Annotated in this window: 78 protein-coding genes and 1 pseudogene (2 of these 79 only partly in view); 50 read left to right on the forward strand and 29 right to left on the reverse strand. The window is 73.9% G+C overall.

What is annotated here, in order from left to right; translation table 11 throughout:
• The 13 genes from ACYQ8Q_RS42520 to ACYQ8Q_RS42580 all read left to right on the forward strand — a co-directional run.
• Positions 1-2,801, forward strand: partial view of an amino acid adenylation domain-containing protein gene (locus ACYQ8Q_RS42520; RefSeq protein WP_460072491.1) — the 3' portion only. Its footprint begins 1,636 nt before the window's first position; 2,801 of the gene's 4,437 nt are visible here — the last part of the coding sequence; the start codon falls outside the window, past its left edge; its stop codon occupies positions 2,799-2,801.
• A gap of 6 nt (positions 2,802-2,807) precedes the next feature.
• Positions 2,808-4,337 carry a CurL C-terminal domain-containing protein gene (locus ACYQ8Q_RS42525; protein WP_460072493.1) on the forward strand — a complete coding sequence of 510 codons (1,530 nt, stop codon included), beginning with the start codon at positions 2,808-2,810 and terminating at the stop codon, positions 4,335-4,337.
• Positions 4,334-5,398, forward strand: coding sequence for a methyltransferase (locus tag ACYQ8Q_RS42530; RefSeq protein WP_460072495.1), 1,065 nt, complete (start codon positions 4,334-4,336; stop codon positions 5,396-5,398). Before ACYQ8Q_RS42525 ends, ACYQ8Q_RS42530 begins: the two co-directional genes overlap by 4 nt.
• Entirely contained in the window at positions 5,395-6,696 is a 1,302-nt protein-coding gene (locus ACYQ8Q_RS42535) for an MFS transporter (protein WP_460072496.1), read from the forward strand. Before ACYQ8Q_RS42530 ends, ACYQ8Q_RS42535 begins: the two co-directional genes overlap by 4 nt.
• Positions 6,697-6,710: 14 nt before the next feature.
• A complete protein-coding gene (locus ACYQ8Q_RS42540; protein ID WP_460072499.1) occupies positions 6,711-7,436 on the forward strand; it encodes a GNAT family N-acetyltransferase in 726 nt (241 codons plus the stop codon).
• 11 nt (positions 7,437-7,447) lie between these two features.
• Positions 7,448-8,740, forward strand: a complete 1,293-nt coding sequence (locus ACYQ8Q_RS42545; protein ID WP_460072501.1) for an ATP-grasp domain-containing protein — start codon at positions 7,448-7,450, stop codon at positions 8,738-8,740.
• Positions 8,741-8,774: 34 nt separating this feature from the next.
• Positions 8,775-9,179 (forward strand): cupin domain-containing protein, encoded by a 405-nt coding sequence (locus ACYQ8Q_RS42550; protein WP_460072503.1) that lies wholly within the window; start codon positions 8,775-8,777, stop codon positions 9,177-9,179.
• A complete protein-coding gene (locus tag ACYQ8Q_RS42555; protein WP_460072504.1) occupies positions 9,176-10,249 on the forward strand; it encodes a pyridoxal phosphate-dependent aminotransferase in 1,074 nt (357 codons plus the stop codon). The genes ACYQ8Q_RS42550 and ACYQ8Q_RS42555 overlap by 4 nt, the downstream gene beginning before the upstream one ends.
• Positions 10,250-10,356: 107 nt before the next feature.
• Positions 10,357-11,760 (forward strand): KamA family radical SAM protein, encoded by a 1,404-nt coding sequence (locus ACYQ8Q_RS42560; RefSeq protein ID WP_460072506.1) that lies wholly within the window; start codon positions 10,357-10,359, stop codon positions 11,758-11,760.
• Positions 11,757-14,432 carry a lysine 5,6-aminomutase subunit alpha gene (gene kamD / locus ACYQ8Q_RS42565; protein ID WP_460072507.1) on the forward strand — a complete coding sequence of 892 codons (2,676 nt, stop codon included), beginning with the start codon at positions 11,757-11,759 and terminating at the stop codon, positions 14,430-14,432. Before ACYQ8Q_RS42560 ends, kamD begins: the two co-directional genes overlap by 4 nt.
• A complete protein-coding gene (kamE, locus tag ACYQ8Q_RS42570; protein WP_460072509.1) occupies positions 14,429-15,217 on the forward strand; it encodes a lysine 5,6-aminomutase subunit beta in 789 nt (262 codons plus the stop codon). The genes kamD and kamE overlap by 4 nt, the downstream gene beginning before the upstream one ends.
• A complete protein-coding gene (locus tag ACYQ8Q_RS42575; protein ID WP_460072511.1) occupies positions 15,214-16,734 on the forward strand; it encodes an amino acid adenylation domain-containing protein in 1,521 nt (506 codons plus the stop codon). The genes kamE and ACYQ8Q_RS42575 overlap by 4 nt, the downstream gene beginning before the upstream one ends.
• The gene (locus tag ACYQ8Q_RS42580; protein WP_460073734.1) at positions 16,724-17,842 is read left to right on the forward strand and encodes an LLM class flavin-dependent oxidoreductase; all 1,119 of its coding nucleotides are present in this window, start codon (positions 16,724-16,726) and stop codon (positions 17,840-17,842) included. The genes ACYQ8Q_RS42575 and ACYQ8Q_RS42580 overlap by 11 nt, the downstream gene beginning before the upstream one ends.
• 90 nt (positions 17,843-17,932) lie before the next feature.
• Here ACYQ8Q_RS42580 and ACYQ8Q_RS42585 read toward each other — a convergent pair whose 3' ends face one another.
• Positions 17,933-18,151 (reverse strand): response regulator transcription factor, encoded by a 219-nt coding sequence (locus tag ACYQ8Q_RS42585; protein ID WP_359002510.1) that lies wholly within the window; start codon positions 18,149-18,151, stop codon positions 17,933-17,935.
• A 253-nt stretch (positions 18,152-18,404) separates the two neighbouring features.
• Positions 18,405-18,653 (reverse strand): hypothetical protein, encoded by a 249-nt coding sequence (locus tag ACYQ8Q_RS42590; RefSeq protein ID WP_460072513.1) that lies wholly within the window; start codon positions 18,651-18,653, stop codon positions 18,405-18,407.
• A 211-nt stretch (positions 18,654-18,864) separates the two neighbouring features.
• Between ACYQ8Q_RS42590 and ACYQ8Q_RS42595 the strand changes: the two genes are divergently transcribed.
• The gene (locus tag ACYQ8Q_RS42595) at positions 18,865-19,845 is read left to right on the forward strand and encodes a helix-turn-helix transcriptional regulator (RefSeq protein WP_460072514.1); all 981 of its coding nucleotides are present in this window, start codon (positions 18,865-18,867) and stop codon (positions 19,843-19,845) included.
• A gap of 213 nt (positions 19,846-20,058) precedes the next feature.
• A complete protein-coding gene (locus ACYQ8Q_RS42600) occupies positions 20,059-20,613 on the forward strand; it encodes a hypothetical protein (RefSeq protein WP_460072516.1) in 555 nt (184 codons plus the stop codon).
• Positions 20,614-20,620: 7 nt separating this feature from the next.
• Here ACYQ8Q_RS42600 and ACYQ8Q_RS42605 read toward each other — a convergent pair whose 3' ends face one another.
• The 7 genes from ACYQ8Q_RS42605 to ACYQ8Q_RS42635 all read right to left on the reverse strand — a co-directional run bounded on the left by ACYQ8Q_RS42605 (position 20,621) and on the right by ACYQ8Q_RS42635 (position 37,648).
• Complete coding sequence (locus ACYQ8Q_RS42605; RefSeq protein ID WP_460072517.1) at positions 20,621-21,142, reverse strand: flavin reductase family protein; 522 nt, start codon at positions 21,140-21,142, stop codon at positions 20,621-20,623.
• Positions 21,143-21,267: 125 nt separating this feature from the next.
• On the reverse strand, positions 21,268-22,020 hold the full coding sequence (locus ACYQ8Q_RS42610) for an SDR family NAD(P)-dependent oxidoreductase (RefSeq protein WP_460072519.1): 753 nt from the start codon (positions 22,018-22,020) through the stop codon (positions 21,268-21,270).
• Positions 22,021-22,062: 42 nt separating this feature from the next.
• Positions 22,063-23,082, reverse strand: coding sequence for a guanitoxin biosynthesis L-enduracididine beta-hydroxylase GntD (gene gntD / locus ACYQ8Q_RS42615; protein ID WP_460072521.1), 1,020 nt, complete (start codon positions 23,080-23,082; stop codon positions 22,063-22,065).
• A complete protein-coding gene (locus ACYQ8Q_RS42620; protein WP_460072523.1) occupies positions 23,039-24,625 on the reverse strand; it encodes an MFS transporter in 1,587 nt (528 codons plus the stop codon). The genes gntD and ACYQ8Q_RS42620 overlap by 44 nt, the downstream gene beginning before the upstream one ends.
• Complete coding sequence (locus tag ACYQ8Q_RS42625) at positions 24,622-24,849, reverse strand: MbtH family protein (protein WP_055635563.1); 228 nt, start codon at positions 24,847-24,849, stop codon at positions 24,622-24,624. Before ACYQ8Q_RS42625 ends, ACYQ8Q_RS42620 begins: the two co-directional genes overlap by 4 nt.
• A 77-nt stretch (positions 24,850-24,926) precedes the next feature.
• A complete protein-coding gene (locus ACYQ8Q_RS42630) occupies positions 24,927-31,049 on the reverse strand; it encodes an amino acid adenylation domain-containing protein (RefSeq protein ID WP_460072525.1) in 6,123 nt (2,040 codons plus the stop codon).
• Positions 31,046-37,648, reverse strand: coding sequence for an amino acid adenylation domain-containing protein (locus tag ACYQ8Q_RS42635; RefSeq protein WP_460072527.1), 6,603 nt, complete (start codon positions 37,646-37,648; stop codon positions 31,046-31,048). Before ACYQ8Q_RS42635 ends, ACYQ8Q_RS42630 begins: the two co-directional genes overlap by 4 nt.
• 359 nt (positions 37,649-38,007) lie before the next feature.
• Between ACYQ8Q_RS42635 and ACYQ8Q_RS42640 the strand changes: the two genes are divergently transcribed.
• Positions 38,008-38,478 carry a nuclear transport factor 2 family protein gene (locus tag ACYQ8Q_RS42640; RefSeq protein ID WP_460073736.1) on the forward strand — a complete coding sequence of 157 codons (471 nt, stop codon included), beginning with the start codon at positions 38,008-38,010 and terminating at the stop codon, positions 38,476-38,478.
• A gap of 52 nt (positions 38,479-38,530) precedes the next feature.
• On the opposite strand, the gene ACYQ8Q_RS42645 is transcribed toward ACYQ8Q_RS42640, so the two are convergent.
• The gene (locus ACYQ8Q_RS42645; protein WP_460072528.1) at positions 38,531-39,418 is read right to left on the reverse strand and encodes an NAD-dependent protein deacetylase; all 888 of its coding nucleotides are present in this window, start codon (positions 39,416-39,418) and stop codon (positions 38,531-38,533) included.
• Between the two features lie 66 nt (positions 39,419-39,484).
• Between ACYQ8Q_RS42645 and ACYQ8Q_RS42650 the strand changes: the two genes are divergently transcribed.
• From ACYQ8Q_RS42650 to ACYQ8Q_RS42660, 3 genes are all read left to right on the forward strand, one after another.
• Positions 39,485-40,135: a hypothetical protein gene (locus ACYQ8Q_RS42650; protein ID WP_460072530.1), complete on the forward strand. Its 651-nt coding sequence runs from the start codon at positions 39,485-39,487 to the stop codon at positions 40,133-40,135.
• 215 nt (positions 40,136-40,350) lie between these two features.
• Positions 40,351-41,565, forward strand: a complete 1,215-nt coding sequence (locus ACYQ8Q_RS42655) for an MFS transporter (protein ID WP_460072531.1) — start codon at positions 40,351-40,353, stop codon at positions 41,563-41,565.
• A gap of 62 nt (positions 41,566-41,627) precedes the next feature.
• A complete protein-coding gene (locus tag ACYQ8Q_RS42660; protein WP_460072534.1) occupies positions 41,628-42,245 on the forward strand; it encodes a dihydrofolate reductase family protein in 618 nt (205 codons plus the stop codon).
• A 156-nt stretch (positions 42,246-42,401) separates the two neighbouring features.
• Here the strand turns inward: ACYQ8Q_RS42660 and ACYQ8Q_RS42665 are convergent, their stop codons facing one another.
• Entirely contained in the window at positions 42,402-43,622 is a 1,221-nt protein-coding gene (locus ACYQ8Q_RS42665; RefSeq protein ID WP_460072536.1) for an MFS transporter, read from the reverse strand.
• A gap of 84 nt (positions 43,623-43,706) precedes the next feature.
• On the opposite strand from ACYQ8Q_RS42665, the gene ACYQ8Q_RS42670 reads away from it, so the two are divergent.
• Positions 43,707-44,696 (forward strand): ArsR/SmtB family transcription factor, encoded by a 990-nt coding sequence (locus tag ACYQ8Q_RS42670; RefSeq protein ID WP_460072538.1) that lies wholly within the window; start codon positions 43,707-43,709, stop codon positions 44,694-44,696.
• 624 nt (positions 44,697-45,320) lie between these two features.
• Here ACYQ8Q_RS42670 and ACYQ8Q_RS42675 read toward each other — a convergent pair.
• A complete protein-coding gene (locus ACYQ8Q_RS42675; protein ID WP_460072540.1) occupies positions 45,321-45,743 on the reverse strand; it encodes an excalibur calcium-binding protein in 423 nt (140 codons plus the stop codon).
• Positions 45,744-46,036: 293 nt separating this feature from the next.
• Between ACYQ8Q_RS42675 and ACYQ8Q_RS42680 the strand changes: the two genes are divergently transcribed.
• The 7 genes from ACYQ8Q_RS42680 to ACYQ8Q_RS42710 all read left to right on the forward strand — a co-directional run bounded on the left by ACYQ8Q_RS42680 (position 46,037) and on the right by ACYQ8Q_RS42710 (position 52,261).
• Positions 46,037-47,698, forward strand: coding sequence for a sensor histidine kinase (locus ACYQ8Q_RS42680; RefSeq protein ID WP_460072541.1), 1,662 nt, complete (start codon positions 46,037-46,039; stop codon positions 47,696-47,698).
• Positions 47,695-48,102, forward strand: a complete 408-nt coding sequence (locus tag ACYQ8Q_RS42685) for a roadblock/LC7 domain-containing protein (protein WP_460072543.1) — start codon at positions 47,695-47,697, stop codon at positions 48,100-48,102. Before ACYQ8Q_RS42680 ends, ACYQ8Q_RS42685 begins: the two co-directional genes overlap by 4 nt.
• Complete coding sequence (locus ACYQ8Q_RS42690; protein ID WP_460072545.1) at positions 48,099-48,446, forward strand: DUF742 domain-containing protein; 348 nt, start codon at positions 48,099-48,101, stop codon at positions 48,444-48,446. The genes ACYQ8Q_RS42685 and ACYQ8Q_RS42690 overlap by 4 nt, the downstream gene beginning before the upstream one ends.
• Positions 48,427-49,053: a GTP-binding protein gene (locus ACYQ8Q_RS42695; RefSeq protein WP_460072547.1), complete on the forward strand. Its 627-nt coding sequence runs from the start codon at positions 48,427-48,429 to the stop codon at positions 49,051-49,053. The genes ACYQ8Q_RS42690 and ACYQ8Q_RS42695 overlap by 20 nt, the downstream gene beginning before the upstream one ends.
• Positions 49,050-50,267, forward strand: coding sequence for a cytochrome P450 (locus tag ACYQ8Q_RS42700; protein WP_460072548.1), 1,218 nt, complete (start codon positions 49,050-49,052; stop codon positions 50,265-50,267). Before ACYQ8Q_RS42695 ends, ACYQ8Q_RS42700 begins: the two co-directional genes overlap by 4 nt.
• Before the next feature lie 2 nt (positions 50,268-50,269).
• Positions 50,270-51,505 (forward strand): cytochrome P450 family protein, encoded by a 1,236-nt coding sequence (locus ACYQ8Q_RS42705; protein WP_460072550.1) that lies wholly within the window; start codon positions 50,270-50,272, stop codon positions 51,503-51,505.
• A 213-nt stretch (positions 51,506-51,718) separates the two neighbouring features.
• Positions 51,719-52,261 carry a GNAT family N-acetyltransferase gene (locus tag ACYQ8Q_RS42710; protein WP_460072552.1) on the forward strand — a complete coding sequence of 181 codons (543 nt, stop codon included), beginning with the start codon at positions 51,719-51,721 and terminating at the stop codon, positions 52,259-52,261.
• 586 nt (positions 52,262-52,847) lie between these two features.
• On the opposite strand, the gene ACYQ8Q_RS42715 is transcribed toward ACYQ8Q_RS42710, so the two are convergent.
• Positions 52,848-53,792, reverse strand: a complete 945-nt coding sequence (locus ACYQ8Q_RS42715) for a DMT family transporter (RefSeq protein ID WP_460072554.1) — start codon at positions 53,790-53,792, stop codon at positions 52,848-52,850.
• A gap of 227 nt (positions 53,793-54,019) precedes the next feature.
• Between ACYQ8Q_RS42715 and ACYQ8Q_RS42720 the strand changes: the two genes are divergently transcribed.
• Entirely contained in the window at positions 54,020-54,853 is an 834-nt protein-coding gene (locus tag ACYQ8Q_RS42720) for a class I SAM-dependent methyltransferase (protein WP_460072556.1), read from the forward strand.
• Between the two features lie 216 nt (positions 54,854-55,069).
• Here ACYQ8Q_RS42720 and ACYQ8Q_RS42725 read toward each other — a convergent pair whose 3' ends face one another.
• The 3 genes from ACYQ8Q_RS42725 to ACYQ8Q_RS42735 form a co-directional block, all read right to left on the reverse strand.
• The gene (locus tag ACYQ8Q_RS42725) at positions 55,070-55,654 is read right to left on the reverse strand and encodes a DUF6434 domain-containing protein (RefSeq protein WP_460072558.1); all 585 of its coding nucleotides are present in this window, start codon (positions 55,652-55,654) and stop codon (positions 55,070-55,072) included.
• A 58-nt stretch (positions 55,655-55,712) separates the two neighbouring features.
• On the reverse strand, positions 55,713-58,607 hold the full coding sequence (locus ACYQ8Q_RS42730) for a type 2 lanthipeptide synthetase LanM family protein (RefSeq protein WP_460072560.1): 2,895 nt from the start codon (positions 58,605-58,607) through the stop codon (positions 55,713-55,715).
• Positions 58,608-58,713: 106 nt separating this feature from the next.
• Positions 58,714-58,911: a DUF6229 family protein gene (locus ACYQ8Q_RS42735; RefSeq protein ID WP_359289929.1), complete on the reverse strand. Its 198-nt coding sequence runs from the start codon at positions 58,909-58,911 to the stop codon at positions 58,714-58,716.
• A 621-nt stretch (positions 58,912-59,532) separates the two neighbouring features.
• Here ACYQ8Q_RS42735 and ACYQ8Q_RS42740 point away from each other — a divergent pair.
• A complete protein-coding gene (locus ACYQ8Q_RS42740) occupies positions 59,533-60,024 on the forward strand; it encodes an aromatic-ring hydroxylase C-terminal domain-containing protein (protein WP_460072563.1) in 492 nt (163 codons plus the stop codon).
• 96 nt (positions 60,025-60,120) lie between these two features.
• Complete coding sequence (locus ACYQ8Q_RS42745) at positions 60,121-60,915, forward strand: thioesterase family protein (RefSeq protein ID WP_460072564.1); 795 nt, start codon at positions 60,121-60,123, stop codon at positions 60,913-60,915.
• Positions 60,916-60,956: 41 nt separating this feature from the next.
• Here the strand turns inward: ACYQ8Q_RS42745 and ACYQ8Q_RS42750 are convergent, their stop codons facing one another.
• Both ACYQ8Q_RS42750 and ACYQ8Q_RS42755 read right to left on the reverse strand, forming a co-directional pair.
• Positions 60,957-62,894 carry a ThiF family adenylyltransferase gene (locus tag ACYQ8Q_RS42750; RefSeq protein ID WP_460072565.1) on the reverse strand — a complete coding sequence of 646 codons (1,938 nt, stop codon included), beginning with the start codon at positions 62,892-62,894 and terminating at the stop codon, positions 60,957-60,959.
• A gap of 21 nt (positions 62,895-62,915) precedes the next feature.
• Positions 62,916-63,644 (reverse strand): LuxR C-terminal-related transcriptional regulator, encoded by a 729-nt coding sequence (locus tag ACYQ8Q_RS42755; protein WP_460072567.1) that lies wholly within the window; start codon positions 63,642-63,644, stop codon positions 62,916-62,918.
• A 500-nt stretch (positions 63,645-64,144) separates the two neighbouring features.
• Here ACYQ8Q_RS42755 and ACYQ8Q_RS42760 point away from each other — a divergent pair, with 500 nt between their 5' ends.
• The 13 genes and pseudogenes from ACYQ8Q_RS42760 (at position 64,145) to ACYQ8Q_RS42820 (ending at position 90,493) form a co-directional block, all read left to right on the forward strand.
• The gene (locus ACYQ8Q_RS42760) at positions 64,145-64,423 is read left to right on the forward strand and encodes an acyl carrier protein (RefSeq protein WP_460072569.1); all 279 of its coding nucleotides are present in this window, start codon (positions 64,145-64,147) and stop codon (positions 64,421-64,423) included.
• Positions 64,420-64,914: a 3-hydroxyacyl-ACP dehydratase FabZ family protein gene (locus ACYQ8Q_RS42765; RefSeq protein ID WP_460072570.1), complete on the forward strand. Its 495-nt coding sequence runs from the start codon at positions 64,420-64,422 to the stop codon at positions 64,912-64,914. The genes ACYQ8Q_RS42760 and ACYQ8Q_RS42765 overlap by 4 nt, the downstream gene beginning before the upstream one ends.
• Entirely contained in the window at positions 64,911-66,053 is a 1,143-nt protein-coding gene (locus ACYQ8Q_RS42770) for a beta-ketoacyl synthase N-terminal-like domain-containing protein (protein ID WP_460072572.1), read from the forward strand. The genes ACYQ8Q_RS42765 and ACYQ8Q_RS42770 overlap by 4 nt, the downstream gene beginning before the upstream one ends.
• On the forward strand, positions 66,050-66,571 hold the full coding sequence (locus ACYQ8Q_RS42775; protein ID WP_460072574.1) for a coronafacic acid synthetase: 522 nt from the start codon (positions 66,050-66,052) through the stop codon (positions 66,569-66,571). Before ACYQ8Q_RS42770 ends, ACYQ8Q_RS42775 begins: the two co-directional genes overlap by 4 nt.
• A 1-nt stretch (position 66,572) precedes the next feature.
• The gene (locus ACYQ8Q_RS42780) at positions 66,573-67,982 is read left to right on the forward strand and encodes a class I adenylate-forming enzyme family protein (protein ID WP_460072575.1); all 1,410 of its coding nucleotides are present in this window, start codon (positions 66,573-66,575) and stop codon (positions 67,980-67,982) included.
• A gap of 11 nt (positions 67,983-67,993) precedes the next feature.
• Positions 67,994-75,925 (forward strand): SDR family NAD(P)-dependent oxidoreductase, encoded by a 7,932-nt coding sequence (locus ACYQ8Q_RS42785; protein WP_460072576.1) that lies wholly within the window; start codon positions 67,994-67,996, stop codon positions 75,923-75,925.
• A 44-nt stretch (positions 75,926-75,969) separates the two neighbouring features.
• A pseudogene (locus tag ACYQ8Q_RS42790) lies at positions 75,970-83,181 on the forward strand (alpha/beta fold hydrolase); the annotation flags it as partial.
• Between the two features lie 65 nt (positions 83,182-83,246).
• Positions 83,247-84,773, forward strand: a complete 1,527-nt coding sequence (locus tag ACYQ8Q_RS42795) for a class I adenylate-forming enzyme family protein (RefSeq protein ID WP_460072577.1) — start codon at positions 83,247-83,249, stop codon at positions 84,771-84,773.
• Positions 84,770-85,600: an LLM class F420-dependent oxidoreductase gene (locus ACYQ8Q_RS42800; protein WP_460072578.1), complete on the forward strand. Its 831-nt coding sequence runs from the start codon at positions 84,770-84,772 to the stop codon at positions 85,598-85,600. Before ACYQ8Q_RS42795 ends, ACYQ8Q_RS42800 begins: the two co-directional genes overlap by 4 nt.
• A gap of 39 nt (positions 85,601-85,639) precedes the next feature.
• Positions 85,640-86,857, forward strand: coding sequence for a cytochrome P450 family protein (locus tag ACYQ8Q_RS42805; RefSeq protein ID WP_460072580.1), 1,218 nt, complete (start codon positions 85,640-85,642; stop codon positions 86,855-86,857).
• Positions 86,858-86,948: 91 nt separating this feature from the next.
• Complete coding sequence (locus tag ACYQ8Q_RS42810; RefSeq protein WP_460072582.1) at positions 86,949-87,995, forward strand: 2-oxoglutarate and iron-dependent oxygenase domain-containing protein; 1,047 nt, start codon at positions 86,949-86,951, stop codon at positions 87,993-87,995.
• A gap of 148 nt (positions 87,996-88,143) precedes the next feature.
• Entirely contained in the window at positions 88,144-88,935 is a 792-nt protein-coding gene (locus ACYQ8Q_RS42815) for an SGNH/GDSL hydrolase family protein (protein ID WP_460072584.1), read from the forward strand.
• A 145-nt stretch (positions 88,936-89,080) separates the two neighbouring features.
• Entirely contained in the window at positions 89,081-90,493 is a 1,413-nt protein-coding gene (locus ACYQ8Q_RS42820) for a lamin tail domain-containing protein (RefSeq protein ID WP_460072586.1), read from the forward strand.
• A 31-nt stretch (positions 90,494-90,524) separates the two neighbouring features.
• Here the strand turns inward: ACYQ8Q_RS42820 and ACYQ8Q_RS42825 are convergent, their stop codons facing one another.
• Together ACYQ8Q_RS42825 and ACYQ8Q_RS42830 are read right to left on the reverse strand one after the other, a co-directional pair.
• Positions 90,525-91,184 (reverse strand): hypothetical protein, encoded by a 660-nt coding sequence (locus tag ACYQ8Q_RS42825; RefSeq protein ID WP_460073738.1) that lies wholly within the window; start codon positions 91,182-91,184, stop codon positions 90,525-90,527.
• A 5-nt stretch (positions 91,185-91,189) separates the two neighbouring features.
• Positions 91,190-91,765: an RNA polymerase sigma factor gene (locus ACYQ8Q_RS42830; protein ID WP_460072588.1), complete on the reverse strand. Its 576-nt coding sequence runs from the start codon at positions 91,763-91,765 to the stop codon at positions 91,190-91,192.
• Between the two features lie 157 nt (positions 91,766-91,922).
• Between ACYQ8Q_RS42830 and ACYQ8Q_RS42835 the strand changes: the two genes are divergently transcribed.
• The 3 genes from ACYQ8Q_RS42835 (at position 91,923) to ACYQ8Q_RS42845 (ending at position 93,928) form a co-directional block, all read left to right on the forward strand.
• Positions 91,923-92,402 carry a cupredoxin domain-containing protein gene (locus ACYQ8Q_RS42835; protein ID WP_460072589.1) on the forward strand — a complete coding sequence of 160 codons (480 nt, stop codon included), beginning with the start codon at positions 91,923-91,925 and terminating at the stop codon, positions 92,400-92,402.
• Positions 92,392-92,871 carry a hypothetical protein gene (locus ACYQ8Q_RS42840; protein WP_460072590.1) on the forward strand — a complete coding sequence of 160 codons (480 nt, stop codon included), beginning with the start codon at positions 92,392-92,394 and terminating at the stop codon, positions 92,869-92,871. The genes ACYQ8Q_RS42835 and ACYQ8Q_RS42840 overlap by 11 nt, the downstream gene beginning before the upstream one ends.
• Before the next feature lie 178 nt (positions 92,872-93,049).
• Positions 93,050-93,928 carry an alpha/beta fold hydrolase gene (locus ACYQ8Q_RS42845; RefSeq protein WP_460072592.1) on the forward strand — a complete coding sequence of 293 codons (879 nt, stop codon included), beginning with the start codon at positions 93,050-93,052 and terminating at the stop codon, positions 93,926-93,928.
• 28 nt (positions 93,929-93,956) lie between these two features.
• Here ACYQ8Q_RS42845 and fxsT read toward each other — a convergent pair whose 3' ends face one another.
• From fxsT to ACYQ8Q_RS42870, 5 genes are all read right to left on the reverse strand, one after another.
• Positions 93,957-97,898 carry an FxSxx-COOH system tetratricopeptide repeat protein gene (gene fxsT / locus ACYQ8Q_RS42850; protein WP_460072594.1) on the reverse strand — a complete coding sequence of 1,314 codons (3,942 nt, stop codon included), beginning with the start codon at positions 97,896-97,898 and terminating at the stop codon, positions 93,957-93,959.
• Complete coding sequence (locus ACYQ8Q_RS42855) at positions 97,895-99,211, reverse strand: TIR-like protein FxsC (protein WP_460072596.1); 1,317 nt, start codon at positions 99,209-99,211, stop codon at positions 97,895-97,897. The genes fxsT and ACYQ8Q_RS42855 overlap by 4 nt, the downstream gene beginning before the upstream one ends.
• A gap of 103 nt (positions 99,212-99,314) precedes the next feature.
• A complete protein-coding gene (locus ACYQ8Q_RS42860) occupies positions 99,315-100,022 on the reverse strand; it encodes an AAC(3) family N-acetyltransferase (RefSeq protein ID WP_460072598.1) in 708 nt (235 codons plus the stop codon).
• Positions 100,023-100,113: 91 nt separating this feature from the next.
• Positions 100,114-102,258 (reverse strand): radical SAM/SPASM protein FxsBH, inactivated beta-hydroxylase extension form, encoded by a 2,145-nt coding sequence (gene fxsBH, locus ACYQ8Q_RS42865; RefSeq protein WP_460072600.1) that lies wholly within the window; start codon positions 102,256-102,258, stop codon positions 100,114-100,116.
• Between the two features lie 160 nt (positions 102,259-102,418).
• Positions 102,419-102,586 carry a hypothetical protein gene (locus tag ACYQ8Q_RS42870; protein ID WP_460072601.1) on the reverse strand — a complete coding sequence of 56 codons (168 nt, stop codon included), beginning with the start codon at positions 102,584-102,586 and terminating at the stop codon, positions 102,419-102,421.
• Between the two features lie 200 nt (positions 102,587-102,786).
• On the opposite strand from ACYQ8Q_RS42870, the gene ACYQ8Q_RS42875 reads away from it, so the two are divergent.
• The gene (locus ACYQ8Q_RS42875) at positions 102,787-103,704 is read left to right on the forward strand and encodes a DUF4231 domain-containing protein (protein WP_460072602.1); all 918 of its coding nucleotides are present in this window, start codon (positions 102,787-102,789) and stop codon (positions 103,702-103,704) included.
• 18 nt (positions 103,705-103,722) lie between these two features.
• On the opposite strand, the gene ACYQ8Q_RS42880 is transcribed toward ACYQ8Q_RS42875, so the two are convergent.
• The gene (locus ACYQ8Q_RS42880; RefSeq protein WP_460073740.1) at positions 103,723-104,253 is read right to left on the reverse strand and encodes a hypothetical protein; all 531 of its coding nucleotides are present in this window, start codon (positions 104,251-104,253) and stop codon (positions 103,723-103,725) included.
• Between the two features lie 212 nt (positions 104,254-104,465).
• Between ACYQ8Q_RS42880 and ACYQ8Q_RS42885 the strand changes: the two genes are divergently transcribed.
• Positions 104,466-107,462, forward strand: coding sequence for a carbohydrate binding domain-containing protein (locus ACYQ8Q_RS42885; protein WP_460072604.1), 2,997 nt, complete (start codon positions 104,466-104,468; stop codon positions 107,460-107,462).
• Between the two features lie 123 nt (positions 107,463-107,585).
• Complete coding sequence (locus ACYQ8Q_RS42890; RefSeq protein WP_460072605.1) at positions 107,586-109,145, forward strand: alpha/beta hydrolase; 1,560 nt, start codon at positions 107,586-107,588, stop codon at positions 109,143-109,145.
• Here the strand turns inward: ACYQ8Q_RS42890 and ACYQ8Q_RS42895 are convergent.
• Positions 109,129-109,941, reverse strand: coding sequence for a hypothetical protein (locus ACYQ8Q_RS42895; RefSeq protein ID WP_460072607.1), 813 nt, complete (start codon positions 109,939-109,941; stop codon positions 109,129-109,131). The two genes, ACYQ8Q_RS42890 and ACYQ8Q_RS42895, sit on opposite strands and share 17 nt — an antisense overlap.
• 438 nt (positions 109,942-110,379) lie before the next feature.
• Here ACYQ8Q_RS42895 and ACYQ8Q_RS42900 point away from each other — a divergent pair, with 438 nt between their 5' ends.
• Positions 110,380-111,564, forward strand: coding sequence for a beta-ketoacyl-[acyl-carrier-protein] synthase family protein (locus ACYQ8Q_RS42900; protein WP_460072609.1), 1,185 nt, complete (start codon positions 110,380-110,382; stop codon positions 111,562-111,564).
• 224 nt (positions 111,565-111,788) lie between these two features.
• Here the strand turns inward: ACYQ8Q_RS42900 and ACYQ8Q_RS42905 are convergent, their stop codons facing one another.
• Both ACYQ8Q_RS42905 and ACYQ8Q_RS42910 read right to left on the reverse strand, forming a co-directional pair.
• Positions 111,789-113,966, reverse strand: coding sequence for a SpoIIE family protein phosphatase (locus ACYQ8Q_RS42905; RefSeq protein WP_460072611.1), 2,178 nt, complete (start codon positions 113,964-113,966; stop codon positions 111,789-111,791).
• 171 nt (positions 113,967-114,137) lie between these two features.
• Positions 114,138-115,343: the 3' portion of an MFS transporter gene (locus tag ACYQ8Q_RS42910; protein ID WP_460072613.1), read on the reverse strand. 99 nt of this gene lie beyond the right edge of the window; only the last 1,206 of its 1,305 coding nucleotides appear in the window; its start codon lies beyond the right edge, outside the window; the stop codon is at positions 114,138-114,140.

The raw sequence follows: 115,343 nt of genomic DNA on the forward strand, positions 1-115,343 counted from the left end.
GGCTGCTCATCGCCGAGACCGCGGACACGGCAGCGGCGCCGGACGGTCCGCCCGTCCGCACCCCGCAGGACATCGCCCGCGCGGCCGCCGCCCTGCCCGCCACGCCGCCCGCCGTCGACATCCGGCCGGAGAGCGTGTTCAACGTCCTCTACACCTCGGGTTCCACCGGCCGTCCCAAGGGTGTCCTGCTGCACCACGGCGGCGTGGCGCGGCTGATGCACCGGCCCGACTTCCTGCCGCTCGGACCCGACGACACCGTCTCCCACCTCTCCCCGCTGAACTTCGACGGCGCGACCTACGAGATCTGGGGCGCCCTCACGCACGGCGCCCGGCTGGCCGTCCTCGACAAGGAACTCGTCCTCGACCCGCCCGCCCTGCGCACCGCCCTGCGCGACCTGGGCGTGACGACCCTGCTGGTCACCACCCCGCTGCTCAACCGCCTGATCGAGGACGCGCCCGACCTCCTCCAGACCCTGCGCCGGGTGTACTTCGGCGGCGAACTGGTCTCCGTGCCGCATCTGCGCAAGGCGCTGCGCTGGGCCCGCCCCGGCACCCTGCTGCACAGCTACGGCCCCACCGAGAACTCCTTCACCTCCACCTGGCACCCCGTCGAGGAGGTGCCCGAGGCCGCCCGCACCCTGTCCATCGGCTCCCCGGTCCCCGGCACCCGCGCCCACGTCGTCTTCGAGGACACCCTCGTCCCCGCACCGCCGTACATGCCCGGCGAACTCGTCCTCGGCGGCAGCGGCGTCGCCCTCGGCTACCTCGGCGACCCCGCCCGCACCGCCGAGCGGTTCTGGGCCGACCCGTTCGGCGAAGAGCCGGGCGCCCGGCTCTACCGCACCGGCGACCGGGTGCGGTGGACCGCCGACGGCAGGCTGGAGTTCATCGGGCGGGCCGACAACCAGATCAAGATCCGCAGCCAGCGGGTCGAGCTGGGCGAGGTCGAGTCCGCGCTGCGCGCCCACCCCGACGTCACCGCGGCCTTCGTCACCAGCCGCCGCAACGCGCGGGACGAGAAGGAGATCGTCGGCTACGCGGTGCTCGCCCGCCCGGGCGCCCGGCCGGAGGTCCTGAGTCACCTGCGGGCGAGCCTGCCCGGGTACGCCGTCCCCTCCCACCTGATCGTCCTCGACGCGCTCCCGCTCACCCCCAACGGCAAGATCGACCGCCGCCGGCTGCCCGGCCCCGAGGACACCCCGGCGCCGGCCCGGCCCGAGCCCCGCGCCGGCGGCGCCCCCGCGCCGGGCCCCGGCGACACCGTCCACGCCGCATGGCGGGAGGTGCTGGGCGAGCGGGAGTTCGGCCCCGACGACAACTTCTTCGACGTCGGCGGGCACTCGCTCCTCCTGGTCCGGCTCCAGGCGGCACTGCGCCGCACCACCGGGACCCGGCCCTCCATCGCCGATCTGCTGCGCCACACCACCGTCCGGTCGCAGACCCGGCTGCTCGGCGGCGAGGGAAGCGACAGCGCACGCCCGGCCGCCCCCCGCCGCACCGGCTTCGCCGTGCCGAGCGGGGCGGACGAGGACGCCATCGCCGTCATCGGCATGGGCGCGCGGTTCGCCGGCGCCGCCGACCTGGCCGCCTTCTGGGACAACCTGCGGACCGGACGGGACTGCTTCACCGAGGGGCCCGGACCGCTCCTCACCGAACTGCCCGACGGGCAGCGGCGGGTGGCGCGCTGGGGCATGGCCGCCGAGGGCGCACGCTACGACGCCGACCTCCTCGGCTTCGGCGAGGACGACCTGCGCCACGGCGACCCCCAGCAGGGGCTGCTGCACGAGGTCCTGTGGTCGGCCGTGGAGGACGCCTCCCTGCGGCTGTCCGACATCGCCTCCCGCACCAGCCTCTACGCCGGCTGCCCCAAGGTCCTCGACACCGACCCCGAGGCCCGGGTGGACGACGTCGTCAACGCCGACCCCACCTTCGTCGCCTCCCGCTTCGCCTATCTGCACGACCTGTGGGGCGAGGCCCTGCTGCTCGACACCGCCTGCTCCACCGGTCTGTACGCGGTCCACCTCGCCTGCCGCAGCCTGCTCACCGGCAGCAGCGACTACGCCCTCGCCGGCGCGGTCTCCCTCGACCCGGCCTCCGACGGCAGCTACCGCTACCGTCCGGGGTTCCTCTACGCCGACGACGGCATGTGCCGACCCTTCGACCGGCGCGCCTCCGGGACCGTGGGCGGCTTCGGCGCCGGAGCGGTGCTGCTGCGCCGCCTCGCCGACGCCGAGCGCGACGGGGATCCGGTGTACGCGGTGATCCGGGGGAGCGCGGTCAACAACGACGGCAGGGCACGCATCGGCTACTCGGCCCCCGGGGTCGAGGGCCAGTCGCGGGTCATCCGGGACGCCCTGACGGCCGCCGGGGTCAGCGGCGCCGACATCGGGTTCGTCGAGGCCCACGGCACCGGGACCCGGCTCGGCGACGCCATCGAGATCACGGCCCTGGCCGACGCCCTGGGCCAGCCGGGCCCGCCGGTCGCCGTCGGCTCGGTGAAGGCCTCGATCGGGCACTGCAACACCGCCGCCGGTATCGCCGGATTCATCAAGGCGGTGCTCGCCGTCCACCACGGCCACCTGCCCGCCACCCCCAACGTCACCGAGCCCATCGACGAACTCGCCCCGGACGGACGGCTGTCCCTGCTGAGCGAGGGCCGCGCCTGGACCGGACCGGCCGACCGGCCGCGCACCGCCGGTGTCAGCGCCTTCGGGGTGGGCGGCACCAACGCCCACGTGGTGGTGCAGCAGCACCGGGCCGCGTCGGCGGCGGCCTTCCTCCCGCAACCGGAAAGGGTGTGACCCACGGTGAACCTTCCCCCGACCCCGACAGAACCCCTCCGTGTGCTGGCCCTGTCCGCCCGGGACCCCGAGTCCCTGGCCGAGGCGCGCCGCCGGCTGGCCGCATGGCTGGAGAGCACACCGGACGCCGACCTCGACGACGTGGCCCTGACCCTGTGGACCGGCCGGGAACGCTTCCCGTGCCGGGACGCCGTCACCGCGGCCTCCGTGGCCGAGGCCGTCGCCGCCCTCCCCACGAACGCCACCACGTCCCCCTCGCCCGTGCGGGCCCCGGGTGACGGACCCGTCCTGCTGCTCGACGGCACCGCGCCGGCCCCGATACCCGTCCTGCCCGAGGTGGCCGACGCCCTGCGGCTCGCCCGGGAACACGCCGACTGCGCGGACGCCCGTACGGTCGCCGCCCTCCACGGCCTGGTGAGCTGGCTGCGCGCCCGCGGCGTCACCCCGCGCGCGGTGCTCGGAACGGGCCCAGGCGCCCTCGCCGCCGCCGCGGCACGCGGCGACCTCCCCCTGGCCGACGCACTCCTCGCCGCGGCGACGGACACCCCGACCACCGACGACCACCTCCCGAAGGAGAACCACACCGGCACCCCGGCCGTCGGGACCGGCACCCCGGCCGTCGGGACCGGCACCTCGGCCGCCCAGATCGGCACCCCGGTCGTCGGGACCGGCACCTCGGCCGTCCAGATCGGCACGCCGGTCGTCCGCATCGGCCCACCCAGCCCGGACTCGGCCTACATGCTCGCTTCCGACCCGCTGGATGCGCTGGCCTTGGACCGGGCGGATGCGCTCGCTCTCGCCCCTGCCGACGGCGTGTCTGCCGCATCCGACCCGGGCGTCACCGGCGCGCTCGCCCTTGACCCGGTCGACAGTGCTTCGCCCGCGCGGCTGATCGCCGCGCTCTGGCGGCAGGGCTACGACGTCGACACCTCGCTCGGTCGCCCCGGGCGCAGGGTCCGGCTGCCCGGGTATCCGTTCCGGCGCCGTGAACCCGGCGGACCGGCCCCGGCCGACGCGTCGGTGACGCGCGCGCTCACGCCGTACGAGCAGCGCTGGCTCTTCTACGACCTGGTCCGGCACGGCTCCTCCGGGGACCACAACGCGGCCGTCGCGGCCGTCGTCCCCGGACCGCCCCCGGCACCGGACGCCCTGAGCGCCGCCTTCCGCGAACTCCAGCGCCGGCACCCGGCCCTGCGCACCGTCTTCGGGGAGCCGGGCGGACGCTGGCGGGCCCGCACCCTGCCCACCCCGCAGGCCCGGCCGGCCCACCTCGCCCCCGACCCGGACGGCGGGCCGGAAGCCCTGCGGGTGGCGGTCCTCGACGAGGCACGACAGCCGCTGCGGCTGCGCGACTCGCCCCTGGTGCGCTGCTGTCTGCGCGCCGGGCCAGCCCACTGGGCGCTGGCGCTCGCCGTCTACGAACCCCTCACCGCCGCCCTCGACCTCCGGCGGCTCCTCGGCGAACTCCTCGGCCTGGCCCAGGCCGACGCCGCGCCGCGACCCTCCTTCGCCCGACACGGAACGGAATCACGATGACGCTCCTCCACACCCCGCCGCACACGCTGCCCGCCGACTGGTACGGCGCCGCTCCCGCCCCCATCGGCGTCGACCAGGCCTTCAACGGCTATGTCGCCGCCACCGTCGTGCACACCCTCGACCGGCTCGGCGTCTGGGACCGGCTGGCCGCCGAACCCCGTCTGGACATCGCCGACTTCGTGCGATCCGGCGGGCCCGCCGTCCGTGACCGTGTCGTCCGCGAGGTGCTGCGCGCCGCCGCCGTCTGCGGCTGGCTGCGGCTGGAGGACGGCGGCGACACGGCCGTCCTCACCGACGCCGGACGCGAGACGCTCAGGATGCGCGGCTACTTCACCTGGGCCGTCGGCGGCTACAGCGACCTCTTCTCCGGCGCCGCCCGACTGGCCACCGGCGAGGCCACCTTCGGCGAGACCCTGCTGCGTGACGAGGCGATGGTCGCCCTCGGGTCCGGCCAGAACGACCGCTCCTTCATGTCCACCACCCTCGACGAGGTCCTGGACGGCATCGACTTCCGCACCCTCGCCGACCTCGGCAGCGGTATCTCCGCCCGGGTCAGCCGGGTCGTCGGCGCCCGCCCCGGCACCCGCGGCCTCGGCCTGGACATCAGCGGCCCCGCCACCGAACTCGGCCACCGCACCATCGCCGAGGCCGGTCTGGAGGGCCGGGTCCGGGCCATCCGCGCCGACGTGCTCGACGTGTGCCACCGCGAGGCCCACCGCGACGCCATCGCCGAGGTGGACACCGTGATGAGCTTCTTCCTGCTGCACGACCTGCTCGCCGACCCGGAGACCCGCCCCCACCTGTTCACCCGGCTGCGCGAGGCGTTCCCGGCCGCCCGGACCTTCGTCCTCGCCGACACCATGCTCCGCCCCGACGCCGAGGGCTCCGCCACCCTGCCGGTGTTCTCCCTCGGCTACGAACTCGCCCACGCGCTCATGGGCGTACCGCTGCACACCAAGGAGACGTACGAGGACCTGTTCACGGCCGCCGGTCTGCACCCGGTCCGCACGGTCCCGTTCGGCACCCCGCACTCGTGGCTGTACGTCCTGGAGGCGCGGTGAGCGCCCACCCCCTCGCGGTCCTGCGGGAGTTCACCCCGCGCACCCGGGCCGTGCTGGCCGTCAACGCGGTCAACTCCTTCGGCGGCGGCCTGGTCCTGCCGTTCCTGTGGATCTACCTGGACCAGGTCCGGGGCCTCGCGTCCTGGATCCCCGCCGCCACCCTCGCCGTGCAGGCCGCCACCTCCGTCGTCGGCGGCCTCGCCTGGGGCGCGGTCCTGGACCGCCTCGCGCCCCGTACCGTCGTCGGCCTGGTGATGTGCGTCGCGGGCCTGGGCACCGGCCTGTACGCCTTCGTCACCTCGGCGCCCACCGCGCTCACCGCCGCCGTGGTGTACGGGCTCGGCATCAGCGGGGTGGGCACCGTCCTGCGCTATCTGTACGCCGGTGCCGCCACGGCCCGGGAGCGCGGGCTCGCCTTCTCCGCCGACTACGCCGTGTTCAACGCGATGACCGGGCTCGGCGTGCTGGTGGGCGGTCTGGTCGCCGCCTCCGGACCGGGGTCCCGCGCGGACCGTTTCGCGGCGCTCTACGTCGCCGACGGCCTCACCTTCCTGGCCGCCGGCGCCGCCCTCCTCCTGCTGCTCCCGCGCATCGGGCGCGACGCCGACGGCGAGCCGTCGGAGCGGGCGCCGGTCGGCTACCGCGAGGTGCTGGGACACCGGGCCCTCGCGGTCCTCCTCGGCACGGTCGCCCTGTGCTCGCTGGTGTCGTACGGGCAGCTCAGGTCGGGACTGCCCGGCTATCTCACGGCCGGCGGCGCGGTCGGCCCGGAGGGACTGTCCGGCACCTTCGCCGTGAACATCGTCGTCGCCGTCCTCACCCAGGTCGTCCTCGGCGAGCGGGTGCAGCGGGTGCGCCGCAGCACCGTGCTGTCCCTCACCGGCGTCCTGTGGGCGGCCGCCTGGTCCCTCGTCCTGGTCGCGGGACGCCAGCACGGCACCCCCGCCACCGTCACCGCCATGGCCGGAGTGCTGCTGCTGTCCGTGGGGGAGGCCCTGGTGTTCCCCGTGGTCACCGGGCTGCTCAACGACCTCGCCGACGAACATGCCCGGGGCCGGGTCAACGCCATGCTGTCCGTCGCCGTCTCCACCGGCTCGGTGGCCGGTCCGCTCCTTGCCGGAGCCACCCTGCCGCTCGCCGACGGCCTCCCGCTCGTCCTCGCCCTCGTCGCCGCCTGCGCCGCCGTGGCCCTCGTGGGACCGGCCCTGCGCCGCGCCCTGCCGGCCGCCGCCGACCTGCCCGACCCGGCACCGGAGACCGACGAGCCCGCCCCCGTCACCGCCGCCAGCGGCTCCTAGGAGAGGAACCCGTCATGCAGCACTGGCCGCTGAGCGGCATCACCGTGCGCACCCCGCTCGTCGAGCTGCGCTGCCCCACCCCGCAGGACCTCGACGCGCTCGCCGCGCTGGGCGCCGAGGGCGTGCACGCCCCCGGGTTCATGCCCTTCTTCTCCCAGTGGACCGACGGCGACCCGGCCACCGTCGCCCGCCGGGTCCTCCAGCGGCACTGGAAGGCCATGGCCGACTGGACTCCCGAGGACTGGACGCTCTACCTGGTCGTCGTGCACGACGGCGAGGTGGTCGGCTCCCAGTCCCTGGGCGCACGGGACTTCGCCGTGACCCGCGAGGTGCTCCTGACCTCCTGGCTGGGCCTGCGCCACCAGGGCCTCGGCCTCGGCGGCCACGCGCGCGCCGCCGTGCTCGAACTGGCCTTCGCCGGACTGGGAGCCCAGGACGCCTTCTCCGTCGTACGGCGCGAGAACACGGCCTCGCAGGCCGTGTGCCGCAAGTTCGGCTTCACCCACGACGGCACCCAGATCAACGCCGTCCGCGGACAGCGCGCCGTCAGCGACCGCTACCGGCTGCGCCGCGCGGACTGGGAGGCGGCCCGCGCCGTCCCCGCCGGGATCGGCGGACTGGAACCGGCGCTCGGCATGTTCGGAGCCCAACCGGCGACGGGCTCACCCGCGCCGACCGCGCTCGCCGCCACCCTTTCCGGCGTGCGGTACGCGCCGGACCCCGACCACGCCGACGCCTGAGGAAAACGGTCATGCCACGCCCCGTCATCGCCGTCGTCTACGACTTCGGCTCCGTCGCCCCCGCGGACGTCGTGGACCGTCTCGCACCGCTCGGCGACGTCGTCCTCGCCGTGTGCCGCTCGGCCCACACCGGGCAACTCGCCCCGCTGCTGGCCGACCTGGCGCCGGTGGTGCCGGTCGACGACGACCTCGAAGAGGCCGCCGCGCGCCTTGGGGAACACCGCCCCGACGCCCTGCTCACCTTCAGCGAGCGCCGGCTCGGGACGACCGCCGACCTGGCCGCGCGGCTCGGACTGCCGTACCACGACACCGCCACCGTACGACTCCTGACGGACAAGTACGCACAGCGGCTCAGGCTCCGCGAGCGGGGCGTGGACCCGGTGCGGACCCGGCTGCTGCGCACCCCGGACGACTGGGCGCCCGCGCTCGCCGCGGTGGGCCTGCCCGCCGTCCTGAAGCCGGCCCGCGGCGAGGGCAGCCGCAGCACCCACCTGGTGCGGGACGCCGACACCGGCGCCGCGCTCGCCGCCGACCTGCTGACCGGCCCGGACCGGGAGACGGCCCTCGTCCTGGAGGAGTATCTGGCAGGCGTCGACCGCACCCCGTTCGGTGACCACGTCTCCGTGGAGAGCGCGGTGGCGGACGGCCGGGTCACACACTGGGCGGTCACCGGCAAGTTCCCGCTCGCCCCGCCGTTCCGCGAGGTCGGCCACTACTGGCCGGCGCCGCTCGCCGACGCCGAACGGACGGCGGTGCTCGACCTGGCGGGCCGCGCGGTCGAGGCGCTCGGCCTGCGCACCGGCATCACCCACACCGAGATCAAACTGACCGCCCAGGGGCCCCGGTTGATCGAGGTCAACGGCAGGCTGGGCGGCTTCCAGAGCGGTCTGGGCCGCCTGGCGGGCGGGCTGGACCCGGTGGCACTGGCGGGGCAACTCGCCCTGGGCGGAGCCGCCCCCGCGACCTGGGCGCCCCAGGAACGGGTGGTGTACGCCCGTGCGGTGCCCACCCCCGCCGAGGGCGGAACGCTCACCGGCGTGCACGGGGTCGCCGACGCGCTCGCCCTGCCCGGCCTCGACGGCTACGAGACCCGGGTGCGGCCCGGCACCCGCGTACAACCCGGCGTCGGAACAGGTGAGTTGGCCGTGCTCTGGGGCACGGCCGACGACCACGCCGCGATGGTCGCCGTACTCGACCGGGCCCTCGACGCCCTCACCTACACCTTCGCCGACGGCCGCACCCTGCGCGCCCGCGACCTGGCCGCTCCGGCCCCGTCCGCCCCGGCCGTCCCGCTCGCCCGATGAACGCTCCCTCCCCCGACCGACGAAAGGCCTCCGCATGACCACCGAGACGCCGACTCCCGCCTCCCGTCGGGCGGTTGCCGAGATCCGCACGGACATCCCGCAGTTCCTGCCGGTGGCCGGACACCACGAACCGGCGCCCTTCTACCTCACCGCCGACATGTTCGGCGGCGTCCCCGTCGAACTGGCCGGCGGCCCCATCGACCACCTGGTCGGCAGACCGGTCGCCGATCCGCACCGGCACGAGGTCGACGAGATCTACTTCCTGGTCTCGCCCCACCCCGGCGGCGCCCGTATCGAGGTCCTCGTCGACGGCGACCGGCACGAGCTGACCTCGCCCGCCCTGCTGCGCGTCCCCGCCGGGGCCGAGCACCGCTTCCTCACCCTGGAGGCGGAGCCCGGCAGTTACTGCTTCGGCCTGCTCCTCGGCGGTGCGCGGTGACCGCCCCCGCCGTCCCGCGCACCCGGGCCGGGGCGCCCGTCCGCCTCCACCTCAGCGAGAGCCCGTACGGCCCGAGCCCGCACGCCCTGCGCGCCGCCCACGCGGCCGTCGACGACACCGGGACCTACCCCGACCCCGCCCGCACCGCCCCCGCACAGGCCATCGCCGAGCTCCTGGGCGTCCGGCCGGACCGGATCGCCGTCGCCAACGGCAGTGACGAACTGGTCCTGCTCACCGCGCTGTGCCTGGGCGATCCGCAACGCCCCGGCGTCACCACCGCGGGCACCTTCCCCGGCTACCGGATCTGCCTGGAGAACGTCCGCCGCGGCTGCCGCGAGGTCCCCATGAACGACCTCGACGCCCTCGCCGACGCCTTCGACGAGGCGGGTGTGGTGTACGTGTGCAACCCGCACAACCCGACCGGGGGCGCCCTCGACCGCGCCGCGTTCGACCTGCTGGCCGAGCGGGCGGCCGCCACCGGCACGCCCCTGGTGGTGGACGAGGCCTATCTGGACTTCGCCCCGCCCGGCACCCCCCAGGTCCTCGACCACCTCGGCACCGGCGCCCCGGTGCTGGCCCTGCGCACCTTCTCCAAGGCGCACGGACTGGCCGGGCTGCGCATCGGCTACGCCGTGGGCAGCGCCGACCTCGTGGCCCGGCTGCGGGAGACGCAGGGCAGCATGCCGTTCAGCGTCAACCGGGCCGCCCAGGCCGCCGCCGTGGCCGCGCTCGCCGACCGCGGCCACCTGGAGCGGGTACGGCAGGACAACGCCGCGGCCCGTGAACGGTTCCGGGCCGAGCTGGCCGCCCGGGGACGCCGGGCACTGCCGTCGGTGACCAACTTCCTCGCCGTACCGGTGCCCGACTCCGCACGGGCCGAACGGCTGCTGGAACGCGACCACGGCATCCTCGTCCGCGACGCCGGCCGCTTCGGCCTCGACGGGCATCTGCGCGTCTCCGTCGGCGCGCCCGCCGACCTCGCCCGCCTCCTCGACGCCCTCGACGTCGTCGCCCCGGTCGCCCCCGGCGCTCTCGTCGACGGGCCGCCCGTCCACCCCGGCACCGGCTGACCGGGCCTCCACCCGGACCCGATCCACCGGCGGCGCACGGCCCCGGCCGTCCGCCCCGCTCCACGACCCCACCCGCCGCCCACGGCCGGGAGAAACCGAGGCACCCCGTGAGAACCGCACCCCCGCCGGCCGCGCCCCCCACCCGGGAGACGGCCGGCGCGCTCGCCCAGCCGTACGGCTACCGACGACACGAGGCCGTCGAGCCCGACTGGCGGCGCTTCCCGGCCTGGCGGCACGTCACCCCCGCCGAGTGGCGCGATCCGCAATGGCAGCGCGCCCACTGCGTCAAGGGCGTACGGCAGTTGCGCGAGGTGGCCGGGACCGGTCTCGACGACGCGTTCTACGAGGACCTCGAGGCCGACCAGAAGCAGTTCGCGACCATGCCGATCCTGCTCACTCCGCACGTCCTCAACACCATCGGCCCCCTGTCCGTCCCGGACACCACCGCCTGGTACGCCGACCCCGTCCGCCGCTACATGCTGCCCGTCGCCAGCGACCGCCACCCCCGCTGGCCCAGTCACCCGCTCGCCTCCCGGGACTCCCTGCACGAGGCCGAGATGTGGGTCGTCGAGGGCCTCACCCACCGCTATCCGACCAAGGTGCTCGCCGAACTCGTCACCACCTGCCCGCAGTACTGCGGCCACTGCACCCGCATGGACCTGGTCGGCACCTCCACCCCGCAGATCGACAAATACCGGTTCGTGCTGCGCCCGGCGGACCGCCTCGACCGGATGATCGCCTATCTGCGCGCCACCCCGACCGTGCGGGACGTCGTCGTCTCCGGCGGCGATGTCGCCAACGTGCCCTGGCCCAGGCTGCGTTCCTTCGTCGACCGGCTCCTGGACTTGGACAGCGTCCGGGACATCCGGCTCGCCAGCAAGGGCCTCGTCGGGCTGCCCCAGCACTGGCTCGCCCCGGACGTCCTCGACGGGATGGCCCAGCTCGCCGCCAAGGCGTCCGCGCGCGGCGTCGGCCTCGCGCTGCACACCCACGCCAACACCGCCCAGCAGGTCACCCCGCTGGTCGCCGAGGCCTCCCGCGCGCTGCTCGCCGCCGGCCTGCGCGACGTACGCAACCAGGGCGTCCTGCTGCACGGCGTCAACCACACACCCGAGGCCCTGCTCGACCTGTGCTTCGCCCTGCTCGACAGCGCCCAGATCATGCCGTACTACTTCTACCTCTGCGACATCGTGCCCGGCGCCGAGCACTGGCGGCTGCCGCTGGCCGAGGCCCAGCGCCTCCAGCACGCCGTCATGGGCTATCTGCCCGGCTTCGCCACCCCCCGGCTGGTCTGCGACGTGCCCTACGTCGGCAAGCGCTGGGTGCACCAGGCCGACGCCTACGACCGTGAACTGGGCGTCTCCGACTGGTCGAAGAACTATCTGACCTCCGTCGAGCACGACGACCCCGAGGCGCTGCGCCGCACCCACCACTACTACGACCCCCTGCACACCCTGCCCCCCGCCGGACAGGCGCACTGGGCCCGGTGGCGGTCGGAGGAGGCCCGGTGAACGCCGGTGCAGGGAAGCAGAGTTCGCCGCTGGGACTGCACCGGGTGCTCGCCCCCGCCGGGGTGCTGCCGCAGGCCGCCGACCGGCTCGACCCCGACTCCCCGCTGCGCGAGGACGAGCTGCGCATCGACGTGGAGTACCTCAACCTCGACGCCGCGTCCTACCGGCAGCTCCACGAGGAGCACGGCGGGGACGGGGACGCGATACGGGACGCGGTGTGCCGGATCGTGCGCGAGCGCGGCAAGATGCACAACCCGGTCACCGGCTCCGGCGGCATGCTGATCGGCACGGTCGCCGAGGCCGGGCCACGCACCCCGCTCGGGCTCAAGGCCGGCGACCGGGTGGCGAGCCTGGTCTCCCTCACCCTGACCCCGCTGACCCTGACCGACGGGCTGCGGGACTGGGACGGGCTGGGGGAGCGCGTCCCGGCCCGCGGGCACGCCGTCCTCTTCGGTCGGTCGGTCGCCGCGGCCCTGCCCGCCGACCTGCCCGACGAGCTGTCCCTCGCGGTCCTCGACGTGTGCGGCGCGCCCGCGCTGACGGCCCGTACCGTCGCCGAGTACACCGCCCGCTTTGGCACCGCGCCCTCGGTGGCCGTGCTCGGCGCGGCCGGCAAGTCGGGCAGCCTGGCGCTGGCGGCCGCCCGCCGCGCGGGTGCCGGACGGCTGGTGGGCGTCGTGCCCGACCACGCCGAGGAGGCCGCGCTCACCGCGTCCGGGCTGGCCGGCACGGTCCTGCGGGCCGACGCCCGCGACGCGGTCGCGCTGAGCGAGCGGCTCGACGGCTGCGGCGGACCCGTCGACATCACCGTGGTCTGCACCGACGTACCCGGCTGCGAGCACGCGGCGGTCCTGGCGACCCGCGACGGCGGCACCGTCGTCTTCTTCTCCATGGCCACCTCCTTCCCCGCGGCCGCGCTCGGCGCCGAGGGGCTGCGCGCCGACGTCACCCTCCTCATCGGCAACGGCTACCAGCCCGGTCACGCCGAACAGGCCCTGGACCTGGTGCGCACCGAGCCGGGGGTGCGGGAGCTGTTCGAGCGCCGCCGCGCACCGGCCCGCGCCGCCGCCCGGCCGCGTGCCACCAGCACCGGCAAGCTCGGCCTCGACCCCCACCTGGTGCGCCGCGCCCGGGAGTTGGCCGTACGCGCGGGGCGGCCGGTGGTGGACCTGGCGCGCTCCCACACCACCGTGGCCGTCGAGCGGGCCGCGCTGCGGCTGGCCGGGCTCTCCGGCGCCGACGCCGAGGGCATCCCCTGGGCCAACCGGCTGGTGGACGCCGTACGCGACCAGGTCGGCCTGGAACACGGGGTGGCGCTGCCGGTCTGGCACGCGCTGCGCACCGGACCGAGCCGCGACCTCACCGACCTCGCCGCCCGCGCCACCGCCCGGGACGTCTCCTTCCGGCTCCCCGAGGGCGCCGCCGCCGAGCACGCCGTGCGCGACGCCCGCCGCGCGATGGCCGGGGGCCTCGCGGTCATCGACGGCCGACGGCGCGAACGCGAGCGTCTGATCGGGGAGTGGGGCGAGCCGCGCGGACCGCTCGTCTACCTGATCGTGGCCACCGGCGACATCCACGAGGACGTCCGCCAGGCCGTCGCCGCGGCCCGCGGCGGGGCCGACGTCATCGCCGTCATCCGCTCCACCGGCCAGTCGCTGCTCGACTACGTCCCCCACGGCGCCACCCGCGAGGGCTACGCCGGCACCTACGCCACCCAGGAGAACTTCCGCCTGATGCGCGCCGCCCTCGACGAGGTGTCGGCGGGGCTCGGCCGCTACGTCCGCCTGACCAACTACGCCTCCGGGCTGTGCATGCCGGAGATCGCCGTCCTGGCCGGACTGGAACGGCTCGACATGATGCTCAACGACTCGATGTACGGCATCCTCTTCCGCGACATCAACCCGCTGCGCACCTTCGTCGACCAGCGGTTCTCGCGCCAGCTGCACGCCCGCGCCGGCATCGTCATCAACACGGGCGAGGACAACTACCTCACCACCGCCGACGCGATGCAGGCCGCCCACACGGTCACCGCCAGCCAGCTGCTGAACGAGTACTTCGGCAAGGAGGCCGGACTCACCGACGCCCAGCTCGGCCTCGGACACGCCTTCGAGATCGATCCCGACCTGCCCGACTCCTTCCGGATGGAGCTGGCCCACGCCCTGCTCGCCCGCGAACTGTTCCCCGACGCCCCGCTCAAGTGGATGCCGCCGACCCGCCACATGACCGGCGACGTCTTCCGCGGCTATCTGCTCAACGGCTTCTTCAACCTGGCCGGGGCGCTGACCCGGCAGAACATCCTGCTCGTCGGCATGATGACCGAGGCCGTCGTCACCCCCTTCCTCTCCGACCGCGACCTCGCGCTCCAGAACGTCCGCTACGTCATGGACGCCGCAGGCGCCCTGGAGGAGGACTTCCGGCCCGCCCCCGGCGGAGTCATCGCCCGCCGCGCCGACACGGTGCTGCGCGAGGCCGTCGGCCTGCTCGAGGAGCTGGACGGGCGCGGCCTGCTGGACGCCATCGCCGCGGGCACCTTCGGCGGGATGCGCCGGCCCGCCGACGGCGGCCGGGGCCGGGACGGGGTGGCCGAACGCGCCCCCGGCTACCGCAACCCCGCCATCGAACTGCTGGAGGGGTCCCCGGACCCCGGCCCGGAAGGAGAAGACCGGCCATGAACACCCCCGCAGGGCCGCCGCCCGCGGTCCGTCCCTACGGCGACACCACCGACGACGGCATGGTGCAGCTGTCGTTCACCCTCCCCCTGCCGCACGGCCCCCTCGCCGAGGCGGCCGCCCTCCGACTGGCCCGCCTCATGGGCATGGAACGCCCGCTGCTCGTCCACGCCCGGCCGGTGGGGGAGGAGTTCGCCTTCTTCGTCGTCTACGGCGCGGTCGTGCACCGGGTGGACCTGGACACCGTGGACGTCGTGGAACGGGAGTACCCGCTGCTGTCCGCCCAGGAGGTCGACGAGCACCTCCACGAGGGCCTGGGCCGCGCACTCGTCGTGGTCGGCGCGTGCATCGGCACGGACGCCCACACCGTCGGCATCGACGCCATCCTCAACATCAAGGGCTTCGCCGGGCAGAAGGGCCTCGAGTACTACCACTCCATGCGGGTGGTCAACCTCGGCGCCCAGGTCGCGGTGACCGACCTGGTGCGGCGGGCGGTGAGCGAGCGCGCCGACGCCGTCCTGGTCTCCCAGGCCGTCACCCAGCGCGACGCGCATCTGACCAATGTGCGCGAACTCAGCGCGGAACTCGACGCGGCGTTCACCGGGCGCCGCCGGCCCCTGCTCGTGGTGGGCGGACCGCGCTTCGACCCGGCCATGGCCGCCGAACTGGGCGCCGACCGGGTCTTCGGACGCGGGACCACCCCCGACGACGTGGCCAGCTACCTCGCCCACGCCCTGGCCGGCCGGCGGACCGCCGCTGCCGCCGCTGACGACAGGAGCGCCGTATGAGCTCCCCGCAGCCGCCCGCCGCGGACCGCCTCGACGCCCGGTTCCGCGCGGTCGCCGCCCGCGAGCCGGACCGTACGGCCGTCACCGACGCCTCGGGCCCGGTCACCTACCGCGAGCTCGCCGAACTGGCCGACGCCGTCACCCGCGCCCTGCACGGCCGGGTCGCCCCCGGTCAACCGGTCGCCCTGCGCGCCGGGCGGACCCGGTACGCGCTCGCCGGACTCCTGGGCATCCTGGGCGCCGGAGCCTCGTATCTGCCGGTCGACCCCGGGTATCCGCAGGAGCGGCAACGTTATCTGCTCGACGACTCGGGAACCCGCCTGGTCCTCACCGACGGGCCCCCGGCGCCGGGGGAGGGCGTGCTCGCCGAACCGGGACCGCTGGTCCTCGCCTCGCGCCCCGCCGGACCCGCCGCCCCCGTCCTCCCGCCGGACACCGCCTACACGATCTACACCTCCGGCTCGACGGGCGCGCCCAAGGGCTGTGTCGTCGGGCACGCCCAGGTGCTTGCGCTGCTGGACGCCGCGATCCCGCTGTTCGGCGTCGGCGCCGACGACGTGTGGACGCTGTTCCACTCCTGGAGCTTCGACTTCAGCGTCTGGGAGATCTGGGGCGCCCTGCTGTACGGCGGCCGGGCGGTGGTCGTCGACAGGGAGACCGCCGCCGACCCCGACGCCTTCGCCGCCCTGCTGGCGTCCGAAGAGGTCACCGTCCTCAACCAGGTGCCCTCCGCCTTCGGCAACCTCGTCACCGAGGCGGCCGCCGGCGGGGTGCGACTGCCGGCCCTGCGCCATGTCGTCCTGGGCGGGGAGGCCCTCGTGCCCGACGACATCCGCCGCTGGTGGGACGCGGGCACGGCACCCGGCGCGACCGTCACCAACATGTACGGCATCACGGAGACCACCGTGCACGTCACCCACTGCACGCTCACCCCGGAGGTGCTGCGCGAGGCCGGTCCCGGACGGACCCCGATCGGCCGCCCGTTGAGCCACCTGACCGTGGAACTACGCGACGAAAAAGGCGAGTTGGTGGCACCCGGGCAGCCCGGTGAGCTGTGGGTCGGCGGGGCGGGCGTCAGCCACGGCTACCTCGGCCGCCCCGCCCTCACCGCCGAACGGTTCCCCGGGGGCCGCTACCGCAGCGGTGACTGGGCCGTCGCCGACGCCGACGGCCGGCTGTCCTACGCGGGCCGGATGGACTGCCAGGTCAAGCTGCGCGGGTTCCGCATCGAACTCGGCGAGATAGACGCGGAGTTGCGCGCCCTGCCCGGTGTCGACGGCGCCGCCTGCCTCGTCGACGACAGCGGTCGTACGCCGGTGCTCGCGGCCTACCTGGTCGCCGACCGTGACGTACTGCCACCACACCTGGTGCGCGAGCGGCTCGCCGGGCGCCTTCCCGCGCACCTGCTCCCGCAGCGGCTGCACTATCTCGACCGGCTGCCGCTCACCCCGCACGGCAAGCTGGACCGCGCGGCCCTGACCCACGCACAGCGAGGCGGTGACCACCGTGCCGGTTGAGTTCATCGGGATGATCGGGACCAAGGACTCCGAGGGCGGCCCGGGCGGGCCCGCCGTCGACCCGGAGTTCACCCGGCGGTTCGCCCGGGTGCACGAGGAGGCCGGGTTCGACCGGGTCCTGATCGGCCACAGCTCCAGCTCTCCCGACGGCGCCCAGGTCGCCGCCTACGTGGCCGCGCACACCGAGCGCCTCGGGCTGCTGCTGGCCCACCGGCCGGGCATTCTCGCCCCCACCGCCGCCGCGCGGTCCTTCGCCACCCTCGACCACCTCAGTGGCGGGCGGCTCGCCGTCCATGTCATCTCCGGCGGGAACGACGCCGAACAGCGCCGCGACGGCGACCATCTGGCCAAGGACGACCGCTACGCCCGGACCGACGAGTTCCTCGACGTGGTCAAGCGGGCCTGGAGCGAACCGGAGGGGTTCGGGCACGAGGGCCGCTTCTACCGGTTCGACGACTTCCGCTCCGAGGTACGCCCGCTGCAACACCCCCGGATCCCGCTGTACTTCGGGGGGTCCTCGGCCGCCGCCCACCGGGTCGGCGGCAAGCACGCCGACGTGTTCGCGCTCTGGGGCGAGCCGCTGGCCCAGGCCGCCGAGCAGATCGCGGCCGTACGGGCCGCCGCGCACGCGGCCGGACGCACCGCGCCGCCCCGGATCAGCGTGTCGTTCCGGCCGATCCTGGGCCGGACCGAGGAGGAGGCGTGGGAGCGGGCGCACGGGATCCTCGACGCCATCCGGCGGCGCGGCACGGCGGGTTCCTTCTTCGACCGGACCCGCCCGCCGCTGCCCCTCGGACCCTCGGCGCGCCCCGAGAACACCGGCTCGCGGCGGCTGCTGGAGGCCGCGGCGCGCGGCGAACGCCACGACCGGGCCCTGTGGACCGCGCCCGCGGCGGCCACCGGGGCGGCCGGCAACTCCACCGCGCTGGTGGGGACCCCGGAGACGGTGGCCCTGGCCCTGCTGGACTACCTGGACGTCGGCGTGACGACGTTCCTGCTGCGCGGCTACCAACCCCTGCGGGACGCCGCGGAGTTCGGCCGGACGCTGCTGCCGCTGGTACGGCAGGAGGCCGAGCGGCGCGAGCGGGCCGGGGCGGCCGTCGGCTGAGCGGCTCACGCCCCGAGGGGCACGGCACGACGGCGGAGGGCGCCGGCGGGATCGTCCGCCGGCGCCCTCCGCCGTCCTGGGGAAGCAGCGCTACGCCTGGGCCAGGCCGAGGTCGAGGCGCCGGGAGACCTGGAGTGCCAGCACCATCAGATGCGCCCGGTTGCTGACTCCCGCCTTTCCCCGGATTCTGCGCAGATAGGTGTCCACGGTGTGCGGACTGAGATTCATTCTGCGCGCGATGGAGGAATACGTGTGGCCCTCGGCGAGATAGCCGAGTACTTCGAGCTCACGGTCGCTGAGTTGCTTCACGATTTCGACGGTGAACGGACTCACGGATGTGCCTTTCTTGGTGAAGACGAGGGCCTCGCGGCCGGGCCTTCGCCGGCTCGACGGTCAGGACTGCCGGGCGTGTCGCGCGCGCCGCCGCGCCGGACTCCGGCGGGGCGGGTTATGGTGCGCCGTGATCGGGGGACGACACGGTGGGGGTGCGAGCCGAGTGGTGACCTTCTGCCCGATCCCGTCACGCCGTTCCCGGGGCTCGTCGAGCCGTGTGCGGACCGGCTCAGCTGCCCGAGCTGCCCCAGCCGCTGTCCCCGTCGGTGACGATGCCGGCCGCTTCGGTGATCACGTCGCCCGCGTACCGACCGCCCCAGCCGCTGTCGTCGTCGGTCTCCGCCGTGCCGGCGAGCACGGAATGCGTGACCGTTCCGGGCACGGGCGCCGACAGGGTGTGGGTCGCTCCCATAAGCGTGCCGAATGCGAGGCACGCGAGGACGGACGCTGCGGCGGCGGTGGCACGGAAGGATTTCATCTGGGGCACTCCTGGTTCTGAATTCTTGAACGGAACCGGTAGTTCCGTGTATTCGATCTCCGGTGCCTCAAGACTTCCGTCCCGACGGGGTCATGGCCAGCGATCGAGGTGCTCACCAAGCTGCCCCGCAGCAAAACGAACAGGGGATGTAATGGTTATACCTGAACAGAACCGGGCAATCGACCCGCCTGTACGGCTCAGTGACAGGGAGGTGGCCCTCTACCGATGGGTGGCGGCGAACGGACGCATGGACCCGGAGCGCGCCGGCCGTGAACTCGGCCTCGGCTGCGAGGAGGCGGAGGCCGCCGTCGTCTCGCTGACCGGACTCGGCCTGCTCAAAGCCGACTTAGACGACCCGGCGCGGCTGCGCCCGGTCGACCCGGACCTCGTGGCCGCCGTGGTGACCATCTCCATGGAGTCCGCGATCCGCACCCAGCAGACCGAACTGCACCGCATCCGCGACCAGTTCGCCGATCTGCGCGGCCACTACCGGGACAGCCTCAGCCGCGGGTCCGTCGATCTGGAGGTGATCCCGGGGGTGGAGGAGGTACGCGCCGCCCTGAACCGGGCCGCCGAGGAGTGCGCCGAGGAGATGCTCACCAGCCAGCCCGGCGGGAACCGGGTGCCGGCCGTCCTCCAGGAGGCACTGGCCCGCGACACCGCGATGCTCTCCCGCGGGGTGCGGATGCGCACGCTCTACCATCACACCGCACGCTTCAACGGACCCAGCCAGGCCTATGTCGCCACCGTGTCCGCCCTCGGCGCCGAATACCGCACCGCGCACGAGCTGTTCGGCCGGCTGATCGTCTTCGACCGCAAGGTCGCCTTCATCCCCGAACGCGGCGGCACCTGGGGCGCGGTGGTGATCCGGGAACCCTCGGTCGTCCACTACCTGTGCGAGGTGTTCGAGCAGGCGTGGACACAGGCCGCGCCGTTCTCCGACGCCGCCGCCGACGGCCTGGAACTCGTCGCCAAGGACATCCACCGGACGATCGTGCGGCTGCTCGCGGCCGGCCTCAAGGACGAGAGCATCGCCCGCCGGATCGGCATGTCCCTGCGCACCGCGAGAAAGCACATCGCGGACATCATGGAGACCCTCGGCGCCGAGAGCCGCTTCCAGGCGGGGGTCCTCGCGGCACAGCAGGGCCTCCTCGACGACACCCCGGAGGCCGCCGACGGTTCGGTACCGTGATCCCGGGACTCCCGCAACTCCCTCCATGTGCAGCAGAGTTCCTGCAAACCGCAGGTGCGGGCCGGGGCCCCGGCACCGCTCGCCCTGCGGTCATGTGGCGGAACAACAGGAGACCTGCCCTTCCCGGGACGTCCCGTGCACCACGTACGGGCCGTCCGCGCGTGAACCACGGCACGCGGGACGTTGCGGGTGCGATGCGGAGCGGAGCGGGACGTGGACTACGAAGGAGACGAGGGAGACCGGGGCCAGGGCACATCCGGTCTGGAGCTCTTCGTCAGGGATCTGGCCCTGTGCCTGTCGGTGCACCGCGACCGGGGGCCGGCCCTGGTGTGGCCGGACGGCGTCGACGCCGTGCTGGTCGACGCCGTGCCGATGGGGGACAGCGGCCCGCGGCGCGACCGCGCGGACCCGGAACGGGAGCCGGACCCGGGCGGCGGGACCGCCGGGACGGCCGCCCTCACCTCCGGCCTCGGTGAACTGCTGGCCTGCCGGGTCGGGAGCTCGTATCTGACCCTCGACCCCGGCGCCCACAGCGGTGGCAACACCGCCGCCACCGACCTCGTGCTGCTGCCCGTGCGCGGCAGCTGCGGCGGCCGCGTCGAACCCGCGCCGCCCGGACGCGCCCGCGCCGTGCTGGACCGTCCCCTGGAACTGCGCCTGCGGGTCGGCGAAGCCCTCTACGTACCGAGCGGTTTCGGCTACGAACTGAACGAGGCGCACTCGCCGTGCACGCTGCTCGTCCTCGCGCTGCACCCGCCGGTCTGGTGAGCCCGCGTCACCGCTCGGGCCGGGTCTGCCGCCGCGCGAAGTGGATCAGGGGCTCCGCGCCCTCGTCCGTCGCCGTGTGCACCACCTGGCCGACGACCAGCGTGTGGTCCCCCAGGGACACGTACCGCGTGGCACGGCACACCATCCCGGCCACCGCCCCGTCGAGCAGGGGAGCGCCGTACGCGCCGCCATGGCCGACCCCGTCGAAGCGCCGGTCCGCCGGCAGCTCCGCGAACCGGGCGGCCAGCGCGCGCAGCCGGTACGGCAGCACGCTCACCCCGAAGCGGCCCGCGGCCCGGACGTGCCGGAGCGTTCCGCTGTCCGAGGCCAGCGACACGAGGAGCGTCGGCGGCCGGTCGGTCAGGGAGAGGACCGCGGTGGCCGTGCAGCCGACCGGGTCCGCCCCGTCGTAGGCGGTCACCACGGTGACACTGCGGGCGAAGCGGGTCATCGCCGCGCGGAACGCGTCCGGCGGGACCGTGCCGGAGCCGCCCGGGGGAGCGACGGCGTCCTGGGAGGTCGCTGTCATGTGTCGGGTCCTGCCTTTCCGGGCGTGGGGTCGGTCGCGGGTACGGCACCACCACCGGCCCGCCCGGCCGGGCGGGCCGCGGTCGGACGGGAGGCGGCGGAGGGGAGCGGCGGGCAGAGCCGTGACTAGGCCGGGACGGAGGCGCGGGCGGCCGTACCGAACTCGGCGGTCGTCGCCCCCGCCGTCTCACCGCCGTCGACGACCAGCTCCTGGCCGGTCAGGAAGGCGGCCTCGGGCGAGGCCAGATAGTGGAAGGCGGCCGCGATCTCCTCGGGCGAGGCGTGCCGGCCGGCCGGGATCCGGGCGTTGACGCCGGCCAGCATCTCGTCGGTGTACTCGGCGAGCTGCATGGGGGTCAGCACCGCCCCGGGGCTCACACACGCCACGCGGATACGGGGGCTCAGCTCCAGGGCGAAGGTCTGGGTGAGGGCGATGATGCCGGCCTTGGTGGCGTTGTAGTCGGCGTAGTACGGGTAACCGCGGCGGCCGTTGACGGACGCCGTGGCCAGCAGCACCCCGCCGTCCCCGTCGGCCATCAGACGGGCGGCGGCGCGCCACATGCCCAGCGTGCCGAGGAGGTTCACGTCGACCACGCGGCGCGCGACCTCCTCGGTGAGGTCGAGGACACCGTGGCGGACACTGATGCCGGCGTTGGCGATGACGACGTCCAGGGAGTGGTCCCGGTGCACCCGGGCCAGGGCGTCCTCGACGGCCTGCCAGTCCGCGACGTCGCAGCGGACCCACGAGACCGGGCCGCGCGGCTCCTGCAACGGCTCGGCGACGTCCAGGCTGACCACGCGGTCGCCCGCGCGCGCGAAGCGCTCGACGGTGGCCAGGCCGATACCGCTGGAGCCACCGGACACGACGATGGTGCGCATGATGTGCGGTCCCTTTCCTTGTGGGGAGTGTGCGGAGGGCGGTCAGAAGAGGACCCGTGCGGCGCCGGGCGACGCGTGCGGGGTCGTCTTGCGCAGATCACGGCTGACGATCATGCGCTTGAGCCAGCGGTCCCTGCCGTCGTGCGCGGCCCGGAACGGCCTGCGGCCGTGTACGGCGACGTAGTTGTCCACCACCGCCAGGCTGCCCTGCTCCACGACCACGTCGAGCTGGACCCGCTCCAGCTCCTCCATGAGCTCGTCCAGGGCCCGCTGGGCGGCCCCGTCCCGGCCGGCGCACGTCATGAACGGATAGTCGACGCGCAGATAGGGGCGCTCCCGGTCGCCGGACAGGACCGGCACGGGCTCGGGGGCGGACTGCATCCGCAGCATGCCGGCCAGCGCCGGGTGATCGGGGTGGCGCTCCTGGAGCTGACGTACGTGCTCGTCGTCGGGGCGGATCAGGAAGCGCGGCGTGCGGAGCAGATCCGCGGTCTCGTCACTGATCTTGACGTCGCGCACGGACGCCACGATGGTCGGCACCTGCTCGTCGTTGCGCATCCCGAACAGCAGCAGATAGTCGCAGCGGCCCGGGTGGAAGCCGTCCTCGGTGTGGAACTCCAGCAGGCACTCGCTGCCGTGGCCGCTCTGCCGCAGCTCGTCGCCGCGGATGGGCAGCAGGTTCTGCACGACCCGGCCCAGCTGGAGGGTGGAGAAGGTGAAGGGGTCGCCGAGGGCCGTACCCACCATCGCCAGGAACAGCTCCTGGTCCCCGGGCGGGCCGTCGGCGGGTACGTCCGCCCAGTGCGCCGGGGTGGCCCCCACGGCCGCGTCGTCGACCGGGAAGCCGTGGATCACCAGGGCGGCGGCGGGCTCGGTGCGACGGAAGTGCTCCAGGAAGCCGCGCAGTCGTGGCGGGAGGTGGACCGCGGCGTCCCAGTGACGGTCGTAGAACGCGGGCTGTGCCGGGGTGGGGGAGGAGCCGCGGAGGCCGGCGAGCGCCTCCTGGATCTGCTCGGTCTCAGCGGCGGACAGGACGTATTCGAGGGGAAGAGCGTGGTACATGGGGTGACCTGCCGGTTTCTGAAGAGAAGGAGATCGGGGGTGAGGAGGGTGAGACGGGTGGGCGCAGGAGGACGGGGACCAGGGAGGCGGCGGCGCAGAGCAGGCACAGGACGCCGCTGAACCGGAAGGCCTCGCCCGCGCCGCCCTGGGCGAGCAGCGCCCCGCCCAGCGCCGTGCCCAGTCCGCTGCCGAGGGCGTCCGCCGTGCCGAGGAGGCCGAAGGCCCTCGCCGTACGGCCGGGTCCGGCGTCCCGGGCGATCTGCGCGGAGATCAGCGGCAGGGCGACGGCCAGGAGGATCCCCTCGGTCAGGGACAGTGCGATCGCCGCGGCCACCGAGCCGACCAGGGGGTACAGACAGGCGCAGCAGCCGATGACCAGTGCCGCGCAGCGGATCAGGACGGGCCGGGACACCCGGGGCAGGACGGCACCGGCCCGGGGCGACAGGACGAGCGCGGGCAGCGCCAGACAGGCCGCCGACCAGGCGACCACCGCGTCCCGGGCCCCCAGCCCGCGGAGGTACACCGCCCAGACCACGGAGTAGCCGCCGTAGAGCGCGGTGACACCGAACAACAGCACGAGCAGCGGCCACAGCGTGACCGGGAGCGGCGGCCGGGGCCCGGACATCGACTCCGCGGGCACCCCGACGTGGACCGACCCCACCGTCCCGCCCGCGGGGCCTGTCGACTCCGGCTGCGGCTTGGCGTGGGCGGGTCGCACTGCGTCGTGCACGAGCCTCGACGGCTTCGATCGCACCCCCTCGCGCGCGAGGCTCGCCGACTCCGGCTGTGACCTGGTGTGGGCCAGTCGCACCCGCTCGTGCGCGGGGCTCGGCGGCTGCGGTCGCTGCCTGGTGTGGGCTGGTGGAACGCCCTCGTGCGCGGGGCTCTGCACCTGCGGTCGCGGTCTGGTGTGGGCTGGTGGCACCTGCTCGTGCGCGGGGCTCGGCGGCTGCGGCTGTGACCTGGTCATGGCCGGTCGCACGGCTTCGCCGGTGCGGTCCGCCGTGCCTGCTGCCGCGGTTGCGGTGAGGGCGACCGCGGTGGCCGCCCACGCCGCCCATGTGCTCCCGTGCAGGAGTACGGCCCCCGCGCCCAGCGGACCGACCAGCGCGCCCAGCATCTGCGCGGCCGTCAGCCGGCCGTAGGCCCGCTCCAGTTGGTCCGCACACGGTGCCCGGCCGGCGGGGTCGTGCGCGGCCAGGGTGGCGCGCAGTCCCGTGGTGGTCAGCGCCGCCCCCGCCATCAGCAGGAAGTCGGCGGCGGCCAGGCTCCACCACGGGGTGAGAGTGGCGAACGCCAGACAGCCGGCGCTCTGCACCCCCGTGCCGAGCAGGGTCATCCGGGTGGTGCGGCAGCGGTGCCCCCAGCGGCCCGCGGCGAGCTGGGCCAGCGCCCCGCCGGCCGCGGCGGCGGCCATCACCAGCCCGATCGCGCCCTCGGCGACGCCCCGGTCGAGGAGGATGAGCGCCTCCGCCGAGAACAGACCGAGCTGGCTCGCACGGGCGAGGAAGGCGACGGCCGCCACCGCGAGGGGCGTGCTCACCGCGCCCGTACGGCGTCGGCGTCCATCGCCCGGACCAGGCTCGCGGGACGGATGTCCGTCCAGTGCTCGCCGATGTAGTCCAGGCAGTCCTGACGCGAGCCCTCCGGCCGGGCCACCGCCCAGCCCGCCGGCACCTCGGCGAACGAGGGCCACAGGGAGTGCTGGTTCTCGTCGTTGACGAGGACCAGGAAAGTGCCGTCGGGGTTGTCGAACGGGCTGCTCATGTCGGGTTCCTCCAGGGTGTCGGGGCATGGGTGTGGTGGGAGGTGAGGGGGACGGGGGCCTGGCTGCGGTGGGGCCGTCAGCCGAGGCGTCCCGCCAGCCCTCGCGGCGTCGGCCGGTCGAAGACCGCGCGGACCGGGAGCCGTGGGTCGAGGCCGAGGGCGCGGATCCGGCCCGCGAGCCGCAGCGCGCGCGGCGAGTCGCCGCCGAGGGCGAAGAAGTCGTCGTCGGGGCCGACGTGTTCGAGCCCCAGGACCTCCGCGAACACCGCGCGTACGGTGTCCACGGGACCCTCCGCCGGGGACGGCATCGCGGGGAACCCGGTGAGTACCTCGCGGAGCCTCGCGGCGGTGCGCTCGGCGGTGTCGTGGTCGAACAGGTCGGGCCGGTAGCGCAGTTGGAGGTGCAGCCGGTCGCCGGGGACGCCCATGAGGGTCATCGGGTAGTGGTAGGCGTCCCGGCCCTCGAGACCGGACAGCCGTACGCCTCCGGCGCGCACCTCGGCGGTGTCCGCCGGGTAGTTCTCGAAGACGGTCGAGGTGTCGAAGAGCGGGGTGCCGCCGGCCAGCGCGTGGACGCGGGGCAGTCCGAGGTGGTGGTGCGGGGTGAGGGCGGACTGCTCGTCCTGGACGCGCGCGAGGAGGCCGTCCAGCGGTTCGCCGTCCACCAGCCGCACCCGCACCGGCACGGTGTTGATGAACAGCCCGACCCCGTGTTCCACCCCCGCCAGCTCCGGCGGCCGCAGGGACACGGTCGCGCCGAAGACCACGTCGCGCCGCCCCGTCGCCTCGGCCAGGACGAGCGCCCAGGCCGTCTGCATCAGGGTGTTGGGCGTGACCCCGTGGGTCCGGGCCAGCGCGTCGAGCGCGGTGGTCTGCGCCTCGGTCAGCTCCGTCACCACCCGCTCCGGCAGCAACGGCGTGCCGCCGCGCGCGGCCCCCGGGGCCAGCAGGGTCGGCCCGTCGAGCCCGTCCAGAGCGTCCCGCCAGGCCTTCTCCGCGGCGTCCCGGTCCTGCCCGGCCTGCCAGGCCAGATGCTCGCGCACGCCGGCCGCGGGCAACGGCCCGGGCAGCTGCCCGGCGCCGTGCTCCCGGGCCTCGTACAGGGCGAACAGATCGCGCAGCAGCACCGGCAGGGACCAGCCGTCCAGCAGGAGATGATGGACCGTCAGGATCAGGGTGTGGCGCTCCTCCGTCTCCCGCAGGAGGGTGAAGCGGGCGAGCGACGGCCCGGAGAGGGAGAAGCGGTGGGCCAGGTCCGAGGCGAGGATCTCCGCCCGCTCCGTCTCCCCCTCGGACGGGGCCAGTTCGTGCTCCGTCCAGAGCGGTTCCACGTCGCGCAGCACGAGTTGCAGCGGAGTGCCCGAGGCGAGCGTGCCGAAGGCGGTGCGCAGCGGGGCGTGCCGGCGGACCAGGTCGCGGCAGGCGGCGCGCAGGGCGGCGCGGTCGAGGGGGCCGTCCAGGGAGAGTGCCAGCTGCACGTGGTAGACGTCCGCCCTCTCCTCGTCGTACAGCGCATGGAACAACAGCCCTTCCTGCAACGGGGAGAGGGGCAGGACGTCGGTCAACGTGTGCCCGGCCCACCGCGCTTCGAGCGTCTCCAGCTCGTCCTGCCCGATCCGCTCACCGGCGACGGCCACCACCGCGAGGTCGGACGGGGTCAGACCGCCCCCGCCGCCCAAGGCGTGGGCGACGAGCGCGCGCAGCACCCGGAACCAGGTCTCGGCGAGCTGACGTACGCGCGCCTCGTCGAGCAGCGTGCCGGGCCAGGACCAGTTGGCCACCAGACGGGGGCCGTCGGGGCCGTCCTCGGTGACGGCGTTCAGATCGACGGCGTGCGGCAGCGGCATCCCGGCGTCGGCCGGGGAGACGAGGGCGTCCCCCTCGTCGGCCGCCTCCCAGTCGGCGGCGCGGCCCGCGGCGAAGCGGCCCAGGTAGTTGAAGCCGATCTGCGGGGTGCGGCCGGAGGCGAGCAGCGGGCCGGTGTCGCGGTTGAGATGGCGCAGGAGTCCGTAGCCGATGCCCCGGTCCGGTACCGCCCGCAACTGTTCCTTGACGGTCTTCACGGCCCGCCCGAGCGCGGCCCCGCCGGACCGGACGTCGTCCCAGTCCGTGACCGCCGCGTCCAGGCGCACGGGGTACAGGGCGGTGAACCAGCCCACCGTGCGGGAGAGGTCGAGCCCGGGGGCGAGCTCCTCCTGCCGGCCGTGGCCCTCCAGGTCGACGAGGACGCCACCCCCTCGCTCCGCTCCGCGCCAGTGCGCGACGGCCAGGGCGAGGGCCGTCAGCAGGATGTCGTCGACCCCGGCGTGGAACGCCTCGGGCACCGTTGTCAGCAGCGCGGCCGTCTCCGGGACGGGCAGGGTGAGGGTGAGGTCCTCGCGGGTGGCGTAGACATCGAGGGCCGGATCGAGCGGCCGGTCGGTCAGCAAGGGGTCGTCGGCGGCCGACACCGCCTGCCACAGGGGCAGTTCCGCCGTGCGCGCCGGGGAGTGGGCGGCCTCGGTGAGCCGGTGCGACCAGGTGCGCAGGGAGGTCGGCACCGGATCCAGCGCGGCGTGGACGTCCTGTCCGGCAGCCGCCGCCCGCCAGGCCGCCGCGAGATCGGGCAGCAGGATCCGCCAGGACACGCCGTCCACCGCGAGGTGATGCACCATCAGCAGCAGCCGCCCCGGCTCCGTCTCGCCCCGGTCGAGCCAGACGGCCCGCAGGAGCCGGCCGGCCCGGGGGTCGAGGTCGCGCCGCGCCGCCGCGGCGAGGTCCGCCAGTGCCGCGCGCGGACCGTGGTGCCGGATGAGGCAGTCGGCGGCGCCTACCGAGCCCCGCGCCGTCACCTCCAGAGCCCACCCGGCGCCACCGTCGTCACCGAGACGCAGCCGCAGTGCGTCGTGCCGGTCCAGGACGGCCTGGAGCGCCGCGACCAGATCCTCCTCGCGCAGCCCGGCCGGGACCCGCACCAGCTGGGACTGGTGGAACCCGGCCACCGGGCCGCCCTGTGCGCGCAGCCAGTGGGCGATGGGGGTGAGCGGCACGGGCCCGGTGCCCGCGTCCTCGGGCTCGGCGACGGGCACGGCGTCCACCGGTGCGGCCACCGCGGCGAGCGCGGCCACCGTGCGGTGCCGGAACACGTCGCGCGGGGTGAGGGCGAGTCCGGCCCGGCGGGCCGCGGTGACGAGCTGGATGGACAGGATGGAGTCGCCGCCGAGTGCGAAGAATCCGTCGTCAGGACCGACGCCCGGCACCCCGAGCACCTCCACGAAGAGCGCGCAGAGGGTCTCCTCCACCGGGCCCCGCGCGGCCCGTCCGCCGGCGGCGGTGAACGCCGGCGCGGGCAGCGCCCTGCGGTCGAGCTTCCCGCTGAGCGACAGGGGAAGCTCCGCCAGCGGTACGAACGCCTGCGGGACCATGTACTCCGGCAGACCGTCGGCGCAGTGGGCGCGCAGCTCCTCGGCGTCGCACTCCGCCGCACGGTCCGGGTCCGCCGGGACGACGTACGCGATCAGGCGCTTGACGCCGGGCCCGTCCTCGCGGACGACGACCGCCGCGGTGCCGACGGAGGGGTGAGCGGCCAGAACGGACTCGATCTCCCCGAGTTCGATGCGGAAGCCGCGCAGCTTGACCTGGTCGTCCGCCCGCCCCAGGTAGAGCAGTTCGCCCTCCTCGGTCCAGCGCACGATGTCACCGGTGCGGTACATACGCGATCCGGGCGGGCCGAACGGGTCGGCGACGAACCGCTCGGCGGTCAGCGCCTGCCGCCCGTGGTACCCGTGGGCCAGCTGGACCCCCGAGAGGTACAGCTCGCCGGGGGCCCCCGGGCGGACGGGCTGCAGTCCCGCGTCGAGGACGTGGACGCCGGTGTTGTCGACCGGGCGGCCGATCGGCACCGAGGCGGTCGACAGGCCGCGCGTGCTGCGCCGGTGGGTGACGTCGACGGAGGCCTCGGTGGGGCCGTACAGGTTGTGGAGCGCGGTGCCGGCGGCGTCGAACAGGTCGTGGAAGCGGTCGGCGAGCGCGGTGGGGAGCGCCTCACCGCTGCAGATGACCCGGCGCAGGCCGGTGCACCGGGCGGCCCCCGGAGTGCGCAGGAAGGACTCCAGCATGGACGGCACGAAGTGCAGCGTCGTCACGCCCTCGCGCCGGATCAGCTCCGCCAGGTACGCGGGATCCTTGTGCCCCTCCGGCCGGGCCACGACCAGTGCGGCGCCGGTGATCAGCGGCCAGAAGAACTCCCACACCGACACGTCGAAGCTCGACGGGGTCTTCTGCAGCACCCGGTCCGCCGGGGTGAGTTCGTACGCGGACTGCATCCACAGCAGGCGGTTGACGATGCCCCGGTGGGGGACGAGCACCCCCTTGGGGCGGCCGGTCGAACCGGAGGTGTAGATCATGTAGGCGGGCGCGAGCGGATCCACGCCCGGCAGCTCCCCGCCGCCCGCCACCGGCTCCTCGGCCAGCCGTCCGTACAGCTCCGGGGTCACCACGAGCGCGGGGGACGCGTCGTCGAGCATGTACCGCACCCGGTCCGGCGGATAGTCGGGGTCCACCGGCAGATACGCGGCCCCCGCCTTGTGCACGGCGTACAGCGTCACCAGCAGGTCCGCCGAACGCGGCAGGGCGACGGCGACGACCCGGCCCGGCCCGGCGCCCCGCGCCACCAGGGCGGGCGCCAACCGCGTGGCCCGGGCGTCGAGTTCGGCGTACGTCAGGGTCGTGCCCTCGAAGACGACGGCCGGGGCGCAGGGCGTGCGTGCGGCCTGTGCGGCGAACAGCTCGGGCAGCGTGGTCGCCGGATGCGCGACGGCCGGCCCGGTCCCGGCGGCCAGGAGCGCCGCCCGGTCCTCCGTGTCCAGCGCGCCGACGCCGCCGCAGGGCAGCGCCGGGGTGGCGGCCAGGGCGCCCAGGATCCGTGTCAGAGTGCGGGCCAGCCCGTGCGCCGCCGCCGGGTCCACTACCCCGGGCTGATGGCTGAGGTCGAGGCGCAGCCGCCGGCCGGGGACGGCCACCAGGCTGAGCGGGTAGTGCATGGTGCCCGTCGTGGCCGTGTCCTCCAGGAGCGCGACGCGCACCCCGCCGAACGTCCGGTCCAGCGACTCCTCGTCGAAGGGGGCGTTCTCGAAGACGACCGCCGTGTCGAACAGGTCGCCCAGTCCGGCCGTGCGCTGGATGTCGGCGAGACCGAGATGATGGTGCGGGAGCAGCCCGGCCTGCTCCTCCTGGAGGCGCTCCACCAGGGCGCCGAGCGATTCGGCCGGGTCCAGCCGCACCCTGACCGGCACGGTGTTGATGAACAGGCCCACCGTCTCCTCCACACCCGGCAGTTCCGCCGGCCGGCCCGAGACGGTCGCCCCGAACACCACGTCCTGCCGGCCGGTCGCACGGGCCAGCAGCAGCGCCCAGGCCGCCTGCACCAGCGTGTTGACCGTGACACCGCGGGAGCGGGCGCAGCGGGTCAGTTCGGCGGTCAGCGACTCCGTGAGCCGGGTGACCACCCGCCGCGGGAACCCGGACGCCGCGCCGCCCGTACCGGCGGGCCCCAGCAGCGTGGGTTCCTCCAGGCCGTCGAGAGCCGCGCGCCACGCCGTCCGCGCGCCCTCCCGGTCCTGTGCGGCGAGCCAGGCGAGATGCCGGCGGAAGGACGGCGCCGGTGCCATTCCGTCGGCGCCGCCGCCACGGTCGTACAGCTCGAACAGATCCCGCAGGACCAGCGGCAGCGACCAGCCGTCCAGCAGGATGTGGTGGTTGGTCAGGAGCAGGACGTGCCGCTCGGTGTCCATGCGCAGCAGCCGGAACCGCAGGAGCGGCGGGGCGGAGAGGGTGAAGCGGCGCTCCCGGTCCTCGGCGGTGATCCGGTCGAGCGCGGCGGACCGCTCCGCCTCCGGCAGCGGGCTCAGGTCGTCCTCCGCCCACGGCGCCTCCACCGTGCGCGGCACGATCTGCACCGCCCGCCCCGTCCCGCGCTGGAGGAACCCGGCCCGCAGGGCCAGATGGCGTGCGGGCAGGGCCGCGCAGGCCTTCCGCAGCGCGTCCCGGTCGAGGGGGCCGGTCAGCTCCAGCGAGGTCTGGACGGTGTACACATCGCTGCCCTCACCGTCGTACAGGGCGTGGAAGAGCATGCCCTCCTGGAGGGGGGTCGGCGGCAGGATGTCGAGGTCCGGGCGGTTCCCGGGGGCGGACCGGGGCGCGGCGTGCGGCGTCGCGTTCACTGGGCGGACTCCCATGCGGCCATCAGTTCGGCCAGTTCGTCGTCGGGCAGGGCGATCGGGGGCGGTTCGGCTTCCTCGGCCCAGGCGGGTGGCTCGGCCGCCAGGTCCTGGGCGATCACCGCGAGCGCGGCGGGCGTGCGGTGGGTGAAGACGTCCCGGGCGGTGAGGACCAGCCCCGCCCCGCGGGCCCGTGCGACCAGCCGGACCGAGAGGATGGAGTCGCCGCCGAGGGCGAAGAACGCGTCGTCGGGACCGACCGAGGCCAGGCCGAGGACCTCGCCGAAGAGGGCGCAGAGCAGTTCCTCACGGGGCGTGGCCGGGGCGCGTCCGGCGGCGTCGGCCGGGACGGCGGGGGCGGGCAGCGCACGCCGGTCGATCTTGCCGTTGCGGGTCAGGGGCAGGGACGGCAGTGGCACGAACGCGGCCGGCACCTGGTAGTCGGCGAGCAACGGGGCCAGATGGGCGCGCAGTTCGGCCTCAGCCGGCGCCTCGCCGCCCGGCGGTGGCACCACGTAGGCGGTGAGCCGCTTGACGCCGGGACTGTCCTCGCGCGCCACGACACAGCACTGGGCGACCCCGGGGTGCCGGGCCAGGGCGGCCTCGATCCCGCCCGGCTCGACCCGGAAACCGCGGATCTTGAGCTGGTCGTCCGCGCGGCCGAGGAAGACCAGTTCGCCCCGGTCGTTCCAGCGCACCAGGTCACCGGTGCGGTACATGCGCCCGCCCGGCGCCCCGAACGGGTCGGCGACGAAACGCTCGGCGGTCGCCTCCGGTCGGTCCAGATAGCCGCGGGCCAGCCCGGCGCCGGCCAGGTGCAGCTCACCCGCCACGCCCGGCGGTACGGGCCGCAGCGCACCGTCGAGGACATAGGCGCGGATGCCGTCCATCGGCCGCCCGATGGGCACCGTGGCCGGTATCGCGTCCCCGGCCCGCATCCGGTGGCGCGCGGCGAACACGGTGGTCTCCGTGGGCCCGTAGCCGTCGACGACGACCAGCCCCGGGTGCGCGGCCAGCACCGCGCGCACGGCGTGTCCGGGCACCACGTCACCGCCCGCCCACACTTCCCGCAGCCCCGCGAAACCACCCGGGGACTCCTCGGCCAGCAGCCGGAACAGCCCGGCCGTCAGCCACAGCGCGGTCACACCGTGTTCGGCGACCAGCCGCTCCAGGGCCGCCCCGTCCAGCTGTCCGGGCGGCGCGAGCACGATCCGGCCGCCGGAGAGCAGCGGCACCCACATCTCGTACGTCGCCGCGTCGAAGGCCTGGGTGGAGTGCTGGAGCACCGACCGGTGGGCCTCGCCGCCGAACGCGCCGTCCCCGGTCAGGTCCAGCACCGCCCGGTGGGTGACACCGACCGCCTTGGGCTCACCGGTCGAGCCCGAGGTGAACAGGACGTACGCGAGCCGGTCCGCACGGACCCCGGGGAGCGGGCCGGTGGTGGCGGGCACCTCGGGTGCCGGCCCGTCCACGACGAGGAGCTGCCCGGGGGCGAGTTCCCGCGCCAGGTCCCGCGAGGCGAGGTCGGTGAGCAGGACGCGGGCCCCCGTGCCGCTCGTCATCGCGCGCAGCCGGTCGGCGGGGGAGCGGGCGTCGAGCGGCATGTACGCGCCGCCCGCCTTCAGGACCGCCAGCAGTGAGACGACCAGCTCCGGGGAGCGCTCCTGGAGGACCGCCACACGCTCCTCGGGCCGCACCCCGAGGGCGAGCAGCCGGTGGGCCAACGCCTCGGAGCGGGCGTCGAGTTCGGCGTAGGTGAGGGTGCCCGTGTCACCGGTGACCGCGACGGCGCCGGGCGTGCGCGCCGCCTGCTCGGCGAACCGCCGGTGGATCGCGGAGTCCGACGGCGGCGCGACGGAGGCGTTCCACGCGTGCAGCACGTGCTCGCGCTCCTCGGCCGAGAGCAGGTCCACGGCGGCGAGCGGCGCGTGCGGCGCGGTGGTGAACGCCACCAGGAACCGGGCCGTGCGCGCGAGGACCGCCTGTGCGGTCGTCCGGTCGACCAGGTCGGGCCGGTACGCGAGCCGCAGGCCGAGCCGCTCGCCCGGCTCGGCGATCAGTGTGAGGGGATAGTGGGTGGCCCCGTAACTGTCGGTGGCGCGCACGGTCAGCCCGGCCGACTCCCGGACGGCCCCGGTGGCCCCGGAGTCCCCGGAGTGGTTCTCGAAGACCGTGGAGGTGTCGAAGAGCCGGTCCGCCCCGGTGGTCCGGCCGATGTCGGCGAGGCCGAGGTGGTGGTGCGGGGAGAGGGCGGCCTGCTCGTCCTGGACCCGGGCGAGGAGCCGCTCCAGCGGTTCGCCCGCGTCGAGCCGCACCCGCACCGGCACCGTGTTGATCAGCAGCCCGGCCAGCCGCTCGACACCGGGCAGTTCGGCCGGGCGCAGGGAGACCGTGGTACCGAAGACGACGTCGTCACGGCCGGTGAGCTGGGCGAGCGTCACCGCCCACGCGGCCTGGACGACGGTGTTGGCCGTGAGGGAGCGGGCGCGCGCCGTCGCGGTCAGCGCCGCCGTGCGCGCGGGATCGAGGGCGACCCGGACCTGCTCCGCCAGGACGGGCGCCCGGCGGTCCTGATCGGCGTCGGGCACCGCGAGCGTCGGCTCCTCGACGCCCTCCAGAGTCGCGGCCCACGCCTTCTCGGCCGCCCGCCCGTCCTGTACGGCGAGCCACTCGGCGTAGTCGCGCAGACCGAGCGGTGCCGCTGCGCCCCCCTCACCGCCGCCGTACGTGTCGAGGAGGTCGTCCAGGACCAGGCCGAGCGAGGCGCCGTCGAGGACGATGTGATGGCCGGTGAGCACGAACAGATGCCGTTCGTCCGCCAGCCGCATGAGCAGGAAGCGCACGAGGGGCGCGCGGGCCATGTCGAACGGCCGGGCGCGGTCGGCGGCCAGCTCCCGGGCGATCCGCTCCCTCTGACCGTCCTGACCGTCCTGACCGTCCTGACCGTCCTGGCCGTCCTGGCCGTGACCGTCCGTCGGCAGTCCCGTCAGGTCCAGCTCCGTCCACGGCACCTCGCGCGCCCCGGTGATCACCTGGAAGGCCCGGCCGGACGAGGAGTGCGTGAAGGCCGCGCGAAGCGACTCGTGCCGGGCGAGGAGCGCGTCGCAGGCGGCCCGCAGCCGGTCCGGGCGCAGCGGGCCGGTCAGTTCGTACGCGGTCTGCGCGATGTACGGGTCGATGCCCGCCGCGCCCGCCCTGCCCGCAGCCCCCGCCGTGCCCGCCGTGCCCGCCGTGCCCTCGTAGTGTGCGTGGAACAGCATCCCCTCCTGGAGCGGGGTGAGCGGGAGGACGGCGGTGTGCCCGGGGTGGGAGACGGCGAGGGCGGCGCGCTCGGCGTCGTCCGGTCCGGGCAGCGGGCGGACGGGCCGCTCCCCGCCCTCCTCGGGCTGCCGGCGTGCCACCTCGGCGAGCCCGGCGACGGTCTTGTGCAGGAACACGTCCCGGGGCGCGACGACGATCGACGCCTCCCGGGCCCGCGCGGCCAGCCGCACGGCCAGCGGGGAGTCGCCGCCGAGGGCGAAGAAGCTGTCGTCGATACCGACCCGGTCCACGCCGAGGAGTTCGGCGTACAGGGCGCACAGCGTCCGCTCGACGGGGGTGCGGGGCGCACGGCTGTCGGCGGCGGCGGTGATCTCCGGGGCGGGCAGGGCGTCCCGGTCGAGCTTCCCGTTGTGGGTCAGGGGCAGGGCGTCCAGGGCGGCGAAACCGGCCGGGACCATGTACTCGGGGAGGGAGGCGGCCAGGTACTCCCGCAGCGCTCCGGCGTCCGGCAGGGCGGCACCGGGGACCGTCACGACGTAGGCGACGAGCCGTCGTACCCCCGACCGGTCCTCGCGCACCACGACGGCGCACTGGGCGACCGCCGGATGGCCGGCCAGGACGGACTCGATCTCCCCGGGCTCGATGCGGAATCCGCGCAGCTTCACCTGGGTGTCGGCCCGGCCGACGTAGACGAGGAGACCGTCCGCGCCCCGCCGGACGAGGTCTCCGGTGCGGTACATGCGCGCGCCGGGAGCGCCGAACGGATCGGCGACGAACCGTTCCGCGGTGAGCGCGCCCCGGCCGAGATAGCCGCGGGCCAGTCCGGCGCCGGACAGGAAGAGCTCACCGACGGCCCCGTCCGCCACGGGCCGCAGGGCGCCGTCCAGCACCCGGGCCGCCAGGTTGTCGACGGGGCGGCCGATCGCGGGGGCGGCCGCGGCGCGCAGATCGCAGTACATCGAGTCGACCGTGCACTCCGTCGGTCCGTACACGTTGCGGGCGGTCAGGCCCGGGGTGGCGCGGAGTTCGGCCCACAGGTCGTCCGGGACGGCCTCGCCGCCGAGCACGAGCACCCGGGGCCGGCGCCCGCCCTCCAGCAGCCCGGCGTTCAGCAGCTGGCGGGCGTGGGTGGGTGTGGTGTCCAGCACGTCGACGGCGTGCCGGTCGGCGTACGCGGCGAGCGCACCCGCGTCCCGGCGGGTCGCGTCGTCCACGACGTGCAGTTCGTGCCCGGCGACCAGCCACAGCAGCGCCGTCCAGGACGCGTCGAACACGAACGCGTTGGTCAGCGCCACCCGGAGGCGCTCCACCCCGGCCTCCGCCACCGCGGGCTCGATGAGGACGCGCCGGTGGTGCTCGTACAGGTTGCCCAGACTGCGGTGCTCGACGGCGACGCCCTTGGGCCGGCCGGTGGAGCCGGAGGTGTGGATGACGTACGCGAGGTGCCCGGGGCGCAGCGGCCGGGTGCGGTCGGCGTCCGTGGGGTCGGACACCGGAAGTCCGGGCAGCCCGAGACCGGCGTCCTCCAGCAGCAGCACCGGAGTGTCCTCGTCCCGGGGCAGCGTCCCGGCCGACGCGGCGGTGGTCAGGATCAGCGCCGGGGCGGTCTCGGCGAGGATCTGCCGGGTCCGCTCGGCCGGGTGCTCCGGGTCCAGCGGTACATAGGCGGCGCCCGCCTTGAGGACGCCGAGCAGGGCGACGACCGTGTCCGCGCCGCGCGGGAGGGCCAGGGCCACGCACCGCTCGGGTCCGGCGCCGAGGCCGGCCAGCAGATGGGCCAGCTGGTTGGCGGACGCGTTGAGCTCGCGGAAGGTGAGAGCGCGGCCGGGCGAGACGAGGGCGCGGGCCTCGGGGGTCCGGGCTGCCTGGGCGGCGAACAGATCGGCGACCGTGGCGGAGGCGACCGGGCGGGGCGGCTCTCCGCCGCCGGAGCGGGCCGCCTCGGTCTCCGGGCCGGTCAGCGTGTCCAGCCGGCCGAGCGGGAGAGAGGGGTCAGCCGAGGCCAGCTCGGTGAGGAAGGAGAGGAAACGCTCCTGGATCCGGGCCAGTTCGTCCGCCTCGTAGAGGGCGGGGTTGGCGTCGAACGAGAACTGGAGCCCGTTGCCGTCGGAGCGCTCGTACACGGCGATCGAGAGGTCGCCGACCGGCCCGTTCGACATGTTGTGCACGGTGATCGGATGCCCGGCGAACGTGACGTCGAAATCGAAGGACATGATGTTCACCATGGGGCCGAAAAGATGCCGCCCCTCGTCCAGCAGCCGCAGATCGCGACGGAGATCCCCGTACGGATAGCGCTGGTGCCGGAGCAGATTCCTGAGTTCCCCCGCGGCTTTCCGTAACACGTCCCCGACCGTCATCTCCGGGGAAAGGCCGACACGCAGGGGGAGTTCGTTGGAGACCATTCCCGGAACGTTCCGCGCCAGGGCCCCCTGGCGCGCGGAGACGGGAATGCCGACGGTGATGTCCCGCAGTCCCGTGACCCGGTGCAGATACGCGGCGACCGCCGCGACGACGACGGCCGACCAGGAGGTCCGGGCGGCGCGGGCGGTCGTCCGCAGACGGTCCAGCACCTCGGGGGACAGCCGCGTGACGTGCCGCAGGAAGGTGTCCGAGGGCGGGGCGGCGCGCCCGGAGGCGGCGAACGTGGCGATCTCGTCGGGACGGTCGGCGAACCGCTCGGTCCAGTGCGCCCGGTCCTTGCCGTACTGCTCGGAACCCCGGTAGGCGCTCTCGCCCTCCAGCAGCGCGGCGTACGGCGCGAAGGCGCCCTCGTCGGCTGGCTCACCGGCGGCCAGCGCGGTGTAGACGCGGGCCACGCGCCCGGTGACGGCCGCCGCTCCGAACGCGTCCACGAGGACGTGGTGGTAGCGCTGGTGCCAGAAGTACCGGTCCTCGGCCAGCTTGATCAGCGCGTACGCGTACAGCTCCCCCTCGCCCAGGTCCACGGGCCGGGCCAGGTCCGCGGCGATGTACGCGCGCGCCGCGCCCTCCGGATCCTCCTCCCCGGACAGATCGAGCCGGACCAGCGGGGGGCCGGGCGGACCGCCGCGCACGTGCCGCGGGCCGTCGAGCACCTGCTGGCGTCCGTCGAGCACCTGAGGGCGTCCGTCGAGCACCTGCCGGGGGCCGTCGCGCTCCTCCACCGGCCGGATGCGCAACGCCCCGGCCTCCTCGACCACTTGCTCCAGGGCGGCCTCGAACAGGTCCCCGTCGACCGGTCCGTGGATTTCCACGAATTCGCCGACGTTGTACACGGGAGAATTCCGATTCAGCTGGTGCGCGAACCAGACCCCGCTCTGGGCTGCCGTCAACGGCAGCGAAGTGTGCTGGGCAGCAGACATGACTCCACCTCGGTCGGAGCTACGGCGGTCGGGACACCGCGAAATACCGTGAACATGCCGCGTCGCCTATGTCGTTGCGCAGGGAGCGGACGCGTTACCGATGATTTCTCCGACGCGTTTTCCGCTCAAGTCACGGGATGGCGTTACCGAGGTGGGGTGAGCTGATTGGATCAGGTCGGTGTGCGGATGCGCGGGAAGGGGCCGGGCAGACGCAGAGCTGCACGGTGTCGGCGCTGCCCACTTCCAGTGTCGTCGGCTGCGCGGGGTTCCCACCGACGGTCCCCTGCCGCCGGACGCGGACCACGCGGCAACTGTCCGCACGCCGGCCTGTGTCGGGCGATAATGATCCTTGGTTGGCCGTGCTACTGGGGGGTCTTGTGAGTCCGAGCCCGCGCGAGGTGTTTCTCCGGCTTGTTCACGGAGTCGCCGACGGGAACTTGAACGAGTTGCCTGACCTGTATGGCGAGGTCACCGATGTCCGGCACCCGATGGCGACGCCGGAGTCCGAGCCGTTGACGAGTCGGAGTGCCCTCCGGGAGCACTTCACCGTGCCGCCGGAAGTACGGGAGTCCCTGCCGAGAAGGAGGGTCGTCGATGTCGTCGTTCACGAGACCGCCGATCCTGAAGTGATCGTCGCCGAGTTCGGTTACGAGTTCACGCTTCCGGACGATTCCACGGCCAAGGTGCCCTGCGTCTTCGTCATGCGGGTGCGGGACGGCCGGATCGTCGAGTCACGCGACTACATCGACCCGATCCGTACGTACACGGCACGCGGGGACCTCGAACGCCTCATCGCGTCGTTGCGCAAGGACGATTCCGCAAGCCCCTGAGGCAACAAGGCGGCCTGGGGCCACAGGACCGGGTGACCCTCGACCGTGCCGCCTAGACGGTGCCGGGGAGGCCCAGGCGGTCGGTGATCGTGGTGAGGGCCGCGCCCAGCGGGAGCGCGACACGGGTGAGGGCGTGGCGGTCGCCCCGGGTCGCGTCGCGGTTGACGATCAGCACCGGTTTCCCCGCCCGCGCGGCCTCACGGACGAACCGGAGCCCGGACATCACCGTCAACGAGGACCCGAGGACCAGCAGCGAGGTCGCCTCCCGGACCAGCCCGCGGCAGTGCTCGACCCGTGCCGGCGGCACGGTTTCGCCGAAGAACACCACGTCGGGCTTGAGGACACCGCCGCACGCCGCGCACGGCACCACACGGAAGTCCCCGACCTGCTCGTCGGTGAGGTCGGCGTCACCGTCCGGATTGAGGCCCGCCGCCACCGGCGCGAAGTCCGCGTTGGCCTCCGCCAGCCGCCGGGCGAGTTCCCGGCGCGCGCTGAAGGCGCCGCAGGACAGACAGACGACCCGGGCCAGGCTGCCGTGGAGTTCGACGACGTCCTCGCTGCCGGCGCCCTGGTGCAGCCCGTCGACGTTCTGGGTGATCACACCCGCGAGCAGCCCGGCCCGCCCGAACGCGGCCACGGCCCGGTGCCCGGCGTTGGGCCGCGCCCGGCCGAAGGCGCGCCAGCCGAGGTGGCTGCGCGCCCAGTACCGGCGCCGCGCCTGCGCCTCGGCGGTGAAGTCCTGGTAGGTCATCGGCGTGTGCCGGCTGAGACTGCCGCCCTCGCCCCGGTAGTCGGGGATGCCCGACTCCGTGGAGATGCCCGCCCCGCTGAGCACCAGCACCCCGCCGCCGCTCAGGGCGTCGACGACCGGCTCCAGATCCGTGGTGCCCGGCGGCAGGCCCTCGGTGGGCGTCCAGCTCAGGGTGGGGCGTATCCGCATGCCGCAAGGGTACGAAAGGCGCCCCACCGCTTGAGAAGACCGGCGGGCGGGCCGACAGTGAGAGACATGAGCCGCCACCGACGCCCCTCGCGCAGAGCGCCGTGGATCGTGGGTGCGGCAGCCGTCCTCACCGCCGGTGGCCTGGGCGTCTGGGCGCTGACGGCCTCGGACGACGGCACTTCCCGGCCGTCGCCCAGCGCCTCGTCGGGCCTGTCCCTGCCCACGCTCACCCCACCCTCGCTCACCGCGTCGCCCTCACGGACGGCCTCCCCGCGGACCTCGAGCACGTCACGTCCGGTCCCCACGCATCCGTCGAGCTCCCGACCACCGGTGGCCACGACGCACCCCGGCGGCCACGCGGTGTCGTCGCCGACGCCCCGGCGGACGGCACCGGAACCGACGCCGTCACGCACGCCCGTACGGTCGCCGGTGCAGACCGCGACCGTGGTGCCCCGCCTGACGCCGACCGTCTCCGCACCGTCCTCCACCCCCGCTCCGACACCGCCCTCCACGGTCCCGAGCAGCTCGGCGCCGACGACCGTCTGGTTCACGTCGCCGCTGGCCGAGGCCGCCGCACAGCGCATGGCGGCCTCGGGGACGGTCGGCGACCCGGCGTGCTCGCTGTCGGCGCGGGGCGACCCCGACCCCCGGCTCGTGCCGCAGGCCGGCCGCATCGGCGTCGGCACCTCCGACGGCTACTGGTGCCTGATCTGGTAGATCCCCACCGGTATGTGGCGAAGGCCACATTGGGCAGGGCTCGATCTTGGAATGCGCAGGCCCGCGCCGCTGCTGCACCTTGGTGGGCCTCCCCTGCCCCGGGGGGCGCACCGGGCAATGGCGGCCGGCGCGACTGGCCACCGGAGCAGGGCGACGTCGGTCCCCGCCCGCTCCGCCGCATCCGGATCGTCGCCCCCGAAAGGTACTTCCGCTCCATGCCCCTGGCACTGCTGTCCCTCGCCGTCGTCGCGTTCGGCATCGGTACGACCGAATTCGCCACGATGGGACTGCTTCCCCAGATCGCCGACGGCATCGGCGTCTCCGTCCCACAAGCCGGCAACGTCGTCTCCGCCTACGCGCTCGGCGTCGTCGTCGGCGCACCCGTCCTCACCGGCATCGGCGCGCGCATCCCCCACAAGCGGCTGCTGCTCCTGCTCTCCGGGCTGTTCGTGATCGGCAACGTCGCGTCCGCCCTCGCCCCCACCTTCGGCTGGCTGTTCGCCGCCCGCTTCCTGGCGGGCCTGCCGCACGGCGCCCTGTTCGGCGTGGGTGCCGTCGTGGCCTCCCGGCTGGTCGCCCCCGAGCGGGCCGGACGCGCCGTCTCGCGGATGTTCCTGGGCCTCACCGTCGCCAACATCGTCGGTGTCCCGGCCGGTACCGCGCTGGGCCAGCAGTTCGGCTGGCGCTACGCCTACTGCGCGGTCGCCGTCATCGGCCTGATCGCCCTCGCCGCGCTCGCCGCCTTCGTCCCCCACCAGCCGCGCGGCTCCCAGGCGGGCATCCGGCACGAACTGCGGGCGATGGGGAACAAGCAGGTCGCCATCGGACTCGCCACCGCCGTCGTCGGATTCGGCGGCTTCTTCGCCGTCTACAGCTACCTGGTGCCGATCCTTACGCACCTGACGGGCTTCTCCGACTCCTCGACCACCCTGGTCCTCGCGCTCTACGGCGCCGGCATGACACTGGGCACCCTGATCGCCGGACCGCTGACCGACCGCGCCCTGCGCCCGACGCTGTACGGCGGACTCGCCCTGCTCGGCGCGACGCTCGTGGCGTTCTACTTCACGGTCCACAGCACCGTCCCCGCCCTGCTGACGCTCGTCGTCATGGGCGCGATGGGCGCCCTCGTCACCACGCCCGTGCAGATGCTGCTCATGGCCAAGGCGAAGGACGCCCCGACCATGGCGGCGGCCTCCAACCACTCCGCCTTCAACCTGGCCAACGCGGGCGGCGCCTGGCTCGGTGGCCTCGCCATCTCGGCCGGCTGGGGCTGGGCCTCGCCCGCCCTGGTCGGCGCGGGCCTCGCCGCCGCGGGCCTCGGCCTCGCCTTCACCGGCGGCCTCCTGGACCGCGGCAGCGGGAACTCCGAGGTGGTCACGTCGTCGGGCACGAAGGCCCCGGCGGAGACCGGCCGGGTCACGGCGCGCTAGCAGTCCGAGGCGTGGTGCCCAGGGGCCGATGAGTTCGGGCGGCGCACGGGGTCTGCCCTGGTATGACGCGCATCATCGCCGACATCTCGGTCTCCCTCGACGGCTTCGTCACCGGACCCGACCCCGGCCCCGACAACGGCCTGGGCACCGGTGGCGAGGCCCTCCACACCTGGGCGTTCTCCGACGACCCCGACGACCGTCGGATCCTGCGCGAGGGCACCGCCCGCTCCGGCGCGGTCGTCCTCGGCCGCCGGCTCTTCGACCAGGTCGACGGCCCGGGCGGCTGGGACGACACGACCGGCTACGGCGCCGGTGAGGTCGGCAGGCCCGCCTTCGTCGTCGTGACCGGCTCACCCCCGGAGTCGGTCCGGCTCACCGACCTCGACTGGACGTTCGTCACCACCGGACTGCGCGACGCCGTCACGGCCGCCCGCGAGCACGCCGAGACGGCGGCGTCGCGCAGCGGCAAGGACCTCGACGTCGTCCTGATGGGAGGCGGCGCCACGATCGGCTCGGCGTTCGAAGCCGGGCTGGTCGACACCCTGAGCCTCCACCTCGCACCCGTCGTGCTGGGCGGGGGCATCCCCCTGTTCACCGGCGGCACCCCCCGCACGCTGGTGCGGCGGAGCGTGACCCCGACATCGACGGCGACGCACCTGACGTACGACTGCCGCACCTGACGTACGACTGCCGCGCATGACCGGCGGGCCCGGCGGGCGGACCGGCCGGTCCGGCGGCGCACGGGGACTTCTTCCACCAGTGCGACCACCATGGGGCGGCCCCGTGGGCGACGCTCCGCCGAACCGACGCGACACGTCCTGCCGCGGCCGGCGCGGTCACCGCGCGGGTGCCGTGCGGCCCACCGTGCTGGTCCTCCCGGTCCGCAGGACGTGCAGGGCCAGCGCGGCGCAGCACCCGGTGCCCACTACCCCCGCCGCGCAGACGACCGTGCTGACCGGCCACAGCTCGGCCGCCGCACCCGCCAGGGCCATGCCCACGCCCTGGATCGTCATCAGTCCCGCCGTCTGCGCGGTCATGGCCCGTCCGCGCAGTTCCGCCGGGACGGCCTGGACGAACCACTGATCCAGACCCAGCGTGTACGCCCCCGCGGCCCCCGCCAGCGCCAGGGCGGGCAGGACCCAGCCGAGCCCCGGCAGCAGCGGTACGGCCAGGAACGGCAGCAGTCCGCCGGCCGCCAGGGGCAGGGTGATCCGGGAACGGGCCGCGGGCGACAGCAGCGAGCCGGCGGCCAACTCGCCCACGATGGTCCCGACCGGCAGCGCGCACATGAGCAGACCGACACCGACCGTACCGACGCCGATCTCGTCCGCGTACGCGGCGGCCAGCGCCTCCGGAGCCACGACGAACAGGGGCGGCCCCCACATCAGCAGTATGACGGCCCGGGTCCGCCGGTCCTTGAGGACCTGACGAGTACCGGACAGAGAGCTGCGGACGAGCGCCCCGCCCCGGGCGCGCGCGGGCCGGCGGCGCGTCCCGAGGCGCAGCAGCAGCGCCGAGCTCGCGAACGTGCACACGGTCACCACCAGGGCGCCCCGGGGGGACACGACGGTGAGCAGCACACCACCCAGGCCGAACCCGATGAGCAGCGCGCTCTGCGACACGATCCGCAGCAGCGACCGGCCGAGCACGAACAGGTCCCCGTCGCCGAGGATGTCGGCGAGGGTCGCGGTGCGGGTGCCGGTGAAGACCGGCGCCGTGACGGCGATGGCGCAGCGCAGGACCAGCAGGACGGCGACCGGGGTGCCGGGCAGCGCCATGGCGCCCGCGCACGCCGCGCACAGCAGGTCGCAGAGGACCAGGACCCGGCGCGGGGGGTATTGGTCGGCCACCGCGGACAGCAGCGTGCCGCCCACGAGGTACGGCAGGAATCCGAGGGCGAAGACCAGCGAGCTGAGCAACGGCGAGCCGGTCAGCCCGTACACCAGTACGGTCAGCGCGACCTCGCTGACGACGACGCCGAGCAGCGAGAGGGAGTGCGCGGCGAAGACGGCACGGAATTCCGCCACCGCGAAGACGCGTCGATAACCGGGATGCATGGGAGGCAGCCTGCTGGAGTCGTGGCCGGCGCCGTAGAGTTTCGGTGTCAGGCGAATCTTCCTCGACCCGCTGGAGGGCTCCCTTTGCCGCTGCACCTGCGTCTCGGCGAGGACGACCTCCTGCGGTGCCGCTTCGCCGTGTCACCGCTGTGGGAGACCCAGGAAGCCGTCCGCACCCTGAACCGGCCCGACCGGCACGGTTTCCACGGGCCGTGGCTGCGGCGCATCCAGGAGGACGCGCGCGGACTGGACCTGGCCCCGCTGTGGCTGTTGATGCCCAGGTACGGGCACTCCCCGGACTGGCTCAGCCCGCAGCCGCCCGGCCCGGCGGCGGCGTTCCACGAGGAGATCGCGCTCGTCCGGGAGGCGGACCGGCGGGTCGCCCACCATGACACCGCACGCTCCCTGGCGGACACCCCGGGCGCCGCCGGCTCCCGGCTCGGCAGGGCCCTGCTTCGCGACATGAAACACACGATCACCTGGCTGGCCGACCTGCTGGAGGAGGCCTGGCACGTCCTGGTCGAACCGTACTGGCCACGGCTGCGGGCCCTGCTGGAGGCGGACGTCGCCTTCCACTCACGGCGCCTGGCCGAGACGGGCCTGGGCGGGCTGTTGCCCCAGCTCGACCCGCGGATCGGTTGGCGGGCGGGAACGCTGACGGTGAACGCGCGGGGCGAGCACGAGCGCGACCTCGACGGCCGGGGCCTGGTCCTGATGCCCAGTGTGTTCTCGTGGCCGGACGTGGTGGGCGGCTTCGAACCGCCCTGGCAGCCGATGCTGGTCTATCCGGCCCGGGGCATCGGAGGCCTGTGGGCCGAGCCCTGCGCCGACGCCCCCGACACCCTGGTACGGCTCCTCGGGCGCGGCCGTGCCGCCGTGCTCGGCGCCCTGGGTGAGCCCGCGGGCACGACCACCCTGTCGCGCCGGCTGGGCCTCGCGCCGTCCTCGGTCTCCGCCCACCTCGCGGTCCTGCGCGACGCGGGCCTGCTCACCTCCCGCCGCTACGGCCACGAGGTCCTGTACGAACAGACCCCCCTGGGCATCGCCCTCGCCGCGGGCGGCGCTCCGGCGTGACGGCGATGCTCCGTCCGGGCTGCACGGCGGGGCCGCCCGGGATCGGAGCCTGCACGCGCGAGACGATCCGGCTGCCGGTCCCGGGCGACGGCCGGGCGCGAAGAACCTCCGTACATCCACCGAGAACCGACCCGACCGGAGCCCGCGCGGACGGGTGGCAGCTGCCCGCACGACAGGGACGACGAGCGCCTGGTGGCCGCGGGGCCGGGCGGGCGAGGACCGGTCGGCCGGGGTGTGGATCGGCCGGGGTGAGGATCGGCTGGGCGTGGGTTCGCCGAGGGCCGAGCCGGCCGGAAACCGTGCGGGCGGGTGGCAGCTGCCCGCACGACAGGGACGACGAGCGCCTGGTGGCCGCGGGGCCGGACAGGGCGAGGCCCGGTCGGCCGGGGTGTGGATCGGCCGGGGTGTGGATCGGCTGGGCGTGGGTTCGCCGAGGGCCGGTCGGCCGGGGTGTGGATCGGTTGGGTGCGGGTTCACCGAGGCCCGGTCGGCCGGGGTGCGGATCGGTTGGGGTGTGGATCCGGCTGGGTGTGGGTTCGCCGTGGGCCGAGGCGGCCGGAAATGGTGTGGGTGGGTGGCAGGTGCCCGTATGACGGGGACGCCGAGGGCCGAGCCGGTGTCGGTTCAGGCACGGTGACGTCGGCGCGCGCACCCGGCGGCCGCCAGCAGGCCCGCCAGGGTGAGGCCGGTGCCGATGCCGACGTCCCGGCCGGAGGGGCCGGCGGTGGCCGTGCCGCCGACGCCGCCCTGGACACCGCGGCTCGGGAGCGGAGAGGAGCTGTCCGGCGCCGTTGTGGGACGGCTCGTGGCGGGTGCGAGGGTGGCCGGTGACCTGCGGGGAAGCGCCTCGCAGGCGATGCCGTCGTCCGGGCCCTGGTCCTCGTCCAGCCGGTTGGGGTCGCTCCGGTCCTGGTCGAAGACGGCCTGGGCGTCCTCCTGGAAGGTGAAGTCACGGCAGTCGAGGTCCTGCGCGTGCGCGACTCCGGCAAGCGGCGCGACGGTCATGATCGCGGCGACTGCGCCCGCGGCGATGGCGCGGCGTGGCATGGGCGTCTCCTCCCGGCCGGGGGCGGCCGTCGCTTCGACGCTACGCAGCGACCGGCACCGCCGCCCGCGGTGAGCGGCCGTCCGGGTGCCCCTCCCGGCATCGTCCGGCACCGCGGTCCGCGCCGTCCTCGCCGAAGAGGTTCCTGTGGAGGTGGGCCGAAGCTATTGAGAGTGATCGAAACTCTCGTATAGTGACGCCCGGTTGATCAGTGACTACAACTTTCTGTGCATAATTTGCCCCCGAGGATGACACTAAGGCCGCTTTCCGTGCGGCCGCCCAAGGACCCTGAGCGATGACCGCGCCCGCACCCTCCGACGCCCGATCCAGCCTTCGTTCGCTGCTTCCCCTGCCCTTGCTGACCGCGGCCCTGGCCGCACTCGCCGTCGCCTGGGCGGTCACGTCCGTCCCCATGTCGGCGCGGGTGACCGTGGGTTGGGGCGGCGCGATCGGCGGGGTCCTGCTCTGCGCCGCCGTCACCGTCGCCGTGACGGCGCGGCGGTCCGCACGAGCCGCTCGTGCCGTGCTGCGCACGACAACGGCCGACATCGAGCGGGTCACCCGCGAGCGCGACCTCCAGGCCGAGCAGTGGCGCCGTGAGCACCAACGGCACACCGACGCCGCCGCCCACGAACGAGCCCGGCTCGCCGAGGAGTTCACCCGCGAGCGCGCCGTACGCGCCAAGGAGACGGAGGTCGAACGGGCCCGGCTCGCCGCGGAGGTGCGCAGCCTCACCCAGCAACTCGCCCGCTCCGCGGCCGAACGCGACACCGCCGTCGCCGCCACCGCCAACGCAGCCGCCCGGATGCAGGCCCTGGCCACCGGCACCCTGGCCGACCTGCGCGCCATGGAGGAACGGCACAGCGACGAGGACGTCCTCGCCGACCTGCTGCACCTGGACCACCGCACCGCGCAGGCCGGCCGCCTCGCCGACTCCGTCGCCGTGCTCACCGGGGCACGTTCGGGGCGCCGTTGGGCCCGCCCCATCTCCATGGAGTCCATCCTGCGCGGCGCGATGGGCCGGATCAGCGGCTACCAGCGCATCCGCCTGCACTCCGTCAGCGACGTCGCGGTGGCCGGCCACGCGGCCGAGGGCGTGATGCACGCGCTCGCCGAACTGCTCGACAACGCCGCCAACTTCTCGCCCCCCAACGCCGAAGTCCACGTCTACGTCGAGGAGGTGCCCGCCGGCGCCATCGTCTCGGTGGAGGACAGCGGGCTCGTCATGAGCGACGTCCAGCTCCGCCGCGCCGAACAGGCCGTCACCGGCGACATCACCGGACTCGGCGGACTCACCGGCACCCGGCTCGGCCTGGCCGTCGTAGGACGCCTCTCGCGCAAGCACGGCATGAAGGTCTCCTTCCGGCCCTCCGCCCGGGGCGGCACCGGGGTGCTCATGCTCGTCCCCCAGGACATCCTCACCACCGCGCCGTCTCCGGTACGGCTCCCCGCGGACCCGCGCCCGCACAGCGCCCCCGCCCGCACCGCCGGCCCGGACCGCGACACCCCCGCACCCGCCGACGCCACGCCGTGCGAGGAGGAGGCCCGGCCGCACGAGGAGTCCGGCGTCACCCCGCCGACGGGCGGCGGTCTGCCCAAGCGCCGGCGCGGACACACCCTGGCCGCCGCCGAGAACGCCCGGGCCGCCCAGGGCACCCCGCGCCCCACCGCCGCACCCGAGGACATCCGCACCCGCGCCAGCCGCTTCGGCGCCTTCCGCCAGGCGGTCCGCGCGACCGACCCGTCGGAGCGCACCGGCGGCCACCGCCTGCCCTCGGCCGACCCGGCGCACCGCACCGGCGGCGCCCGGCTGCCCTCGGCCGACCCGGACGAGCACACCGGCGGCCACCCGCTGCCCCCCGCCGGCGGCGACCCGCACACCGCGCCGTCCTCCGGCACCAAAACGGCCCCCGACAGATCCACCCCCTCGCACCCGGAAGGCGACACCACCTCATGACCGGCACGACGACCGCCGACGAGAAGCTCACCTGGCTCATCGAAGGGCTCCTGGAGCGCACCCCCGGCGCCCGGCACGCCCTCGTGCTCTCCCGTGACGGGCTGAAGCTGTGCCGCACCCCGGAACTGACCGTCGACCAGGCCGACCAGCTCGCCGCCATCGCCGCCGGTATCCAGTCCCTGTCGCACGGCGCCTCGGTCGAGTTCGGTGACGGAAGCGGCGGTGTGCGCTCCTCGATGACCGAGTTCTACGGCGGCACGCTGTTCATCGTCGAGGCCGGCGAGGGCGCGCACCTGGCCGTCGTCACCGACGAGGAGGCCGAACCCGGTCTCGTCGGGCACAACATGAGCGAGCTGGTGGAACAGCTCGGCGAGCATCTGACGGCCCCGCCCCGCAGCGCATGAGGCGGCCCGGCAGGGACGACGCCCCCGACCGGCTGTACACCCTCACCCAGGGACGCAGCCGGTCCGGGCCCGACAGCCCCTTCGACCTGGTGACGCTCGTGGTGGCCGAGAGCGACGCCGCCCCCGGCATGCAGTCCGAGCACGCGGCGATCCTCGCCCTCACCAAGGCACCCACCGCCGTGGTGGAGGTCGCCGCCGACCTGGGGCTGCCCGTGAGCATCACCAAGATCCTGCTGTCCGACCTGCTCGCCGCGGGCAAGGTCAGCGCCCGCCACCCCCGCATCTCGGTCCTTCCCGACCCCGACATCCTGGAGCAGGTGCTCGTTGGACTCCGCAACCTCTGAGGCACGCATCCCGCTGGGTGCCTCCGCCGACAACGGTCTGAAGATCGTCGTCGTGGGCGGCTTCGGTGTCGGAAAGACCACCATGGTCCGCTCGGTCAGCGAGATCCGTCCCCTCAACACCGAGGAGACGATGACCCGCGCGGGCGAGACCGTCGACGACGTCACCGAGATCCGCGGGAAGACCGCGACCACCGTCGCCTTCGACTTCGGCCGGATCACCCTCGACGCGCGCAACGTGCTCTACCTCTTCGGCGCACCCGGCCAGGAACGCTTCTGGTTCCTGTGGGACCGGCTCTTCTCCGGCACCCTCGGCGCGGTCGTCCTGCTCGACACCCGCCGTATCGACGACTCCTGGTACGCCATCGACCGGCTGGAGCGGCACGGTACGCCGTTCATCGTCGCCTGCAACGACTTCGGCGGCCCCCGCCACTCGCACGACGACCTCCGCGAGGCCCTCGACCTCGACCCGCGGGTGCCCCTGGTCGACTGCGACGCCCGCTCCCGCGAGTCCAGCAAGCAGGTCCTCATCACGCTCGTCCAGCACATCCAGAGCCGGTACGCCGGTACGACGGCCCCAACCGCCGCCTCACCACGGGAGTTCGCGTGAGCACCGACGCCGTTCCGCTCAGCGGTCCCCGCTTCCAGAGCGAACCCGCCCGGCTCTACCGGGAGATGCGCGCCGAGCACGGAGCCGTCACCCCCGTCCTGCTGGACGGCGACGTCCCGGCCTGGCTCGTCCTCGGCTACCGCGAACTGCACCAGGTCACCGGCGACCCCGTGCTGTTCAGCCGCGACTCCGACCTGTGGAACCAGTGGGACACCATCCCCGGCGACTGGCCCCTGCTGCCCATGATCGGCCGCAAACAGCCGTCCATCCTCTACACGGTCGGCGAGCGCCACCGCGAACGCGCCGCCATGATCAGCAACGCGCTCGAGGCCAGCGACCCCGCCCAACTGCGCCGCCACGCCGAGCGGTTCGCCGACGAGCTGATCGACGCGGTCTGCGCCAAGGGGACCGCCGACATCGTCGGCCAGTACGCCATGCTGCTGCCCGTCCGCGTCCTGGCACGGCTGTACGGCTTCCCCGACGAGGAAGGCCCGGGTCTGGTCACCGCGCTCAACGACATGATCGACGGCCGCGAGCGCGCCCTCGCCGGGCAGAGCCATCTCGCCACCTCCATGGGCGAGTTGCTCGCCGCCCGCCGGGCCGCGCCCGCCGACGACGTGGTCTCCCGGATGCTGGCCGACCCCAGCGGCTTCACCGACGAGGAGATCGCCCAGGACCTGATGGTGATGATGGCGGCCGGGCACCAGCCCACCGCCGACTGGATCGGCAACTCGCTGCGGCTGATGCTCACCGACGACCGGTTCGCCGCCTCCCTCTTCGGCGGACGCAACAGCGTCGCGGAAGCGATGAACGAGGTGCTCTGGGAGGACACGCCCACCCAGAACGTCGCCGGCCGCTGGGCGTCCCGCGACACCCACCTCGGCGGACAGCACATCCGGGCCGGGGACCTGCTCCTCCTCGGCCTCCAGGCGGCCAACTCCGACCCCCAGGTGCGTCCCGTCGGCGGCGACCTCACCGGCGGCAACAACGCGCACTTCTCCTTCGGCCACGGCGAGCACCGCTGCCCGTTCCCCGCCCAGGAGATCGCCGAGGTGATCGCCCGGACCGCCCTGGAGGTCGTCCTCGACCGACTGCCCGACATCGACCTCGACGTCCCCGCCGAGTCCCTGACGCGCCGCCCCTCACCCTGGCTGCGCGGGCTGACGGAACTGCCCGTGCGGTTCACCCCCACCCCTGCCCTGGGAGGCAACTGATCATGACGTCCGGCACCGAAGAGCTGCGGATCGCCCTGGATCCGTTCGTCACCGACCTGGACGGTGAGAGCGCCAGGCTGCGCGCGGCCGGACCGCTGGCCGCGGTCGAACTGCCCGGGGGAGTGCCCGTGTGGGCCGTGACCCGGCACGCCGAGGCCAAGGCGCTGCTGACGGACCCGCGCCTGGTCAAGGACATCGAGGTGTGGGGCGCCTGGCGGCGCGGCGAGATCCCGCCGGACTGGCCCCTGATCGGCCTGGTCAACCCCGGCCGCTCGATGCTGACCGTGGACGGCGCCGACCACCGCAGGATGCGCGGCCTCGTCGCCCAGGCCCTCACCCCGCGCCGGGTGGAGACCCTGCGCGAGCGGATCACCGAGCTCACCGAGCGGCTCCTCGACGCCCTGCCCGCCGACGCCGATGTCGTCGACCTCAAGGCGGAGTTCGCCTACCCCCTGCCGATGTACGTCGTCGCCGACCTCATGGGCATCGAGGAGAGCCGGCTGCCGCGGCTGAAGGAGCTGTTCGAGAAGTTCTTCTCGACCCAGACCCCGCCCGAGGAGGTCGTCGCCACCCTCGTCGAACTGGCGGGGATCATGGCCGAGACGGTCGCCGCGAAGAAGGCCGCCCCCGGCGACGACCTGACCAGCGCGCTCATCCAGGCCTCGGACGACGGCGACCGCCTCACCGACGAGGAGATCGTCTCCACCCTCCAGCTCATGGTCGCCGCCGGTCACGAGACCACGATCTCCCTCATCGTCAACGCCGTGGTCAACCTCTCCACCCACCCCGACCAGCGGGCCCTCGTCCTGTCGGACAAGGCGGAGTGGTCGGCGGTGGTCGAGGAGACGCTGCGCTGGTCCACCCCGACCTCGCACGTCCTGATCCGGTTCGCGACCGAGGACGTGCAGGTCGGCGACCGCGTCCTCCCGGCGGGCGACGCGCTGATCATCTCCTACGGCGCGATAGGCCGCGACGAGGAGGCGCACGGCCCCACCGCCGGTGACTTCGACATCACCCGTGAGACCCGCACCCGCCACATCTCCTTCGGCCACGGCCCGCACGTCTGCCCCGGCGCGGCCCTGTCCCGTCTGGAGGCGGACGTCGCCCTGCCCGCGCTCTACGCCCGCTTCCCCGGCCTGGACCTCGCGGTACCGCCGTCGGACCTGCGCAACAAGCCCGTGGTGACCCAGAACGACCTCTTCGAACTCCCGGTCCGCCTCACGCCGGCCTCCGACTGACCCGACATCAACACCCCTCCCACCGACCGACACCGCCTCCACGGCATCGACGGCCGGCGGGAGGCGGTGGGCTCGGGGAAAGGAACCGAGGGGGCCGCGGCGACGGCCTCGGCGTACGAACGGTTGACCGTTCCCCCCTCCTGCGGAGGCGGCCTGTCGAGTCGCCCGGATATTGGTTTGCCGTCGACCGATCCGGCCGGATAAGAAGCTCACATGCTTAGAGGCAGCAAGGTCGGGCTCAGGGCCCGGCACGAGGAGGACATCCCGATCCTGCGGGCCGAGCTCTACAACGACGTGGTCAACGCCTCGCGGGCCGAGGGCGGGCCGTGGCGGCCCCTCAAGCCCGACACGAAGGACCCGCGGCTCGTCGTGGACGACACGGCGCAGGGAACCGTCCCGTTCTCCGTGGTGGAGCTGGAGGGCGGCACGCTGGTCGGCACGGCGACACTGTGGGGCATCGACAACCACAACCGGGTCGCGCACGTCGGACTGGGACTGCTGCCGTCCTCCCGCGGCCAGGGCTACGGCACCGACGTGGTCGCGGTGCTGTGCCACTACGGTTTCGTCGTGCGCGGTCTGCACCGCCTCCAGATCGAGACGCTCGCGGACAACGCCCCCATGCTGCGCTCCGCCGAGCGCAACGGCTTCGTCCGCGAGGGCGTGCTGCGCTCCTCGGCCTGGGTGATGGGCGAGTTCCTGGACGAGGTCCTGCTCGGGCTCCTCGCCCAGGACTGGAAGCCCGACCCCCGGGACTAGTCCAGGCGTCGGCGCCGGGTTGGAGTACCTGGGGAAGTCAAGCAGCTCGAACGGCAGCTCGGCTGCGAGCTGCTGCACCGCACCCAGCGGTCGGTCGCCCTCAGCCCCGCCGGAGCGGTGTTCCTGGACCACTGCCGGACGCTGATCCGGTACGCGGAGGAGGCGGAGGCCGCCGTCCGGCAGGCCGCCACCGGGCGCGACGGACGACTGGGCGTCGGCGCCGTCGCCACGGCCCTCTCCTGGCCCCTGCGGCTTGTGCGGGAGGAGTTCCACCGGGCGGTGCCGGACGTCGAGATCCGCACCCACGAGGCCGCCGCGGGACTCCTCGACCGCTCGCCCGACCGGGCGATCGTCCGCCGGACCGCCCCGGTGCGCGGCACCACGGCGACCTCGCGCCTCGCCGACCGCCCCGCTGGATCCGGCGGACCTGGCGGGCAGTACCTGGGTCTGGCTCCACTGCCGTATCTCCGCGCCGCGGCGGCCGCCGCGCACCCCGGCGTCCGCTTCAGAGCCCTCCGGAACGCGACCGCGACGATCGGGCTCAGCGCCATGACCCGGACCCGTCCCGGCGAGCCGACCGAACGGCTCACGACCATCGATCAACGGCCCCTGACGCGGGGGGTGGTTCCTGCCGGCGGGCAGGGGTCGCCCGCTCTTCTTGCGCCACCAGCGTCCGCGCGAGGGGAATCCGCGACAGGGTGAGGACTCCGGCGACGATCAGCGCGACCCCGCACAGCTGGGGCAGCAGCCACCACCCGGAGCGGACGGCCTCCTCGTACAGGGTGATGCCGAGGACGAGGCTCACCGCCGCGTCGCCGAGCGTGAGCGCGGGTTGCGACGCGACCAGGGGGCCGGCCTGCATCGCGTTCTCCAGCAGGAACAGCGCGCAGACACCGGTGGCGGCGAACGCGTACGTCTCCCAGGCGGAGAGGAAGGCCACGAGCCCCTGTTCGTCGAGGATGTGGGTGGAGGACTTCATCAGCGCCGCGGTCACGGCGTAGCCGATGGCCGTCGCCGCCCCCAGACAGGCCGCCCGGGCACGGCCCTCCGGGCGCCGCACGGCCGCGAGCGCCAGGACGACGACCGTCCCCGAGCAGACGGCGAGCGCGGGGATCCAGCGGTCCGGCGGCACATGGGTGCGGTTGCCGCTGGGGGACGCGGCCGTGAGGGCGATCGCGAGTCCGGCCACCACCGTGGCCACGGCGAGCCAGCCCCTGCCGGGCAGATGCCGGTGCAGCAGGACGGACGCGGCGACGAGGGTGAGCGGCAGCTCCAGCACGAACAGGGGCTGCACGATCGTCAGCGGCCCCGTCGCCAGCGCCACCGCCTGGCAGACCGCTGCGGTGATCACCGCGAGCATCCCCGCCAGCCAGACGGGCCGGCGCAGCAGGTCGAGCATCAGGCCGGCCCGGAACCCCGGGGAGCGCGGCACGGTCAGCGCCGCCTTGCGCTGGAGCACCGTCGCGACCGCGTTGCTCAGGGCCGCGCAGATCGCGAGGAGGACGGGGAGCGCGGTGCGCAGTACGGCCACCTCCGGAATCGGCGGGCAGGGGGCGTCGGCTGTGCCGGTCCTGTCATGGTCGCCCGGACGGGACGCGAGCGCGATCGCAGCCCGCGGGCGCCGGCTCCGGCGGGGCGGGGCGAACCGTGAGACAGTCGTAGGAGGCGCCGGAGCCGGCGCTGCTCGGGTGTACGCGTCCGGGCGCCTGCCACCGCCCGGGACCGTACGCGCACGGCACTGGAGCGGAGGCATCCGTCATGTCCGAGTCGAGTGAGGCGGCGCAGGCCGACCGGGCGCTGAAGGCGAAGCATCGCGCCATGTGGGCGCTGGGCGACTACGCCCTCGTCGCCACGGACGTCATCCCGGACCTGGGTCCCGTGCTCGTCCGGGAGAGCGGCGTCCGGCCGGGGACCCGGGTGCTCGACATCGCGGCCGGCTCGGGGAACGCCGCCATCCCCGCCGCCCTCGAAGGGGCCGACGTCGTGGCCGTGGACCTGACCCCGGAACTGCTGGATGCCGGACGTCACCTCGCCGCCGAGCGCGGAGCCGAGCTGGAATGGCGCGCGGCGGACGCCGAGGAACTGCCCTTCCCGGACTCGGACTTCGACACCGTGGTGTCGTGCGTCGGGGTCATGTTCGCCCCCCACCACCAGCGGGCGGCGGACGAAATGGTGCGGGTGTGCCGCCCCGGCGGCACGATCGGCCTGGCCAACTGGACCCCGGAGGGGTTCGTCGGGCAGATGTTCACCGCCATGCGCCCCTTCGCGCCCCCGCCGCCGCCCGGAGCACAGCCGGCACCGCTGTGGGGCGACGAGAGCCATGTGCGGGCCCTGCTCGGCGACCGGGTGACCGGCGTCGACGCCCGTCGCCGGATGCTCCGCGTCGACCGGTTCTCCCGGCCGGAGGAGTTCCGGGAGTTCTTCAAGAACTGCTACGGCCCGACCGTCGCGGTCTACGGCGCGGTCGCCGACGACCCCGACAAGGTCACCGCCCTGGACACGGCCCTCACGGAGCTGGCCGCCCGGCACCTCGCGGACGGTGCCATGGAGTGGGAGTACCTGCTGGTCACCGCCGACCGGAACCCCGGCTGATCCGAGGGAGACCGCCCTGGTGGTTGCCCTTGGCGAGAGAGCCGAAGACGAACCGGCGACCTCTCGCTCGTCGCCGGAGTCCACGGCCTGCGGACCCGCTCGGCCGGCCGGGCGATCGTGGCGTTGCCCGCAGCCGGCTGAAGGAGTCCGTCACACTGCCGGTGCGCCCGACGGGCCGGGTCGGGCGCGGCGGTTTTCTGGGAGGAGCGGCTGCCGTCAGCCGTCGCCGGGGTGGCGGGGGAGCGCGCGGTGGGCGTACCAGGCCGCGCGGGCCTCGGCGCGGGTTCCGGCCGGGTTCCGGCGGTGCCAGGCGCTGGTGAACCGGTTGTACTCGAACTGCTCCTCGATCTCGCGGGGCCGGGCCGCGTCCGGGCGGGTCGCGTGCCAGTGGGCGACCGCGTCGGCCAGGGTCCGCCCGGGGTTGCGGGCGATGAAGTCCCGCATGAAGGCGTCGAAGTGGAAGCCGGGGCCGATCGCTGCGAGGAAGTACCTCCGCAGGACCTGGCCGCACCGCTGGCCGTCCGGGATCACGGTGGCGCCGTCGACGGGCTCGGCCAGCTGCGCTCCGGCCGGGCGGCGGCGGGCCGGGGCGGCCGGCGGCGGCAGGCCGTCCAGCGCCGCGGCGAGCCGGGCGGTGAGGGCCGCTTTGCCGCCGTGGCGCGTGACGCCCATCGTGCGGGCGAGGCCGGTGAGTTCGTCCAGGGTCCAGTACCAGCGCAGCAGCTCGGCGCCGGTGAGGCCGGCCGTCAACGGTGGCCTGGGCTCGGCGGCTGTCGCACTGGTGTTCTGGTTCTGGTCCATGGCCGCCATTCTGCCGGGTCGGGGGTCGGGTCCGGGGGCCGGGTCAGGGGCCGGGGCCTCACCCGGGTGTGCCGCGGTCCGGGCGGAGGGCGTCCAGGAGGAGCGGGTCGGGCAGGTCGGCGGCGGGGTGCATGCGCAGCAGGGTGTGGACGACTCCGGCGAGGCCCGCCATCAGGCTGGGGGAGAAGGCCTCGCGGGCCAGACCGCCGGTGGGGCCGCGCTGTTCGAGGCTGGTGAGGATCTCCCCGTCGAGGGGAGCGGTGCGGTCGGGTTCGAGGGCGGTGAGGAGCTCCCAGAGACCGAGGTCGCCGTGACACAGGGTGTGGCTCCAGCCGAAGCCCTCGGCGGCGCAGGCCCGGGCGGCGCGTCGGGCCATGTCGAGGCGGGCGGGATCGCCGGTGCGCCGGTGGAGGTCGAGCATGGCGATGCCGATGCCCGCGCTGCCGTGGCACCAGCTCGTGAAGAAGTCCTCCTCGGCGCCGACCCGGGCGTCGAGCCAGTTGCCCGCGCCGGGCTGCCAGAGGGATTCCTGGTAGGCGAAGGCCTGTTCGGCGAGGCGGCTCCAGCCGTTCCGTTCGTCGGCCGTGCCCGCGTCGCCCAGGGAGAGACGGGCCAGGGCCCAGCCGATGCCGGTGGCGCCGTGGGCGAAGCCGCCGATGCCCTGCGGGTTGAGCCGGGTGGTCCAGCGGGCGCCGGCCGTGTCGTGCACGGCCAGTCCGCTCAGTCGGCGCCCGATCCGGGCCGCGGCGGCCGCCCACCGGTCCTCCCCGGTCGCGGCGGCCAGGTCGAGCAGCGGGACCACGGCGCCCGCGGCGCCGTTGAGCAGGTCGACCTCGACGTCGTTCGCCACGAGCGGGCCCTCGGCGAGGGGGAGCGCGCGCAGCGCGGCCCTCCTCAGCAGCCAGGCATCGCCCAGGACGCGGTGCAGCGCCAGCCACGTCCACACCTGGGACGCGGCGCCGCTGAACGCGCCCGCCGACGGCGGTACGGCCGTCAGGTCCTCGGTGCCGACCAGGACCCGCAACGCTCCGTCGAAGGTGTCGGCGACGCCCGGCACCTCGTCCGCCCGCCCGGCCCGTACCTCGGCCAGGTACTCGGCGAGGGCCAGCGCGACCCCGCCCTGCCCCGTGTAGAGATCGGCGGGCAGCACCCTGATGGACCATCCGGCGGGCGTGAACACGGGGCTGATCCAGGTGACCGTGCCGTCCGGGCCGCGCACGGCCCCGTCGCACAGCCGCCGTACCATCCGCGCGGCCAGGTCACGACGGCGCCGCTCCCGGTCCCGGGCGTGCGGACGACGGGCGGCGGACCGCACCCGGCCGGGCAGCGACCGTTCGTTGAGGTAGGCGCCGACCAGGGCGTCCTGGATCACCGACTCCTCCAACGGCAGATCGGCCGTCCGCCAGTCCCGCACCGTCGCCTCGACCGCCGCGGAGTCCACCGTGAAGGTGCACATCGGGACGTCGCCGACCAGGAGGTCCGAGATCTCCCCCTCGATGGCCACCCGGTCGGTGGGCGCTCCGGGCAGCACCTCGGCGTTGCGGCGCAGGATGTCCCGGGCCCGTTCGACGGCCGCCAGCTCGTCGTGCAGCGACGCCGGGTGCCACAGCATCCGGCCGATGTCCACGTAGGCCTGTGTGGGCCGCAGGATCCGCCGTGCCCGGGCGCCCTCGAAGCGGCGCAGCAGCCGGTGCGGATCCGTGCCCGGGCGCCGCAGGTGCGCGGTCATCTCGCGGAATCCGGTGAGGATCCGGTCCCAGTACGCGCTCAGCACCGGGGCGGGACTGGGGTGGTTGCCCGCGGTGGGCACGGCCACCAGGCCGACCTCGAAGCGGGCGGCGCCGGTGCCGCCCTGCGCGATCACCGGATGCGGGATCAGCGGCTGCTGGCCGGGCAGCGCCCCGATCCCGGAGATGTCGACCCCGCCCAGCGCGAACCCGGTGCCGCGCACGGGCAGCAGTCCGGTGCGCAGCACCGTGCGGCGGATCGCCGCGGCCGCCACGTCGACGGCGTCGCCGCGTCCGCTGGGCGGGAACGGCGCGGGGGCGTCGAAGAGGGTCTCGGCGTCGACGACGACCGGCACCGGACCGGCCGCGATCATGTTCTCGGCGTGCATGTCGGTGCCGCCGGTCAGCCGCAGGACGGCCAGCCAGTGACCGACGTTGCGGTAGAAGACGGCGAGTTCGGTGTCGTCGGCGCAGTAGCGGTGGCGGACGAACTCGGCCCAGCCGTAGCCCTCGCGGGCCAGGGTGCGCGGCACGCGGATGCGCTCGTGCGGCGCGGGGGCGTCGGCGAGGTCCGTGAACAGCTCCTCCAGCAGGCCGCCCAAGGCCACGTCGATCCGGGACGACCGGGGCTTGTACATGACGCTCGTGTCGTCGAAGTCGACCCGGCTGACGGTCAGTCCGCCCCGGTGGGTGTCGCCCGCCCCGAACGTCACGGTCCGCAGCCGTCCCGGGTCCGTGCCGCACAGCGGGCGCAGCGACTCCCGGTCCGCGGCGAACCGTTCGGCGAAGCCGGCCGTCGCGCCCACCGAGAGCCGCGCGACCGACGCGATCCGCCGGCCCACGACGGGATACCGGCCGGCCAGCCGCTCCAGATAGCCGTCCTGGGCGGCCAGTTCGATGAACGCGGCCCAGGCCGCCGTGTCGGACGCACCGGTTGCGGCCGTCACGCCGCCTGCCGCACCGTCCGCCGCGATGCGCAGCGCGTGGAGTTCGATGAGGAACAGCCGCGCCAGCTTCGCGTGCAGGGACCTGAGCAGCGCGGTGTGACCGGCCTCCAGCACCACGTCCCGTTCCTCGGCGCCGAGGGCGTCGACGTCCCTCAGCCGCCTGGCGAGCTCGTCCCGCCACGGGCGGGCCAGGACGCGTACGGGGCGGGCGAACCACTCCGTCTCGTCCCTGTCTCCCGGTAGCGGCTCCACCGGCTGCACCGGAGCAGATCCGTTCACCCTCCACCGTCCCTGTTCCACCCGAGGTGTGTGCCCGTCCGGCGATGCGCCCGCGAGGGGCGAGGGGAGCCGCACGGTCCCCCCGCTCCCGTCGTGCCTCAGAGGATCAGCAGCACCAGCTGCCCTGCGACCCGCTCGGGCTGGAACAGAAGCCGTAGAGGGAGTCGCTCGGGTCGGTGAGCGCGGCTTCGGCGGCGGCGCCACCGACGTAGAGCGGACCAGCGGGGTTGACCTGCCCGTACGCGCTCTCGGCACCCGACAGCCAGGCGTCGAGCACGGCGGTGTGAACACTGATCTGTGGCATCAGCGGCCTCCGGAGACGGAAATTCGGGACGGATTGCCCAGCCCTGAGTATCGCGGCGATCGAACATCCGTCAGACGGCTAATCCGGCCACAGTCGGGCGGGGCGGACGGGGCTCCGTACCGCCCCCGGGACGCACGTGGTGTCGGTCGGCTGTCTGTCGGCGGGGTTCGGCACGGTTCCTGGTGCTGGAGCAGGAGCCCAGGCCGCACTCCCCGTGGCGGACGCTCCCGCTCGGCCTCGGTCGAGGCGTTCCACCGCCGGGGGATGCCGGTGGAAGTGCTGACGGCCTCCGGTCGGCCACTTCGCCGGCCCGCCGCCCGACCCGGCCCGGGTCGATGTCGCCGCCCTGCCGTTCCGGCTCCCCGGCCCGGCGACGGAAGGGATGATGACGAGCCTCGACGCGGTCGAGACGGTGCTGTCCGCATGTACCGCTCGCGGACGCCGAGCCGGGCACACCTTGAGGCGGTGCTGCGCCGGGTGTCCGCACCGATGTGACCCTGGGCGAGGTCCACCTCGTCTCGACCTACACCGACCGGCGATGCCGACGACGACGTACCGTCAGGGCCGCGTCCCGCGCGCGGGTGACGCCGACCACATCCACTCTTCCCCTCGGCGGGCAGGGTGAACCTGGGCCGGAAACTCGCGGCGACCCTGAGCGGGGACGCGCCCGGCGGCCCTGAAGCCGGACCCGCACGGCCGCGCGGCGCGCGCGCTGGTCCGCGACCTGATCGGGACCCGCGACGGAACGACCTACGCCGCCGGGAAACTGTCCGGATCGTCGGTCCGCCACGACTCGGCGACGACCATCCGCTCGTCGGCCGCACCGCCCCGGAACTCCGTCGGGAGGACGGCACCCGCCTCGGCGACCTGCTGCGTGAAGGATGTGGCGTCGCCCTCGACTTCACCTCCGACGGCCGGCTGCGCGACGCGGCGCAGGGCTGGGGCGAGCGGATCCGGTACGCGGCCGGGGCGGCGCGGAACGCCCTGGGACCGGGTGCCGTGCCGATCCGCCCCGACGGAATCGTCGCCTGGGCGGGCAAGGCCGGGGGCGACGTCGACCGGGACGCGTTCGAGCGGGCCGTCGGGCGCTGGTTCGGCAGTCCGGAGGACTGAGCGGCGCCGCCGGTCCGCTCCGGCCCCAGCGCAATGAGCAAGCGCTTAGTAGCATGGGGCCGGACGGACGGCGGACCACGGAGGGAAGGGCACAGCGTGTCGGAAGCAGAGGCCTTCTACGAGCGGGAGAGCCAGGACCGGTTCCTTCCCACCCCTTCCACCCGAGGGCCGTGGGACGCCGGCTCCCAGCACGCCGGCCCGCCCGCCGCGCTGCTCGGGCTGGCCGTCGAGCAGCGGCCCGGGGGCCGGCCGGACCTGCGGGTCGCCCGGCTCACGTACGAGATCATGCGCCCGGTCCCGATCCGGCCGCTGACCGTGGCCGTACGGGTCCTGCGTTCGGGGCGCAGCACCGAACTGGTGGAGGCCGTCCTCACGCCCGACGGCGGCGCGGACGTGATGCGGGTGACGGCGCTGCTCCTGAAGACGGTGCCGCACTCGGTCCCCGAGGTGTCGCCCGGCCCTCAGGTGCCCGGCCCGGCGAGCGCACCCGCGAAGCCGTTCTTCCCCGTCCCGTGGGACCGCGGCTACCACACCGGCATGGAGGTGCGCTTCGCGGCCGGTTCCTTCCTGGAGCCCGGCCCGGCGAAGGCGTGGATGCGCATGCGGGTGCCGCTGGTCGCGGGGGAGGAGATCACACCGCTCAGCAGGGTGCTGATCGCCGCCGACTCGGGCAACGGCGTCAGCGCCGAGCTGGACTTCCACCGGTACGTCTTCATCAACACCGACCTCACCGTCGGCGTGCACCGCCATCCCGAGGGCGAGTGGGTCTGCCTGGACGCCCGGACGATGGTCGACGCCTCCGGCATCGGCCTCGCCGAGTCGGCCCTCCACGACGAGAAGGGCCCCCTCGGCCGCAGCACCCAGAGCCTGTACGTGGCGCCGCGCGGCTGAGCGGCGGGGTGGCGCCCGTCCCGGACCGCGCCACGGCCGCGCTACTCCACCCACCGCACCGCGTCGTCGAGCGGCCGGCGCGCCGCCCGGCGGGCGGGTGTGCTGGTGGCCCGGCCGGTGCGCAGGACCGCCAGGATCTCGTCGTCCCCGGCCGGCCCGGCGTGCCGGGCGAGGGCGGGTCCGGGGCTGCCGAACTCGCCCCACAGCGGCTGGGCGGCGTACCCGGCCTCGGTCAGGGCGAGCCAGACGTGCATCAGGGCCACCCCCGCCCGGAGGCGGTCCGCGACCGTGCGGCGGGGGCCCCGCAGCACGAGTACGGCCCCGCAGTCCCGCAGCCTCCGCGCCCGCTCGCGGGCCGCCAGCACGGCCAGGGGGCGGAGCGCCGACCGGAGGGGTCCTCCCGTCCCCGGCAGGGCACGGAGCAGGTACGCGGGTGAGGCGCCACCGCCCAGCAGGTCGCGGGGGTCGCCGAAGGAGCGGCGGCCCGTCTCGGTGCGTGCGCGGTCCTGGAGCCAGGTCCACCACTCGGTGTCGTCCGCGGGGCGCGTGGACAGGGAGGCGTCGAGCTCGGTCCGGGCGAGCCGGCCGAGGGCGGCGGAGCCGGAGAGCGTCTCCAGGGCGATGTCCCGCTCGGCGCAGAGGAGTTCGACGCGCTGGGCGGTGGTGCCGTCGAGGGGGGTGCGGAGCAGGCGGTCGCGGTGGGTGGCGCGCAGGCCCAGGGCCCCCTGCCGGGGGAGGACGTCCTCGCGCAGCCGGTCGCAGTGGAAGCGGCCGGCGAACGAGGGCATCGCCTCCGACCCGGCCGGGTGGGCCTCCCAGTCGCCGTGCGCGAGGTAGGTCATCGCCCCCAGCGCGCAGCCGAGGCCCTCGGCCCAGCCCAGCGGATCGGGCGCGGCGGCGGGCCAGCGCGCCGGGTCCGGAGCCAGCCGTACGGTCCGGTCGTCGAGGAGCTCGAACCGCCAGGGCTGGGTGTTGTACGCGGACGGGGCGCGCCGGGCGCCGTCCAGCACCGTGGTGAGCCGCTCGGGCAGGGGGCGTACGCCGGTGGCTGTAGCCGTGGCCGGGGCCCTGCGCGGGCCGCCCCGGCGTGCCGCGCGGACCGCCCGCAGGGTGCGGGCGAGTTCCAGCGGCATCCGGGCGCGGTGGGCGAGCGCGGCCGGGCGGGACATCACCGCGGCGTGCACGTCCACGGTGACGATGTGCCGGGTCCTGCGGTTCATCAGCAGGTCCAGCACGGTTCTGGTGGTCAGGGTCGCGAGGCCCAGCACGCAGTAGCCGATCTGCGGCCAGGTCCCGCCGTTGGCGAACCGGTCCGCCTGGATGGGCAGGTAGTCGCTCGGCACCTGGGTCCTGCCGGTCCACCGCATCGATTCCCACAGGCGGTTCTCCCGGTGGGCCTCGGCGCTCGCCCTGCCGTAGAAGGGCACCGGCCGGCGCCGGTAGTCGAAGACGTACAGGGTCGGCTTGCCCCCGAAGTCCATGCCCGCCACGACCGGTATGCCGCGCCGCGCGGCCCGTTCGTGCAACTGGTACTTGACCCAGGCCGACATCGAGGGGTCGACGCCGTCGAAGACGACATGGGCGCCGTCCAGTGCCTCGTCGAGGTTCTCCAGGGTGAGCCCCTCCGGGTAGGCGGTCACCTCGGCCGCCGGGTTGATCGCCCGCACCCGGTCGGCCAGCACCAGCGGCTTCGACCGGCCCACGTCGGCCAGTGCGCAGGCCTGCCGGTTGAGGTTCGAGACGTCGAAGACGTCCGGGTCGGCCAGCCGGAAGCGCAGCACGCCCAGCCGCGCCAACGGCTCGACCACGGCACCGCCCCCGCCGCAGCCGGCCACCAGCACGGTCGCCGCACGTAACGCGGCCTGCTCCCGCTCGCTGACGATCTCCTGGTTGCGGCTCACCGCTTCGGTCCCGGCGGTCACCACGCGGACGTCCGCCGGACCCTGGCCGGGGCGGCCCGGGATGTGTTCTGGGCTCACGCGTCCTCCTCTCCTCTGCGGTCAGGCGGGGTTCTTCGTCCGGTGCTGGGCCGGTACGAGCCCGGGGCTCGCCGGAGCGCCCGGGCCGGCGGTGGACGCGCCGACCGGGAAGCGGGTCACGCACCGGGGTCTGACCTGGGGCGGCCAGCAGTGGTGGACGAAGAGGTTCAGGGCGTAGGCGCGGGCGACCAGGGCGCTGCGGTTGGGCGCCTTCAACTTCCGCATCATCACGCTGATGTGGTACTCGACGCCGTGGCTGCTCAGCCCGAGCCGGGACGCCAGCTGCTGGGTCGACAGCCCGGCGGCCACGCCCTCCAGGATGCGGGCGGGCACCGCGGTGAGCGGGGTGGGCCCCGGGGCCAGGAGCAACGGGGTGCCGGGCGCGCCGTCCGGGACCACGAGGGCGATCAGGGTGCAGCCGGTGTGCGGGGCGGAGGTCAGCGCGATGCCCGTGACCAGGCAGTCGGTCTCCGCGCCGTGTGCGTCGACCAGGGTCATGGGGACGCTGAACTCGCTGCGCCGGCCCCTGAGGAGCTCGTCGAAGTGCTCCCGCAGGCTCACGTCCGCGCTCGGCCGGAGGTAGCGGGGGAGGTACTCCCCCTTCAGCTCGCCCGAGGTGAGACCGAGGTGTCCGCAGAACGCGTCGTTCACCTCCAGGATGCGCAGCCCGGCGTCGAGTTGGACGGTGCCCAGGGCCGGGGTGGCGGTCGGGGGAAGCTCCGGTCCTTCGTCGACGGTCGTGACGGTCACGGGATGGGACGGGGGCGACGCGGACAAGGTGGTACCTCTTTCGGGGGTGGCCGGAAGGGATACCGGTGCGCCGCATCCGAATCGGTGACCGTGAGAGGCGGTCCCGTGGAAGGACGCCCTTGTCCATTCCGCCGTAGTCGAACGGTGTGCGCGGAGCGCCGCCGAGGCGCCCCGGGAGGGTGACAGCGCTTTCAGGAAGGCAACAGGTGGTGGCCGGTCGGCAGCCGGAATTCACGGGTGGGTGTGCGGGGGGTGAGGGAATGACGCGTCACGCCACTCGTTCGTGTGGTCGCTGTCAGTTTGCCTCCCAGGAACGGTAGTTGGTCAAGACCGTCTCGTCCGTGTGTGCAGCGACACGTACCGCTGGGGATGTCGACCCGTGCTCCGTTTCGGGTGATTTGCGGGTGCGGACTAAGGGATCTCGTAGTCGACCTTCGATACTTGAGGGTTGTAGAGTCGCAGCGTTCTTCCGAGCCTCCGAACGCGAAACAGGAGACTGTATGGTGAACATAGAGAGTTCCATCAAGCGGATCCTCGTCGACGACTTATTCGTTGCCGTTCCGCCGTCCCGGATAGACCCTGACGACGGCCTCCGGGACATCCTCGGACTCGATTCCCTGGGATTCACCGAACTCCGTACCCAGTGCGAGTACGAATTCGGTGTGACGATCGCGGACGAGGACTTCGTACCCGAACACTTCTCCTCGGTCCGCACCCTGACCGAGTTGGTCGTCCGCCTTCAGGCGTCGTCACCGGCGGGCGGGGTGAGCGGCGGATGACGGCCCCGCCGCAGGACGGCACCCGTACCCCGCGGACCATGGGGTTCACGGAGCTCAAGGGCTGGCTGCGGCACCGCCACCCCATGGTCTACCTCGACCGCGTCCTCGACTACGAACCCGGCGCGTACCTGCGGAGCCTCATGGCGGTCTCGGGGCAGACGGACGCCATATCCGGACACTTCCCCGAGCGTGCCGTCTTTCCGGCCAGCCATATGATGCAGGCCATCGCCCAGTCCGCGATCATCCTCGCCCAACTGTCCACCACCCCGCTCGCCGACGACGAAATCACCCTGATCGGTTCCGTCAAGGCGCGGTTTACCAAAGTAGTCGTCCCCGGCGACACGGTGGTGTTCACCACCACCTGTGAGAAGCTCCGCGGTGATTTCCTCATGTTCGCCTGCCGGGCGGAAGTGTCCGGCACCACGGTCGCCATGACCAAGGGCACATTGGCCCGTACCAAAGTCGCCGATCTGGGCGAGCAACTGTGGTGAGCGACGGGTCCGCGGTCTGGATCACGGGAATGGCGTGGTCGACCGCTCTCGGCTCGTCCGTGGAGGGCGTATGGGAATCGCTTCTCGCCGATGTCTCCGGAATCTCGGACGTCCCTTCCCCTTTCCCACTGCGAAGCACCCGCGCCGCCGTCCTGCCCGACATCGCCATGGACCGGCCCGCCGGCCGACGCCAGCACGAATTGACACGTGCCACGCTCTTACGGGCCCTCCAGGACGCGGCGATCGACCCCGACGACCCGCGGATCCTGCCCGTTCTCGGGACCAGCTACGGACCCCATCTCGAACGGTCCGCCGTCACCTCTCTCTCCCGCTGGTCCACCGACGCCGCACGGGCCGCCGGCTGCGCGCGGGAACCCGTGACCGTCACCACCGCCTGCTCCGCCGGTTCCGACGCGCTCCTGACCGGTCTCGCCCTCCTGCGGGCGGGCACCGCGGAGATCTGCGTCTGCGGCGGCGCCGATGTCCTCACCCCGGGAAAACGCCTCGGCCACTCGCGGCTCGGCACCATGAGCCCCCACGACCTGCGCGCCTTCGACACCGGCCACGACGGGACCCTGCTCGGCGAGGGCGCCGCGTTCCTCGTCCTGGAGACCGAGGAGGGCGCCCGCGCCAGAGGGGCCCGCCCCCGTGGCGTGCTCGCCGGCGCCGCCTCGTCGAACGACGCCGCCAGCGCCGTCGCCCCCGACCCCTCCGGCAAGAACGTCGTCCTGGCCGTCCGGCGCGCCCTGTACACCGCCGGCCTCGACCCCGGTGACATCGCCGTCGTCAACGCGCACGGCTCCGGAACACCGGTCAACGACGAGGTGGAGGCCCGCGCCTACGCCCGGGTCTTCGCCCAGGTACCGCGCCCGCCCGTGGTGTTCGCGACGAAGGGGGCGTTCGGGCACACCCTCGGCGCGACCGGCGCCATCGAGGCGATCGCCGTCCTCCAAGCCCTCGACACCAGGGCCGCGCCCCCCGTCCACGCCCTGCGCGACCCGCTGCCGCAGCTCACCCTCCCGATCCCCGCCGCGCACCCCCTGAAGGTCGAACCGGGAGCGGGCATCAGCGTGACCCTCGGCTTCGGCGGCTTCAACACCTGTCTCGTCCTCCAGGGACCCGGGAGCACGGCCGTATGAGCGCATCCGCACCCCACGCCCTCGACGTCCTCGGCGAAGGCGTGGCGACCGCCCCCGACCTGTCGGACGCACGGACCCCGCGCCGGACGTCCGTCTACGCGGACCCCGTCTCCTGGCTCGTCCTCGAAGCGGTGGAACGCGCCGTCGAGGCGTACGGCGGCGACCTCCGGGCGGCCCGCGACGGCGTGGGGCACATCGTCGTCAGCGACCACTGCACCGCGCACACCATGCGGGAACTCGCCGCGACCATCCCGGCGGGCCGTATCTCACCGCTGCGGTTCTCCGGGGCCAACCCGGGATCCGTGTGCGGTCTTTCCGCCCAGCTCCTCGGCTTCGGCGGGCCCAGTCTCACCCTGTCCATGCCGCCCGAGAAGGGCCTGCCACCGGCCATGGCCGTCGCCCGCGTCTGGCTCGCCCAGGGCACGGCCACCCATGTGCTCGTCACGACCCACCGCGCGGACGCCTCCGGGCACCGCGTCACCAGCACGATCCTCCGGGAGACCCAGCGGGAAGGCTGAAGTGAAGACCATTGGCACCATCGAGCCGAGCGCCGTACGGGACTTCCTCCAGGAACTCGTCCAGGCCGACCGGCCCCCGGCGCCCGCCCCCCGGTTCGACACCGTCGCGGACGACCTCGCACAGTTCGGACTCACGGCCGGCCGACCCGTCCTGGTGGCCCTGCCGAACGGGCGGGACTTCGTTACCGTCGTGTTCGCCCTGCTCGCCCAGGGAGCGGTCCCGGTGCTGCTCCCGCCGTCCGCCCCGCCGTCGAGGATCGAGCGGATGGCCCGGGCACTCGGCGCAGACGCCCTCCTCGCACCGCGCGTCCCGCCCGGATCCCGCCACGGCGAACCACCCCTCACCGTCGGCGGAACGGTCCAGCTGGCGTTCCTGCACGGGGTGCCGGCCCGCCGGTACCGGCCCGGCGAGATCGTCCTGCTCACCTCGGGCACCTCCGGCGTGTTCAGCGGCTGTCTGCACCGCGTCGAGTCCCTCCTGCTCAACGCGAGCCGCCACGCGCACGCCATCGGCCAGACCGCCGCCGACCGCGTCCTGATCAACCTGCCCCTGCACTACTCCTACGCCTTCGTCGCCCAACTCCTCGCCACCCTGGTCTCGGGCGGCCGGGCGGTCGTCACGGGACCCCCGTTCACCCCCACCCACTACGCACGCACCCTCCAGGACCACCGGATCACCGTCTCGTCACTGACCCCCGCGCTGACCGCGGCCTGGCTCGGGACCGGCCGCCCGCTCCCCGCGCCCCTGCGCGCGCTCACCGTCGGCGGTGACCTGCTCGACGCCGCGTCCGTGGCGGACGTACGGGACCGGAACCCGGACCTGGAGCTCTACCTCACCTACGGGCTCACCGAGGCCGGCCCCCGGGTCGCCACCCTGGCCGCCCACCGCGAACCGCCCCACCGGCACACCTCCGTCGGCCTTCCCCTCCCCGGTGTCGACGTACGACTGCGCCCCGCGCACCCCGGCGACGCCGTCGGCGAGCTGATCGTGCAGACCGACACCGGGATGCTCCGCCGCGTCGGCCACCACGACGAGCCGCCACCCCCCACCGACGGCACCAGGACCTCCCTCGCCACCGGCGACCTCTTCCGCCAGGACGACGACGGCTACCTCCACTTCCACAGCCGCCGCCCGACCTATGTGATCAGCCGGGGCGAGAAGGTCAGCCTGCGGTCGGTCTGCGCCGTCGCGGAGACGGTCCCCGGCGTCCTGGGAGCCGAGGCCTGGCCGCACCGGAACGACGCGGGAGACACCGTCTTCACCCTCGACGTCTACTGCGCCGACGCCTCGGCCGACGAACGGGAGATCCGTCGCCGGCTCGCCGAGGTCCTGCTCCGCAGCGAGCAGCCGGCCCGACTGCTGGTCCATCCGGCAGCACAGCTCGGCTGGCGCAAGTCCGTTGCCAAGTAGCGAGGTTGACCATGGAACAGCTCAGCCCACCCCTGGTGGTCTCCGCGGACTCCCCGGACACGCTCGCCGCGGCGGCCGACCGGCTGCGCGAGCAGATCGGGACCACTCCGGACGAAGCGCTGCGGGACCTCGGCCACCGCCTCCTGACGACCGGTCACGGCCCGCGACGCGCCGCCGTCCTCGCCCCCGACCGGGCCTCGCTCCTGACCGGACTCACCGCCCTCGCCCAGGGCCGCCCCGCCCGGCATGTGCTGACCGGAACCGCCGACCTCGCCCGCCGCCCCGTCCTGGTCTTCCCCGGCCAGGGCGCCGACCGCCCCGGCACGGCGCGGGAACTGCTCACCTGCGCACCCGAGTTCGGCGACCGTCTGCGCGGCTACGGGCGCGCCCTGAGCCCGCACCTCGACGGCTGGGACCCCGCCACCGCACTCGCCGAAGGAGCGGAACTCACCCGCCTGGCCACCCTCCAGCCCGTCCAGTTCGCCCTCTCCTCGGCCCTCGCGGACACCTGGCGCGCCCACGGCCTGCGGGAGAGCGCGGTCGTCGGCCACTCCGTCGGCGAGATCGCCGCCGCCCATGCCGCCGGCGCCCTGGACACGGACGCCGCCGCCCGGCTCCTCGTCCTGTACGGCACCGCGCTCACCCGGATCGAGGGCCGGGGCGCGATGGCCTCCGTCGCCGCACCCGCCGACCGCGTCCGCCCCCTGCTCGACCGATGGGCCGGCCGGCTGGACGTCGCCGCCGTCAACAGCGCCCGCAACGTGACCGTCGGCGGAGACGCGGAGGCCGTGACGGAACTCCTCGCCGCACTGGCGCAGGACGGCGTCTGGGCCTGGCGCGTGCCCGGCATCGACGTCGCGGGACACTCGGCCCACACCGAGATCCTGCGCGACCTCATGCTCGAACACGCCCCGCACGCCCCACCCGGGGCCCCGCACCGCGCCGCCTTCTACTCCACCGCCACCGGCACCCGCCTGCACGGCCCCGACCTCACCCCCGGCCACTGGTACCGGTCCCTGCGCGGCACCGTCCTCTTCGAACAGGCCGTACGCGCCCTCATCGCCGACGGCCACCGGCTCTTCATCGAGGTGAGCGGCCACCCCACGCTGACCACGGCCATCGGCGAGACCCTGCGCGCGGCCGGCGTGAGCGGCGCGGCCATCCCCACGCTGGACCACCGCAGGAGCGACCGCGCGAGCCTCCTCCAGGCCCTCACCCACGCGTTCGTCAACGGAGTGCCGGTCACCTGGGAGACGACGTACGAACGGCTCGTGCCCCGGCCGCGTATCACGGTGGCGCGTCACGGCCCGCAGGAGACGCCCCTCGACACCTCCGCGCTGCGCGCCGTCACGCCCGCCCGGCAGCGCGACACCCTCGCCGACCTGGTCGCCGGAGCCACCGGCCGGGTGCTCGGCCGCCCCGTCACCACGCCCGCCCTGACCTTCCTGGAGACCGGCCTCACCTCCCTGGGCGTCGTCGAACTCGCCGCCGCGCTCTCCGCGGCCACCGGCCTCGACCTCCCGCCCACCCTCGTCTTCGACCACCCCACACCGCTCGCGCTCGCCGAACACCTGCGCCGGGAACTCGGCCTCGTGTCACCGGCCGACGAGCCGACCGCCGCCGCGGGCACCACGGACGCGGGCGCCACGGACGCGGACGAGCCGATCGCGATCGTCGGCATCGGCTGCCGCTTCCCGGGCGGGGTGACCGACGCGGACTCCCTGTGGGACCTGGTGCTGAGCGGCCGCGACGCCGTCGGCGGCTTCCCCGCCGACCGGGGCTGGGACACCGACGGCCTGTACGACCCCACGCCCGGCGAACTCGGCAGGATCTCCTCTCCGAACGGCGGGTTCCTCTATGACGCGGCCGGCTTCGACGCGGGCTTCTTCGGGCTCTCGCCCCGAGAGGCGACCGCGATGGAGCCGCAGCAGCGCCTGCTGCTCGAAGTGTGCTGGGAGGCCGTCGAACACGCCGGCATCGACCCGGAGACCCTGCGCTCCACCGCCACCGGCGTGTTCGCCGGTCTCATCTCCCAGGAGTACGGACCCCGTCTCCACCAGGCCTCCGACGACGTGGCCGGCCATGCGTTCCTCGGCACCGCCGCCTGCGTGGCCTCCGGCCGGATCGCCTACGCGCTCGGCCTGGAAGGCCCGGCGATCACCCTGGACACCGCCTGCTCCTCGTCCCTCGTGGCCGTCCACCAGGCCTGCCGGGCCCTGCGCGCCGGTGACTGCACACTCGCCCTGGCGGGCGGCGCCACCGTGATGGCCGGACCCGGCGTCCTCGTGGAGTTCTCCCGGCAGCGCGTCCTCGCCCCCGACGGCCGCTGCAAGGCGTTCGCCGCGACCGCGGACGGCATCGGACTCGCCGAAGGCGTCGGCATGGTGCTGCTGGAACGCCTGTCGGACGCCCGCGCGGCCGGACACCAGGTGCTCGCGGTGATCCGGGGCAGCGCCGTCAACCAGGACGGCGCCTCCAACGGCCTGTCCGCGCCCAGCGGTTCCGCCCAGCGACGCGTCATCCGCCACGCCCTCGCCCAGGCCCGGCTGACCCCGGCGGACGTCGACGCGATCGAGGCCCACGGCACCGGAACCCGCCTCGGCGACCCGATCGAGGCGCACGCGCTCCTCGACACCTACGGACAGCGGCCCGCCGACGCCCCCGCCTGGCTGGGCTCGGTCAAGTCCAACCTCGGCCACACCCAGGCCGCCGCGGGCGTGGCGGGCCTGATCAAGATGGTGATGGCCCTCCGGCACGGACTGCTCCCGCGCAGCCTCCACATCGACGCGCCCTCCCCGCACGTGAACTGGTCGGCCGGCGCCCTGCGGCTCCTCACCGAACAGCGCGCGTGGCCGGACACCGACGGCCGCCCCCGTCGGGCCGCCGTGTCCTCCTTCGGGGTCTCCGGCACCAACAGCCACCTCGTCCTCGAACAGGCGCCCCCGCTCGCCGGGCCCGCCCCCACGGATCCCACGGGCGACCTGCTGTGGCCGCTCTCGGCGAAGACCCCGACGGCCCTGCGCGCCCAGGCGGACCGGCTCCGCCGGCACGTCGGCCACCACCCCGGCGCCGACCCCGCCGCCGTGGGCCACGCCCTCGCCACCACCCGCAGCCGGTTCCCCCACCGAGCCGTGGTCCACGGCCGGACCCGCGCCGAACTCCTCGACGGACTGGGCGCGCTGACCCGGGGACGGGACCACCCGAACCTGACCCGGGGCACGGTGGGACCCGTCGGCCGCGGAAAACTGGTGTTCGTCTTCCCCGGCCAGGGCTCCCAGTGGCCCGGCATGGGCATGGAGCTGTACGACGCCCATCCCGCCTACCGGGACGCCCTCGACCGCGCCGACGACGCGCTGCGCCCGTACACCGGCCGGTCGGTCGTCGACGTCCTGCGCGGCGCCCCCGGCACACCCGCTCTGGACCGCGTGGACGTCGTCCAGCCCGCGCTGTTCGCGGTGATGACCTCCCTCGCCCGCCTGTGGCAGTCCTACGGCATCCAGCCCGACGCCGTGGTCGGGCACTCCCAGGGGGAGATCGCCGCGGCCCACATCGCCGGCGCCCTCACCCTGCCCGACGCGGCGAAGCTCGTCGCCCTGCGCGCCCAGGCCCTCGTGGAGCTGTCCGGCACCGGCGCCATGGCCACCGTCGGCCTCCCCGCCGACCGGACCCGGGAACTCCTCGTCCCCCACGAGGGCCGGATCGGGGTCGCGGCCGTCAACAGCCCCGCCGCCACGGTCGTCGCCGGCGACACCGCCGACGTCCTCGCCCTGCTGCGGCGCTGTGAGGCCGACGGCGTACGGGCCCGCCGGATCGAGGTCGACTACGCCAGCCACTCCGCGCACATCGACCGCCTCCGCGAGGACCTCCTCACCCGCCTCGCGGACCTCGCGCCCCGGCCCACCACCGTCGCCTTCCACAGCACGGTCGACGGCCACCTCCAGGACACCCCGCGCGACGGCACCACGCTGGACGCCGCGTACTGGTACGACAACCTGCGCCGCCCCGTACGGCTCACCGACACCCTCCGTCTGCTCGCCGGGCAGTCCCACCGCGCCTTCCTGGAATGCAGCCCGCACCCCGTGCTGGTGCCGCCGATCGAGGAGACCCTCGACACCGACGCGCTCGTCACCGGCACCCTGCACCGCGCCAAGCCGCAGCACGCCGCCTTCACCGCGGCCCGGGCACGCCTGCACACCCACGGCCACGACCTCCACCGGCCGGACGGGCCCGCCGCCCACCCGGTCGCCCTGCCCACCTACCCCTTCGAACACCGCCGCCACTGGCTCACCGCGCCGACACCGGCGGACGTCACGGCCGCCGGACAGCGCGGCACCCGTCACCCCCTGCTCGGGGCGGCCATCGACCTCCCCGACGACGAGGGACTCCTCCTGACCGGACGGATCGGCCTCCAGACCCACCCCTGGCTCGGCGACCACGCCGCCGCCGGTGTCGTCCTCCTCCCCGGCACCGCCTACCTCGACCTCGCCCTGCACGCGGCCCACCTCACCGACTGCCGCCACATCGCCGAACTGACCCTGCACACCCCTCTGGTCCTGCCCGAGCAGCACGCCATGGACCTGCAGCTGCGCGTCGGCCCGCCCGACGCCGACGGCCACCGCCCCCTCACCCTCCACGCCCGCCCCCACACCCCCGACGACACGGACCCGCCCTCCTGGACCCTGCACGCCACGGCCCGCCTGACCCAGGACGCCCCCGTCCGGCCACACCCGACCGCCCCGCCGCCCGAGGACGCGGAACCCGTCGACCTGACCGCCCTGCGGACGCGCCTCGCCGAAGCGGGCTACGACTACGGACCGGCCTTCACCGGACTGCGCTCCGCCCGGCGCCACGGCGACCACGTCCACACCGAGGCCCAGCTGCCGGAGGAACTGGCGGCCACCGGCCACGTCCTGCACCCGGCGCTGCTCGACACGGCCCTGCACCCCATCGCCCTGCCCGACGCCGACGGCCCCGCCGGACCCCGGCTGCCCTTCACGTTCAGCGGCATCACCCACACCGGGACGCCCACCACCCGGCTCCGCGTCCACCTGCACCGCACCGGCCCCGACACCGTCGCCCTGGACGCCACCGACGACACCGGTGCACCCGTCCTCACCATCGACGCCCTCACCCTGCGCGCCACCACCGGCGACCGGCTCCGCGGCCTCACCCCGAGCGGACCCGAGCACGACCTCCTGCACCTCGCCTGGAGCCCCGCGGACCCGACGGCCGGCATCCCGGGGGACTGGGCGGTGCTCGGCTCCGACCCCCTCGCCGACGGGACACCCCGGTACGCCGATCTGTCCGACCTGACCGCGGCCCTCGCCTCGGGCACCCCACCGCCCGCGCTCGTCGTCTGGGCGCCCCCGGTCCCCGAACCGGAGAACGCCGACGTCCCCGCCGCCGCCCGCGCCCTCTGCGTGGAGGTCCTCGACCTCCTGCGGACCTGGCTCGCCGACGAACGCCTGGAGCGCACCGTGCTGGCGGTCGTCACCCGCCACGCCGTCGTCACCGGTCCGCAGGACCCGCCCGGCCTCGCCCACGGTCCCGCCCGGGGCCTGCTGCACAGCGCCCAGAACGAGAACCCGGGCCGGATCGTCCTCGTCGACACCGACGGCCACCCCGACAGCACGGCCGCCCTGGGCGCCGTACTCGCCGCCGGACATCCACAGTCGGCCCTACGGGACGGACAGCCGCTCCTGCCGCACCTCGCCCGGACGTCCACGGCCGAGCTGCTCACCCCGCCCGCCAGCACCGCCCCGTGGCGGCTGGACACCACGGGCGGCGGCGGACTCGACGACCTCGCCCTGCTGCCCGCCCCGGAGGCCGAAGCCCCCCTGGCACCCGGCCAGATCCGCATCGCGGTACGTGCCGCGGGCGTCAACTTCTACGACACCGCCGCCGCCCTCGGGCTCATCGCCGTCCAGCACGACTCCGGGGCCGAGGCCGCCGGCGTCGTCACCGAGACCGGGCCCGGCGTCGACGGGTTCGCCGTGGGGGACCGCGTGGCGGCCCTCACCGAGAAGGCCTTCGGGCCGCTCGTCGTCGCCGACCGGCGCATGACGGCCCGCATCCCCGGCACCTGGTCCTTCGCCGAGGCCGCGAGCGTGCCCGTGGCCCACGTCACCGCCTACCACGCCCTCGTCGACCTCGCCGGCATCCGGCCCGGCGAGACCGTCCTGATCCACGCCGCCGCCGGGGGAGTGGGCCAGGCCGCCACCCGACTGGCCCGTCACCTCGGCGCGATCCCCTACGCCACCGCCCACCCCGACAAGTGGGACACCCTGCGCGGTCTCGGCTACGACGACGAGCACCTCGCCAGCTCCCGCACCCTCGACTTCGCCGAACGCTTCCGCACCGCCACCGGCGGACGCGGGGTCGACGTCGTCCTCAACGCCCTGGCCGGCCCGTTCACCGACGCCTCCCTCGGCCTCGTGGCCCCCGGAGGCCGTTTCATCGAACTCGGCAAGACCGACATCCGGGACCCCGCGGAGCTGGCCGCCACCCACCCCGGCCTCACCTACCGCGCGTTCGACCGGCGCGACAGCGCGAGCCCCGAGCGCACCGAGGAGATCCTCACCGCACTGCGCCGGCTCTTCGACACCGGTGAGCTGACCCCGCTGCCGGTCACCTCCTACGGCATCCGGCACGCCACCGACGCCTTCCGGCTGATGCAGCGGGCCCGCCACACCGGAAAGATCGTCCTCACCCTGCCCCGCCCCCTGGACCCCGCCGGCACCGTCCTGATCACCGGCGGTACCGGCACCCTCGGCGGACTCCTCGCCCACCACCTCGTCACCGCACACGGCGTGCGCCGTCTGCTCCTCGCCAGTCGCCGAGGAGCGGACGCCGAGGGGGCCGAGCGCCTGCGCGCCGACCTGGAGCGCGCCGGTGCCACCGTCACCGTCGCCGCCTGCGACACCGCCGACCCGGAAGCGCTCCGGCGCCTCCTCGGCTCCGTACCGTCCGCACACCCCCTGACCGGTGTCTTCCACACCGCGGGCGTCCTCGCGGACGGTACCGTCGCCCGGCTGACGCACTCCGACCTCGCCACGGTGTTCGCACCGAAGGTCGACGCCGCCTGGCACCTCCACGAACAGACCCGGCCCCTCGACCTCGCCGCGTTCGTCCTGTACTCGTCGACCGCGGGCACCCTCGGCAACCCCGGCCAGGGCAACTACGCGGCCGCCAACGCCTTCCTCGACGCCCTCGCCCACCACCGCCATCGCCAGGGACTGCCCGCCACCTCCCTCGCCTGGGGCTGGTGGCAACCCGTCACCGGCCTCACCGGCGCGCTCACCGGCACCGACCACACCCGGATCGCCCGCACCGGCCTCGCCCCCCTCACCGCCGCCCACGGGCACGCCCTCCTCGACGCCGCCCTGCGCCTGCCGCACCCGGCCCTCACGGCCGCCCCCCTGGACCGGCGGACCCTGCGAAGCAACGGCGAACGCGGCACCCTGCACCCCCTGCTGCGCCGCCTGACCACCGCGACGCCGGTCCGCCGACCCGCACCCGGTCCGGCCCCCGACCTGCGGCGGGACCTGGCCGCACTCGCCCCCCAGGCCCGGCTGCGCCACCTGCACACCCTGATCACCGACCACGCCGTCGGCGTCCTCGGCCTCGACCGCTCGACGCCCCTGTCCCCCGACCAGCCGTTCAGGGCCGCCGGATTCGACTCCCTCACCGCCCTGGAACTCCGCAACCGGCTGGCCTCCGCCACCGGACTGCGCCTGCCCGCCACCCTCACCTACGACCATCCGACCCCGGCGGCCCTCGCCGGCCACCTCGACGAGCGGCTCTTCCCGCCCGGCGAAGCCGAAGCCGAAGCCGACGCCGACGCCGCACCCGCCTCTGAACCCCCCGCAGGCGACGACATCCGCATCCAGGAAGCCGGCCTCGACGAACTCGTCGCGATCGCCCTGTCCGGGGAGGCCTCATGACGACCCGTACGGAGCCGACCGTGCCCGACCCGTCCGCGCAGACGCAGATCACCGAGGCCCTGCGGCGCAGCCTCCTGGCCAACGAGCGGCTCAAGCGGCGCAACCGGGAACTGCTCGACGCCGCCCGGGAGCCCGTCGCCGTGGTCGCCATGGCCTGCCGGCTGCCCGGCGGGGTGCGGACGCCCGAACAGCTGTGGCGACTCGTCGCCGACGGGACGGACGCGGTCGGCGCGTTCCCCGCCGACCGGGGCTGGGACCCCGACACGCTGTCCGGCCCGGGCGACCGACGCACCTGGTACGGCGGGTTCCTGGAGGACGCGGCCGGGTTCGACGCCGCCTTCTTCGGGATCTCCGACCGGGAGGCGCTGGCCACGGACCCGCAGCAGCGGCTGCTGCTGGAGACCGCGTGGGAGGCCCTGGAACGGGCCGGTGTCGTCCCGTCGGCGCTACGGGACACCCCGACCGGCGTCTTCGTCGGCACCACCCACCAGGACTACCTGCCACCCCTCGACCGGCACGTCCCCGGCCTGGCGGGCTACCGCCTCCAGGGCAGCCTGACCAGCGTCGCCTCCGGCCGGATCGCCTACACCCTCGGCCTGAACGGACCCGCCGTCACCGTCGACACCGCGTGCTCCTCGTCCCTGACCGCCGTCCACCTCGCCGTCCGCGCCCTGCGCTCCGGCGAATGCTCCCTCGCCCTGGCCGGCGGCGCGACCGTCATGGCCACCCCCGAGGTGTTCGTCGAGTTCAGCCGCCAGGGAGGCCTGGCCCCCGACGGACGGTGCAAGGCGTTCGGCGAGGGCGCCGACGGCACCGGCTTCTCCGAGGGCGTGGGCCTGTTGCTGCTGGAACGGCTGTCCGACGCCCACGCCCAGGGACACCCCGTGCTCGCCGTCATCCGGGGCAGCGCCCTCAACCAGGACGGCGCGAGCAACGGCCTCACCGCACCGAACGGCCCCGCCCAGGAACGGGTCGTCCGCCTCGCCCTGGCCGACGCCGGACTCACCCCGGCCGAGGTGGACGCCGTCGAGGCCCACGGCACCGGCACCGCCCTCGGCGACCCCGTCGAGGCCAACGCCCTGCTGCGCGCCTACGGCCGCAACCGCCCCGCCGACCGCCCCCTGTGGCTGGGTTCGCTGAAGTCCAACATCGGCCACGCCCAGGCGGCCGCGGGCGTCGCCGGGGTCATCAAGACGGTCATGGCCCTGCACCACGGCGAACTCCCCGGCACCCTGCACGCCGACGTCCCCTCCTCCCGTGTGGACTGGTCCTCGGGCGCGGTCCGGCTGCTCACCGCCCTCCGCCCTTGGCCGCGGACCGGCCGCCCCCGCCGGGCCGGGGTGTCCTCCTTCGGCATCTCCGGCACCAACGCCCACCTGATCCTCGAACAGGCCCCGCCCCGCGACCCCTTGCCCGACACCGCGCCCCCGCCCCCGGCGCTGCCCGCCCCCGGACTCCTGTGGCCGCTCTCCGCCGTGTCGCCCGCGGGCCTGCGCGCCCAGGCCGCACAACTCGCCGGGTTCGTCAGAGACGCGCCGGACACCGACCTCGCCGCCGTCGGCCACTCCCTGGCCACGACCAGGGCACACCTCGACCACCGGGCCGTCGTCACCGCCGGGGACCGCGCCGGGCTGCTCACCGCCCTCGACGCCCTCGCCGACGACGACCGCACCGCCACCGGCCTCACCGTCGGGGTCCGGGGGCCGGGCGGGACCGCCTTCCTGTTCTCCGGCCAGGGCTCCCAGTGGCCGGGCATGGGCCGCGGCCTGTACACACACTCCCCGGTGTTCGCCGAGGCCCTAGACGCGACCTGCGCCCACCTCGACCCCCACCTGCCGAGTCCGCTGAGGGAGGTGATGTTCGCCGGCCCGGACACCGAAGCGGCGCGACTGCTGGATCGTACGGACTTCACCCAGGCCGCCCTCTTCGCGCTCGAAGTCGCCCTCCACCGCACCGTCGAGCACCTGGGGCTGCGGGCCGACCATCTGGCGGGCCACTCCGTCGGCGAGATCTCGGCCGCCCACGCCGCCGGGGTCATGTCCCTCGCCGACGCGGCCGCGCTCGTCGTCGCGCGCGGCCGGCTCATGCGGTCGCTGCCCGCCACGGGCGCGATGATCGCCGTCGCGGCGGGCGAGGAAGAGGTCCTGGCCACCCTGTCCGGCCATGAGTACCTGGCGGGCGTCGCCGCGGTCAACGGGCCGTCCGCCACCGTGATCTCCGGTGACGACGACACCGTGACCCGGATCGCCGCCCACTGGCGGGAGCGAGGGCGCGTCGTCCGCCGGCTGCGTGTCGGTCACGCCTTCCACTCACCGCACCTCGACCCCGTGCTCGACGACCTCCGTGCGGTGGCGGCCGGCCTGGACCTGCGCCCCCCGGCCCTGCCCGTCGTCTCCACCCTCACCGGCGCTGTCCTCACCGCCGAACAGGCCTGCTCGCCGGAGTACTGGGCCCGCCACGCGCGCGGCACCGTACGCTTCGCCGACGCCGTCGGCCGGCTCCGGGCCCTGGGCACCACCACCTTCCTGGAGATCGGGCCGGACGCCGTACTCACCGCACTGGGCCAGTCCGGCGCCGGCGGGCCCGACGTCGTCTGGACGCCGACCCTGCGCAAGGGCCGGGACGAACCCCGGGTCCTCACCGCCGCCCTGGCCCGGCTCCACGTCCGGGGCGCCGCCCTCGACTGGAGCCGGATCCTGCCGTACGCCGACCGCGTCGACCTGCCCACCTACCCCTTCCAGCGCCGCCGCCACTGGCTGCGCACCCCGCCCCGGGAGCGCGCCGCCGGGGGCGGTCTGACCCCCCTCGACCACCCGTTCCTCGCCGCCGCCGTCGACCTCGCCGACGGGCAGGGCGTCCTGTTCACCGGCGCCCTGTCGAGCCGGGAGCACCCCTGGCTGCGCGACCACATGGTCGGCGGCACCGCCACGGCGGCCGGCGCCGTGACCGCCGAACTGCTGCTGCACGCGGGGACCCGTCTCGACTGCGGCCGCCTCGACGACCTCCAGCTGCACACCCCCCTGCCCCTGCCCGAGGACTCCGCCGTCGACATCCAGCTGCGGGTCGGCCCGGCCACACCCGACGGACGGCGCCCCGCCGACCTCTCCTTCCGCCTGCCGACGGGCGACCGCCTGCCCGGGGACGGTCGGCTGTCTGTGGGCGGCGGTCTGTCGGGGGACGGTCGGTTGTCTTTGGGCGGCGGTTTGTCTGTGGGTGGTGGTCTGCCCGGGGATGACGGCCTGCCGACGGTCGGCGGTCTGCCCACGGGTGACCGTCTGCCCGGAGCCGGCGCTCTGCCCGTAGTCGGCCGTACCGGCTGGACGCGGCACGCCACCGCCACGCTCGCCCCGAGCGAGCCGACCGCCACGCTCGCTCCGAGCGAGCCCACCGCCGCCGACCGGCCCGGCCCGGGGGCCTGGCCTCCCGTCGGTGCCGAACCCGTCGATCTCGACGCGCTGTACCGGCGCCTCGTCGAGCAGGGCATCACCCTCGGGCCCGCGTTCCGCCGGATCACGGCCGCCTGGCGGCACGGCACCGACGTCCACCTGGAGGCGAGCCTGCCACCGGAGGACACCGAGGCCCGGGCGGCGTACGCCCTGCACCCCACGCTCCTGGACGCGGGCCTCCAGGCCACGCTGATCGACGCGGCGACGGAGCGCACGGGGGAGCGGCGGCCCCGCATGCTGTTCTCCCTCTCCGGTCTGACCGTCCATGCCGGTGCCACCGCCGTACGCGCCCATCTGTCCCCCACGACCCCCGCGCTCCGGCTGACCGACCCGACCGGCCGGCCCGTCGCCGAGGTCGAGTCGGTGCGGCTTCGGCGCTCCGGCCACCGGGTACGGCCGTACCGGCTGAGCTGGCGCGAACTGTCCCCGCCGTCCGCCGCGTCCGCGGGCCCGGTCTGCTGGATCGTGCCGGACGGCGACCCACCCCCGCAGGGGCCCGGCGACCGGGTGGTCGCCGACCTCGGCGCCGCCTCCTTCGACCCGGTGGTCCTCGTGTGCCCGGAGAACCCCGACGGGGTGCTGCCGGCCGTCCGGACCTGGCTCGCCGACGAACGGACGCGCGACCGCCGCCTGGTGGTGCTCACCCGGGGCGCGGTGGCCGCGGCCGACGGGGACCCGGTCGACGGCCTCGCTCAGGCGCCGGTGTGGGGGCTGCTGCGGACGGCCCAGGTCGAGCATCCGGGCCGGTTCACCCTGGTGGACATCGACGACTCATGGGCGGGACTGTCCGCGGCGCTCGCCACCGACGAGCCCCAACTCGCCCTGCGCCAGGGGCGTCCGTTCGCCCCGCGGCTCACCGAGGCCGACCCCGGCGGGACGCTCACCCCGCCCGACGACGGGAGAGCTTGGCGGGTCACCGTCCCCGAGCGGGCGGTCGGCAGCCTCGACGACCTGGTGACCGAACCCTGCCCCGACGCCGAGGAGCCTCTCGGACCGGGACAGGTACGGGTCTCCGTCCGCGCGGTCGGAGTCAACTTCCGCGATGTGCTGATCACACTGGGCCGGTATCCCGAGCCGGGACGGATCGGCGGCGAGATCGCCGGCGTGGTGGTCGGGACGGGCCCGGGCGTGACGGGCCTGGAGCCCGGGGACCGGGTGGCGGGCATGGCCTGGGGCGGGGCCATGGGCCCCCTGGCGGTCGTCGACCGGCGCCATCTGTTGCGCGTCCCGGCGGACTGGACGTTCGCGCAGGCCGCCACGGTCCCGGCCGCCTTCCTCACCGCCTGGCAGAGCCTCGTCGACACCGCCGGCCTCCAGGCGGGCGAGACGGTCCTGGTGCACGCCGCGGCCGGCGGCGTCGGCATGGCCGCCGTGCAGATCGCCCGCCATCTCGGTGCCGAGGTCCACGCCACGGCCCACCCCGCCAAGCACACCGCCCTGCGCACGCTGGGCCTCGACGACGCCCGGATCGCGTCCTCCCGGGACCCCGGATTCGAGCAGAGGTTCCGCGCGGCGACGGACGGCCGGGGGATCGACGTGGTCCTGCACAGCCTCGGCGGTGAACTCACCGACGCCTCCCTGCGGCTGCTCGCCCCCGGCGGACGACTCGTCGACCTCGGCAGGACCGACCCGCGCGATCCCCGGCGCACCGCCTCGGACCAGCCGGGCACGCGCTACCTGCCGTACACACTCTGCGACGACCCCGAGCGCGTCGCCGCGACCTTCGCCCGCCTCGCCGAGCTGTTCGACAAGGGGGCGCTGAGCCCGCTGCCCGTCACCGCCCTGGACATCCGGCGGGCTCCCCGAGCGCTGCGCCTCCTGCGGGACGCCGCCCACACGGGCAAGGTCGTCCTCACGGTGCCCCGCCCCCTCGACCCCGAGGGCACCGTCCTCGTCACCGGCGGCACCGGCGCCCTGGGCGCCCTCGCCGCACGGCACCTCGTCACCGCACACGGCGTCCGGCACCTGCTGCTCGTCAGCCGACGCGGGCCCGAAGCGCCCGGTGCCGCCGACCTCACGGACGAGCTCACCGGCCTCGGCGCGCACGTCACCGTCGTCTCCTGCGACGTCGCCGACCCCGTGGCCCTCGCCGCCCTGCTGCCCGTCGACCGGCCCCTCACCGCCGTCGTCCACACCGCGGGCACCGTGGACCCCGCCGACGTCCGCGACCTGACACCCGGACAACTCGACACCGTCCTCGCGCCCAAGGCCCGGGCGGCCTGGCATCTGCACCGCCTCACCCGGCACCTGGACCTCGCCGCCTTCGTCCTGTACTCCTCGTCGGTGGGCGTCCTGGGCCTCGCCGGGCAGGCCGGCTACGCCGCCGCCAACACCTTCCTCGACGCCCTCGCCCAGCACCGCCACAGCCAGGGGCTCCCCGGTACCGCCCTGTCCTGGGGCATGTGGGAGGCGAGGTCCGGACTGGCCGAGCGGCTCGGCGGCACCGAGGGGATCCGGCAGGTGATGGGGGCCGGACTCGTGCCGATCCCCGTGGACGAAGGGCTGGCCCACCTGGACGCCGCCCTCGGCACGGGCCCCGACAGCCACCTCCCGCTGCTCGTCCCGGCCCGGCTGGACCTCGACGCGCTGCGCGCCCAGGGCCTCGCGACGCTGCTGTCGGAGCTGGGCACGCCCGCTTCGGCGGCGCGACCGGCGGGAGAGCCCCCGACCCGGCGCCTCGACCGGCTGTCCGGAGCCGACCTGGACCGACACCTCCTCGACCTCGTCACCCGGCACGCCGGAGCCGTCCTCAGCCATCCCGACCCCTCGGCCATCGCCGCCGACACGGGTTTCAGGTCGCTGGGTTTCGACTCCGTGACCTCCGTGGAGATCGGCAACCGCCTCGCCGCCGCGACCGGACTGCGTCTGCCGGCGACCACCGTCTTCGACCACCCGACCCCCGCGGCGCTCGCGGCCCACCTCAGGGACCTCCTTGCCGCGGCGGACACCCCCGTCCCCGCGGAGCGCACACCGGCCGGTCCCGGCGGCTTCGCCGCGCTGCTGCGGCAGGCCGTCGCCGAGGACCGGACCGGCGAGGGCGTCGCCGTGCTGGCGGCGGCCGCGCGCCTGCGGCCCTCGTTCACCGACCCCGGCCCCGACGAGGTGCCCACGGCGACCTGGCTGCGCCGCGAGGGACTGCGCCCCGCGCTGATCTGCGTGGACTCGTTCATCCCCGCCGCCGCGCACCTCACCTACCAGCGGCTGGCCGCCGCGCTCGACGGACGGTGCGACGTGGCCGCCGTACACCTGCCCGGGTACGGCGAGGGGGAGCCGCTGCCCGAGACCGCCGACGCGGTCGCCGAGGCCGTGGCCACCGCCGTGCGGACCTGCGCGCAGGGAGAACCGTTCACCCTGCTCGGCTTCTCCACCGGCGGTCTGGCCGCCCATGCCGCGGCACGGCGGCTGGAGGACCGGGGCGTGCGCCCCGAGGCCGTGGTGCTCGTCGACAGCCTGCCGCCCGGCGCCCTCACCCGGGCCGCGGCGACCGACATCCTGCGCGAGTGGGCCACGGCACCGGGCGCGTTCTGGTCCCACGACGACACCGGACTGACCGCCATGGGCCGCTACCTCGACCTGTTCGGCAACCACTGGACCCCCACCGCCCTGACCGCCCCCGTCCTCCTCGTCCAGGCCGCCGACCAGGTGCCCTCCGCGCCCGCCGACGGCTGGGCCCGGCACTGGCCCGGGCTGACCGCCCACGCCACCACACCCGGCAGCCACTTCGGGCTCCTCACCGAGCACGTCACCGAGACCGCGCACACCCTCACCACCCTGCTCGCCGCCCACGGCACGGCGGCCTCGTCCCGCTGAGCGCCCCCCTCTTTTTCCGCCCCTGGGCCACCGTCCCGCCCACGGCGTCCCGACCGGAGGTACCCATGTCGATCTTCTCGGACTTCCAGCAGACCGCCCTGCGCCGACCCGACGCGCCGGCCCTGGTCACGCTCGACGACGCGATCTCGTACGGCACCGTCCTCGCCCTCGCCGAGCGGGTCACCGGCGGACTGCTCGCGGCGGGCCTGCGCACCGGGGACCGGGTCGCCGTCCATCTCACCAACCGGTACGAGCTGGTCGGCGTGTACTACGCCTGTCTGCGCACCGGCGCCGTGATCGTGCCGCTGAGCCACAAGCTGTCCGCCGTCGAGGTGGAGCAGCTGATCGCGGACAGCGCGCCGCGGTTCTACGTCGGCGAGGCCGAGGTGCACGAACCCTGCGCGCACGTGACCGAGAAGAGCGGCACGGTCGAGCGGGCGTGGATCCTGGACTCCCCGGGGACGGCCACCACCTCCGCCTGGGAGGACCTCCTGGCAGACGTACCGGACGTACCGGACGCACCGGCCGACGCGGCCGGTCCCGACGACCTCGCCGCCATCTTCTACACCTCGGGCACCACCGGCCTGCCGAAGAGCCTCGTCCTCTCCCAGGCGACCCTCGGCGCCGGGCTGGACCTGACCTGGGCCCAGGGCGTCGGGCACGCCGACGCCACCTACTACATGATCAACCTGATCAACCCCTGGGGCATCCTCGTCCTGCTCACCTCCCTGCGCGCCGGCCGCCCGCTGGCCCTGACCCCGGTGAACACCCCGGACGTCGTCCTGCGCATGCTGCGCACCCACCGCTTCGGCTGGATCGGCGGCGCACCCACCAGCTTCCGCGCCCTGCTCGCCGAGGCCCGCGCCACCGCCGGACCGGCGCCCGACCTGACCGGGACCCGGTGTGTCGCGGGCGGCGACGCCTGCCCGGCCGAGCTCAGCCGGGACTTCGCCGAGAGGTTCGGAGCCCACCTCACGGGCGTGTACGGCATGACCGAGACGGCGGCGCCGGTGATCGAGCAGCCGAGGATCGACGCCGTGGGCGAGGCGTCCATCGGCTGGCCGCTGCCCGGTGTCGAGGTCAGGGTCGACGCGGCGCCCGGGGAGGCGGGAGAGCTGCTGCTGCGCACCCCGTCCCGGCCCGTCGGGACGTGGAACGGGGCCGGGGTGGACCGCTTCGACCGCACCGAGTGGCTCGCCAGCGGGGACGTGGTGCGGCAACGGGACGACGGCTGCCTGCTGTTCGTCGGGCGCAAGAAGGACCTCATCATGGTGGAGGGCTATCCGATCGCCCCGCTGGAGATCGAACAGGCCCTCGCCGCGCACCCCGACGTCGCCGCCGCCCTCGTCTTCGGCGTGCCCGACGAGAGCACCGGTGAACGGGCGATCGCCCTGGTGGAGCCCGAGCCGGGACGGCAGGTCGACGAGCGCGGGCTGCTGGCGCATCTGTCCGGCCGCATCGGGACGTACAAGCACCCCGGCGAGATCCAGGTCGTCGACGCACTGCCGGTCCTGCCCAGCGGGAAACTCGGCCGGCAGCGGCTCGCGGCCGCGTACACGGCCTCGCGCGCACCCCGCGGCGAGGTGTCGTGAAGTTCGGTCTGGTCATGTTCCCCACCCGGGACGCCATCGCGCCCGGCGAGCTCGGCGCCCTCCTCGAGGACCGCGGTTTCGAGTCCCTGTTCGTGCCCGAGCACACCCACCTCCCGTCCGTCACCCCCGAGGGCGACGACATCGCGCACCTCGCACCCGAGTTCGGGCGGGGCATGGACCCCTTCGTCGTCCTGGGAGCCGTCGCTCAGGCGACCACCACGCTCCAACTCGGCACCGGCGTCCTGCTCGTTCCGCAACGCGATCCGCTCGTCACCGCGAAGGCGGTGGCCTCCGTGGACGTCCTCTCCGGCGGCCGGATGAACCTCGGCGTGGGCGCGGGCTGGATCAAGCAGGAGCTGCGCAACCACGGCGTCCGTCCCGCCGACCGCTGGCAGGTGCTGCGCGAGCGCGTCGAGGCCATGCGGCGGATCTGGACCCATGACATCGCCTCCTACCAGGGCGACTTCGTCCACTTCGAGCACATCACCTCCTGGCCCAAGCCCGTCCGGGCCCCGCACCCGCCGGTCCTCGTCGCCGGCAACGGCCCCCGGGCCACCGAACGCGTCCTCGCCTACGGCGACGCGTGGATCCCCATGGCGCGTCCCGGAGTCCTCGACCGGATCGCCGAGTTCAAGAAGACGGCCCGCAGACCCGGCGGCGACGAGCCGCTGCCCGTCACCCTCTTCGGCGGCGACCTGCGCGACGTCGACGCCTACGAAGCGGCGGGCGTCGACCGCGTCCTGTTCTGGGCCAGACCCGTCGACGCCGCCCGCACCACCCGGACCGTCGACCGGATCGCCCTCCGCCTGGGCGACCGCCTCCCCTGAAGGAACACCCCGCACAGCGCCGTGAAAGGCGGTCAGCACATGCCACCTCCGACCACCGAACCGGTGGTGCTCGGCCCCGACTTCGTCCGGGACCCGCACTCCGTGTACGCCCTGCTCCGCGAGGAGGGCCCCGTCGTCCGGGCCGTCCTGCCCACCGGACTGAAGGTCTGGATCGTCACCCGCTACGACGAGGGCCGCGCCCTCCTCGCGGACCCCCGGCTCAGCAAGAACATGGCCGACGCCGCGCAACTCTTCGAGCGCCACCAGACCGACATGAGCCGCCAGCGCGACTACGGCCACGCCATCCAGCAATCCATGATCAACATGGATCCGCCGGACCACACCCGGCTGCGCGCCCTGGTCGCCAAGGCCTTCACCACCCGCCGGGTGAGCGCGCTGCGTCCGCGCATCGAGAGCATCGCCGACGACCTCCTCGACGCCCTCGCCGACCGCGCGGAGTTCGACGTCGTGACCGAGTTCGCGGCCCCCCTGGTCAGCACGGTCATCTCGGAACTGCTGGGCGTGCCGGAGGAGAGCCGGGCCGAGTTCCGCGCCACCTCCGCCGTCCTCACCTTCGACGCCGACCGGGAGGCCGTGACCAGGGCGTCGAACGCGCTGTTCACCCTGGTGAGCGAGATCGTGGCGGCCAAGCGCGCCGACCCCGCCGACGACCTGCTCAGTTCTCTCATCCTGGCGCACGACGGCGAGGACCGGCTGACCCACGAGGAGGTCGTCTCGCTCGCCGTCGTGCTGTTCGTCGGCGGCTTCGACACCACGGTGAACCTCATCGGCAACGGCACCCTCGCCCTGCTGGACCACCCGGACCAGCAGGCCGCGCTACGGGCCGACCCCTCCCTCCTGCCGCACGCGGTCGAGGAGTTCCTGCGCTACGACAGCTCGGCCAACATCAGCCACTTCCGGCGCACCACCGAGCCGGTCCCGGTCGGCGAAGTGACCATCCCGGCGGGCGAGTTCGTCTTCGTCGGCCTCACCTCCGCCAACCGGGACGCGACCCGCTTCCCCGAGCCGGACCGGCTCGACGTCACCCGCGCCGCCACCGGACACCTCGCCTTCGGCCACGGCGTCCACCACTGCGTGGGCGCACCGCTCGCCAGGGCCGAGGGCGAGATCGCGTTCGGACGCCTCCTCGCGCACTTCCCCCACCTGGCCCCGGCCTTCGAGCCCGGCGACCTGACATGGCGGCCCAGCATGCTCCACCGCGGCGTACGGAGCCTGCCGGTCCGCACGAAGGCCTGACCACGGCTTCCTCCCCCCAGAGCCACACCCGCAGCCCCACCCCGAACCACACCCGCACCCGCATGTCCGTACACCCTCGAAGGGAACTCCCTTGACCGCTCTCGTCACGTTCGACATCCCGGAGACCATCACCGGGACACCCGAGGACATCCGCCTGGGACAGCGGATGATCGAAGCATGGCAGCGCGACGGCATCTACCAGGTCGCCATCCCCGCCGCGCAGCGCGGCGTGGTCGCCGACGCCTACACGGCGAGCCGGCGGTTCTTCTCCCTGCCGCTCGCCGACAAGTCCCGGCACCTCAGCGACCTCAGCTACAGCGGATACGTCGCCTCCGGCGAGGAGGTGACCGACGGCGTCCAGGACGGCTCGGAGATCTTCACCGTCACCAAGGACGTGTCCCTCGACGACGCCCGGGTCGCCGAGAACTGGCCCTGCCACGGCCCCGTCCCCTGGCCGGACGAGCAGTACCGGGACGCGGTCAACGCCTACATGGAACAGTCCGGGGACCTCGGCGAGCGGATCCTCCGGCTCACCGCGCTCGGACTCGGCCAGGACATCGAGGCGTTCACCCGGCTGACCGACGACGGCTGGCACCACATGCGCGTCCTGCGCTTCCCCGCGGCGTCCGCCGGTACCGACCGCGGCATCGGCGCCCACACCGACTACGGTCTGCTGGTCATCGCCACCCAGGACGAGGCCGGACAGGCCCTGTACATCCGGCCCCCGATCGAGGGCGAGCGCCGCAACCGCAACTGGCTGCCCGAGGAGAGCGCCGCGGGCGTCTACGAGGACGACGACCTCTGGACCTACGTCCCGCCGGTGCCGCACACCTTCACCGTGTTCCCCGGCGACCTCTTCCAGTTCCTCACCGGCGGAACCCTGCTCTCCACACCCCACAAGGTGAAACTCGCCGACCGGGAGCGCTACGCCTTCGCCTACTTCCACGAGCCCAGCTTCCAGGCCGCGGCCCGCCCGCTCGACAGCACCGACGACTCCGAGTTCCTGCACTACGGCAGCCACTTCACCTCCATGTTCCTGCGCTGCTACCCGGACCGGGTGACGACGCGGCGGATCCACGCGGAGGACCGGCTGTCCGTCCTGGAGAAACTGAGGGAGGAGGCGGCCGGCACGTCCTGACCCCGCTCGGGCGAAGCCCCGCGCCTTGCGGCCGTCCGGGCCGCGAGGCGCACCCCGACTCGCCGGGCGGTGGGCGACGCTATCCTTATAGTCAACAATGCACCTAGGTGCTCAGTTGCATAGTCGGTTGCATGGGGAGAGCGGGTCCATGACGAACAGTGCGTACCTGCGCTACGTCGCCCTGGGGGACAGCCAGACCGAGGGGGTCGGCGACGGCGACGACGCCCATGGCCTGCGCGGCTGGGCCGACCGGCTCGCCGAGCACGTCGCCCGCCACAGCCCCGGTGTGCACTACGCCAACCTCGCCGTGCGCGGCCGCAGGGCCGACGAGGTGCGTGCCGAACAGCTGGCCCCCGCGCTGGCGCTGCGGCCGGACCTCGTCACCGTGGTCGCCGGGGTCAACGACGTGCTGCGCCCGGGCTTCGACGCCGACGAGGTGGCCGGTCACCTGGAGGCGATGTTCGCCGCGCTCACCGCGCAGGGCGCCACGGTCGCGACGCTGACGTTCCCCGACGTCGGACGCATGACACCGCTCGCCCGCCCGCTCGGCCCCCGGGTCCTGGCGCTCAACGAGCGCATCAGGGCGGCCGCCGGGCGCCACGGCGTGGTGGTGGCCGAGACGGCCGCGCACCCCGTCGTGACCGACCCGCGCCTGTGGAGCGCCGACCGGCTGCACGCGAGCCCGCTCGGGCACGCCCGTATCGCCGCCGCCGTCGCCCACGCGCTCGCCCTCCCCGGCAGCGACGCCGACTGGACCCGGCCGCTGCCGGCGGCCGAGGCGCGCGCCACCGTCCTGCGGTCCGTCGCCACCGAGCTACGCTGGGCCGGCACCTTCCTCGGCCCCTGGATCGCCCGTCGTCTGCGCGGCCGTTCCTCCGGCGACGGCCGCCGGGCCAAACGCCCCGCGCTGCTCCCGGTGACCGAGCCCTTCCGTACCTGACCCGGTAAAATGGGCTGTTCACGGTCCCTGCACAGGAGTTCTTCGACCATCGTTCACGGGATGTCCGCCCCGTGGGGGACATCCGGTTCGGTCCGGTCCGGGACCGTCGGGGCGTCCTGTCTTCCGCGACCCTTGGACGGACATCGTGACCGCATCACGCACCCGCCGCCGGCCCCGTGTTCTCGCCCTTCTCCTCGTCGCCGGATCGGCCCTCGCCGGAGCGCCGACCGCAGCCCCGGCCCACGCCGCCCCGGCCGACGACATCCGGATCAACGAAGTGGTCACCACCGGGAGCGTCGAGGACTCGATCGAGCTGTACAACAAGGGCACCGCCACGGTCGACCTCTCGGGCTGGATCCTCAAGGACGACCAGGACAGCTCGTCGTACAAGATCGCTTCGGGGACCACCCTGGCCGCGGGCGCGTTCCGTGCCTTCGACGTGCACGCCAAGTTCGGGCTGGGGTCGGCCGACAAGGCACGCCTGTACCCGGCGGACGGTACGACCCTCGTCGACAGCTTCTCCTGGAGTCAGCACTCCGACCCCTCCTGGTCGCGCTGCCCCGACGGCACCGGCGCGTTCAAGGCGGCCCGGTCGACCCTGGGCGCCGCCAACGACTGCGGCGGCACGGGCGGAGGCACCCCGGTGGCCTGGCCCGGCGGCAGCTCCGTGACGACCGCCGACGCCTCCGACGTCTTCGGCCAGGACCTCAGCGGTCTCGCCCAGGAAGGCGGCGTGATGTGGGGCGCCCAGAACAGCGGCAAGCTGTGGCGCCTGGTGCGCGACGGCTCCGGCGGCTGGACCCCCGACACCGGCAGCGGGTGGACCTCCGGCAAGACGCTGCGCTTCCCCGGCGGCTCGGGCAGCCCCGACAGCGAGGGCGTCACCGTCACCGGCGGCGGATCCGCGGCCGGTGTCTTCGTGGCCAGCGAGCGCAACGGCGACGTCTCCGGAACCAGCCGGCTGTCCGTCCTGAAGTACGACGTCTCCGGCACGGGTACCACGCTGACCGCCGCGAAGGAGTGGAACCTCACCTCCGACCTGCCGTCCGTCGGCTCCAACCTCGGTTTCGAGGCCGTCACCTGGGTCCCCGACGCCTACCTGACCGGCGCCGCCTTCAAGGACGCCTCGACCGGCACCGCCTACGACCCGGCACACTACGGCGCCCACAGCGGGGGCGTGTTCTTCACCGGCGTCGAAGGCACCGGAACGATCTACGGCTATGTCCTCGAGGACTCCGGCGCCTTCACCCGCGTCACGTCCCTCGCCAGCGGGATGGCCGGCGTCATGGAGCTCCAGTGGGAGCCGCAGGCCACCCGTCTGTGGGCCGTCTGCGACGACACGTGCCACGGGCAGCACCGCACCTTCCGGGTCGACGCCTCCGGAGGCTTCACCACCACCGGCGTCCACGACCGTCCCACCGGCATGCCCGACTACAACAACGAGGGCTTCACGCCGGCCGGGGCCGACGAGTGCGTCGCCGGCACCAAGCCCGTCTACTGGTCCGACGACACCAACGACGGCGGCCACGCCCTGCGCAAGGGCACCGTCACCTGCTGAGGCCCTCGCCTGCTGACGCCCGCACCGCACCTCACGCCGGGAAGCGTGCCGTGGCCAGGACGCTCCCGTCCGGGCCCACCAGACGGGCGCCGGTCACGGTCGTCGGATCGACCGGGGCCGGTGCCCCCCAGTACCCGTAACCGTCCTTGAGCGGGAACGAACCCACGGGGACCGTCGACCCGTCGGCGCGGACCAGCAGACACCGCACCGGGCCCCGGTCCGTCCCGGGGAGCTCGACGGACATGTACACCCAGCTCCGGTCACCGCCGTGAGCGAAGATCCGCCCCACCTCATGGCCGCCCGACACCAGGGCGGCCTCCCGCAGTCCCACGTCCGTCCGCTGGGAGACCGACGCCGGCGCGCCTTCGACCACCGTGCCGACCGCCCAGCCGCCGAAACCGCAGGCCACGGTCGCGGCCACCACGGCCGCCGCCAGCCGCAGCCGGTGCCTGCGGGGCTTCGGCACGGGGGCCGCGCCCAGCGCCCGTACGACCCGGCTCTCGAAACCGACCGGCGGCTCGGCGGCCGGTAGCAGGGCGAGCAGACCGTCGCCGACCGCCGTCAGCCGTTCGACGTGCTCCCGGCAGTCCGGGCACCGGTCCAGATGGGCGACCGCCTCGGCCCGCTCGCGTGCCGGCAGGACCCCGAGCGCCAGCTCGGCGCCCTGCTCCCGCAGCCGCTCGCACTCCATGCCGCTCACCGCTTCTCCTCCGTCTCGAGAAGGGCGCGCACCTTGCGCGTGCCGGTCCGGATCCGCGTCTTCGCCGTGCCCAGCGGAATGTGCTCGGCGTCGGCGACCTCCCAGGCCGTCATCCCGTAGATCCCGGCCATCACCAGGGCTCTCGCCTGCTCCCGGGGCAGCTCCGCGACCGCCCGCCGGACCCGCTCCGCGTTGTCGTCGGCCACCGCCCGCCGCTCGGGCGTCTCGGTCACGGTGTCGAGCAGTGCGTCCAGGTCCTCCGGCGCGACGGGCTTCGCCCGCCGGGCCCGTACCGCGTCGATCGCCAGGTTGTGCGCGATGGTCGTCAGCCAGGCCCGTACGGAGCCCCGCCGGGGGTCGTACACCTGTGCGTGCCGCCAGGCCCGCTCGAAGGTCTGCTGGGCGACGTCCTCGGCGAGCTGGGCGTCTCCCAGAACGGCGAGGGCCACGCCGTAGACCGTGCTCTGGAAACGGCGCACGAACGCCACGGCGAGCTCGGGATCGCCCGTCGTCAGACCGGTGAGCAGTGCCTCGTCAGGCACCCGCCCGAAGGAAAGGCCCATGCGCCACATACCAGGAATACGTTCCGGCGCCCGTAAGGGATTGCGCTCACAGCCATTCTCCCTCGCGGCGATTCTCCCTCGCGGCCATTCTCCCTCGGGCGATCCGCAATCCCTCCGCCCGCCGCGTCCGTACCCCTTGCAGGGGGACGATCCGGAGGACCGACACATGACCATCCCGCACACCCGTCACCGCGTACTCCTCGGCGTGGCCGCCGGCGGCCTGACGGCCCTGCTCGCCGCCTGCGGAGGCGGCGGCAGCAACAGCGGCAGCGGCTCCGGGGCCACCACGGCCCCGGCCCCGTCGAAGCCCGCGGCCTCGGGGACCCAGGTCACGGCGAAGCTGACCGACTTCCACATCCAGCTCTCGACGCAGACGTTCCAGGCCGGCCGGTACACCTTCACCGCGCAGAACATGGGCCACCACGAACACGCCCTGGAGCTCGAGGGCCCCGGCGGCGAGAGCCGCAGCAAGACGCTGGATCCCGGCCAGTCCACGACCCTCACGGTCACGCTGAAGCCCGGCTCGTACCAGGTGTACTGCCCGGTCGACGGACACAAGGACCTCGGTATGAAGACACACATCACGGTCGGCGGAACCCCGGCGTCGACCAGCGACACCAACACCTCCACGAGCAATGGCTACTGAGCGCACGGCCACGACGCTCGTCCTGCGGCTGGCCGGCGCGGGACTGACGGCGGCGATGGCCGCGATCCATCTGCGCCTGTGGGCCGAGGGCTACCGGGACCTCGTCACCATCGGGCCGCTCTTCCTGCTCAACGGCGTCGTCGGGATCCTGCTCGCCGTGGCGCTGCTGGTCACCCCCGTGCGAGGGCTGGCCCCGGTGGCCGCGGTCACCGCCCTCTTCACGGCCGGCACCCTGGGCGCCCTGGTGCTCAGCCTCACCACGGGTCTGTTCGGTTTCGTCGAGTCGACCGACGCGGAACTGGTCCGGCCGACCCTGTACGTCGAGGCGGCGGGAGTGGCCGTCCTGACCGTCCTGGCCGTCGTGGCGGTGACCGCCCGCCGCCGCCCCCACCGTCGCCACCACCACCGCGTACGCGCCCGTGCGGGCCGCGGCGGCAGCGACGACCGGACGGCGACGCTGCGCCGCTGAACCACGGGACCGCCGGTCCGCGGGCCGCCGCCGGGATCGGGCCCGGCAGCCGGTGCAACCGAGCCAAACCCCCTTTCTCCGGGACCAGTTGACCTGCAGATTCGTTTCACCGGCCGGTCGTCCGGGCAGGTGTCGGGCAACGTGGTCCCGGGCATGGGCGCGGGAGGGGGACACGGCGGTGCCTGACCTGGTGCGGACGGCTGGCGGACGGCGGTTGCGCGTGGAGATCTCGGGGGATCCCCGCGGAAGACCGGTGTTCCTGTTGCACGGCATGCCCGGCAGCCGGGTCGGCCCCCGGCCCCGGGCCATGTTCCTCTACCAGCGCGGGGCCCGCCTCATCAGCTTCGACCGGCCCGGATACGGCGGCTCGGACCGCAGACCGGGACGGCGCGTCGTGGACGTCGTCGAGGACGTCACCGCCGTCGCCGACGCCCTGGGGCTCGGACGTTTCGCGGTGGCCGGCCGGTCCGGCGGGGCCCCGCACGCCCTCGCCTGCGCCGCGATCCTGTCCGCACGGGTGACCCGGGCCGCCGCCCTCGTCGGGCTGGCGCCGAGGGACGCCGAAGGGCTCGACTGGTTCGCGGGCATGACACCGTTCAACGTCAGGGACTTCCGTACGGCGTTCACCGACCCGGAGCGGTACGCCGCCGGCATCATCCCGCGCTCGGACGCCATCCGCAGCAACCCGGCGCGACTGCTGGAGGAACTGCGCTCCGACCTGACCGACGAGGACCGGCTGATCGTCTCCGAGAACAGCATCCGCTCGATGCTGCTGCGCAACTACCACGAGGCGCTGCGCACCTCACCGTACGGCTGGATCGACGACGCGCTCGCGCTGACCAGCCCGTGGGGCTTCGACCCCGCGCACATCGGTGTGCCGGTGCTGCTGTGGCACGGCGCGAAGGACGTGTTCTCGCCCCCCTCCCACTTCTCCTGGCTGGCCGAGCGCATTCCACGGGCCGAAGCCGTCCTGGAGCCGAAGGCGGCCCATTTCGCGTCCCTGCGGGCCCTCCCGGACGTCCTGGACTGGCTGCTGCAGGACACGCCGGGCGACTGAGGCCGTCCGGTGAGGCCGTCCGCGCGCCTCACACCGCCAGCGGCTCCAGATCCCGGTACACCCGCCGTTCGAGGGCCACGAAGTGCGTGATGCCGTTGTTCTCGCCGAGCTGGCGCAGCTGGCGCTCCAGTTCCGTCACGGCCTCCCCGCGGCGGGCCCGGGCCTCCTCGGCGCGACCGAGGGCGGCGAGGGTGAGGGCGCTGTTGTGGACGACGGCCAGGGTCTCCGGGTGCTGGGCGCCGAGGATGCCGCGCAGGGCGTCCACCGCGCGTTTCTCCAGCTTCCAGGCGTCCTCCGGCCGGTCCGTCCCGGCCAGCACGATGGCGTAGTTGGCGGAACAGAACTGGGTGTGCGGGTGGTGGTCGCCGAGCACGTCCGTCATCCGCTCGATCGTTTTGCGGAACACGGCCTCGGCCTGCTCCATGTCCCCGCAACCCCAGTGGAAGATGGCCAGGTTGTTCATCGCGGCCTGGGTGTACGGGTGCGCCTCGCCGGGAACCTTCACGTACTCGGCGAGCACCCGCTGGGCCACCTCGCGCGCCTCCTGGCGGTCACCGGCCGCGAACAGGTCGGCGGCGAGGTTGAGTTCACAGGCCAAGGAGTCCGGGGTGGGCGCGGCGTACTGCTGGCGGTAGTGCTCCAGGGTCGCGGACGTCAGCCGCAGCGCGTCCTCGAAGAGGCCGGCCCGGCGCAGGGAGACCGCGAGCGACTTGGCGCACCGCAGGGTGCCGGGGAAGTCCTTGCCCAGGATCCGCTTGTGCTGCTGGTACGCCTTCGAGAGCACGGTCACCGACTCGGCGTAGCGGCCCACCTCGCGCAGATCGCGGCCGAGACTGTCGGCCGACGCCAGGGTGTAGGGGTGGTCGGGGCCGAGGACCTCGGTGCGGCGGTCGTAGGTCTGCTGGTCGAGCTGCCGGGCGTCGCCGTAGTTGCCGACCATGCGCAGGGCCAGCGCGAGGTTGTTGGCGGCGTTCAGCGTGCGGGGGTGGGACTCGTGGAAGATCTGGCTGAAGCCTTCGTGCGCCTCCTTCGCCAGTTCCACCGCCCTGGTGTACTCGCCGAGGGCGGCGAGATCGCTGGCGAGGCTGGAGGTGGTGACGTAGGTGTGCGGGTGCGTGGTGCCCAGCACGCGTCGCTGGCGGCCGCGCAGCTCCTCGTCTATCTCCTGCGCCTCCACGTAACGCCCCTGCGACCGCAGGATGTTGGCGAGCTGGCACCGCAGGTAGAGGTACTGCACGTCGTCCTCGCCCAGGATCGGCTTCCAGTGGGCGAGAAGGTCTTCGGCGAGCTGTTGGGCGCGCGGGAACTCGCCGCGCTTCCACAGATAGCGGACCCGGTCGATGAGCAGCCGGCGTGGGTCCGCCTCTCTGCAGTTGCGGATGTCGGAGGCGGCCAGATGCGGCCAGATGACGCCGAAGCGCGGCCAGGACGCGGGGTCGTCGATGGGTTCGTCGCCGTCCGGCCGGGTGCCCGCGAGGACCGTGTGGACCATGTGCCGGGCGGTGCGCCGGTCCTCCTCCGACATCTGCGAGCGGATCACGGCCTGCACCAGCCGGTGCACCTGGATGGAGCTGGAGACCTGGTCGACCTTGGCGAGCGCGAGCTGGCCGATCTCCCGGATGACCCGGCCGAGCAGCAGACTCTCCTGGAGGGCGGGATCGTACGGCTTCAGGGCGTCGATCATCTCCTTGCTGTAGAGCAGCTGCGAGGAGATCGGCTCGGGCGCGAGGAAGGCGCACAGCTGGAGCAGCCGCACGGAGGCGGGGGATCGTTCCTTCAGGCGTTCTATGGAGATGTTCCAGGTCGCCGCGACCGTCTCCGGGTAGTCGGAGGCCTGGTTGAGGGCGAGGACCGCCGCCGTCTGCTCGGTGAGCCGGCGCAGGTACTCGGCGATCGGGGTGGCGGTCTCGGCGAGCCAGGCCGCCGCCTGTTCCACGGCCAGCGGCAGGTCGCCCAGCGCGGTGGCCACCTGGTCGGCCTCGTCGGCGGTCAGGCCCGGCGCGCGCCGGGAGAGGTGCTCCACGCTCTCGCGGCGCAGGAAGACGTCGACCGCGAGTGTCGCCCCCTGCTGGGACCACGACTGGTTGCGGGACGTGACGAGGATGTGCCCGCTGCTGCCGGTGGGGAAGTAGCCGGTGAGCTCCTCGGGCGCGTCGGCGTTGTCGAACACCAGGATCCAGCGCTCCGTCGGGATCCCGCGCGAGAGCATGTGCACGGTCTCCTGGCTGGCCAGGGCCATGTCCTCACCGCCGGGCGCGCCGATGAGAGCGCCGAGTTCGGCGAGGGAGGCGACCACGTCGTCGACGTGCTCCGCGGAGACCCACCACACCAGGTCGTAGTCCGCCATGAACCGGTGGACGTACTCCAGCGCGATCTGTGTCTTGCCGACGCCGCCGAGCCCGAACAGGGCCTGCGGCTGCGGCAGCACGACCGACATGCCGCCCCGCAACTGGTCGCGCACCTGTTCGAGTATCTGCCCGCGCCCGGTGAAGGTGGTGTTGCGCTGCGGCACGTTCCAGACCTTGGGCGTCTGCCCGGGGAACCGGGGCGCGGCCGGCCCGCCGTCCGGCAGCTGTCCCGGCAGCTCCAGCGCGTCGAGGAGGACGGCGGCGCAGCCCGTCTCGTCGAGTCCCTGGAGATCGACCGGGCCGCCCCGGTCCAGGTACGCCTCCGGCAGCCGGACCTCGTCGACCCGTACGGGCACCAGCGCGCCCGGGGTCGTCTCGGCGGACATGAGGGCGGCGAGGACGGTCTCGGCGTGGCGGGAGCGCTGGAGGGCGTTGGACAGCAGGACGAGGGTGCGGGTCGCGGGCTCGACCCGGTCGAGGGGGCCGCCGGACAGGTTGTGCAGGGTGACGTTGCACCCGGCCCGCCGGAGCAGCGACTCGACCCAGTCCGCCCACATCCGGTTCTCCGCCGCGTACGCCACGACCATCTCGGCCGCCACGGCCGGCGGACGGCGCCGGATGAACGTGTCCCGGCACCGCAGCCGCACCGACTCCGGTATCGGCGGCAGCCCGTTGACCTCGCCGTCGGAGACCACCGAGGTCAGCCGCTCGAAGGCGGACAGCAGTGACTTGGGGTCGCCGGTCTCGTCGCCGAAGGTGGCGAGCGTCTCCTCGTAGGCGTAGTAGGGGCGGTAGGGAATCTCCACGCTGCCCCAGTAGGCGGTGGCCTCCTCGGCGCTCAGCTGCTCGCCGTTCGGCCCCTTGGGCAGCCCCATGAACTTCAGCCGGGCCAGGGCGCGGCCGGCGTCGACCTTGTCCTTCTCGCCCTCGTCGATGCGCATGGGCACGGGCAGCACCCGGATCCGCCGCTTGCGGTGCTCGTCCCCGACGCTGTGCGCGACCTCGGCGGCGCCGTCCAGGGACTGGTCGCTGAGCGTGAAGCAGTCCACCAGCATGTCCGGCATCTGCAGGGTGCAGATGTCCGCCGTGTCCGACAGCCCCGTGCGCGAGTCGATCAGGACGTAGTCGTACGACCGCTTCATGCTGTCGCGCAGAGCCTCGAGGAAGGCGCCGCCGCCCAGACGGTCGTAGAAGTTGTCCCACTCCAGGGAGGAGGCCGTCGCCGAGTAGGCGCGGAACTGACGGCCCGCGGAGAGGAAGTCCAGCGAGCCTCCGTCCTGGAAGTTCAGGCCCAGTCGCTCGGGGGTGAGCGAGACGGCGTGCTGCTCGACGTCCGCGTACTCCAGATGCCAGGCCCCGCTGCGGTGGGCGCCGTCCGTGGCGGCCCAGGCGTAGTCCTGGAGGATGTTGATGACGCCCGTGGTCGCCGTGAGCGCGTTGGGGTCGAGGAACGGGTGGAAGAAGCGGTGCAGGCCCGGCGCCTCGAGGTCCCAGTCGACGGCGAGGACGCGCTTGCCGTTCGCGGCGAGGATCCATGCCGTGTTGGCCAGCGCCATGGTCCGTCCGGTGCCACCCTTGTACGAGTAGAAGGTGATGATGCGTCCGTCCCTGGCGGCCGTCATGCCTCTCCTTGGTGGTCGTCTCCCGTATCGGGGCCGGGCGGGTCCGTCAGTCGGAGCCTGGGCACGTGCGGGGCCTGCGGCAGCCGGGCCTCGGCGTGCTTGAGGTACTGCCGGGTGGTGTGCGCCACCACGGCGGGCAGGACGCCCGTGAACGCGTTCAGTGTGGGTACGCCGTTGACGGCGATCCGGCTGTCGCCGCGTCGCGCCCGCTCCAGGATCGTCGGCATCGACCGCTCCAGTTCGTCGGCCAGCCGCTGCCCCTCCTCGCTGCGGCACTGCAGATCGGCCCGGTTGCGGGGGACGATCGCGCTCACCCAGGGACGGGCGGCCGCGTCGAAGGTCTTCAGCCGGTGCCGGCGCTCCTCGTCGGTGAGTGCCCACTGGTCGACGATCAGGATCCCGGGCCGTGCGGTCTGCGGGTCGGGTGCGGCGGACTCGGCCGCCGCGGGGTCGCCGGTGTCCTCGTCGTCGAAGTCGGCTACGGTCACGCGGTAGTCCAGGGAGCGGATGAGGTCCTCGGCGAGCGCGGACAGCGGCCGGGTGGACTCCGAGTGGTACGGGTTCCAGCTCAGTGCGTCGTCGCCGTACGGATGCCGGTCGCGATAGTCGGGCACGGTGTCGCGGGTGGGGGCGGCGACGGTGAGATGGATGTGCCGGGGACCCGAGCCGCGCGGTTTGAAGGCGCTGGGGGTCGCCTCGTAGTCGCGGGGGCGGCTGACGGGCAGCTGTGACTCGCGGGCGACCCGCACGATGCGCTCCGCGAGGCCCAGCACGGTCTCCTCGTACTCGTCGCGGAACCGGTTGAGCTTGATCAGCCCGTAGATCCCGTTGGTCGCGTAGCGGCTGCCGACGCCCGCGTTGTCCAGGTGGATATGGCGGACGGAGTCGGGGAGTTCGGAGAACTCGACCCGGGTCCACAGGGCGGGCACGATGGCCGACACACTGCCCGTGCCGGTGCTCTTGGCGTGCAGCATCCGCTCGGTGAAGGCGAACCACTCCCGTCCGCACATCTCGCTCGTGAAGTAGCGCGGGGAGAAGAGCGGCACGAAGACCCGGCAGGTGGCGAGGTTCTCGCTCAGCTTCTCGGGCCAGCCCTCCCCGGAGCGCATCTCCCGGTCCATGAATCCGACGGCGGAGCCGGCCGGCAGATCGGTGAGCGCCATGATGTGGCTGCACAGGTCCTTGTACAGCACGCGCACCCAGTGGTCCGGATCACCGCTGTCGGGACCCCACGGCGGAGTGTGGGCGTACGACAGGAAGAAATGAGGCCGGTTGTCCGGCACCCGATCGTGCAGCCGTTCAGCTATGTCCACACGTCCCCCCGCCCGCCGACAAGCCGCTGGACCGCCCCCGCCGACGGCGCCTTGAACCGGAACCAACAATGTGCCTGAACGACGCCCGGACGGTTCATCGTTTTCAGGCCAAAGCCTTGCGATATCTGGTCATGTGCTCTTTGGCGTGGCCGACGGCGTCCCGCATTCCGCAGAGGACGACGGCTTGCGACGCCCATTCCCCCTGGCGCAGAAAGGCGCGGGGGAGCCGTGCGCCGATCTCGCCGAAGTCGCCGTCGTCCAGGGTGACATCACGGTAGGAGACCCAGTTCCCCTGCTTCCGCACCACGCACCGGTAGGTGCGTTTGGGCGGTCGCGGCCGCATCAGGTATTCGGCGTGGTGGAACGCGCTGCACACCTCGAACCCGACCCGCAGCAGCAGGATCTGGGCGTCGGCGGCGTACAGCCGGGCCATCGGCGAGAGTCTGCCGAGGTGGCTGCGCAGCGGATGGCGGCGCAGCACCGTGCCCGCCCGTGGCCCGAGTCCGGCGAGTGAGGTCTGGGGGTGCGTGCTGCGCACGGCGCCCGGCGTGGTCCGCACGCACTCGGCGAGCGCCCCCATCGTCGGGCACGCGGTGCGGTCCGGGTCGAACGCCCGCATCGACGCGCGGAACTCGGCCGCCTCCGTCTCGCTCCGGCCCGCCACGGCCTGCCGGTACGCCCGTGAGGTGTCGGAGTTCTCCGGGGTGAAGGCCGGCACGATCAGCGTTCCCTCGGGGGAGAGGGTCTCCAGCAGCGCGTCCCGCACCGATGCCGGGGCCATGCCGGTGCCGCTCAGCGAGGCGTGCACCATCAGGAGCCCACCCTGTCGGATGCCCAACGAGGAAAGCAGAGCGACCAGTTGCTCCTTCCTCGCCGCCTCGGTCGGTAACGGGTCACAGGGGTCAGTCACGGTGCCCCGCCCACCGGGACCACATCCGGGCCACCAGCACCGCGCCGGTGGCGGTCAGTTCGCGCTCCGGCAGCAGGGTGAGGGCGGTGAGCGCCCGCGCCGCCTCGTCGTACGCCTGACGGCCCAGCCCCTCGTCCGCCTGGTCCAGCAGCGAACCCGCAGTGCTGCCCAGGCGGTGCAGATCGGCCGTCGCGCGCAGGGCGGTGAGTCTCGCCCGGCGTCCGATGCGCGGCAACTCGCGGGCGAATTCCTTGGGTTGCACATCGACGGCCACACCGAGTGCTCCGAACCCGTGCTCGCCGAGCTGGAGACCGCTGCCCGCCTCCAGCGGGGTGAGCACGGTGGGATGGAACGCCTCCGGGTCCCCGCCGTGGTCCGGGGCCTCCTTCTCCAGGATCCCGTACGCCCGTCTCAGCCGGTCGGAGAACTCCTCGTCCGCCAACGGCGGTGCCACGGCCGCCGGATGGCAGTCGCGGTAGGGGTCGGCGTCGTCGACGAGCGGGCCGTCGGGTTCCCACAGCCGCACCAGCGGGCGCCAGCGGGACGGAGCGTCGGGCGCGTCGAGCCGTACCCGCGTCCCCTCCGGATCCCTCTCGCCGCGCACCCGGAAGCCCCTCGCCGCCACGCTGACCTCGATCCGGCCGGGGGCGTCCAGCCGGAAGGTGCCCAGGGTGGGCAGATGCAGACGGCCGCCGGGATGGTCCCACGCCAGAGTGGCACGCACCCCCGCCCGCACCGCGGCCGCGGTGGCCAGCGACATGAAACGCGCGGGATCGGCGCGCCCCTGGAGCGACCGCTGGAGGCCGGTCCGCACATAGGGGTGCCCGAGGACCTCGTCCAGGTACGGGGCGGTGTCCGGGTCGCCGTCCAGGGCCACCATCAGGCGCCAGGCGTCTGGCCAACCCGGTTCGGGCGTCAGCTGCTCCTGGACGCGGCGCAACAGGATCGCGTCCAACTCCCGGTTCGCGGCGTGCAGTTCGGGGGTGCTGAGGACGGCCCGGGAGAACGAGGCGTCGGTCACCCGATCGGCGATGCCCTCCACCAGGGAGCGGAGATCCGCACAGAAGACACTGGGGTTGTCGAAGCCGCGCCCGGAACTGTAGCGGTGCCCGTACAGCCCGCCGCCGCAACTGCGCACGACGGGACAGCGGCGGCAAGTGTCACTGAGCCCGTCCAGGCCCGACTGGCGGGCCAGCAAGCCGGGATGCTCGGCGAACTCCGCGAATCCGTGCCGGAAGACGTCGTATCCCGTCTCGGGAGCCCCCGCGTAGGCCGTCTTGAGCCAGTCGGCCTGTTCGAAGGTGCCGTCCGTCTCGATCACGGCGAGATCGCTGGGCGCGAGTCCGAGCGCCTCGGTCAGACTGGGGCCGCCGCGCAGGGTGCTGAGCACCGAGTCGAAGGTGCGCACCGGCATCGGCCGGCCCTGCTGCTCCCAGCGGTCGAAGATCGCGAGCAGCCAGTCGGCGTAAGGGGTTTCGGTCCCCGCGGGGTGGGGCGGAGGGCTGTCCCAGGTGGAGTGGGGCAGGAGGTAGTCGATCCGGGGCGCCCGCAGCGCGGTGAGCGCGTCGTGCACCGCGACGGGGTCGTTGGCCACGTCGACCGTGCAGAGCACTCCGCTGAACAGATGACGGTACTCGGGCTCCTGGAGCAGCCGGATCCCGCGCACCACACGGTCGTAACTGCTGCGGCCCCGGCGGTCGAGCCGGTGACGGTCGTTCGACGACCGGTCCCCGTCCAGCGACACACTGACCCGGACGCCGAATTCCCTGCAGACGTCGAGGTGCCGTCGGTTGAGTGTCACGGCGTTGGTGTGCATCCGCAGGTCGACCGTGGTGTGGGGGGAGAGGACGCGGGTGAGTTCCGCGCAGATGTCCCGCAGCCGGGCCGGGCCGACCAGCAGGGGTTCGCCGCCGTGGAGGATCACCGACACGGATTCCAGGGACCGTGAGGCGGCGTACTCGGCCAGCCTGTCGGCGACGGAACGGACCGTCTCCGGGCGGATGAACGTCGGGCGGGACCGCCAGCTCTGGTCGGCGTGCTGATACACGTAACAGTGGTCGCAGAGCAGATCACATCTGCTGTGGATCTTGAGGACCAGCTGTCTCAGAGGTGGATGGTCCGGGGCCTGACTCGTCACTGGAGGAGTGTGGCACGCTGCCCACCCGACGACACGTCAAACCTCACAAACGCAGGGCGCATTGACGCACTGTCGGACCACTGGCGTGGGTACGCGCGGCGAGAGGGATCCGCCGGGCGCACCCCGGTCCGTGTGGCGTTCCGGCGTCCGCGCCCGGATCTCAGGAGGCCGAGTTGAAGGTGATCGGCCGGCCCGAGCGGCGGTCGGGGACGTCCGTCACACGGCCCGCGGTGCGTGCGGCGGCGGCCGCGAACGGGTCGATGTCCGTCAGACGAGTGCGGCGAGCGGCCGAGACGGGGGTCTGGGAGGGGCGCCTCATGGGCGTCACGTCGAGGATCATGGCGGTTGCGTCGCTCCGGTTCGGATCGATGGGACCAGCGGTGTTGTCCCGATAGTGCGGACCCTACAACAGGAATGTCGGGCCATCGTGTCGTGCGGGGACTGGTTCGGCCGGTCCATCCATTCGTACCCTGGCTTTCAGGGGGCGCGCGGAAGAAGTCGGGGGCGCGCAGCGATCTGGAGGGCGCCATGGCGGCCGGTACGACTCCTGCGCCGAGCACGATGCTGAAGGACCAGGACCTGCCACCGTTGTTCCGGCAGAGTGATCAATGGGCGTTACGTCATCAGAGTGATTCGTTCAAAGGGGTCCGCACCCATTTGGTCGTGCTGCTCCTGGCCACCGCGGCCGCCATGCTGGTCGAACAGGCCTCCGGCCGTCTGATGGCGGCGGGCGCCGCCGTCCTGTACGGCCTGACGATCCTCCTCGGGGTGCGCACCTCGCGCCGCCGTTCCCGTGCCCACTGGCAGGCGCACCGGGCGGTCGCCGAGCTGGTCAAGACGCTCGCCTGGCAGTACATGGTGCACGGCGGCCCGTTCCGCTCCGGGGTCGCCGACCCGGACGGCCTGTTCGCCGCGCGCCTCGAGGAGCGACTGCGCGAGCTGCGCAAGTGCGGTTGGGAGGACTGCCGGGAAGAGGCCCGGGAGTTCGGCAAGGGGCAGATCACTAAGGAGATGCGCGCGGTGCGGGCCAAGTCGTACACGGCACGCCGGGACATCTATCTGCGTGACCGGCTGCTGGAGCAGGCGGTCTGGTACAAGAACCGGGCCTCGCGCTCCCATCGCGCCGCCGCCCGCTGGTCGGCCTTCACCGCCGCCCTGACCCTGTTCGCCCTGGCGGCCGCGCTGCTGCGCACCACGGGGCTGTTCGGCGGCGCGGATCTGGCGGGACTGCTCAGCGCGGCCGCCGCGGCGGGTGTGGCCTGGCAGGAGGTACGGCGGCACGGGCCGCTGACGCACGCTCACTCCCTCATCGAACAGGACCTCGAAGCGGCCCGGGTCGCCATGTCCAGCACGGTGACCGAGGCGGGCTGGGCCGACGCCGTGGGGGAGGCGGAGCGTCTGATGTCGCCGGCCCACACGGAGTGGCTGGTGCGCTTCGGCGGCTGAGCGCCGGGCCGCGCGGGGTCAGTCCCTGAGCACTCCCGGCTGCCACAGCACCGTCACCGGCACCCCGAGGCGCCGCGCGTGGGCGACCACGTCACCGGTGCCACCCGGGCCGCGGGCCGGCCGGCCGTCCCAGACGGCGACCAGGTGGTCGACATGCTCCACGACCCATCGGCCGGCCGCGACGTAGGCCTGCTCGTGCGTGGGCTGCAGGGGCAGATCGATCCGGGTCGTACACGACCCGAGGATCCTGCGGTACGTCGACCGCGCCTCCGCGTCGCCCAGGTGCGTCTCGTAGTCCATGCCCGGGATCACCGCCGTCACCGGGACGCCCGATTCCAGGGCGATGTCGGCGAACAGCTGATCGGCGCCGGCGGCAAGGCTGCTGACGGCCTCCCAGGCGACGTCCTTGCGGCTGAACCGCCGCCGCAGGGCGCAGCGGACGTACGGCAGGACGGCGGCGGGGATCGAGCGATGTCCGGTCACGCCGACACGGAGCACCGCGAGACGGGGGACCGCGGGCGCCCGGTCGAGGGATTCGGTGGTGTCGATCGTCACGGAAGCCCCCCTGCGGTCACCGACGGCAAGTTCACACTAACTCAGAGCTATGGAGGGGCACAGGGGGCGCATCGGTTCACGGCGTCGGACCTCTTCACGTCCATGACATGTCCCTGTAGCTTGCTCGATGCAAAAACTTGCAGCAATTTGCCGGTTCATATTTCAGGGCGCCCCCTTCGTCCCGCTGGCTCGCTGGGAGACACACCATGAGACGCACGTTTTCACCTTCGCGAGGCAGGCGAGCCCGTCCGGCCCGGCCCGCGCTCGCTCTCGCCGCCGCCACGGCAACGGTGTTCGGCCTGCTCATGGCCCAACACACGCCCCGCCCCACCCCCCTGCGGACAGCCGCTGCCGCCTCGAACACGGCGACCGTCTTCTACTACACGAAGACAAAGAACTGGGCTTCCACGTACCTGCACTACGCTCCCGACGGCGGCTCCTGGACCACCGTGCCCGGTGTGCAGATGGAGGCCGCCTGCACGGACTGGGTGAAGAAGACCGTCGACCTCGGCTCGGCCACCGCTCTGCAGGCCACCTTCAACAACGGCAGCGGCACCTGGGACAACAACGGCGGCAGCAACTACGCGCTCGGCACCGGCACCCTGACGGTGAAGGACGGAGTGATCGCCCACAGCGACCCCTGCGCCGGCTCCGGCGGCGGATCCGGCAACCAGGCCACCGTCTACTACTCGACCGCCACCTCCGGCTGGACCACGGCCAACATCCACTACGCGCCCGCGGGCGGCACCTGGACCACCGTCCCCGGCCTCGGCATGGAGGCCGCCTGCACCGGCTGGTGGAAGAAGACCCTCGACCTCGGCACCGCCACCTCGCTCAAGGCCGCCTTCAACAACGGCAACGGCGTGTGGGACAACAACAACAGCGCCGACTACACGATCACCACCGGCACCACCACGGTGAAGGACCGCACCGTCACCGCCGCGGCCACGGACCCCTGCGCGACGGAGGCGCCGGACACCGAGGCGCCGACCATGCCCACCGGGGTCGCCGCGAGCGCCACCCACACCTCCGTGGTGGTGAGCTGGAACGCGGCCACCGACAACAAGGGCGTGACGAAGTACCAGGTCACCCGCACCGGCGGAACCAAGGGCGCGGTCGTCACGGACGTGGGCTCCACCGTCCTGTCCGACACCGGGCTGGAGGAGAAGACCACCTACTCGTACACGGTGAAGGCCGTGGACGCGGCCGGGAACACCTCCGCCGCCTCCGCCGCCGCCACGGCCACCACCGGGGAGAAGGCCCCGGAACCGGCCCCCGGCACCCCGCTCGCCACCGACCCGCGCAAGGACCCGATCTACTTCGTCCTCACCGCCCGCTTCCACGACGGCGACACCTCCAACGACCGCGGCGGCAGCCAGCACGTCAAGTCCGGCAACGCGGCCAACGACGACCCCATGTTCCGCGGCGACTTCAAGGGACTGGTCGGCAAACTCGACTACATCAAGGCCCTCGGCTTCTCCGCGGTCTGGATCACCCCGGTCGTCCTCAACCGCTCGGACTACGACTACCACGGCTACCACGGCTACGACTTCTACAAGGTCGACCCCCGCCTGGAGTCGGCCGGAGCGTCCTACCAGGACCTGATCAACGCGGCCCACGCCAAGGGCATGAAGATCTACCAGGACGTCGTGTACAACCACAGCTCCCGCTGGGGCGCCAAGGGCCTGTTCACCCCGACCGTCTACGGCGTCCGCGACTCCCAGTGGAGCTGGTACTACGACGAGAAGAACGACGACTTCACCTACGACGGCCTGAGCGTGGAGCCCAAGTCCGGCAAGTCGTACTACAACGGCGACCTGTGGTCGACCGCCGAGCCCACCGGCAACACCTGCCTCAACTGGGGCAAGCCCACCGGAGGCAAGAGCGCCGAGGGCTACACCCTCTACAACTGCCAGTGGCCCAGCCCCACGTCGGGCATGTTCCCGAAGACGTACTACCACCAGTGCTGGATCGGCAACTGGGAGGGCGAGGACTCGCGCTCCTGCTGGCTGCACGAGGACCTCGCCGACTTCAACACCGAGTCGACGCCCGTGCAGAACTACCTCATCGGCGCCTACGACAAGTACATCGACATGGGCGTCGACGGCTTCCGTGTCGACACGGCCGTCCACGTTCCGCGCGTCACCTGGAACCGCCGCTTCCTGCCCGCCATCTACGACCGGGTCACCCAGCGGTTCGGCACCACGGCCGCACAGAACTTCTTCGTGTTCGGCGAGGTCGGCGCCTTCGTCAACGACAAGTGGAACCGCGGCTCGGTCAACCACTCGGCCCAGTTCTACACCTGGAAGGAACGCAAGGAATACAGCGCCGACGACGCGACGGCGGCCCTCGAGCAGTACACCTACGAGGAACAGCTCGGCACCGGCAACCAGCCGACGTCCACCAACGCCTTCCTCGACGGCAACACGTACCACACGCCGGACCGCAGCCGGTTCTCCGGCATGAACATCATCGACATGCGCATGCACATGAACTTCAGCGACGCGCAGAACGCCTACAACAACGGCAAGGACTCCGACGACAGCGTCAACGACGCCACCTACAACGTCGTCTACGTCGACAGCCACGACTACGGCCCGAACAAGTCGAGCACCCGCTACAGCGGCGGCACCGACGCCTGGGCCGAGAACATGTCCCTGATGTGGACCTTCCGCGGCATCCCCACCCTGTACTACGGGTCGGAGATCGAGTTCCAGAAGGGCAAGCAGATCGACTGCGGCCCGACCTGCCCGCTGGCGGGCACAGGACGCGCGTACTACGGCGACCACCTCGCCGGCTCCGTCACCGCGTCCGAGTTCGGCAAGGCCGACTCCGCGAGTGGCGAGGTCGCCACCACCCTGGCCCAGCCCCTCGTCAAGCACCTCCAGCGGCTCAACCAGATCCGCCGGGCCGTCCCCGCCCTCCAGACGGGGCAGTACTCCACCGCAGGTATCAGCGGCCAGATGGCGTTCAAGCGCCGCTACACCGGCGGCGGCACGGACAGCTTCGCCCTGGTCACCGTCACGGGCGACGCCACCTTCACCGGCATCCCCAACGGCACCTACACCGACGCCGTCACCGGCGACACGAAGACCGTCTCGGGCGGATCCCTGTCCGTCGCGGCACCCGGCAAGGGCAACCTCCGGGTGTACGTCCTGAACGGCCCCGGCAAGATCGGAGCCGACGGCCCCTACCTGAGGTGACCAACTCGAACCGCAGACATCCCTGAACCCTCCGGTCTCAGGGATGTCCCAGGGGGAACCCCCAGTGCCTTTCGGGGGATTACCGGACTGTGCCGGCCCGCAGACCGCCCTAGCGTTGATCACATGCCAGCCTCAACCTCTCGACGACGCCCCAGGACCCTCGCTGTGTGCGCGGTGCTGCTCGCCGCCACGGCCGTCGCGCCCGCCGCCACGGCCACGGCAGCCACCGCCGCCCCGGACCCGCTCGCCCGCTTCCACACCCAGCACCTCGACTGGCACACCTGCTCCCTCGGCCCCGACGACGAGACCGGCCAGGCGCTGGACGCCGCCGGCGCGGACTGCGCCGACGTCACCGTGCCGCTGGACTACACCGATCCCGGCGGCCGCACGATCACCGTCGCCGTCTCCCGCCGGAAGGCGAGCGACACGGCCCACCACTTGGGCCCGCTGTTCCTCAACGACGGCGGACCGGGCGGCCCCAGCCTCCACATGCCGCTGACGACGGCCGAGCCCATGGGCGAGGTCGCCGCCCGCTACGACCTCATCGGCATGGACCCGCGCTTCGTCGGCCGCAGCACCCCGCTCGACTGCGGCTGGACCGTGGGCTCGGCCTTCCTCCGCTCGGCCGGGTCCGACCGCGCGGCGTACCGGGAGGAGGTCACCGTCGCCCGTGACCTGGCCGAGCGCTGCGAGCGCACCCAGGGCGATGTGCTGCCGTACGTCACCACCCGCAACACCGCCCGCGACATGGACGTCATCCGCGCCGCCCTCGGTGCGGACACGCTTTCCTACCTCGGCTACTCCTACGGCAGTTACCTCGGCGAGGTCTACACCCAGCTCTTCCCCGGCCGCACCGACCGCGTGGTGCTCGACGGGGTCAGTCCCCCCGAGCGCTACAACCAGACCCTGCTGCGCGGCGCCGAGGGGGCCAACGAGGCGGCCCTGCGCGCCTGGGCCTCCTGGGCCGCCGCACGGCACACCACCTACGGGCTGGGCGCCACGCGCGACGAGGTCCTCGCGACCGTCCGCCACATCCTCGACGCCGCCGCGCAGGAGCCGCTGCGGATGGGGGACACCTACCTGCTGGACGAGCACGTGCTCCCCGCCTTCTTCATAGGCGGCCTCGGCAGCGATCTCGACGAGCGGCGCGCCGACCTGGCCGGGACCGTCCGCCTCCTGGCCCGCGCCGCCGACCGGGAGCCGGTCGAGCCGCCCCAAGGACTGGCCCGGCAGCTGGAGTTCCTGCTGACCTCGGCGGGCTCGGCGTCCTCCAGCCAGATGACGGCGATCCTCTGCGGCGACGTGGCCGAGCGGCGCGGCGTCGGCAGCTACTGGCGTGCGGTCGAGACGTCACGCGAGCGGTTCCCGCTCGCCGGCCCGCTGGCGAACGACATCACCCCCTGCGAGTTCTGGGACCCGCCCGCCGAGGCACCGACCGCGCTCGACAACGACGTCCCGGCCCTGCTCCTCGCCGCGACCGGCGACCCCCGCACCGTCTACTCCGGCGCCCGGGCCATGCGCGAACGCTGGCCGAGCTCCCGGCTCCTGACCGTCGAACACGCCCGCCAGCACGGCCTCTACGGCGAGTACGGCAACGCCTGCGTCGACGACCAGGTCAACACCTACCTCCGCACGGGCCGACTCCCCGCGCAGGACCCGACCTGTCCTACGGCTCCTCGGTGATGCTGGTGGCGATACCGTCGGTGATCTTCACTGTCGCGGACAGGGTGCCCGCCTTCGCGGCCTTCTCCAGCTGTGCCTCGGTGCACTCCTCGGCGGCCTGTCCGTCGGCGTCGCCGCACATCCCGCCGACACCCCAGATCTCGGTGTCCTCCGCCAACCAGAACTGCTGCTGGGTGTCCTTCACATCCGACACGGTGTACTTGCCGGGCGCCAGATACGACACCGTTCCCAGCCAGGTTCCGCTCACGCCCTCGGACGAGCCGCTCCCGCCGCTGCTCGAACCGCCCGACGAGGAGGAGGAGCCGCCGGTGGACGAGGAACCGGTGGACGAACCGCCGGTGGACGAGCCGCCGGTGGAGGAGCCGCCGGTGGAGGAGGAGCCCGAACTCTCGGCCGGACGCTCCGTGACGGTCACGGCCACCCCGTCCTTCAGCACCACATCCGCCGGCACCGCACCGCTCTTCGTGACCTTCTCGAGGTCCGCCTCGGTGCACTCCTCGGCGGCCTGTCCGTCGGCGTCGCCGCAGATCTCGCCCGCACCCCAGATCTTGGTGTCCTCCGCCACCCAGAACTGCTGTGCCTTGCCGTCGGTGGTGACCGTGTACTTGCCGGCCGCCACATAGCCGACCGTGCCGTCCGTGAACGTGCCGCTCACCCCGCCCTTGCCCGCGGCGGCCTGTGCCGTCGCCGCGCTGTCGCCCTCGGCGGTGTCGTCGTTCTGGCAGGCCGTCATCAACAGCGTTCCCGCCACGGCGGCAGCGGCGATCAGAACCGAACGGGAACGCAATGAGGTCATGACGAAACAGCCCCTTCAGAGGCAGTGGAATGGGAATGGGCCAGCGGCACGTGAGCCGCTGTGGATCAACTATGCCCCACCCCGGAACCCCCTCGGCAACACTCTCCTTGCGCTTCGACAACGCGGCGACAGCGCCCGGACATCTCGACATCGCCGCAGCACAAGCCAGTTGTCACCGGGTCGGACCGTGCCGACCGGCACCCTTGCCCGGGCGAGCGGCGACCTGTGCCCTCCGGCCCCGGCAGTGATGCCCTCCGGGGCCCGGCGTCCGACGGCACGCAGGACCGAACTCTCACGGTCCCGTTCTTCGCGATATGGACAAAGACAGGTGGAATGCGAAGTAGATTGCGATGAAAGCATCTTGACCCCGGTCTGGTGCATCAGGCAGGTTTCAGACACCGGACGTCATCCACGGGTTTCCTGCGAAAGATGCGTGCTATGGGCGCCTACCTGTGTCCTCCTGTCGTGGTGCAAGGCGAACATGTCGTGAGGACCGGCCAGATCCTGGCGGAGGTGCGGGACCGGCACCCGCAGGCGCCGTGGCTGCCGAGGATGGACGGGATCGCCGCGAGTACGGGGATCACCTCACGGGGGTGGATGCTGCCGCTGGAGTCCGCCTCCGCACCCGGCGCTGGAAAGGGCCTGCGGACTCCCGGCGCGGATGCGGCGCGTGCGGCGCTGAGCCGGGGCGGGTTCGCAGACGAGGAGGTGAACCGCGCGATCGCCACGCTGGAGGCGATACCCGCGCCGCAGACCGTCCAGGAGCGCACCGCGCCGGCCTGGGCGGCCGTGCAGTCGTACGGGGAACGCGCGGCGCGCGGGGCTCTTGGCGTCGCCGGACTGGACGCCGCCGACGTCGACTGTCTGATCACCAGTCACTCCACCACCCCGGCCCTCCCGGGGCTCGACCTGTCCCTGCTCAACCGCCTTCCCCTGCGGAGCGACGTACTGCTGCTCCCGGCCACCCAGTGGGCCTGTATCGCCGGCACCCGCTCGCTCGCGCTGGCGGCCGATCTGGTCGCGACGGACCCCGACCGCGTGGTGCTGGTCGTGATAGCGGAGGCGCTGAGCACCACGTACCAGCCCGCGGACGACACCCTGGAATCGCTGATCGTGCGGCTGCTGTTCGCGGACACCGCCGTCGCCGTGGTGGTCACGGGGCGCCCCGGACCGGAGTCGGTCCTCAGACTGGACGCGGTCTGGCACCACACCCTCCCCGGCACCATGGACCTGCACCGGCTGGAGACCCGGGCCGACGGCACGCACTTCGTCATGGACCGTCGTGGACCGCGTGCCGTACAGGAGACGGTCGCCGCGATGTGGACGTGGTTGCGGGTACGCCATCAGGACGACGGGCCGCCCTGGCATCCCGACCTGTTGCTCGCGCATCCCGGCGGGACGAGGGTGCTGGAGTACATGGAACAGACGATGCCCGACGGATGGCCGACGGGCCTGCTCGCCTACAGCCGGGACAGCTACACCACGGGAAACCGCGGCGGCGCCGCCGTGCTCGACATCCTGTGCCGGGCCCACGAGGCCGGCCAGAAGTCGGGCAGCCGCACCGTGCTGTACGCGGCCGCACCCGGACTGACCGCCACGGCCGTGGAGGGGGAGTGGCTGTGAGCGGGGCCTGCCCTCCCCAGGCCGTGTCCGCGACCTAGGGCCCTTCTGATGGATCTCCGCGGCGTCGCGACGCCCGGCACGCACTCTCGCCGCACCGGACAAAAGCCCTAGTAGCTCCGCTACGAGGGCTTCCGCCCGGCACTCCCCCAGCCTTCGGCCGGGGGGACCCCCAGAGCACGCACCGAACGCCGCTCCTACTCCCACGGAGATCCATCAGAAGGGCCCTAGGTCTCCAGTTCCGCCCAGACCGCTTTGCCGGTCTCGGTCCATCGCACCCCCCAGCGGGTGGTCAGCTTGTGGACGACGTGGAGTCCCCGTCCCCGGTCGTCGAGCGGCCTGCCGCGGTGCAGGCGGGGCCGGCCGTTGCCGCGGTCGCCGATCTCGCAGGTCAGCCGGCTCCCGGCCCGCACCAGCCGCACGGTGACGGGCCCGGTGCCGAACCGGACGGCGTTGGTGACCAGTTCGCTGACCACCAGCAGCGCGCTGTCCCGGGGCTGGCCGCCGATGTGCCAGCGCCGCAGGACGGCGGAGGCCAGGGCGCGGGCGCGGGCGGCGGTGTCGTCGTGGGCGGGCAGGCGCCAGGTGGCGGTGTCCCGGCCGCGGCGGCCGGCCATCCGCGCGAGCAGCAGGGTCACGTCGTCGCGCAGGGGCTCCTGCGGGGCCAGCCGGGCGACCACGCGCCGCGCGGCCCGCTGGAGATCGTCCCAGGGATGCACCTCGCGCACCACGTCCGTCAGCCGGCCGATGCCGTCGTCGATCGAGGTGGACGGATCCTCCACCAGGCCGTCGGTGTAGAGGACGAGGAGCGAGCCGGGCGGCGCGGCGAACTCGTGCACGTCGAACGGCTCCCGTACGGCGAACTCGGCTCCCAGCGCCGGGTGCGGTTGCGCGGCGACGGTCTTGGCGGACCCGTCGGGGTGGACGAGGACCGGGGGGAGGTGACCGGCGTTGGCCATCACCACCCGGTGGTCGACGGGATCGTAGACCGCGATGCAGCACGTCGAGCCCAGTGCGCTGTAGCCGGCCGCGAGGCCCGCGTCCGTGTCGTCCAGCAGGGTGACCGTCTCGTCCAGCCGCTCCAGCACCTCCCCGGGGCCCAGTCCCGCCGACAGCAGCGCGCGGGCCTCCATGCTGAGCTGGCCCATGGCCGCCGCGGCACCCAGGCCGTGCCCCACGACGTCACCGACCACCAGCGCGGTCCGGTCGCCGGGCAGCGGAAAGCTGTTCACCCAGTCCCCGCCGACGCCCGCGCTGTCGGGAGTGGTGGGCTCGTAGACACTGGCGACCTCGATGGTCTCGCTGCCGACCCGCGGCAGCAGGCGGCGTTGCAACGCCAGGACCTGTGCGTGCTCCCGCTGATGCTGGCGGGCCAGGTCCACATGGCGGGCGGTCTTGGCCACGAGTTCCTGGAGGTCCAGCAGCTCACCCTCGCGGAAGGGGCGCTCCGGCCGGCGCCAGACCTCCGTCACGCCCAGCACGATCGGGCCCGGTGCGCCGTGCGGCCCTTCCACGATGAGCGGAATGCAGGCGACACTCACCGGCTGGTCGCCGGGCACCAGGGCACGCACCAGCTGGCGCTCGCCGAGCGCCCGCTCGATCGCCTCGCGGTCACGGACGACGATGGCCTGCGGCACGTCGTCCCGCATGACCGCGCCGGCCAGCAGACGGCTCGCCTCCTGGGGAAGGTTGTCCCCGGGCGTGAGGTACCCCTCGGGCCAGGCCCGGTCCGGCACCAGGGCGGCCCGCCGCAGCCGGATGCGGTCCTGTGCCTGCTCGGTGACCGCCTCGCCCGTCCACACGGCGTAGTCGAGGTCGACGGCGGCCACGTCGCCCCAGGCCAGCAGGGACTGGGCCAGGGACTGCGCGGTCTCCCCGATGTCGAGGGACGTCCCGATCGCGGCGGCGGAGGCGTACAGGTGCAGCCGCTTGGCCATGGCGATCAGCGAGACGGTCAGACCCTTCTGCGGTGTCGCGGCCGGCAGGATGCTCATCGACACCACCAGCTCCGACCCGTCGCTCCGCCGCAGTCGCTGGACCCGGGCCACGTGCGCCTCCCCGGTGTCGAGGACCCTCTGCAGGCGACGGGTCACCGTCGGTACGTCCCCGGGAGGCAGCAGATCGGCGAAGGAGTCCCCCGGTGCGACCGACACCCCGGCGAAAGGGGCGGCGTCCACATTGCAGCTGGTGATCCTCAGATCCTGGTCGAGGTTGACCGCCCCGAGGATCTGTTCCCGGTCGTCGGGCTCCGCGCCGGCACCCAGGGGCGGACGCATGTCATCCTCGCCCGGTGCAGGGGCGGGATCCGCGGACGCCTTCGCTCCGGCCCTCGGGATGTAATCCGCCAGGGCCCCGCTGACCATGTCGAACGGCGAGGCCGAGGAAGAGGACGAAGTGGCGTTCATGCGTCTCACGCAGCTCGCTGACTCCGGCACACGCCGGACGATGTTTCCCGGGGTGGTGCGGCCCAGCCCCGAGATCCTTCACCGCACCTCTCATGAGTAACACAAACAGCGTCTCCACCGAATAGGTAAAAATTAGCATAAAACGATAATTCTTCCGGGGGTGTGCGGGGGCTACGTCGGGGCAGGGAGCCTTCGGCCCAGGCGGGCGAGTGGGGAGAGGGCCATCAGCACCGGCGACAGCAGCATGCCCGCGGCTGCCACCAGGAGGCTGGTGCGCGTCCCCCATGCCCCCGAGAGAAAGCCGCCGAGGAGCGAGCCGAGCGGGGTCAGCCCCATGCCGACGAAGGTGACCGTGGCGGCCACCCGGCCTTGCATCCCGTCCGGCGTGACGGTCTGCCGGACGGCCATGACCGTGACGTTCACCAGCTGGCCGAAGGTCCCGAAGACGAAGTTGACCGAGCAGAGCGCGATGACCGTCGCCGCGGAGGAGCCGTGCAGCGCGGGCACGCACAGGAACGCGCCGTCGCCGAGTGCCGCCGCGGAGACGAGCACGGGGCCATGTCCGAAGCGGCTCGGCAGACGGGCGGCCAGCAGCGAACCCAGGAGCGCGCCCGGCCCCGTCGCCGCGAGGGCCAGCCCGACGGCGGTGCCCGAGAGGTGCAGGTCCCGCGGCAGGAACAGCAGATAGACGGTCATCACGGCGGCGAAGGAGAACTGGAAGGCGGCGGACGCGAGGCATACCGTCCGAAGGGAGGGGTCGCCGGCGACGAAGCGCAGGCCCGCGTGGATCCGCCGCCAGACCGGGGGAGCGCCCTCAGCGCGTTCCGGGTGGTGAGGGCGGTGAGGGCGTTCCGAGTGCGCCGGGACGGACTCGCGGCGGCCGATCCGTCGTATCGTCAGGAACGACAGCGCGAAGAACAGCGCGCTGGACGCGGCGGCGATCGGCGCCGACACCACGGACACCAACGCGCCGCCGAGAGCGGGACCGCCGATCTGCGCCGCGGACCGACTGCCCTCGAGCGCGCTGTTGCCCGGCACCAGCTGATCGCGTCTCACCAGCCGTACCAAGGACGCCTGATAGGCCACGTCGAAGAACACGGACAGGGTCCCGACGGCGAACGCGACCACGAGCAGCACCGGCAGGACGAGCCCGCCCAGGAGTCCGGCCGCGGCGGCGGCGCCCAGCGCCAGGGCCCGGCCGGCGTCCGTCAGCACCATCACCGTACGGGTCCGCCATCTGTCCACCCACGCGCCGACGAAGAGCGACAGCAACAGGATCGGCGCCTGCCCCACCGCGCGCAGGGCGCCCAGCTGGCCGGCGCCGGCGTCCAGCGTCAGGACGGCGACGAGCGGCAGAACCACCAGGCTGGTGTGTTC

This window comes from Streptomyces sp. YKOK-I1, assembly GCF_054660435.1.

Coding starts and splice junctions, on each gene's coding strand:
- ACYQ8Q_RS42590 (WP_460072513.1), bottom strand. CDS start 18,653: ATGAAATCCTTCCGTGCCACCGCCGCCGCAGCGTCCGTCCTCGCGTGC.
- ACYQ8Q_RS42625 (WP_055635563.1), bottom strand. CDS start 24,849: ATGAGCAGCCCGTTCGACAACCCCGACGGCACTTTCCTGGTCCTCGTC.
- ACYQ8Q_RS42765 (WP_460072570.1), top strand. CDS start 64,420: ATGACGGCCCCGCCGCAGGACGGCACCCGTACCCCGCGGACCATGGGG.
- ACYQ8Q_RS42680 (WP_460072541.1), top strand. CDS start 46,037: ATGACCGCGCCCGCACCCTCCGACGCCCGATCCAGCCTTCGTTCGCTG.
- ACYQ8Q_RS42675 (WP_460072540.1), bottom strand. CDS start 45,743: ATGCCACGCCGCGCCATCGCCGCGGGCGCAGTCGCCGCGATCATGACC.
- ACYQ8Q_RS42900 (WP_460072609.1), top strand. CDS start 110,380: ATGGGCGCCTACCTGTGTCCTCCTGTCGTGGTGCAAGGCGAACATGTC.
- ACYQ8Q_RS42860 (WP_460072598.1), bottom strand. CDS start 100,022: ATGGTGCACGCCTCGCTGAGCGGCACCGGCATGGCCCCGGCATCGGTG.
- ACYQ8Q_RS42545 (WP_460072501.1), top strand. CDS start 7,448: ATGCCACGCCCCGTCATCGCCGTCGTCTACGACTTCGGCTCCGTCGCC.
- ACYQ8Q_RS42605 (WP_460072517.1), bottom strand. CDS start 21,142: ATGACAGCGACCTCCCAGGACGCCGTCGCTCCCCCGGGCGGCTCCGGC.
- ACYQ8Q_RS42825 (WP_460073738.1), bottom strand. CDS start 91,184: ATGGAGTGCGAGCGGCTGCGGGAGCAGGGCGCCGAGCTGGCGCTCGGG.
- ACYQ8Q_RS42645 (WP_460072528.1), bottom strand. CDS start 39,418: ATGCGGATACGCCCCACCCTGAGCTGGACGCCCACCGAGGGCCTGCCG.
- ACYQ8Q_RS42665 (WP_460072536.1), bottom strand. CDS start 43,622: ATGCATCCCGGTTATCGACGCGTCTTCGCGGTGGCGGAATTCCGTGCC.
- ACYQ8Q_RS42775 (WP_460072574.1), top strand. CDS start 66,050: ATGAGCGCATCCGCACCCCACGCCCTCGACGTCCTCGGCGAAGGCGTG.
- ACYQ8Q_RS42760 (WP_460072569.1), top strand. CDS start 64,145: ATGGTGAACATAGAGAGTTCCATCAAGCGGATCCTCGTCGACGACTTA.
- kamE (WP_460072509.1), top strand. CDS start 14,429: ATGAACACCCCCGCAGGGCCGCCGCCCGCGGTCCGTCCCTACGGCGAC.
- gntD (WP_460072521.1), bottom strand. CDS start 23,082: ATGTACCACGCTCTTCCCCTCGAATACGTCCTGTCCGCCGCTGAGACC.
- ACYQ8Q_RS42895 (WP_460072607.1), bottom strand. CDS start 109,941: ATGACCTCATTGCGTTCCCGTTCGGTTCTGATCGCCGCTGCCGCCGTG.
- ACYQ8Q_RS42635 (WP_460072527.1), bottom strand. CDS start 37,648: ATGTCTGCTGCCCAGCACACTTCGCTGCCGTTGACGGCAGCCCAGAGC.
- ACYQ8Q_RS42660 (WP_460072534.1), top strand. CDS start 41,628: ATGACGCGCATCATCGCCGACATCTCGGTCTCCCTCGACGGCTTCGTC.
- ACYQ8Q_RS42685 (WP_460072543.1), top strand. CDS start 47,695: ATGACCGGCACGACGACCGCCGACGAGAAGCTCACCTGGCTCATCGAA.
- ACYQ8Q_RS42575 (WP_460072511.1), top strand. CDS start 15,214: ATGAGCTCCCCGCAGCCGCCCGCCGCGGACCGCCTCGACGCCCGGTTC.
- ACYQ8Q_RS42720 (WP_460072556.1), top strand. CDS start 54,020: ATGTCCGAGTCGAGTGAGGCGGCGCAGGCCGACCGGGCGCTGAAGGCG.
- ACYQ8Q_RS42905 (WP_460072611.1), bottom strand. CDS start 113,966: ATGAACGCCACTTCGTCCTCTTCCTCGGCCTCGCCGTTCGACATGGTC.
- ACYQ8Q_RS42795 (WP_460072577.1), top strand. CDS start 83,247: ATGTCGATCTTCTCGGACTTCCAGCAGACCGCCCTGCGCCGACCCGAC.
- ACYQ8Q_RS42815 (WP_460072584.1), top strand. CDS start 88,144: ATGACGAACAGTGCGTACCTGCGCTACGTCGCCCTGGGGGACAGCCAG.
- ACYQ8Q_RS42890 (WP_460072605.1), top strand. CDS start 107,586: ATGCCAGCCTCAACCTCTCGACGACGCCCCAGGACCCTCGCTGTGTGC.
- ACYQ8Q_RS42655 (WP_460072531.1), top strand. CDS start 40,351: ATGCCCCTGGCACTGCTGTCCCTCGCCGTCGTCGCGTTCGGCATCGGT.
- ACYQ8Q_RS42885 (WP_460072604.1), top strand. CDS start 104,466: ATGAGACGCACGTTTTCACCTTCGCGAGGCAGGCGAGCCCGTCCGGCC.
- ACYQ8Q_RS42805 (WP_460072580.1), top strand. CDS start 85,640: ATGCCACCTCCGACCACCGAACCGGTGGTGCTCGGCCCCGACTTCGTC.
- ACYQ8Q_RS42710 (WP_460072552.1), top strand. CDS start 51,719: ATGCTTAGAGGCAGCAAGGTCGGGCTCAGGGCCCGGCACGAGGAGGAC.
- ACYQ8Q_RS42530 (WP_460072495.1), top strand. CDS start 4,334: ATGACGCTCCTCCACACCCCGCCGCACACGCTGCCCGCCGACTGGTAC.
- ACYQ8Q_RS42550 (WP_460072503.1), top strand. CDS start 8,775: ATGACCACCGAGACGCCGACTCCCGCCTCCCGTCGGGCGGTTGCCGAG.
- ACYQ8Q_RS42785 (WP_460072576.1), top strand. CDS start 67,994: ATGGAACAGCTCAGCCCACCCCTGGTGGTCTCCGCGGACTCCCCGGAC.
- ACYQ8Q_RS42725 (WP_460072558.1), bottom strand. CDS start 55,654: ATGGACCAGAACCAGAACACCAGTGCGACAGCCGCCGAGCCCAGGCCA.
- ACYQ8Q_RS42830 (WP_460072588.1), bottom strand. CDS start 91,765: ATGTGGCGCATGGGCCTTTCCTTCGGGCGGGTGCCTGACGAGGCACTG.
- ACYQ8Q_RS42840 (WP_460072590.1), top strand. CDS start 92,392: ATGGCTACTGAGCGCACGGCCACGACGCTCGTCCTGCGGCTGGCCGGC.
- fxsT (WP_460072594.1), bottom strand. CDS start 97,898: ATGACGGCCGCCAGGGACGGACGCATCATCACCTTCTACTCGTACAAG.
- ACYQ8Q_RS42875 (WP_460072602.1), top strand. CDS start 102,787: ATGGCGGCCGGTACGACTCCTGCGCCGAGCACGATGCTGAAGGACCAG.
- ACYQ8Q_RS42705 (WP_460072550.1), top strand. CDS start 50,270: ATGACGTCCGGCACCGAAGAGCTGCGGATCGCCCTGGATCCGTTCGTC.
- ACYQ8Q_RS42540 (WP_460072499.1), top strand. CDS start 6,711: ATGCAGCACTGGCCGCTGAGCGGCATCACCGTGCGCACCCCGCTCGTC.
- ACYQ8Q_RS42650 (WP_460072530.1), top strand. CDS start 39,485: ATGAGCCGCCACCGACGCCCCTCGCGCAGAGCGCCGTGGATCGTGGGT.
- ACYQ8Q_RS42690 (WP_460072545.1), top strand. CDS start 48,099: ATGAGGCGGCCCGGCAGGGACGACGCCCCCGACCGGCTGTACACCCTC.
- ACYQ8Q_RS42835 (WP_460072589.1), top strand. CDS start 91,923: ATGACCATCCCGCACACCCGTCACCGCGTACTCCTCGGCGTGGCCGCC.
- ACYQ8Q_RS42735 (WP_359289929.1), bottom strand. CDS start 58,911: ATGCCACAGATCAGTGTTCACACCGCCGTGCTCGACGCCTGGCTGTCG.
- ACYQ8Q_RS42610 (WP_460072519.1), bottom strand. CDS start 22,020: ATGCGCACCATCGTCGTGTCCGGTGGCTCCAGCGGTATCGGCCTGGCC.